107 protein-coding genes and 4 tRNA genes (2 of these 111 running past the window's edge) are annotated in these 113,356 nt (G+C 62.0%); 46 read left to right on the top strand and 65 right to left on the bottom strand.

The window, feature by feature from the left end:
* Positions 1–93, top strand: partial view of an aldo/keto reductase gene (locus QNA11_RS17175; RefSeq protein WP_283483942.1) — the 3' end only. 906 nt of this gene lie to the left of the window's left edge; 93 of the gene's 999 nt are visible here — the last part of the coding sequence; its start codon lies off the left edge, out of view; the stop codon is at positions 91–93.
* Positions 94–135: 42 nt separating this feature from the next.
* On the opposite strand, the gene QNA11_RS17170 is transcribed toward QNA11_RS17175, so the two are convergent.
* Complete coding sequence (locus QNA11_RS17170; protein WP_283483941.1) at positions 136–1,041, bottom strand: LysR family transcriptional regulator; 906 nt, start codon at positions 1,039–1,041, stop codon at positions 136–138.
* Positions 1,042–1,185: 144 nt separating this feature from the next.
* On the opposite strand from QNA11_RS17170, the gene QNA11_RS17165 reads away from it, so the two are divergent.
* Both QNA11_RS17165 and QNA11_RS17160 read left to right on the top strand, forming a co-directional pair.
* A complete protein-coding gene (locus QNA11_RS17165) occupies positions 1,186–2,223 on the top strand; it encodes an aldo/keto reductase (RefSeq protein WP_283483940.1) in 1,038 nt (345 codons plus the stop codon).
* 119 nt (positions 2,224–2,342) lie between these two features.
* The gene (locus tag QNA11_RS17160) at positions 2,343–2,567 is read left to right on the top strand and encodes an antitoxin MazE family protein (protein ID WP_283483939.1); all 225 of its coding nucleotides are present in this window, start codon (positions 2,343–2,345) and stop codon (positions 2,565–2,567) included.
* 86 nt (positions 2,568–2,653) lie between these two features.
* Here the strand turns inward: QNA11_RS17160 and QNA11_RS17155 are convergent.
* Positions 2,654–2,743: transfer RNA gene (locus tag QNA11_RS17155), tRNA-Ser, on the bottom strand.
* 205 nt (positions 2,744–2,948) lie between these two features.
* Between QNA11_RS17155 and QNA11_RS17150 the strand changes: the two genes are divergently transcribed.
* Positions 2,949–3,038: transfer RNA gene (locus tag QNA11_RS17150), tRNA-Ser, on the top strand.
* Positions 3,039–3,093: 55 nt separating this feature from the next.
* Here QNA11_RS17150 and mmsB read toward each other — a convergent pair.
* The 5 genes from mmsB to hppD are packed head-to-tail and all read right to left on the bottom strand — an operon-like array spanning position 3,094 to position 8,929.
* Positions 3,094–3,969, bottom strand: a complete 876-nt coding sequence (mmsB, locus tag QNA11_RS17145; RefSeq protein WP_283483938.1) for a 3-hydroxyisobutyrate dehydrogenase — start codon at positions 3,967–3,969, stop codon at positions 3,094–3,096.
* Positions 3,970–3,984: 15 nt separating this feature from the next.
* Entirely contained in the window at positions 3,985–5,481 is a 1,497-nt protein-coding gene (locus QNA11_RS17140; RefSeq protein WP_283483937.1) for a CoA-acylating methylmalonate-semialdehyde dehydrogenase, read from the bottom strand.
* Between the two features lie 26 nt (positions 5,482–5,507).
* On the bottom strand, positions 5,508–6,515 hold the full coding sequence (locus QNA11_RS17135) for a fumarylacetoacetate hydrolase family protein (RefSeq protein ID WP_283483936.1): 1,008 nt from the start codon (positions 6,513–6,515) through the stop codon (positions 5,508–5,510).
* Positions 6,512–7,810, bottom strand: coding sequence for a homogentisate 1,2-dioxygenase (gene hmgA, locus QNA11_RS17130; RefSeq protein ID WP_283483935.1), 1,299 nt, complete (start codon positions 7,808–7,810; stop codon positions 6,512–6,514). The genes QNA11_RS17135 and hmgA overlap by 4 nt, the downstream gene beginning before the upstream one ends.
* A 6-nt stretch (positions 7,811–7,816) precedes the next feature.
* A complete protein-coding gene (gene hppD, locus QNA11_RS17125; protein ID WP_283483934.1) occupies positions 7,817–8,929 on the bottom strand; it encodes a 4-hydroxyphenylpyruvate dioxygenase in 1,113 nt (370 codons plus the stop codon).
* Positions 8,930–9,041: 112 nt separating this feature from the next.
* On the opposite strand from hppD, the gene maiA reads away from it, so the two are divergent.
* The 9 genes from maiA to QNA11_RS17080 all read left to right on the top strand — a co-directional run bounded on the left by maiA (position 9,042) and on the right by QNA11_RS17080 (position 19,782).
* Complete coding sequence (gene maiA / locus QNA11_RS17120) at positions 9,042–9,677, top strand: maleylacetoacetate isomerase (RefSeq protein ID WP_283483933.1); 636 nt, start codon at positions 9,042–9,044, stop codon at positions 9,675–9,677.
* 83 nt (positions 9,678–9,760) lie between these two features.
* Positions 9,761–10,930: an isovaleryl-CoA dehydrogenase gene (locus tag QNA11_RS17115; RefSeq protein WP_283483932.1), complete on the top strand. Its 1,170-nt coding sequence runs from the start codon at positions 9,761–9,763 to the stop codon at positions 10,928–10,930.
* A 13-nt stretch (positions 10,931–10,943) separates the two neighbouring features.
* Entirely contained in the window at positions 10,944–12,548 is a 1,605-nt protein-coding gene (locus QNA11_RS17110; protein ID WP_283483931.1) for a carboxyl transferase domain-containing protein, read from the top strand.
* A gap of 6 nt (positions 12,549–12,554) precedes the next feature.
* A complete protein-coding gene (locus QNA11_RS17105) occupies positions 12,555–13,346 on the top strand; it encodes an enoyl-CoA hydratase-related protein (RefSeq protein WP_283483930.1) in 792 nt (263 codons plus the stop codon).
* A gap of 1 nt (position 13,347) precedes the next feature.
* Positions 13,348–15,342: an acetyl/propionyl/methylcrotonyl-CoA carboxylase subunit alpha gene (locus tag QNA11_RS17100; protein ID WP_283483929.1), complete on the top strand. Its 1,995-nt coding sequence runs from the start codon at positions 13,348–13,350 to the stop codon at positions 15,340–15,342.
* Positions 15,339–16,277: a hydroxymethylglutaryl-CoA lyase gene (locus QNA11_RS17095; protein ID WP_283483928.1), complete on the top strand. Its 939-nt coding sequence runs from the start codon at positions 15,339–15,341 to the stop codon at positions 16,275–16,277. Before QNA11_RS17100 ends, QNA11_RS17095 begins: the two co-directional genes overlap by 4 nt.
* A gap of 20 nt (positions 16,278–16,297) precedes the next feature.
* Positions 16,298–17,467, top strand: a complete 1,170-nt coding sequence (locus tag QNA11_RS17090; RefSeq protein ID WP_502867544.1) for an acyl-CoA dehydrogenase family protein — start codon at positions 16,298–16,300, stop codon at positions 17,465–17,467.
* Positions 17,464–18,525, top strand: a complete 1,062-nt coding sequence (locus QNA11_RS17085; RefSeq protein ID WP_283483927.1) for an enoyl-CoA hydratase/isomerase family protein — start codon at positions 17,464–17,466, stop codon at positions 18,523–18,525. Before QNA11_RS17090 ends, QNA11_RS17085 begins: the two co-directional genes overlap by 4 nt.
* Positions 18,526–18,603: 78 nt before the next feature.
* On the top strand, positions 18,604–19,782 hold the full coding sequence (locus tag QNA11_RS17080) for an acetyl-CoA C-acyltransferase (protein WP_283483926.1): 1,179 nt from the start codon (positions 18,604–18,606) through the stop codon (positions 19,780–19,782).
* A gap of 16 nt (positions 19,783–19,798) precedes the next feature.
* On the opposite strand, the gene QNA11_RS17075 is transcribed toward QNA11_RS17080, so the two are convergent.
* Complete coding sequence (locus tag QNA11_RS17075; protein WP_283483925.1) at positions 19,799–20,920, bottom strand: Glu/Leu/Phe/Val family dehydrogenase; 1,122 nt, start codon at positions 20,918–20,920, stop codon at positions 19,799–19,801.
* A gap of 189 nt (positions 20,921–21,109) precedes the next feature.
* Here QNA11_RS17075 and pdhA point away from each other — a divergent pair, with 189 nt between their 5' ends.
* From pdhA to QNA11_RS17060, 3 genes are read left to right on the top strand one after another with little or no spacing between them, the layout of a single operon-like run.
* The gene (pdhA, locus tag QNA11_RS17070) at positions 21,110–22,201 is read left to right on the top strand and encodes a pyruvate dehydrogenase (acetyl-transferring) E1 component subunit alpha (RefSeq protein ID WP_283483924.1); all 1,092 of its coding nucleotides are present in this window, start codon (positions 21,110–21,112) and stop codon (positions 22,199–22,201) included.
* Positions 22,194–23,174, top strand: coding sequence for an alpha-ketoacid dehydrogenase subunit beta (locus QNA11_RS17065; protein ID WP_281929068.1), 981 nt, complete (start codon positions 22,194–22,196; stop codon positions 23,172–23,174). Before pdhA ends, QNA11_RS17065 begins: the two co-directional genes overlap by 8 nt.
* Positions 23,171–24,271, top strand: a complete 1,101-nt coding sequence (locus tag QNA11_RS17060; protein ID WP_283483923.1) for a dihydrolipoamide acetyltransferase family protein — start codon at positions 23,171–23,173, stop codon at positions 24,269–24,271. The genes QNA11_RS17065 and QNA11_RS17060 overlap by 4 nt, the downstream gene beginning before the upstream one ends.
* 171 nt (positions 24,272–24,442) lie before the next feature.
* On the opposite strand, the gene QNA11_RS17055 is transcribed toward QNA11_RS17060, so the two are convergent.
* The 3 genes from QNA11_RS17055 to QNA11_RS17045 all read right to left on the bottom strand — a co-directional run bounded on the left by QNA11_RS17055 (position 24,443) and on the right by QNA11_RS17045 (position 27,457).
* Positions 24,443–25,522, bottom strand: a complete 1,080-nt coding sequence (locus QNA11_RS17055) for a hypothetical protein (RefSeq protein WP_283483922.1) — start codon at positions 25,520–25,522, stop codon at positions 24,443–24,445.
* Between the two features lie 61 nt (positions 25,523–25,583).
* Positions 25,584–26,537 (bottom strand): GDP-L-fucose synthase, encoded by a 954-nt coding sequence (gene fcl, locus QNA11_RS17050; RefSeq protein WP_283483921.1) that lies wholly within the window; start codon positions 26,535–26,537, stop codon positions 25,584–25,586.
* A 77-nt stretch (positions 26,538–26,614) separates the two neighbouring features.
* Positions 26,615–27,457 carry a tyrosine-protein kinase family protein gene (locus tag QNA11_RS17045; RefSeq protein WP_283483920.1) on the bottom strand — a complete coding sequence of 281 codons (843 nt, stop codon included), beginning with the start codon at positions 27,455–27,457 and terminating at the stop codon, positions 26,615–26,617.
* 33 nt (positions 27,458–27,490) lie between these two features.
* On the opposite strand from QNA11_RS17045, the gene QNA11_RS17040 reads away from it, so the two are divergent.
* On the top strand, positions 27,491–28,072 hold the full coding sequence (locus QNA11_RS17040; protein ID WP_283483919.1) for a hypothetical protein: 582 nt from the start codon (positions 27,491–27,493) through the stop codon (positions 28,070–28,072).
* Positions 28,073–29,185: 1,113 nt separating this feature from the next.
* Positions 29,186–29,995 (top strand): LuxR C-terminal-related transcriptional regulator, encoded by an 810-nt coding sequence (locus QNA11_RS17035; RefSeq protein ID WP_283483918.1) that lies wholly within the window; start codon positions 29,186–29,188, stop codon positions 29,993–29,995.
* Here the strand turns inward: QNA11_RS17035 and QNA11_RS17030 are convergent.
* Positions 29,989–31,455, bottom strand: a complete 1,467-nt coding sequence (locus tag QNA11_RS17030) for an exopolysaccharide biosynthesis polyprenyl glycosylphosphotransferase (protein ID WP_283483917.1) — start codon at positions 31,453–31,455, stop codon at positions 29,989–29,991. The two genes, QNA11_RS17035 and QNA11_RS17030, sit on opposite strands and share 7 nt — an antisense overlap.
* Positions 31,456–31,713: 258 nt before the next feature.
* Complete coding sequence (locus QNA11_RS17025) at positions 31,714–32,562, bottom strand: WecB/TagA/CpsF family glycosyltransferase (protein ID WP_502867542.1); 849 nt, start codon at positions 32,560–32,562, stop codon at positions 31,714–31,716.
* A 378-nt stretch (positions 32,563–32,940) separates the two neighbouring features.
* Between QNA11_RS17025 and QNA11_RS17020 the strand changes: the two genes are divergently transcribed.
* The 4 genes from QNA11_RS17020 (at position 32,941) to QNA11_RS17005 (ending at position 37,485) form a co-directional block, all read left to right on the top strand.
* Positions 32,941–33,702 carry an RraA family protein gene (locus tag QNA11_RS17020; RefSeq protein WP_281929092.1) on the top strand — a complete coding sequence of 254 codons (762 nt, stop codon included), beginning with the start codon at positions 32,941–32,943 and terminating at the stop codon, positions 33,700–33,702.
* A gap of 233 nt (positions 33,703–33,935) precedes the next feature.
* The gene (locus tag QNA11_RS17015) at positions 33,936–35,105 is read left to right on the top strand and encodes a carboxylate--amine ligase (RefSeq protein ID WP_283483915.1); all 1,170 of its coding nucleotides are present in this window, start codon (positions 33,936–33,938) and stop codon (positions 35,103–35,105) included.
* The gene (locus tag QNA11_RS17010) at positions 35,102–36,031 is read left to right on the top strand and encodes a DUF1932 domain-containing protein (RefSeq protein ID WP_283483914.1); all 930 of its coding nucleotides are present in this window, start codon (positions 35,102–35,104) and stop codon (positions 36,029–36,031) included. Before QNA11_RS17015 ends, QNA11_RS17010 begins: the two co-directional genes overlap by 4 nt.
* Positions 36,032–36,195: 164 nt before the next feature.
* On the top strand, positions 36,196–37,485 hold the full coding sequence (locus tag QNA11_RS17005; RefSeq protein WP_283483912.1) for a glycosyltransferase family 4 protein: 1,290 nt from the start codon (positions 36,196–36,198) through the stop codon (positions 37,483–37,485).
* A 275-nt stretch (positions 37,486–37,760) separates the two neighbouring features.
* Here QNA11_RS17005 and QNA11_RS17000 read toward each other — a convergent pair whose 3' ends face one another.
* Positions 37,761–38,996, bottom strand: coding sequence for a glycosyltransferase family 4 protein (locus QNA11_RS17000; RefSeq protein ID WP_283483911.1), 1,236 nt, complete (start codon positions 38,994–38,996; stop codon positions 37,761–37,763).
* A 45-nt stretch (positions 38,997–39,041) separates the two neighbouring features.
* Positions 39,042–39,779 carry a polysaccharide deacetylase family protein gene (locus tag QNA11_RS16995; protein ID WP_202071435.1) on the bottom strand — a complete coding sequence of 246 codons (738 nt, stop codon included), beginning with the start codon at positions 39,777–39,779 and terminating at the stop codon, positions 39,042–39,044.
* Positions 39,780–40,447: 668 nt separating this feature from the next.
* Between QNA11_RS16995 and QNA11_RS16990 the strand changes: the two genes are divergently transcribed.
* A complete protein-coding gene (locus QNA11_RS16990) occupies positions 40,448–41,620 on the top strand; it encodes a polysaccharide biosynthesis/export family protein (protein ID WP_202071434.1) in 1,173 nt (390 codons plus the stop codon).
* A 129-nt stretch (positions 41,621–41,749) separates the two neighbouring features.
* Here QNA11_RS16990 and QNA11_RS16985 read toward each other — a convergent pair whose 3' ends face one another.
* The 3 genes from QNA11_RS16985 to QNA11_RS16975 form a co-directional block, all read right to left on the bottom strand.
* Complete coding sequence (locus QNA11_RS16985) at positions 41,750–42,484, bottom strand: lytic transglycosylase domain-containing protein (protein WP_283483910.1); 735 nt, start codon at positions 42,482–42,484, stop codon at positions 41,750–41,752.
* A gap of 275 nt (positions 42,485–42,759) precedes the next feature.
* Positions 42,760–44,022, bottom strand: a complete 1,263-nt coding sequence (locus QNA11_RS16980) for a DegT/DnrJ/EryC1/StrS family aminotransferase (protein ID WP_283483909.1) — start codon at positions 44,020–44,022, stop codon at positions 42,760–42,762.
* A 47-nt stretch (positions 44,023–44,069) separates the two neighbouring features.
* Complete coding sequence (locus tag QNA11_RS16975) at positions 44,070–45,758, bottom strand: FAD-dependent oxidoreductase (RefSeq protein ID WP_283483908.1); 1,689 nt, start codon at positions 45,756–45,758, stop codon at positions 44,070–44,072.
* Between the two features lie 1,259 nt (positions 45,759–47,017).
* Between QNA11_RS16975 and QNA11_RS16970 the strand changes: the two genes are divergently transcribed.
* Complete coding sequence (locus QNA11_RS16970; RefSeq protein ID WP_283483907.1) at positions 47,018–47,950, top strand: IS110 family RNA-guided transposase; 933 nt, start codon at positions 47,018–47,020, stop codon at positions 47,948–47,950.
* A 190-nt stretch (positions 47,951–48,140) separates the two neighbouring features.
* Here QNA11_RS16970 and QNA11_RS16965 read toward each other — a convergent pair whose 3' ends face one another.
* The 3 genes from QNA11_RS16965 to QNA11_RS16955 form a co-directional block, all read right to left on the bottom strand.
* Complete coding sequence (locus tag QNA11_RS16965) at positions 48,141–48,590, bottom strand: RrF2 family transcriptional regulator (protein WP_281929108.1); 450 nt, start codon at positions 48,588–48,590, stop codon at positions 48,141–48,143.
* Positions 48,591–48,766: 176 nt separating this feature from the next.
* Positions 48,767–51,004 (bottom strand): family 2A encapsulin nanocompartment cargo protein cysteine desulfurase, encoded by a 2,238-nt coding sequence (locus QNA11_RS16960; RefSeq protein ID WP_283483906.1) that lies wholly within the window; start codon positions 51,002–51,004, stop codon positions 48,767–48,769.
* Between the two features lie 61 nt (positions 51,005–51,065).
* Positions 51,066–52,013 carry a family 2A encapsulin nanocompartment shell protein gene (locus QNA11_RS16955; RefSeq protein WP_281929110.1) on the bottom strand — a complete coding sequence of 316 codons (948 nt, stop codon included), beginning with the start codon at positions 52,011–52,013 and terminating at the stop codon, positions 51,066–51,068.
* A gap of 324 nt (positions 52,014–52,337) precedes the next feature.
* On the opposite strand from QNA11_RS16955, the gene epsC reads away from it, so the two are divergent.
* Together epsC and cysK are read left to right on the top strand one after the other, a co-directional pair.
* Positions 52,338–53,279, top strand: coding sequence for a serine O-acetyltransferase EpsC (epsC, locus tag QNA11_RS16950; protein ID WP_283483905.1), 942 nt, complete (start codon positions 52,338–52,340; stop codon positions 53,277–53,279).
* 52 nt (positions 53,280–53,331) lie between these two features.
* Entirely contained in the window at positions 53,332–54,315 is a 984-nt protein-coding gene (gene cysK, locus QNA11_RS16945) for a cysteine synthase A (RefSeq protein ID WP_283483904.1), read from the top strand.
* Between the two features lie 119 nt (positions 54,316–54,434).
* On the opposite strand, the gene QNA11_RS16940 is transcribed toward cysK, so the two are convergent.
* The 4 genes from QNA11_RS16940 to QNA11_RS16925 form a co-directional block, all read right to left on the bottom strand.
* Positions 54,435–54,848, bottom strand: coding sequence for a DUF6165 family protein (locus QNA11_RS16940; protein WP_283483903.1), 414 nt, complete (start codon positions 54,846–54,848; stop codon positions 54,435–54,437).
* Complete coding sequence (locus tag QNA11_RS16935; RefSeq protein ID WP_283483902.1) at positions 54,845–56,566, bottom strand: tetratricopeptide repeat-containing glycosyltransferase family protein; 1,722 nt, start codon at positions 56,564–56,566, stop codon at positions 54,845–54,847. The genes QNA11_RS16940 and QNA11_RS16935 overlap by 4 nt, the downstream gene beginning before the upstream one ends.
* A 212-nt stretch (positions 56,567–56,778) precedes the next feature.
* Complete coding sequence (locus QNA11_RS16930; protein ID WP_283483901.1) at positions 56,779–57,201, bottom strand: MORN repeat-containing protein; 423 nt, start codon at positions 57,199–57,201, stop codon at positions 56,779–56,781.
* Positions 57,202–57,220: 19 nt separating this feature from the next.
* Complete coding sequence (locus QNA11_RS16925; protein ID WP_283483900.1) at positions 57,221–59,428, bottom strand: carboxypeptidase-like regulatory domain-containing protein; 2,208 nt, start codon at positions 59,426–59,428, stop codon at positions 57,221–57,223.
* A gap of 230 nt (positions 59,429–59,658) precedes the next feature.
* Here QNA11_RS16925 and QNA11_RS16920 point away from each other — a divergent pair, with 230 nt between their 5' ends.
* The 3 genes from QNA11_RS16920 to QNA11_RS16910 are packed head-to-tail and all read left to right on the top strand — an operon-like array spanning position 59,659 to position 61,838.
* Positions 59,659–61,086 carry an aryl-sulfate sulfotransferase gene (locus QNA11_RS16920; RefSeq protein ID WP_281929119.1) on the top strand — a complete coding sequence of 476 codons (1,428 nt, stop codon included), beginning with the start codon at positions 59,659–59,661 and terminating at the stop codon, positions 61,084–61,086.
* Positions 61,087–61,111: 25 nt separating this feature from the next.
* The gene (locus tag QNA11_RS16915) at positions 61,112–61,288 is read left to right on the top strand and encodes a hypothetical protein (protein ID WP_283483899.1); all 177 of its coding nucleotides are present in this window, start codon (positions 61,112–61,114) and stop codon (positions 61,286–61,288) included.
* Between the two features lie 49 nt (positions 61,289–61,337).
* Positions 61,338–61,838: a cupin domain-containing protein gene (locus tag QNA11_RS16910; RefSeq protein ID WP_281929124.1), complete on the top strand. Its 501-nt coding sequence runs from the start codon at positions 61,338–61,340 to the stop codon at positions 61,836–61,838.
* 205 nt (positions 61,839–62,043) lie between these two features.
* Here QNA11_RS16910 and QNA11_RS16905 read toward each other — a convergent pair whose 3' ends face one another.
* The 16 genes from QNA11_RS16905 to QNA11_RS16830 form a co-directional block, all read right to left on the bottom strand.
* Positions 62,044–62,478 carry an RrF2 family transcriptional regulator gene (locus QNA11_RS16905; protein ID WP_202071420.1) on the bottom strand — a complete coding sequence of 145 codons (435 nt, stop codon included), beginning with the start codon at positions 62,476–62,478 and terminating at the stop codon, positions 62,044–62,046.
* A gap of 274 nt (positions 62,479–62,752) precedes the next feature.
* Positions 62,753–63,208, bottom strand: coding sequence for a protein TolR (tolR, locus tag QNA11_RS16900; RefSeq protein ID WP_202071419.1), 456 nt, complete (start codon positions 63,206–63,208; stop codon positions 62,753–62,755).
* On the bottom strand, positions 63,189–63,932 hold the full coding sequence (locus tag QNA11_RS16895; protein WP_283483898.1) for a MotA/TolQ/ExbB proton channel family protein: 744 nt from the start codon (positions 63,930–63,932) through the stop codon (positions 63,189–63,191). The genes tolR and QNA11_RS16895 overlap by 20 nt, the downstream gene beginning before the upstream one ends.
* A 25-nt stretch (positions 63,933–63,957) precedes the next feature.
* The gene (locus QNA11_RS16890; protein WP_281929127.1) at positions 63,958–64,728 is read right to left on the bottom strand and encodes a hypothetical protein; all 771 of its coding nucleotides are present in this window, start codon (positions 64,726–64,728) and stop codon (positions 63,958–63,960) included.
* Between the two features lie 183 nt (positions 64,729–64,911).
* Complete coding sequence (locus tag QNA11_RS16885; protein WP_281929128.1) at positions 64,912–65,658, bottom strand: outer membrane protein; 747 nt, start codon at positions 65,656–65,658, stop codon at positions 64,912–64,914.
* 34 nt (positions 65,659–65,692) lie between these two features.
* Positions 65,693–68,131 carry a TonB-dependent receptor gene (locus QNA11_RS16880; protein WP_283483897.1) on the bottom strand — a complete coding sequence of 813 codons (2,439 nt, stop codon included), beginning with the start codon at positions 68,129–68,131 and terminating at the stop codon, positions 65,693–65,695.
* A 287-nt stretch (positions 68,132–68,418) separates the two neighbouring features.
* The gene (locus QNA11_RS16875) at positions 68,419–69,165 is read right to left on the bottom strand and encodes a cytochrome b/b6 domain-containing protein (RefSeq protein ID WP_283483896.1); all 747 of its coding nucleotides are present in this window, start codon (positions 69,163–69,165) and stop codon (positions 68,419–68,421) included.
* Between the two features lie 38 nt (positions 69,166–69,203).
* A complete protein-coding gene (locus QNA11_RS16870; RefSeq protein WP_202071413.1) occupies positions 69,204–69,701 on the bottom strand; it encodes a c-type cytochrome in 498 nt (165 codons plus the stop codon).
* Between the two features lie 49 nt (positions 69,702–69,750).
* The gene (locus QNA11_RS16865; protein ID WP_283483895.1) at positions 69,751–70,305 is read right to left on the bottom strand and encodes a peroxiredoxin; all 555 of its coding nucleotides are present in this window, start codon (positions 70,303–70,305) and stop codon (positions 69,751–69,753) included.
* Between the two features lie 224 nt (positions 70,306–70,529).
* Positions 70,530–70,856: a hypothetical protein gene (locus tag QNA11_RS16860; RefSeq protein WP_283483894.1), complete on the bottom strand. Its 327-nt coding sequence runs from the start codon at positions 70,854–70,856 to the stop codon at positions 70,530–70,532.
* A gap of 24 nt (positions 70,857–70,880) precedes the next feature.
* A complete protein-coding gene (locus QNA11_RS16855) occupies positions 70,881–71,771 on the bottom strand; it encodes a dienelactone hydrolase family protein (RefSeq protein WP_283483893.1) in 891 nt (296 codons plus the stop codon).
* Between the two features lie 29 nt (positions 71,772–71,800).
* Positions 71,801–72,214 carry a hypothetical protein gene (locus QNA11_RS16850; protein ID WP_283483892.1) on the bottom strand — a complete coding sequence of 138 codons (414 nt, stop codon included), beginning with the start codon at positions 72,212–72,214 and terminating at the stop codon, positions 71,801–71,803.
* Positions 72,211–72,555 carry a cupredoxin domain-containing protein gene (locus tag QNA11_RS16845; protein ID WP_283483891.1) on the bottom strand — a complete coding sequence of 115 codons (345 nt, stop codon included), beginning with the start codon at positions 72,553–72,555 and terminating at the stop codon, positions 72,211–72,213. Before QNA11_RS16845 ends, QNA11_RS16850 begins: the two co-directional genes overlap by 4 nt.
* Positions 72,556–72,565: 10 nt before the next feature.
* Positions 72,566–74,020, bottom strand: coding sequence for a DUF1501 domain-containing protein (locus QNA11_RS16840; RefSeq protein WP_283483890.1), 1,455 nt, complete (start codon positions 74,018–74,020; stop codon positions 72,566–72,568).
* A gap of 22 nt (positions 74,021–74,042) precedes the next feature.
* On the bottom strand, positions 74,043–76,394 hold the full coding sequence (locus tag QNA11_RS16835) for a DUF1549 and DUF1553 domain-containing protein (protein ID WP_283483889.1): 2,352 nt from the start codon (positions 76,392–76,394) through the stop codon (positions 74,043–74,045).
* Positions 76,395–76,871: 477 nt separating this feature from the next.
* The gene (locus QNA11_RS16830; protein ID WP_202071405.1) at positions 76,872–77,489 is read right to left on the bottom strand and encodes a helix-turn-helix domain-containing protein; all 618 of its coding nucleotides are present in this window, start codon (positions 77,487–77,489) and stop codon (positions 76,872–76,874) included.
* A 206-nt stretch (positions 77,490–77,695) separates the two neighbouring features.
* Here QNA11_RS16830 and QNA11_RS16825 point away from each other — a divergent pair, with 206 nt between their 5' ends.
* The 3 genes from QNA11_RS16825 (at position 77,696) to QNA11_RS16815 (ending at position 79,700) form a co-directional block, all read left to right on the top strand.
* Positions 77,696–78,199: a GlcG/HbpS family heme-binding protein gene (locus QNA11_RS16825; RefSeq protein WP_202071404.1), complete on the top strand. Its 504-nt coding sequence runs from the start codon at positions 77,696–77,698 to the stop codon at positions 78,197–78,199.
* 176 nt (positions 78,200–78,375) lie between these two features.
* A complete protein-coding gene (locus QNA11_RS16820; RefSeq protein ID WP_283483888.1) occupies positions 78,376–79,026 on the top strand; it encodes a response regulator in 651 nt (216 codons plus the stop codon).
* Positions 79,027–79,142: 116 nt separating this feature from the next.
* Positions 79,143–79,700: a DUF3280 domain-containing protein gene (locus tag QNA11_RS16815; RefSeq protein ID WP_283483887.1), complete on the top strand. Its 558-nt coding sequence runs from the start codon at positions 79,143–79,145 to the stop codon at positions 79,698–79,700.
* A gap of 51 nt (positions 79,701–79,751) precedes the next feature.
* On the opposite strand, the gene QNA11_RS16810 is transcribed toward QNA11_RS16815, so the two are convergent.
* A tRNA-Leu gene (locus tag QNA11_RS16810) sits at positions 79,752–79,836 on the bottom strand.
* Positions 79,837–80,037: 201 nt separating this feature from the next.
* Here QNA11_RS16810 and QNA11_RS16805 point away from each other — a divergent pair.
* Positions 80,038–81,045, top strand: coding sequence for a complex I NDUFA9 subunit family protein (locus tag QNA11_RS16805; protein WP_283483886.1), 1,008 nt, complete (start codon positions 80,038–80,040; stop codon positions 81,043–81,045).
* 149 nt (positions 81,046–81,194) lie between these two features.
* Here the strand turns inward: QNA11_RS16805 and QNA11_RS16800 are convergent, their stop codons facing one another.
* Complete coding sequence (locus tag QNA11_RS16800; RefSeq protein WP_283483885.1) at positions 81,195–81,887, bottom strand: sulfate transporter family protein; 693 nt, start codon at positions 81,885–81,887, stop codon at positions 81,195–81,197.
* 803 nt (positions 81,888–82,690) lie between these two features.
* On the opposite strand from QNA11_RS16800, the gene QNA11_RS16795 reads away from it, so the two are divergent.
* Positions 82,691–83,965: a hypothetical protein gene (locus tag QNA11_RS16795; RefSeq protein ID WP_283483884.1), complete on the top strand. Its 1,275-nt coding sequence runs from the start codon at positions 82,691–82,693 to the stop codon at positions 83,963–83,965.
* A 304-nt stretch (positions 83,966–84,269) separates the two neighbouring features.
* Here QNA11_RS16795 and QNA11_RS16790 read toward each other — a convergent pair whose 3' ends face one another.
* The 8 genes from QNA11_RS16790 to QNA11_RS16755 form a co-directional block, all read right to left on the bottom strand.
* Positions 84,270–84,632: an endonuclease domain-containing protein gene (locus QNA11_RS16790; protein ID WP_283483883.1), complete on the bottom strand. Its 363-nt coding sequence runs from the start codon at positions 84,630–84,632 to the stop codon at positions 84,270–84,272.
* Positions 84,633–84,713: 81 nt separating this feature from the next.
* On the bottom strand, positions 84,714–86,873 hold the full coding sequence (gene scpA / locus QNA11_RS16785; RefSeq protein ID WP_283483882.1) for a methylmalonyl-CoA mutase: 2,160 nt from the start codon (positions 86,871–86,873) through the stop codon (positions 84,714–84,716).
* Positions 86,874–87,044: 171 nt separating this feature from the next.
* Positions 87,045–88,556 (bottom strand): hypothetical protein, encoded by a 1,512-nt coding sequence (locus QNA11_RS16780; RefSeq protein WP_283483881.1) that lies wholly within the window; start codon positions 88,554–88,556, stop codon positions 87,045–87,047.
* Between the two features lie 61 nt (positions 88,557–88,617).
* Positions 88,618–88,959, bottom strand: coding sequence for a c-type cytochrome (locus QNA11_RS16775; protein ID WP_283483880.1), 342 nt, complete (start codon positions 88,957–88,959; stop codon positions 88,618–88,620).
* Between the two features lie 42 nt (positions 88,960–89,001).
* Entirely contained in the window at positions 89,002–89,430 is a 429-nt protein-coding gene (locus QNA11_RS16770; RefSeq protein ID WP_202071390.1) for a universal stress protein, read from the bottom strand.
* A 105-nt stretch (positions 89,431–89,535) separates the two neighbouring features.
* Complete coding sequence (locus QNA11_RS16765; RefSeq protein WP_281929156.1) at positions 89,536–90,027, bottom strand: response regulator; 492 nt, start codon at positions 90,025–90,027, stop codon at positions 89,536–89,538.
* A gap of 349 nt (positions 90,028–90,376) precedes the next feature.
* Positions 90,377–90,832 (bottom strand): helix-turn-helix domain-containing protein, encoded by a 456-nt coding sequence (locus QNA11_RS16760; protein ID WP_202071388.1) that lies wholly within the window; start codon positions 90,830–90,832, stop codon positions 90,377–90,379.
* A gap of 186 nt (positions 90,833–91,018) precedes the next feature.
* Positions 91,019–92,587, bottom strand: coding sequence for a 2-isopropylmalate synthase (locus tag QNA11_RS16755; RefSeq protein WP_283483879.1), 1,569 nt, complete (start codon positions 92,585–92,587; stop codon positions 91,019–91,021).
* 401 nt (positions 92,588–92,988) lie between these two features.
* On the opposite strand from QNA11_RS16755, the gene QNA11_RS16750 reads away from it, so the two are divergent.
* On the top strand, positions 92,989–93,510 hold the full coding sequence (locus QNA11_RS16750) for a GNAT family N-acetyltransferase (RefSeq protein ID WP_202071386.1): 522 nt from the start codon (positions 92,989–92,991) through the stop codon (positions 93,508–93,510).
* A gap of 198 nt (positions 93,511–93,708) precedes the next feature.
* Here the strand turns inward: QNA11_RS16750 and QNA11_RS16745 are convergent, their stop codons facing one another.
* Entirely contained in the window at positions 93,709–94,893 is a 1,185-nt protein-coding gene (locus QNA11_RS16745; protein WP_283483878.1) for a lytic murein transglycosylase, read from the bottom strand.
* 148 nt (positions 94,894–95,041) lie between these two features.
* Between QNA11_RS16745 and irrA the strand changes: the two genes are divergently transcribed.
* A complete protein-coding gene (gene irrA, locus QNA11_RS16740) occupies positions 95,042–95,515 on the top strand; it encodes an iron response transcriptional regulator IrrA (protein WP_246744674.1) in 474 nt (157 codons plus the stop codon).
* 236 nt (positions 95,516–95,751) lie between these two features.
* On the opposite strand, the gene galU is transcribed toward irrA, so the two are convergent.
* Positions 95,752–96,636 (bottom strand): UTP--glucose-1-phosphate uridylyltransferase GalU, encoded by an 885-nt coding sequence (gene galU, locus QNA11_RS16735; protein WP_283483877.1) that lies wholly within the window; start codon positions 96,634–96,636, stop codon positions 95,752–95,754.
* 129 nt (positions 96,637–96,765) lie between these two features.
* Between galU and galE the strand changes: the two genes are divergently transcribed.
* From galE to QNA11_RS16720, 3 genes are all read left to right on the top strand, one after another.
* On the top strand, positions 96,766–97,761 hold the full coding sequence (gene galE / locus QNA11_RS16730) for a UDP-glucose 4-epimerase GalE (RefSeq protein ID WP_283483876.1): 996 nt from the start codon (positions 96,766–96,768) through the stop codon (positions 97,759–97,761).
* Between the two features lie 92 nt (positions 97,762–97,853).
* Entirely contained in the window at positions 97,854–98,147 is a 294-nt protein-coding gene (locus tag QNA11_RS16725; protein ID WP_283483875.1) for a nucleotidyltransferase family protein, read from the top strand.
* Positions 98,147–98,509, top strand: a complete 363-nt coding sequence (locus QNA11_RS16720) for a HepT-like ribonuclease domain-containing protein (protein ID WP_283483874.1) — start codon at positions 98,147–98,149, stop codon at positions 98,507–98,509. Before QNA11_RS16725 ends, QNA11_RS16720 begins: the two co-directional genes overlap by 1 nt.
* A 72-nt stretch (positions 98,510–98,581) precedes the next feature.
* Here QNA11_RS16720 and pap read toward each other — a convergent pair whose 3' ends face one another.
* Positions 98,582–100,063 carry a polyphosphate:AMP phosphotransferase gene (gene pap, locus QNA11_RS16715; protein ID WP_283483873.1) on the bottom strand — a complete coding sequence of 494 codons (1,482 nt, stop codon included), beginning with the start codon at positions 100,061–100,063 and terminating at the stop codon, positions 98,582–98,584.
* 64 nt (positions 100,064–100,127) lie between these two features.
* On the opposite strand from pap, the gene QNA11_RS16710 reads away from it, so the two are divergent.
* A tRNA-Arg gene (locus tag QNA11_RS16710) sits at positions 100,128–100,204 on the top strand.
* 116 nt (positions 100,205–100,320) lie between these two features.
* Here the strand turns inward: QNA11_RS16710 and QNA11_RS16705 are convergent.
* A complete protein-coding gene (locus QNA11_RS16705) occupies positions 100,321–101,250 on the bottom strand; it encodes an outer membrane protein (protein ID WP_283483872.1) in 930 nt (309 codons plus the stop codon).
* Positions 101,251–101,651: 401 nt separating this feature from the next.
* Here QNA11_RS16705 and QNA11_RS16700 point away from each other — a divergent pair, with 401 nt between their 5' ends.
* Both QNA11_RS16700 and QNA11_RS16695 read left to right on the top strand, forming a co-directional pair.
* Complete coding sequence (locus QNA11_RS16700) at positions 101,652–102,053, top strand: hypothetical protein (protein WP_283483871.1); 402 nt, start codon at positions 101,652–101,654, stop codon at positions 102,051–102,053.
* A 58-nt stretch (positions 102,054–102,111) separates the two neighbouring features.
* Positions 102,112–102,585, top strand: coding sequence for a nuclear transport factor 2 family protein (locus QNA11_RS16695; RefSeq protein WP_202071379.1), 474 nt, complete (start codon positions 102,112–102,114; stop codon positions 102,583–102,585).
* Positions 102,586–102,589: 4 nt separating this feature from the next.
* Here QNA11_RS16695 and QNA11_RS16690 read toward each other — a convergent pair whose 3' ends face one another.
* The 6 genes from QNA11_RS16690 to QNA11_RS16665 all read right to left on the bottom strand — a co-directional run bounded on the left by QNA11_RS16690 (position 102,590) and on the right by QNA11_RS16665 (position 106,924).
* Complete coding sequence (locus QNA11_RS16690; RefSeq protein ID WP_281929187.1) at positions 102,590–102,970, bottom strand: TadE/TadG family type IV pilus assembly protein; 381 nt, start codon at positions 102,968–102,970, stop codon at positions 102,590–102,592.
* A complete protein-coding gene (locus tag QNA11_RS16685; RefSeq protein WP_281929188.1) occupies positions 102,967–103,464 on the bottom strand; it encodes a TadE/TadG family type IV pilus assembly protein in 498 nt (165 codons plus the stop codon). Before QNA11_RS16685 ends, QNA11_RS16690 begins: the two co-directional genes overlap by 4 nt.
* 2 nt (positions 103,465–103,466) lie before the next feature.
* Positions 103,467–104,750 carry a pilus assembly protein TadG-related protein gene (locus QNA11_RS16680; RefSeq protein ID WP_283483870.1) on the bottom strand — a complete coding sequence of 428 codons (1,284 nt, stop codon included), beginning with the start codon at positions 104,748–104,750 and terminating at the stop codon, positions 103,467–103,469.
* A gap of 252 nt (positions 104,751–105,002) precedes the next feature.
* A complete protein-coding gene (locus QNA11_RS16675) occupies positions 105,003–105,737 on the bottom strand; it encodes a hypothetical protein (protein ID WP_283483869.1) in 735 nt (244 codons plus the stop codon).
* Positions 105,738–105,855: 118 nt separating this feature from the next.
* Complete coding sequence (locus tag QNA11_RS16670) at positions 105,856–106,677, bottom strand: bestrophin-like domain (RefSeq protein ID WP_283483868.1); 822 nt, start codon at positions 106,675–106,677, stop codon at positions 105,856–105,858.
* A 58-nt stretch (positions 106,678–106,735) separates the two neighbouring features.
* Positions 106,736–106,924, bottom strand: a complete 189-nt coding sequence (locus QNA11_RS16665; RefSeq protein WP_283483867.1) for a DUF2905 domain-containing protein — start codon at positions 106,922–106,924, stop codon at positions 106,736–106,738.
* Between the two features lie 518 nt (positions 106,925–107,442).
* Between QNA11_RS16665 and QNA11_RS16660 the strand changes: the two genes are divergently transcribed.
* Complete coding sequence (locus QNA11_RS16660) at positions 107,443–108,129, top strand: alpha/beta hydrolase (RefSeq protein WP_281929193.1); 687 nt, start codon at positions 107,443–107,445, stop codon at positions 108,127–108,129.
* 170 nt (positions 108,130–108,299) lie between these two features.
* Here the strand turns inward: QNA11_RS16660 and QNA11_RS16655 are convergent, their stop codons facing one another.
* Positions 108,300–109,046 (bottom strand): class I SAM-dependent methyltransferase, encoded by a 747-nt coding sequence (locus QNA11_RS16655; RefSeq protein ID WP_283483866.1) that lies wholly within the window; start codon positions 109,044–109,046, stop codon positions 108,300–108,302.
* 155 nt (positions 109,047–109,201) lie between these two features.
* Here QNA11_RS16655 and gloB point away from each other — a divergent pair, with 155 nt between their 5' ends.
* From gloB to QNA11_RS16640, 3 genes are all read left to right on the top strand, one after another.
* A complete protein-coding gene (gene gloB / locus QNA11_RS16650; protein ID WP_283483865.1) occupies positions 109,202–109,978 on the top strand; it encodes a hydroxyacylglutathione hydrolase in 777 nt (258 codons plus the stop codon).
* A complete protein-coding gene (locus tag QNA11_RS16645; RefSeq protein WP_283483864.1) occupies positions 109,975–110,412 on the top strand; it encodes a cupin domain-containing protein in 438 nt (145 codons plus the stop codon). Before gloB ends, QNA11_RS16645 begins: the two co-directional genes overlap by 4 nt.
* 84 nt (positions 110,413–110,496) lie before the next feature.
* Positions 110,497–111,312 carry a DUF5765 domain-containing protein gene (locus tag QNA11_RS16640; RefSeq protein ID WP_502867541.1) on the top strand — a complete coding sequence of 272 codons (816 nt, stop codon included), beginning with the start codon at positions 110,497–110,499 and terminating at the stop codon, positions 111,310–111,312.
* A 114-nt stretch (positions 111,313–111,426) separates the two neighbouring features.
* Here QNA11_RS16640 and QNA11_RS16635 read toward each other — a convergent pair whose 3' ends face one another.
* The 3 genes in view from QNA11_RS16635 to QNA11_RS16625 are tightly spaced (at most 1 nt apart) and all read right to left on the bottom strand, a layout consistent with a single transcriptional unit that may run on beyond the window.
* Positions 111,427–112,425 (bottom strand): 5-oxoprolinase subunit C family protein, encoded by a 999-nt coding sequence (locus QNA11_RS16635; RefSeq protein ID WP_283483862.1) that lies wholly within the window; start codon positions 112,423–112,425, stop codon positions 111,427–111,429.
* Positions 112,422–113,207 carry a 5-oxoprolinase subunit B family protein gene (locus QNA11_RS16630; RefSeq protein WP_283483861.1) on the bottom strand — a complete coding sequence of 262 codons (786 nt, stop codon included), beginning with the start codon at positions 113,205–113,207 and terminating at the stop codon, positions 112,422–112,424. The genes QNA11_RS16635 and QNA11_RS16630 overlap by 4 nt, the downstream gene beginning before the upstream one ends.
* 1 nt (position 113,208) lies before the next feature.
* Positions 113,209–113,356: the end of a LamB/YcsF family protein gene (locus tag QNA11_RS16625; RefSeq protein ID WP_283483860.1), read on the bottom strand. 629 nt of this gene lie beyond the right edge of the window; only the last 148 of its 777 coding nucleotides appear in the window; its start codon lies beyond the right edge, outside the window; the stop codon is at positions 113,209–113,211.

Here is a 113,356-nt window from a genome sequence, read left to right as displayed (position 1 = left end):
GGCGAACGCGCCGCCCTCGACCGTCTCTTCGCGCCGGGGGCCATCGAGGGGGATCGCTACGCGCCGCAGATCGTCAAGATGTGGCGTACGTGATCGCTCACAGGAACGCCGCCACGGCCTATTTCCGAGACAGAGTCATAATACCTTCCCTCTTTCCGCGAGGAAGTCGAGGAGCGCCCTTACCCGCGAGGGGAGCGGCCCGCCCTGGCCGATGTGGATGGCATGGAAGGCTTCCCGGTCGCCGGGGTTTAGATGTTCGAGAACAGGCCGAAGGCGGCCGGCGGCGATGTCGTCGCGCACGGTAAAGCTGGCGAGACGCGCAAGCCCTGCGCCGCCGAGCGCCAGCCGCCGCAGCGCCTCGCCATCGCTCGCTTGCACGCGCCCGACGGTGGGAACAACGATATTTTCGCCGTCCTTGAGCATTGGCCAGCCATCGACGGTGCGGACATAGCCGAAGCCGAGGCGGTTGTGACGGTCGAGTTCATCCACCGTCTTCGGCTCGCCGAAGCGCGCGAGATAAGCAGGCGCGCCGACGACGACCATGGCTGTATCGCCCAGCTTTCGGGCGACCAGGCTGGAACTTTTGAGCGGTCCCGCGCGAACCGCCACGTCGGTTCGCTCCGCCAGCAGATCCATCACCAAATCGGTCTGGATGAGATCGAGCGTGACGCCGGGATAGCGGTCCAAAAACTCGGGCAGGATCGGCGCCAAGATATGCGTGGCATAGGAGGCGTTGGCAGTGAGCCGGATTCGACCCACCGGCTGCTCGCCCGAGCCTGCACTACGTTCGGCGTCCTCGATGTCGGCCAGAATGCGCGCCGCCCGCTCATAGAATGCGCATCCCTCCGGCGTGAGCTGAAAGGCCCGGGTAGAACGGTTGACCAACCTTGCGCCAAGGCGAGCTTCCAGACGGGAGACGAGCTTGCTGACGGCCGAAGGCGTCATGCGGCGCGCGCGTGCGGCGGCGGAGAACCCCCCGCGCTCCACGACACAAACGAAGACCTCCATCTCGCCGGAACGGTTGATCTCTGGCCGCGTCATTGGTCATTCAATTCATAAGTGATGTTCCTATCGGCATTCTAGGTCGCCTTCAGCGCGGCGTCTATCTTGGGAACGTCTTCCGGGTTGGTCTCGCGCAGGCTTCGTTCCGGCGATCGCCCACTCGCCATTTGAAAGGATCATTCAATGGAATATCGCTCGCTCGGTCGATCAGGTCTCAAAGTTCCAGTTTTGAGCTTCGGCGCCGCCACATTCGGCGGCGTCGGGCAGTTGTTCCGCGCCTGGGGCACTACCGACGCCAACGAAGCGCGCCGTCTCGTCGACATTTGCCTGGACGCAGGCGTCAACCTCTTCGACACGGCCGACGTCTATTCCAACGGCGCCTCCGAGGAGGCGCTTGGCGCGGCGCTGAAAGGGCGGCGCGATCACGCGCTTATCTCGACAAAAACCAGCCTGCCGATGGGCAATGGCCCGAATGACGCGGGCTCGTCGCGTTTCCGCCTTATCCGCGCCGTCGAGGACGCGCTGAGGCGGCTCGGCACCGACTATATCGACCTCTTGCAGTTGCACGCCTTCGACGCGGCGACGCCCGTGGAGGAAGTGTTATCCACGCTCGATACGCTCGTGCGCGACGGGAAGGTCCGTTATGTCGGCGTGTCGAACTTCTCTGGCTGGCAGATCATGAAGGCGCTGGCGGTCGCCGACCGCTACGGCTGGCCGCGCTATGTCGCCAATCAGGTCTATTACTCGCTGATCGGCCGCGATTACGAGTGGGATCTCATGCCGTTCGGGGCCGATCAGGGTCTCGGCGCTCTGGTGTGGAGTCCACTTGGCTGGGGACGGCTCACGGGCAAGATCAGGCGCGGCGCGCCATTGCCCGAAGGAAGCCGCTTGCATGAGACCGCTCAGTACGGCCCGCCGGTCGAGGACGATTATCTTTACCGCGTCGTCGATGCGCTGGAGGCGGTGGCGGCGGAAACCGGGAAGACCGTGCCGCAAGTGGCGATCAATTGGCTCATCCAGCGCCCGACGGTCTCTTCCGTGATCATCGGCGCGCGCAACGAGGATCAGCTTCGCCAGAACCTCGGCGCAATCGGCTGGACGCTTTCCGCCGAACAGATCGCCACGCTCGACGAAGCCAGCGCCGTTGCGGCGCCCTATCCGCATTTCCCCTACCGGCGGCAGGAAGGGTTCACCCGACTTAATCCGGGTATGGTGGGTTGAACCCCGTCGGGGTTTTTGCGTAACGATCGCGGCATCCGGGACGCTTGCCAAACCGAATCTGTTTCCCGTGCCCAGCGCCTCGCGATAGGTTACATGTAACCTGATCAGAGGATCGGATCATGGCGCAGCCAAGAGGCGCGAAGCCCATCAAGGCGAAGGGGCGGGAGCACCGAGACCGGCTGCGCGCCCAAGGCCTGCGGCCGATCCAGATTTGGGCGCCGGATGTGCGGGCGTCGTCCTTCCGATCTGAGGCGCACCGGCAATCTCTGGCCGTGGCGGCGAGCGCCCATGCTGCCGAAGATCAGGCGTTCATCGACGCCGTGTCGGACTGCGACGAAGAATGAGGCGGGGAGACATCTGGACCGTTTCCGGCGGCAAGCGCTACGCAGGCAAGCCTCGCGGCATGCGAGCCAATCAAACGGAAATGGAATGGCGGAGGGGGCGGGATTCGAACCCGCGATACGGTTTCCCGTATACACACTTTCCAGGCGTGCGCCTTCAACCACTCGGCCACCCCTCCGTTGGCGCGCAATATATTCATGGCGGCTCGGAACGCAATTGCCGAGATCGAAATTATCCCTCTTGCGCCCAAATTTCCGTCTTTTAGGTCCAAACGGCGTTTCGGTTGCGCCAATGGCGCGACTCCCGCTTGATCACGCGTCGATTTGCGTGTTAAGGGCCACTCACCACAAAGCTGTGGCCCCTCGGGGCCGAATCGGCGCGCCGGAGAGGTGGCTGAGTGGTTGAAAGCACCGCACTCGAAATGCGGCATACGGGCAACTGTATCGGGGGTTCGAATCCCTCCCTCTCCGCCACAAATTCAATCACTCGGCGTCGTCTGCGCTCCCCGCTGCGGGGACTGCTTGCGCCTCAACGCCGGCGCATCGCCTGAATCACCCCGGAGAAGTCGTCTTCCCCGCCCCCTTCGCTCTCGAAATCGGAATAGAGCCGAGCCGCGGCTGAAGCCATGGGCGTCTCGAGCCCGGAGCCCGCAGCCGCCATTTCGGCGAGCCTCAAATCCTTGAGCATGAGCTTCGTCTGGAAGCCGGCCTTGTAGCCCCGGTTGGCGGGCGAATCCGGGGTCAATCCCGCCACGGGGCAATAGCTCGTCAGCGACCAGGATTGCCCCGACGAGACCGACGCCACGTCGAAGAGCGCCTGGCTGGAAAGGCCGAGCTGCTCGGCGAGGGTAAAAGCCTCGGCCGTGGCGGCCATGGCGACGCCGAGCATCAGATTGTTGCAAATCTTTGCTGCTTGCCCGAGCCCCGGGCCGCCGCAATGCACGATGCGCGCGCCCATGCTTTGCAGGATTGGCTGGGCCTTCTCGAAAGCCTCTAGTTGGGCCCCGCACATAAAAGTGAGCTTGCCCGCCTGTGCGCCGGCGACTCCGCCCGAAACTGGCGCGTCCACCGATAGCGCGCCCCGTGCGCGCGCCAGGCCATGGGCGCGTCGGGCGCTCGCCAGATCGATGGTGGAGCAATCGATGAAGAGCGCATCGGCTGCAAGTCCGAGCAATCCCTCCCAGACAGATAGAACCTGGCCGCCGTTTTGCAGCATTGTCACAACTGCATCCGCGCCCTCGGCCGCCTGCTCCATTGAGTCGCTGAGCCGGAGGCCTTGGCTCGCCGCCTTATCGCGGGCGGAGGCCGAGCAATCATAACCCGCGATCTCATGGCCCGACGCCGAGAGATTGGCGGCCATCGGAAGCCCCATGGCGCCCAATCCGATGAAGGCGATGCGAGACAAATTGGCTCTCCTTGCTCAGGACATCGTCGGAAAGGCGAAATTCGCCCCTTCCCCGCCGCCGCCAGCCCAGCGCGAGGTGACGGTTTTCGTTCTCGTAAAGAAACGAAACGCATCTGCGCCATGCTGGTTGAGATCGCCGAAGAAAGAGCGTTTCCAGCCGCCGAATGTGTAATAGGCGAGCGGCGTCGGCGTCGCGACATTGACGCCGATCATCCCGGCTTTGGCGCGCGAGGCGAAATCCCGCGCGACATCGCCCGACCTAGTGAATATGGCGGCGCCATTGCCATATTCGTGCTGATCGACAAGCGCGAGCGCCTGTTGGTAATTCTCCGCGCGCACGACCGAGAGCACGGGGCCGAAGATCTCTTCCCGGTAGATTCGCATGCTGGGCTCGACCTCGTCGAACAGACAGCCGCCGATGAAGAAGCCGCTTTCATAACCCTGCATCTTGAAACCGCGCCCATCGACGATGAGCTTGGCGCCTTCGGAAAGACCGAGCGAAACGTAGTTTTGCACTCTGTCGAGATGGGCCTTCGAGATCAGCGGCCCAAAGTCCGCCGTTTCATCCGTCGAAAGCCCGACCTTCAAGGACTCGACTCGCGGCGCCAGCCGATGCAGCAGCTCCTTCGCGGTCGATTGGCCAACCGGCACGGCGACGGCAACCGCCATGCAGCGCTCGCCAGCCGAGCCGTAGCCCGCGCCAACCAGCGCGTCGACAGCTTGGTCCATGTCGGCGTCCGGCATGACGACCATGTGGTTTTTTCCAGCGCCAAAACATTGCGCCCTTTTGCCGTTCCCCGTCGCGCGCGCATAGACATATTCTGCGATCGGCGTCGAGCCGACAAAGGCGATCGCTTCGACGTCGACATCATCGAGGAGCGCGTCGACCGCCTCTTTGTCGCCGTTGATCACGTTGAGGACGCCTGGCGGCAGGCCGGCTTCCAGCATCAGCTCCGCGAGACGCAACGGCACGCTGGGATTGCGCTCCGACGGTTTGAGAATGAAGGCGTCGCCGCAGGCAATCGCTGGCGCGAACATCCACATCGGGATCATCGCCGGGAAGTTGAACGGCGTGATCCCGGCCGCGACGCCAATGGGCTGGCGCATGGAGGCGATGTCGATGCCGGCGCCGGCGGAATTCGTGTAATCGCCTTTGAGGAGATGCGGCGCGCCCACGCAAAATTCGACGACCTCCAGCCCGCGTTGAATATCGCCGCGCGCATCGGCGATCGTCTTGCCATGCTCGCAAGCAAGGAGCCTGGCGATGGCCTCCTGCTCTCGCGCCATGATCTCGAGAAAGCGGATCATGACGCGCGCGCGCCGCTGTGGATTGACCGCCGCCCACTCGGCCTGCGCGGCCCGCGCATCGGCGACGGCGGCGTGAACCTCTTCGGATGAAGCCAGCGGCGCGCGAGCCCTGACGGCGCCGGTCATCGGCTCGTAAACGTCGATGAAACGGCCGGACCGCCCGGGGACGCGACGCCCTCCGATAAAATGCGTCAGCTCCTGCATCTTTATTTTCCTCGGTAATGTCGCCGCTATCTCGCCTCCACATGCTGCTCGATCGCTCCGAAGATCGAATGGCGCTCATCGTCCAGCATCTCAATGCGCACGACGTCGCCGGCTTTGAGAAAAGGCGTGCGCGCCGCGCCTTCCGTCAGCGTCTCGACGGTGCGCTGCTCGATAAGGCAGGAATAGCCGAGGCCGCCCTTCGCGATGGGAAGCCCCGGCCCGCCATCCGCGCCGCGGTTCGACACCGTGCCCGAACCAATGATCGTTCCAGCCGACAGCGGACGCGTGCGCGCCGCATGGGCGATCAGTTGTCCAAAATCGAAGATCATATCGGCGCCGGCGTTCGGTCGACCGAGGGGCGCGCCATCGATAGACGAGAGCAGCGGCCGCGAAAGCTTACCGCCGTCCCAGGCCGAGCCGAGCTCATCGGGCGTTACCGCGACGGGAGAAAAAGCAGAGTTGGGCTTGGACTGGAAAAAGCCGAAGCCTTTGGCGATCTCGTCGGGCACGAGCCCGCGAAGCGTGATGTCGTTGACGAGCATGACGAGCAGGATGCTCTCCCGCGCCGCGACGGGCCCGACGCCCATCGGCACGTCGTCGGTGACGACAGCGATCTCCGCTTCCAGATCGAGGCCGTGTTGCGCGTTGTGCAGAAAGATCGGATCGCGTGGCCCCAGAAAAGCATCGGAGCCGCCCTGATAGATGAGCGGTTCGCTCAAGAAGCTCGCGGGCATCTCCGCGCCGCGCGCTTTCCTGACAAGCTCGACGTGGTTGAGATAGGCGGAGCCGTCCGCCCATTGGAAGGCGCGCGGCAAAGGAGACGCGCAATCGCGCTCGCGAAAGCGGAACGTCGCCGTGGAGTCGGCTTCAACCTGTTCGTAAAGCGCCTGAAGCAGCGGGGCGATGCGCGCCCAATCGTCGAGCGCCGCCTGCAGCGTCGGCGTGATGTCACTGGCAAGCGCAGCGCGCGTCAGATCGCGTGAGACGACGACGAGCCTGCCGTCGCGACCGCCTTTCAAGGATGCGAGCTTCATGGCCGCTGCCTCTCGAACCGGTCGAGCAGACCATCCCAGCAAGCGGCGTAATCCACCTGACGACTTTCGAGCGTCAGGGCAAAATGTGTCGGATGCTGCGGCAAGCGCGACTCGAACATGAAAGCAAGCGTATTTTCGAGCTTGGCGGGCGCAAGCTCCGCATGTGTCGCAATCTCGAACGCCGCCGCATCTGGCCCATGCGGCAGCATGGCGTTGTGCAAAGAGACGCCGCCTGGAACGAAGCCGCTCGGCTTCGCGTCATAAGCGCCAAAGATAAGCCCCATGAATTCGCTCATGACATTCATATGGAACCATGGCGGCCGGAACGTATGCTCAGCGACCTGCCAGCGCGGCGGAAAAATGACGAAGTCGACGTCGCCCACGCCCGCTTGAGCGGACGGCGAGGTCAGCACGCAGAAGATGGAAGGGTCGAGGTGATCGAACAGCAAGGCGCCGACAGGACAGAAGCGACTAAGATCATATTTGTACGGCGCGTAATTTCCATGCCAGGCGACGACATCGAGTGGCGAACCCCGGGTATCGCACACATAAAAGCGCCCGCCCCATTTGACCATCATGGCGGAGGGGCGCTGGCTATCCTCGAAAGCGGCGACAGGCGTGAGAAAATCGCGGGCGTTGGCGAGGCCATTCGCGCCGATGACGCCACGGCTCGGCAGAACGAATGGCGCGCCATAGTTCTCGCACAAATAGCCTCGCACAGGACCATCTTTCAGACTGACACGGAATTTCACGCCGCGCGGCAAGACACAAATTTCGCCCGGCCCCACGTCGATGCGCCCAAATTCCGTGTCGAAGATCAGCGCGCCCTGTTCTGGCGCGACCAAAATCTCGCCATCGGCATTAAAAAAATACGCGTCGACCATAGACCGCGTCGCAACATAGACGCCCGGCGCCATTCCCATGCGCGCGTCTGCGTCGCCCGCCGTCGTCATGATCCGCACGCCCTCGATAAAGGTGACGGCGCCGTCGGGCAGCGGCGTCGGCCCCCATCTCATCTGGTCGATTGGATGCGCTGGCGTCGTTCGGCAGGGCGCTGTCTCCCACAGAGGCAGCTCGGCCGCCCGGAAGTTTCGCGCATGCATGACAGAAGGACGAATGCGGTAAAGCCACGAGCGCCGGTTGGACCCTTGCGGCGCAGTGAAGGCCGAGCCGGAGAGCTGCTCCGCATAGAGCCCGTAAGGGCAGCGCTGGGGTGAGTTCTGGCCTTTTGGCAAAGCCCCCGGCAAGGCTTCCGATTCGAACTCATTGCCGAAGCCGCTCATATAGGCCGACATCGCGCGTCACTCCGCTGGTTTCAGCGCGCCGCGGCGCAATTGATCCTCTTCGATCGACTCGAAGAGCGCGCGGAAATTGCCCTCGCCGAATCCCTCGTCGCCCTTTCGCTGGATGAACTCGAAAAAGATCGGGCCGATGACGGTCTTCGAGAAGATCTGCAAAAGCAGACGCGGCGGCGAACCCGCGGCTCCCTCGGCGCCGTCGATCAATATGCCGAGCCGCTTCAGTCGCTCGATCGGCTCCCCGTGGCCCGGGAGGCGTCTTTCGATCGCTTCATAATACGCATCCGGCGGCGCTGGCATGAAGTCGAGCCCACGTTCGCGCAGGCGTTCGACAGTCGCGTAGATGTCCCGGCACAAGCAGGCGACATGCTGTACGCCCTCGCCCTTATAGGCGTGGATAAATTCCTCGATCTGGCTGGTCTCGTCGGCGCTTTCGTTGATCGGAATGCGAATCTTGCCGCAAGGGCTCGTCATCGCGCGCGAGTGAAGCCCGGTGAACCGCCCCTCTATGTCGAAATAGCGAATTTGCCGAAAGTTGAAGAGGCGCGCATACCAATCGGCAAGCTCGTTCATGCGTCCGCGCCGGACATTATGAGTGAGATGGTCGATCACGAGGAGACCGACGCCCTCGGGCCTCGGCTCGGCGGCGCCGGTCCAGCGAAAATCGACATCCCAGATCGACCCGCGCGCGCCATAGCGGTCGACAAGATAAATGAGCGCGCCGCCGACGCCCTCGATCGCAGGAATATGAAGCTCCATCGGACCCGGATGCGCGGGGATAACCTTTGCGCCCAAAGCGGCGGCGCGGCGCAATGCATGGGCGGCGTCCCGCACCCGGAAACCGATCGCGCAGACAGACGGCCCATGGCTTCGCGCGAAGGCCGCGCCGAAACTATCGGGCTCAGCATTCAAAACATAGTTGATGTCGCCTTGCCGAAAGAGCGTGACGTCCTTCGACCGATGGCGGGCAACCGCCGAAAAGCCCATCGTCTGGAACAGCGCGGCGAGCGCCGCGGGATCGGGATGGGCGTATTCGACGAATTCGAAGCCATCCGTCCCCATCGGATTATCGCCGGGGAGAAGGTCGCCCTCTTCCTGTCGCGTGAGCGGATCCATTGTCTTCTTCCTCTCTCGAGAGGCGAGACGAACAAACACGAAATATAGCGGCGCCGCCGGGCTTGAAGCCCTATCTCGAGCCTATCGAGATGTTTTTCGCTGGAGGCCGAGCATGCTCCTTTATGATTACTTCCGCTCGTCGGCCGCCTTTCGGGTGCGCATTGCTCTTGCAATGAAAGGGATTTCGGTGGAACGCCGCTTCGTCCATCTCGTGAGAGATGGGGGGATGCAAAAGAAAAAAGCCTATCGCGAAAAAAAACCTCAAGCTCTCGTTCCCGCGCTCGAGCTCGACAATGGCGTGACGCTGACTCAATCCCTGGCGATCATTGAATATCTCGATGTGCTGCAGCCAACGCCCCGCCTCATTCCGGATGACCCGATCCTTGCCGCGAAGTCGCGGGCCGTTGCGCTCGCCGTCGCTTGCGACATTCATCCACTCGGCAATTTGCGGGTGCTCGCCTATTTGAGGGACGAGCTTGGGCAGAGCGAGCAAGCTATCGCGGACTGGCGCAAACGCTGGGTGCACGACGGCCTGGCGGCGATCGAGTGCTTGATCGACCCCGCCCCCTTTTGTTTCGGCGCGCAGCCGACGATCGCCGACCTCTGCCTCGCGCCGCAGCTCTTCTATGCGGCGCGCTTCACGATCCCGCTCGACGTCTTTCCGAAAGTGCGCGCCGTCGGCGCGGCCTGCGACGCGCATCCCGCCTTTCGCGCTGCGCACCCTTCCGCACAGCCAGACGCCGAGTAAAGGCGCGGTCGGCGCCTTGAAACCGGCCGGCGCTGGCAAATATAGCCGTCATGCCGGCGCTTGGCGTAAAGGAGCGGGGCGCGATGCGCCATTTTGCCAGGGTTCTGGATTTCGATCTCGGCGAGACCACGGACCTTCTGCGAACGCAGGTCGAAACATTTGCTGCGCGCGAGATCGCCCCGCGCGCAGCGCGGATCGACGCCGATAACGCCTTCCCGAGCGAGCTATGGAGAAAGCTCGGCGCGCTCGGCTTTCTCGGCGTCACAGTGGCGCCGGAATATGGCGGCGCTGGTCTTGGCTATCTCGAGCATGTGATCGTCATGGAGGAGATCAGCCGCGCCTCGGCGTCTGTCGGTCTCTCTTATGGCGCGCATTCCAATCTCTGCGTCAACCAAATCCATCGTAACGGCTCGCCTGAGCAAAAGCGGCGCTATTTGCCCAGGCTCGTCTCTGGCGAGCATGTCGGCGCGCTGGCCATGTCCGAACCGGGCGCGGGTTCAGATGTCGCCAACATGCGCTTACGCGCGGAGAAGCGCGGCGATTCTTACGTTCTCAACGGCGCCAAAATGTGGGTGACCAACGGGCCGGACGCCGACGTTCTGGTGGTTTACGCGAAAACCAACGCCTCGGCTGGCGCGCATGGCATTACCGCCTTCATCATCGAAAAGGCGTTTCCGGGCTTTCAGCCCTTGGCCAAAATCGACAAGCTCGGCATGCGCGGCTCGAACACATGCGAGCTGGCGTTCGAGAATTGCGTCGTCCCGGCGGAAAATGTGCTGGGGCTTCGCGAGCAAGGGATTGCCGTATTGATGAGCGGGCTCGACTATGAGCGCGCGGTGCTTGCTGGCGGGCCGATCGGCATCATGCGCGCCTGCATGGATGTCGTCCTTCCTTATGTCCATGATCGCAAGCAATTCGGCCAACCGATCGGCGAATTCGAGCTCATGCAGGGCAAGCTTGCGGACATGTATACGGCGCTCAGCGCGGCGCGAGCTTACGTCTATGCCGTCGCCAAAGCGTGCGATCTCGGCAATGTCACGCGGAAAGACGCCGCCGCCGCGATTCTATTCGCGGCCGAGCGCGCCACTTGGATGGCGCTGGAAGCCATCCAATGCCTCGGCGGTAACGGATACACAAACGACTACCCGGCCGGGCGGCTGCTTCGCGACGCCAAGCTCTATGAGATCGGCGCGGGCACCAGCGAAATCCGCCGGATGCTTATTGGACGTGAATTGTATCAGGAGACAGCCTGAAGGAAACGAAACGATGGCGACGCTGGAGACGTCGATCGATACGCGTTCCTCAGAATTTGCGCACAACCGCGACGCAATGACGGCGCAGGTCGAACGGCTGCGCGCCATCTCCCGCAAAATTCGAGAAGGCGGGGGAGAGGAAGCACGCGAGCGGCAGCGGCGGCGCGGGAAAATGCTCGTCCGGGAGCGCATCGACGCGCTGATCGACCCGCTGTCGCCCTTCCTGGAGGTCGGACAATTCGCGGCGCATGATATGTATGACGGCAAGCTGGCCTGCGCTGGCGTCGTGGCTGGAATCGGCAGGATCAACGGCCGTGAATGCATGATCATTGCGAATGACGCAACGGTGAAGGGCGGCGTCTATTTTCCAATGACCGTCAAGAAACATTTGCGCGCGCAGGAGATCGCAGCACAAAATAGGCTGCCCTGCCTGTATCTGGTCGATTCCGGCGGCGCCAATCTCCCCACGCAAGACGAAGTCTTTCCCGATCGCGAGCATTTCGGGCGTATTTTCTACAACCAGGCGCGAATGTCGGCGCAAGGCATTGCGCAAATCGCCGTGGTGATGGGCTCCTGCACGGCCGGCGGCGCTTATGTTCCCGCCATGTGCGATGAGACGATCATTGTGAGAAATGAAGGAACGATCTTTCTCGCCGGCCCGCCGCTCGTCGAAGCAGCCACGGGAGAAGTTGTGAGCGCCGAAGAGCTTGGCGGAGCCGAGGTGCACTGCCGACGCTCGGGCGTGGCCGATTACCTCGCTGAGAATGACGCGCACGCCATCGTGCTCGCGCGCAACGCCGTCGCCACACTTCCGCGTCAGCACGCAGCGCACTCGGGAAATCCACCGATGCAGCCGCGCCACGATCCGGCGGAGCTTTATGGCGCCGTTCCCGCCGATTTGCGCAAGCAGTTCGACGTCAAGGAAATTATCGCGCGCATTGTCGATGGATCGGAGCTCGACGAATTCAAAGCCCTTTATGGCCCAACTCTTGTGACCGGATTTGCGCGCATCTGGGGCTATCCCGTCGGGATCATCGCAAACAATGGCATTCTCTTTCCGGAGAGCGCGCTCAAGGCTGCGCATTTCATCGAGCTTTGCGCACAGCGCAAAATCCCCCTCGTCTTCTTGCAGAACACCACCGGCTTCATGGTGGGGAGCAAAGTCGAAGCGGAAGGCGTCGCCAAGGAAGGAGCGAAGATGGTGACGGCGGTGTCGACGGCTGCGGTGCCGAAACTCACGGTCGTTATCGGCGCCAGCTTCGGCGCCGGCAATTACGCAATGTGCGGCCGGGCTTTTTCGCCGAATTTCCTCTGGATGTGGCCAAACGCGCGCATCGGCGTGATGGGCGGCGCCCAGGCTGCCTCGGTGCTCTCACGCCTGCGCCGCCAGGCCATGCAATCGCGCGGCGAAGAATGGTCTCTTGAACAAGAGCGGGAATTCGCTGCGCCGATCCAGGCGAATTACGAACGGCAAAGCGACCCGCTCTATTCGAGCGCCCGGCTTTGGGACGACGGCGTCATCGATCCCGCCGATACGCGCCGCGTTTTGGCGTTGGCGCTGTCGGCGAGCGCCAATGCGAAGATCGAGGATACCCATTTTGGTCTGTTCCGCATGTGAGGTTGCATGGATATTCTCGAATCGATCGACGAACGCGGGGTCGTCCATCTGACGCTCAATCGTCCACATCGACGCAACGCCTTCGATCGCGCCTCCATGCTGGAGCTGACGACGATATTACGCCGCCTCGACTCCGACGCGCGCGTGCGTGTCGTGGCGCTCTCCGGCGCTGGCGGCAATTTCTGCGCCGGCGGGGACATCGAATGGATGCGCGGTCTCGCCAACGCCTCGCCAGAGGCGCAGGAAGACGATGCGCTGGCGCTCTCGGAGATGTTCCACACACTCGATACGCTCTCGAAGCCGACAGTGGCCATGATAGAGGGCGTTGCTTTCGGCGGGGGCGTCGGTTTCGTCGCTTGCTGCGACATCGCCATATGCGACAACAGCTCAAAGTTCTCCATGAGCGAGGTCAGGCTTGGGCTGGCGCCCGCGGTTGTCGGACCGTATGTCGTAAGAGCCGTTGGTCCCCGGGCGTCGCGCGCCTTGTTCCTGACCGCCGAGCCCATTTCAGCAGAGAGAGCCCTGCAAATTGGACTTGTTCACCAGATCGCCCAGAAAAACGAAATCGAGGCGGCGCGCAATCATGTGATCGATGCGTTGTTGTCCGGCGCGCCGGGCGCGCAGGCGCAGACCAAGAGCCTTGTCGCGCTCTGCGAGCAACGTCCGATCGATCTCTCGCTCAGGCGAGAAACCGCGCATGTGATTATGGCGCGTTGGGCCTCTTTGGAAGGAGCAGAAGGCTTGAGCAGCTTCCTTGAAAGGCGTGCGCCAAATTGGCGTCCACGCCGGCAAGCCTGACATGTTTCGAAAAGTGCTCATCGCAAACCGCGGGGAGATCGCCTGCCGCATTGCGCGCACGGCGCGTAGGATGGGCATCGCGACTGTGGCTGTCTATTCGGAGGCGGATCAAAACACCCTGCATGTGGCGGTGGCCGACGAAGCGATTAACATCGGCCCACCGTCGCCACAGGAAAGCTATTTATCGATCGATCGAATCCTGGACGCAACGCGTCGAAGCGGCGCGGACGCCATCCACCCGGGCTACGGCTTCCTCTCCGAGAACCCGGATTTTGCAGAAGAGTGCAAGCAGTCGGCGCTTACGTTCATTGGGCCGTCGGCGGCGGCAATGCGTCTGATGGGCTCCAAGGCGCAAGCCAAGGAATTGATGGCGCGCATCGGCGTGCCGATCCTGCCGGGCTATCATGGCGAGGCGCAGGAAACGGCATTGCTCGCCGAAGCTGCAGCGGCGATCGGATTTCCTGTTCTCGTCAAGGCGTCGGCCGGAGGCGGCGGACGTGGCATGCGCGTCGTTTCGACGCCGGGCGAGCTCGATCTCGCCATTGAGAGCGCTCGGCGCGAGGCTGTCGCAGCTTTCGGCGACGGTCGATTGATGATCGAAAAATATCTGACCCATCCAAGGCACGTGGAGGTCCAGCTTTTCGCGGACGCGTTTGGCGCTGTCGTCACCTTTCCAGAGCGTGACTGCTCCTTGCAGCGCAGACGCCAAAAGGTCATCGAAGAAACGCCTGCGGCCCTCCCTACCGATCTGAGTCGCTCGATGCGCGCGGCGGCAACGAAGGCAGCCCGCCATTCGAGCTATGTCGGCGCAGGCACGGTAGAGTTTCTCATCCAGGACGGCGCGTTTTATTTCCTCGAGATGAATACGCGCCTTCAGGTCGAGCATCCGGTTACCGAAATGATTTGCGGCCTCGATCTCGTAGAGTGGCAGTTCCGCGTCGCTGCGGGCGAGACGCTGCCGCTGGCTCAGGAGGACATAGAAACCCGAGGCTGTGCAATCGAAGCGCGGATATGCGCTGAGAACCCGGCCGAAGGGTTCATTCCCGCAACGGGGGTCATCGCTCACCTACGGTTCCCACAGCAGGACGCTCATACGCGAGTCGATTCCGGCGTTCGGGACGGCGATCGCCTCTCGTCCTATTACGACTCTCTCCTGGCCAAGCTCATCGTCTGGAGTCCAGATCGCGCTAGCGCCATCATGAGGCTGCAAAAAGCGCTCGATAGCTGCGAACTCGTCGGCGTCGCTACTAATCTCGACTTTTTGCGCGCGCTGGTAAGAGACCCGCGCTTCGTGCTTGGCGACTATGACACAAGCTTGATAGGCGCATTCCAGGACTGGACGCAGCCCGCCGAGCCTCAAGACGAAAAATTCCTATTTTCAGCAGCGGCGGCGGCCTGGCTGGACGAAGTAGCCAGAAGCGCAGAACGAGACGCCGGCGCTTCTGGCGATCCCTGGTCCCCATGGGGCCTGGCTGACGCCTGGCGCCTCTACGACAGCGCGTCGCAGGAAGTCGCATTTCTCTGGGATGGCAAATCGCTATCGGGGCGCGTTCGCCCGCTGGGAGCTAACGCGTTTTTGCTGGAGACTTCTTCGCAGGCGTTTCAAGTGCAAACGAGCCGGGACGGCGACAGATGGGCTATCTTCGTCGACGGCGTGAAGCGCGATGTCGCGATCATTCGGCAGGGAAAACATTACGTCGTCGTTCTTGCGGGACGCAATTATTCGCTTGAACGCTTGGACCTGTTCGCGCCAAGAGCGACGGATCAAGCGAGAGAAGAGACTCTCCTGGCGCCGCTCCCTGCCCGGGTAACGCGCATTTTGGTCAAGGCGGGGGATCGGGTCTCGAAAGGAGAACAGCTTCTCATGCTGGAGGCAATGAAGATGGAAATCACGCTCACCGCGCCGCGCCACGGAGAGGTCGAGAATATCTACTGCAAAGAGGGGGAGACGGTTCGCGAGGGCGCCGATCTCGTGCGCCTCGCGGAGGCGTCGTGACGCTGCCGTCTCGCGTGCAAATCGTCGAGGTCGGACCGCGCGACGGCCTCCAAAATGAAGCGGCGATCATGCCGGTCGCCGTGCGCGCGCGGCTCATCGAGCTTCTCTCTCGCGCCGGGCTCAACCGCATCGAAGCGGGGAGCTTTGTCTCGAAGAAAGCCGTGCCACAAATGGCGGGCACAGCCGACGTCTTGCAGTTGGTACAAGTTCCAAAAGGCGTAAGGCTGGCCGCGCTTGTTCCAAACGTCCGGGGCTTCGCTGCCGCAAGCGCGGCCGGCGCGGGCGAAGTCACGATCTTCGCCGCCGCGACTGAGAGCTTCTCTCTTCATAATCTGGGCTGTGGAGTCGACGAGAGCTTCAGAAGATTTTCCGAAGTTGCGATAGCGGCGAAAGACGCGCGGCTGCCGATGCGTGGCTATGTTTCCTGCGCGCTCGGTTGTCCCTATGAAGGCAAGGTCGATCCAGAACGTGTGGTCGAAACGGCTCAGCGCCTTTTCGCGCTTGGTTGCTATGAAGTTTCGCTCGGCGATACAATCGGCGTCGGCACGCCGCTCGCCGCGCGGAGGCTGATCGAGCGCGTGGCGCAAACTATCACCGTCGCGCACATTGCCGTTCATTTCCACGACACCTATGGCCAGGCCTTGGCCAACATCTATGCCTGTCTGGAGGTCGGCGTCGAAGTGGTCGATAGCTCCATCGCCGGGCTTGGCGGCTGTCCCTTTGCGCCCGGCGCCGCTGGGAATATCGCGACGGAAGACGTGGTCTACATGCTCGATGGGTGTGGCGTCGAGACGGGCGTCGATCTGAACAAGCTCCTCGACGCCACGCGCTTTATCTGCGGGAACCTCGGCAGACCACCGGAGAGCAAGGTCGCGCGGGCGCGCCTTGCAGGCGAAGGCTTGCCGGGACAGCGCTGCGCGACAAATCTCTCATAGGCAAGGGCGAGGATTTGCGATTGGGCGCGTGTTCGACTGCCGGATTGACCGCCGACCAGCTTGCGATACGCGAGATGGCGATGGCGTTCGCGCAAGAACAGATTGCGCCTTTCGCAAATGATTGGGACAGAGATAAGTTTTTTCCCGTGGAGACCATGCGCGCCGCAGCCGACCTCGGCATGGCGGCGATCTATGTTAGAGAAAACACCTGCGGCTCGGGCCTTTCTCGATTGGATGCGGCTCTGATTTTCGAAGCGCTGGCGACAGGCTGTCCGGCGATCGCCGCCTATCTCTCGATCCACAATATGTGCGCCTGGATGATCGACGCCTTCGGCTCCGATGCACAGCGTGAGACATGGATGCCGCGCCTCGCCAAGATGCAGTTCCTCACGAGCTATTGCCTGACGGAGCCGGGCTGTGGCTCCGACGCGGCTGCGTTGCGTACCCGCGCGAGGAAGCGCGGCGATTCCTATTTTCTGACTGGCGAGAAGCAATTCATCTCGGGCGCGGGCGCCGGCGGAAATGAGCATCTCTATCTCGTGATGGCGCGCACGGGCGCGGAGGGGCCATCTGGAATCTCAGCCTTTCTCGTCGAAGGCGGAAGTCCCGGCATAAGGCTCGGCGCCAATGAGCGGAAGATGGGCTGGAATGCGCAGCCCACGCGCGCGGTCATTTTAGACGAATGCCAAGTGCCCGCCAGTTGCATGCTCGGGCCCGAAGGACGCGGCTTTGCAATGGCGATGGCTGCGCTCGACGGCGGCAGGTTGAACATCGGCGCCTGCTCGATCGGCGGCGCCGACGGCGCGCTCAACCATGCGCTCGCCTATATGAAGGAGCGCAAGGCTTTTGGTCGCCGGCTCGACGAATTCCAGGCGCTGCAATTTCGTCTCGCTGATATGGCCACCGAACTCGAAGCCGCGCGCGCGCTCTTGTGGCGCGCCGCCTCGGCGCTCGACGCCGGCGCGCCGGATGCGGGGCGACTTTGCGCCATGGCGAAGCGCGTGGCTACAGATATTGGTTTCGAGGTCGCCGATCAGGCGCTGCAACTGCATGGCGGCTACGGCTATCTTTGCGATTATGGGCTGGAGAAGATCGTGCGCGATCTGCGGGTTCATCGCATCCTCGAAGGCACGAACGAGATCATGCGGCTGATCGTGGCCCGCTCGCTGCTCGAAAGCGAAACGAAATGAGCGAAGAAGAGTCGCTTCTCGTTTCTCGCCAGCACGGGCTCGGGCGCATCCGGCTCAACCGGCCAAAGGCGCTGAACAGCCTGACGCTGGATATGGTCCGGCGTTTCGCGCAAGCGCTCGCAGACTTTGCTGACGATCCCAATATCGTGGCCGTGCTGCTCACCGGGGAAGGCGACCGCGGGCTCTGCGCCGGCGGGGACATTCGCGCGCTTTACGAATGCCGCAACGACGGCAAAGAGCATTACAAGACCTTTTGGCGAGAGGAATATGCGCTCAATGCGCGCATCGCGGCTTTCCCCAAGCCTTATATCGCGCTGATGGACGGCGTCGTCATGGGCGGCGGCGTCGGCATTTCTGCGCATGGGAATCGCCGGATTGCGACCGAACGCACGCAGATCGCCATGCCCGAGACGCGGATCGGCTTCATCCCGGACGTCGGCGGAACGTGGCTGCTGACGCGAAGAAACGGCGCCGGCGTCTATATGGCGCTCTCGGGCGCTGCCGTCGGCGCGGCTGACGCCATCCGTGTCGGGCTGTGTGATTTAACGGTCGCTTCCGCGCGCGTCCCCGAGCTCCTCGAAGAGTTGACGCTGGCGCCCAACGCCAATCATGTCGATAGGATACTTTGCTCTTTCGCGGTCGACGCCGGGAAAGGGGAATTGCAGCGGCATGAAGAAGAGCTGCAACGCATAAACGCTTTGGATAGCGTCGAGCGCGTTCTGGATCATTTACGTTCGAACGGATCGACTTTCGGGCGCAAGGTAGCCGAGGAAATTCGCCGTAACTCGCCGACGAGCTTGAAGGTCACGCACGCGCTTTTAGCGCGCGCGAGGATTGCCGGGAGATTGGAGGCCTGTCTCATCAACGAGTATCGTGCGGCCTGCAGCCTGCTGGACAGCCACGATCTCTACGAGGGCATACGCGCGGCGCTCATCGATAAGGACAAGACGCCAAGATGGCTTCCGTCGTCGCTCGAGGAAGTCGACGACATCGCTGTGCAGAAAATTATCGAAGGACGTGGCGACCCAGAGCCCGATTTCGGTTCTTTGCAGCAATAGGCGCCAGCCCTTCCCCATCAGCGCGCCCACCCCACTTCATCAATTGGCGGGGCAAACGCAGGAGGCGGCGGAACGAGCATGAAAGACCCGGTGGTCATTGTCGGCGCTGCACGGACGCCGATCGGCGCTTTTCTGGGCGAGTTGGCCCATGTGACTGCCCCGCAACTTGGCGCGCGCGCGATTGAAGCGGCTGTGACCCGCGCAGGAGCGCCGAAAGACCAGATCGACTCATGCGTGATGGGTTGCGTCTTGAGCGCCGGCTTGGGCCAGGCACCCGCGCGGCAAGCCGCTCTCGGCGCGGGCCTTGGCGTCGAGACCGGATGCGTCACTGTCAATAAAATGTGTGGCTCCGGCATGCAGGCGCTCATCTCGGCGCATGACCAGCTCCTGGCCGAGAGCGTCGATCTCGTAGTCGCGGGCGGCATGGAGAGCATGAGCAACGCGCCCTATTTGCTGGATCGCGCACGGTCGGGCTTTCGTATGGGGCACGGGCGCGCGCTCGACCATATGTTTTTCGACGGGCTCGAGGACGCCTATGAAAAGGGGCGACTGATGGGCGCCTTCGCGGAAGATTGCGCGACTGACTATCAATTCACGCGCAAGATGCAGGACGCGTTTGCGCTGAGATCGCTTACACGCGCGCAACAAGCCGCGCGGCAAGGCCTTTTCGACGCCGAAATCACGTCCGTCACGTCAGCCAAAACCAAGACCGAAGTTCTCAGCGACGAACTTCCCAGAAAAGCCAACGCCGAGGCGATCGAGACGCTTCGACCGGCGTTCAGACCGGATGGAACATTGACTGCGGCGAATTCGAGCGCAATCTCGGACGGCGCCGCCGCTTTGGTGTTGACCCGCCTTGAGCACGCAGAGCGCAATGGGCTAACGCCACGCGCAAGGCTCGTCCGCCATGTCACCCACGCCGGACCTCCCGGCAAATTCCCGACAGCGCCGATCGCCGCCATACGAAAACTCCTGGACAAGCTCGCTTGGCGCGCGGAAGACGTCGATTTCTTTGAGATCAACGAAGCCTTCGCTGTCGTCGCAATGGCCGCCCAGCGCGATCTCGCTTTGCCCGACGATAAGGTGAATATCCACGGCGGCGCCTGCGCGATCGGCCATCCGATCGGCGCGTCTGGCGCGCGTATCGTCGTGACCCTGCTTGCAGCGCTCGAACGATATGATCTTCGCAGAGGCGTCGCCGCGCTCTGCATTGGCGGCGGGGAAGCGACGGCCGTCGCAATCGAGCGGTCTCTTTAAGCCCCGCTCGGATTTCCTAGCGCCACCGCTTGAGTTTCATCATCTTGTGAAGCCGGTCCGTCGCTAGCTTCGTCGCCGCCTCGGCGGGCGGAACATGCGCTGCGAGGGCGCCCTCGAGCGTAAGCCGCGTGTTGCGCCCGACCTTCTCCTCGATGGCGGCCAAAGCGATCGCCTCGGAGCCGCCGCCATATTCGACGGCGCCAGCGATCACGCCGCCGGCATTGGCGATAAAATCCGGAACGCTGATGATCCCGCGTTCGAACATTCGCGCTTCGGCGTCTTTGGTCGCCGGAACATTTGCGCCTTGAACGACAAGCTTGCAGGCGAGGCGATCGACATTGTCGGCGCGTAGCGCATCCGGCCGCGCCGCGGGAATCCAAATGTCGCATGGGAGGGCGACCAGCGCGTCACCGGGGATGACTGTTGCCTTAGGATAGGCGGAAACGCTTTTACCCGCCCGCTTCAGTTCCGTCAGCACTTCTATGTCGATCCCATCGGGGTTCGAGATCGCCCCGGCGATATCCGCGACGCCAACCAGGCGCGCGCCTCTCTTTGCGAGGAAACGCGACGCATGCTCGCCGACGGCGCCAAAGCCCTGCACGACGACGCGTGCGCCCTCCAAGGAAAGGCCGGCGAAAGGCGCGGCGACTTCGGCCGCAATCGCGACGCCGAAACCCGTCGCGCCGATTTCATTGAGCGGAATGCCGCCTATTTCCGCCGGAAGGCCGACCGCACGCCCGATTTCATCGTGAATCCAGCCCATCGCCAATTCGTCGGTGCCCATGTCCGGCCCTGGGATATATTCGACAAGCGGCGCGATGGCGCACGCAAAGGCGCGGATCAATCGCTCCTTCTCGTGTCGCGGCATGGTCGGATCGCCAAAAATAACCGATTTGGCGCCCCCGTGCCGCAGAGAGCAGGCAGCGTTCTTCAGCGTCATCGCGCGCGCCAGGCGAAAACATTCTAGGACCGAGACGTCCGGCGCCATGCGGGTTCCGCCAATCGCAGGACCGGCGGCGACATTGTCGATGACGACGATCGCCCGCAGCCCAACCGATGGCGTGTGCAAATAGACGATCTTCGCGGGCCCGAGCGCATCGCCGAAGGCGAAAAGTTCCGCGTTTGTATTGGTCGACATAATGATTAGCTTGGAAGCGCAAGGCCCTTGGTCAAGAGGCGCCATGGCGCGCCGCTATTGTGCAACGCAGGAAGGCGGCGCTTGAAAATTCGACTGCCCCAACGTGACTTCGAGCTTCGGCGCGCTACTTCAGCCTGCATCGAGGCGCTGACCTGGTTCGCGCTGTGACTTGAACGCGACGAGTCTCGCATGGGCATTCACACAAGCGTTGACCCAGAGACAGATACTGTACGCTTCCTTTCGCCAGAAGGCGCCTTATGCCGCCCGATCCCCTCGTCTGTTGGCGACGAATTGCTCGTGATGCTCTATCGGGCGATGACGCGCACGCGGATCTTCGACGGCAAGGCGGTCGCCTTGCAGCGCACGGGGCAGCTCGGCACCTTTGCGTCCGCTCTTGGTCAGGAGGCCGTCGGCGTCGGCGCCGCCGCCGCAATGCAGGCGCGCGACGTTCTTGCCCCATCCTATCGAGATCACGGCGCGCAATTCCTGCGCGGCATGACCATGGCCGAATGCCTGCTCTATTGGGGCGGAGACGAGAGGGGCAGCGACTTCGCGGGCCCTCGCCTCGATTTTCCCAACTGCGTGCCTGTCGCAACGCAGATCGCGCATGCAGTGGGCGCGGCATATGCCTTCAAGTTACGGCGCGAAGACCGCGTCGTTCTCACCTTTATCGGCGACGGCGGAACCGCCAATGGTGGTTTCTACGAGGCTTTGAACATGGCCGGCGTTTGGAAAACGCCAGCCGTGATCGTCATCAACAACAATGGCTGGGCGATCTCGACGCCTTGCGCGCGCGAATGCGCGGCCGCCACACTGGCGCAAAAAAGCGTCGCTGTCGGCATCGAGGGGCGGCAGGTCGACGGCAATGATGTCGTGGCGGTCTATGACACTGTCCGCCAGGCTATCGAAAAGGCGCGCGCCGGACAGGGGCCCACTTTGATCGAAGCCCTCACTTATCGCCTCGGCGACCATACCACGGCCGACGACGCCACACGCTATCGTGATCCAGAACTCGTGCGACGCGAATGGATGCGCGAACCAATCGCGCGGCTGCGCGCCTATCTCACGAGAAAAGGCGCTTGGAGCCAAGAAAAGGAAGACGCGCTGCAGCGCCAATGTCTGGAAGAGGTTGGGCAGGCGGTAAACGCTTATCTCGGCGCGCAGCAACCTAACTGCGACGCCATGTTCGACCATCTCTACGCCGCGCTTCCCGCATCTTATTCCTACCAACGCGACATGGCCCGCCGCTTCTCGCCACGCAACGGAGGCGGCCATGGCTGAGCTGAACCTTGTCGAAGCTGTCAACCACGCGCTCGCTTACGAGATGGCGAATGACGAGAGCGTGTTGCTGCTCGGCGAGGACATTGGCGTCAATGGCGGCGTATTTCGCGCCACCAATGGCCTGCAAGCGCGCTTCGGGTGCGAGAGGGTGATCGATACGCCGCTTGCCGAAGGGGCCATCGCGGGCGTCGCCGTCGGCATGGCCGCCATGGGGCTGAAGCCCGTTGCGGAAATCCAGTTCACAGGCTTCATCTATCCAACCATCGATCAGATGATCAACCATGCATCGCGTCTGCGCAATCGCACGCGCGGGCGGCTAACCTGCCCGATGGTGCTGCGTTCGCCCTATGGCGCCGGCATTCACGCCCCCGAGCATCACTCCGAGAGCCCGGAGGCGATCTTCGCGCATATGCCTGGCTTGCGCGTGGTGATCCCGTCGTCGCCAGCGCGCGCATATGGCTTGCTGCTCGCAGCCATGCGCGACCCCGATCCGGTCGTGTTTCTCGAGCCGACGCGACTCTATCGCTTATTCAAGCAGGCGGTCGCGGACGACGGGGAAAGCCTGCCGCTCGACGCTTGCTTTCTGTCGCGCGAGGGCAAGGACGTCACGCTCGTCGCCTGGGGCGCGATGATGCAAGAGACTCTCGCCGCAGCCGACGCTCTCGAACAGGAAGGCGTCGACGCGGAGGTTATCGATGTCGCGACCATCAAGCCGCTCGACGTGGAAACGATTCTACGCTCCGTCGAAAAGACCGGTCGCTGCGTGATCATCCACGAAGCGCCCCGCACGGCCGGCTTCGGCGCCGAGATCGCCGCTGAAATTGCCGAGCGCGCACTGTTTTCGCTGCTTGCGCCGGTGAAGCGCGTCGCCGCCTATGACGTCGTCGTGCCGCTGTCCCGCCTGGAGCGCCAATACATCCCCAGCGTGGATCGAATCGTCGAGGCCGTGCGCAGCGCCATGGAGGGGTCATGAGGACATTCCGATTGCCTGATCTCGGCGAGGGCTTGCAGGAAGCCGAGCTGGTCGAATGGCGTGTGAAGCCCGGCGAAGAGATCGCTGTCGATCAGCCACTTCTGGCCGTCGAAACCGCGAAGGCGGTCGTTGAGATTCCCTCCCCCTGCGCAGGCCGCGTCGAACGGCTTTTCGCAAACGCCGGCGACATTATCCGCGTCGGCGCGCCTCTCGTCGAGTTTGAAGGGCAAGCCAACGACGACGCCGGCACGGTCGTCGGCGCCGTCGAGAGCGGCGCGAACATATTGCGTGAAGCACCGACGTCTCTTGGCCGCTCCCACGGTTCCGTGCGGGTGATTCCAGCGGCGCGTGCGCTGGCAAGACAGCTCGACGTCGATCTGGCGATGGTGACGCCGTCGGGCGCGGATGGCGTCATCACGCCCGATGATGTGCGCCGTGTCGCCAGGGTCTTGAGCGAGACGGAGCCCGCCGAGCCTTTGAGAGGTCCAAGACGCGCCATGGCGCAAAACATGGCCTTTGCGCAAGCAGAGGTGGCCGCTGCGACGATCATGGACGACGCCGTCGTCGACGCGTGGGAGGCTGGCGCGGATGTCACCATCCGCCTGATCCGCGCGCTTGTGAAAGGTTGCGAAGCTGAGGCGGGCCTCAATTGCTGGTTCGAGAGCGCAACGCTCTCCCGCCGGATACTGCGAAAAATCGATCTTGGCATTGCCGTGGATATGCCAGACGGGCTCTTTGTTCCTGTTCTACGCGACGTCGGAAACCGCGATCCAGCCGATCTGCGCCGAGGACTGGATCGCATGCGCGCCGATGTTCGCGAAAGGCGTATCCCACCGGAAGAGCTGCGCGGCGCGACAATCACCTTGTCGAATTTCGGGACGATCGCCGGCCGCTACGCCGCGCCCATTGTGTTGCCGCCGACGGTCGCGATACTCGGGGCGGGCCGTATCAGAGCCGAGGTGAAAGCCAGAGATGGCGCGCCGGCCGTCTCACATGCGCTTCCCTTAAGCCTGACATTCGACCATCGCGTCGTGTCGGGCGGAGAAGCGGGACGGTTTCTGGCGGCCGCCATATCGGACCTTGCGCTCCCCTCCTGATGTCTTGGTCTGCAGCCGAGGACCGCGCGCCTTCAGCCTCGCTTTGGCGGCGGCGAGCCTGAAGCTCGCGGTCCAGAGCGGACCTCGCTTTCACTGGCGCGCCCACGCCTCCAATCGACTTAGCCATTTTGAGTCGCGAAGGCGCGCGCTTGGCCGTCTTCCTCGAACGCGCTAAAGGCCCGCGGCCGCCGCGATCGCCTCCACCGCCTCATCGACGCCAGTCGGTTCTATCGGGGCCCTTTGTGGGCCGCAAAGTACCTTCTCCAACTCGACGGCCAAGCCGCGTGGATCGTTGAGGCCTCCTGACGCCAATGCAAAATTGCAATGACGCTCCGCCCAATCGACAAGGCAGTCGGTCTCCGGCCAATCTTTTCTCGGCGCAATGACGACTCCGACCGCGGCACAGGCTGCTTCAACGACAGTGCAGTAGCTGTCCTTGCAAATGACCGCGTCAACAGAAAACAACAGGTCGAGCACCGATAGATCCGACGCTTCGCAGGCTGATACGTCGTCGCGAAGCGGCGCGATCGCGCGACGCACCAACCAACGTACGCCATCTACCCTCGGAAGATCGAGCGAGCCGGGGTTTGGCAAGCCTCCAAGGGTCAGCAGCACGAGCCTCTCGCCATTACCCACATTGAGCCGTTTGCGCAACTCGTCCCTGCGTCGGACGCCCTTGCGCGCGATCGGCCCGATCGGCCGCCCACTCGAAATATCCGACATGCTCATATGCGGGCGCGGCTGTAGAAACAATTCCGCAGTGGAATAAGCCTCGCGCAGCGTTCCAAGGACGCAGGAAGCTTCGGGACGACCACTGAAGAAATTCTCGTAAATATCCGCCCAATTCATGCAACATAGGGCGATATTGCGCACGCCCGCGCGACGCGCCGCCGCGAGGCTCAGTGGACTGATATTCGACACGACCAGTGACGGCTCGAGCGCCCGCATGAATTGCGACTCGACATCCAAAAGGTTTTCCCACGCCGCATACAAACGCATATAGGCGGCCGCGCTGGCCTCCAAATCGACAGACATCGCATCCGGAGCGTCGACGGTTACGTCCATAGGCGCCTGGAGGATCTCGATGCCGGAGGAAATGAACTCTTCGACCACGCGTCTCGGGTGTTTGGTTCGCAGGACGATCCGGAGGCCCGAAAAGCGCTCCTGCAACCGGTCGATAACAGGAGCGGTTTGTGACAGATGCCCAAAGCCATGGTTCGATATGTCAAACAAGATCGTCTTGACGCTCATGCACCAAAGCCTCAGCACAACTGACTTTTACTTCTGCATTCCAGGCCTATGGGCACGCCCGCTAAGCAGCAACAGCCCCGCATGCATCCGATTGGTGGAGGCGTTCAAGATACCACTTGTATGTGCTCGCGATCCCGTCTTTGAGCGCCACCTGCGGCCGCCACCCGAGCTTGGCGATGCGGCTCGAGTCCATCAGCTTGCGCGGCGTTCCGTCGGGTTTCGAGGAATCAAAAACGATGTTTCCGGTGAAGCCGACGGCGCAGGCGATCAGCTCCGCAAGATCGCGAATCGGGATCTCCGACCCTGCGCCGCAATTGATATGCTCGTAACCGTCGTAATGATCCATGCAGAAGACCACGCCCTTCGCCAAATCGTCTACATGCAGAAATTCACGCATCGGCGAACCCGTTCCCCAGACCACAACGTCCCGACGGCCGTCACATTTCGCTTCGTGGAATTTCCGCATGAGCGCGGGCAGCACATGACTGGTCGTCAGGTCGAAACTATCGTTTGGGCCATATAAATTGCAAGGCATCACGGAGATATAACGTCGCCCATATTGACGGCGATACGCCTGGCAGAGCTTGATGCCTGCGATCTTGGCGACGGCATACCATTCATTTGTCGGCTCCAGGGGCCCGGAAAGCAGCGCCTCCTCCTTGATCGGCTGCGGCGCAAACTTTGGATAGATGCAGGAGGATCCCAGGAACACGAGCCGGTCGACGTTAGCGGCGTGCGCAGAATGAATGATATTCGTTTCGATAGCGAGATTGTCGTATATGAACTCGGCCGGGAATGCGTCATTTGCAAATATGCCGCCGACTTTCGCCGCTGCGAATATAATGGCGTCCGCGCGGTTTTGCTTCAGCCACAACTCGACCGACCGCTGATCCCGTAAATCGACGACGGAGCGATCGACTTTCAGCACTTCGTCGCCACGCGACTCCAAACATCTGGTTACCGCCGAGCCAACCATGCCTTTGTGGCCAGCCACCCATATGCGCTGTCTGCCCATGTGCTCGCTCCTCCAACACTAACTCGATACACGTCGAGGCAAACGAGTGACTACCTTCTGCCCCGCGCCGCCTATTGCTATTTTGCCTCCGCCGCCTGAGCGGTCTTCGTCGCAACGGCGCCAAAATCAAGGTGACGTTTTTCCTTCCTCTTTGCCGACGCGTATTTCTCGTGCCTTATGAGATAACTGGCGAGGCGCCCATAGCCGCTCTGCGCGTGCTTCTTCAGATTGACTTGCGTCAGCACGACGGTCGTCTCTTCGCGGCGTATATCTTTGAGGAGCTCGATCGCGTTGCGGGCGTCTTCGAAGCGCGTGCTCTCCCATTTCACAAGGAAAAGGACTTCGTCAGCGAAACGCGCCAGCAAACGCGTATCGGCCACGTCGAGCAACGGAGGCGCGTCGAAGAACACCCAGTCATATCGTTCTCGCAGCGCCGCGAGCACGGCAAGCAAGCGCACAGCCGCATTCGATTCCGATAGATCGTCGGAAATTCGGCCGAAGGGAAGATAGTCGACGCCTAGGCTCTGAATCCGTTGGATCGAGTCGAATATGCTCCGATCGAACACGCCTGGATCGAGACAAGACTGCGTCCCGGTCGTCAGGCCATCACGTTGCAAAGCCTGGGGCCAGATATCGAAATCGACGACCACCGCCCGCCGTCCATGGATCGCGGAGAGGACAGCGAGACTAAGGCAGAGCGTCGTCTTGCCTTCGTCTGCGCCGCCTGACGTCACCATGACCGTTTTCGATGCGTTCCCCGGCGCCACTCGAAACTCCGGTTGCAGGGCGTCGGTCAATAATTGAACAGATTGCGCAAAGGGCGTGGAGCGCTCCATCAGCAGCTTTCGATATGGCCATTCCTTCTTTGGGAGCCGAATATGCGGCACGACCGCAGCGCAAGGAACGCCCAGTGACGTCATAACGTCCCGTTCAGTCCTTATCCGACGATCGAATTGAGCCAGCCAAGCTGCGAGCCAATTTCCTGCGTAGCCGAAGGCGAGCATCGCGGGGATCACCAGCAGAAGAGGATTTATCGAGCTGGGCCTGTCCGGTATCGGGGCGTAAGAGAGAACCCGCGCATCCGGTTTGCAGTGCGCTATCCGCTCGCGGATAATGTTCACCTGCCGCTCCAAAGCTGGCTGCAATTGCCGCGCTGCGGACGCCTGCGTCAAGGCTTCGCGGATACGCTGATCCGTGAATTTGTTGCGCCCACTGGCGTCGTGAATCGCCTCTGCCTGGTTCTGCAGGAGATTTCGAGCCAGGCTGTCCGTCTGTATTGCTTGCGACCTTATGACATCCAGTTGGGCCGATATCCGGGTCAGTTCGAGCTCCAGCGCATTTCGCTTCGTTTCCACAGAGCTGGCGACGAAGAGATCAGCCATCCGGTTGACAAGACCAGCCGTCTTGATTGGATCTGGAGACGAAAAGTTTATCGAAATGACATCCGAGTGACCCTCTTGAGAAACTTTCACGCGCTTCTCGAAATCCTCTGGCCGGGGCCCGCCGCCGGATGGCTTTTTCGTCAATGCGCCTAACCAGATTTCGAAACGGCGCTTCAGCTCGGAGACGCTGAGCTGACCGGTCTGCGACGCCTCGAAACCGCCCGTGGCCTCCGCCGCCGAGCTAACCGGATCGGGGGACGGCTCCCATATTCCGAGCATCGCGCGGCGTAGAAAGTCGCGAGAAAGAAGTTTCGCCATAGCGGTCTCGATTGCCGCAGGCTGAACGGGCGCCGCTGGCGGCTGGGCGCCATTTGGCGTTTCTGCACCGGTAGCGGTGTCCTTTTGCATTTCGATCAGAAGCTGCGATTTGGCGGAATAGGTCGGACTAAATAAGAGCCCGCCAAAACCGACCAAGCCGCCCCCCAGGAATGCGCCAGCCGCAATAAAAAGAATTCGCTTTCCGAGCGACGCCTTCCGAGAGACGGCGCCCCGGTTCACGGCGTGATCCGAGGGCTGTTGCATCGGCGAAGCCCGCTCGACCGGCTCGGACATCTTTTGCGTCCGTTGCGCGGAAACGCCGAATGAAAAAAGATCGATCGAGGCGGGCGTCGCCGCTGTTTGCGGGCAACTCGACCAAAGACGCTTCTTAAAGCGCTTCCGACCATTCATCGCCGGCGTGCGGCCTTTCGCGTGAAGCGCTTTGGAGCCAACCCGAAGCGTTTGCTTGCCATGCTTGGCCCCCGAGCCGCCGATGTCTTCCGGCCCCTCGGCCACCCGCTTCCCGCGCGTCTTGTTGCTTCCAAGAGGTTTCTGTCTCGAGAATTTCACTAGCATGCGCCCTGCCCATTGAATGAAAGTCCGTCGCTTTAACGACGGGTCCTAAACAATGCTTCAGGAAAGTTTACGCGAGTTTTTGGTCAAAACAACGCATGCAAAACGTATAACCCTTAATTGCCGGAGATGCCCACACTGGCTCGCGCACGTTTGAATTAGTCAATTGGTCATACGTATTGTTACGCAGCCGCGCATTATGGACAATACACGCCATATTTTCAAAAAATGCGTTGATGCTTCACCTATTTTTAATTAGAGGTAGGAAGTCGGGATGACCTCAAAATAACTCGACGAGCACTATTCTATATTGCTCGCGTTCTCGTTCCCGGAGGGCCTATGCACAGGCGCAGCTATCCAGACCACAAGACTGTCGTGACTGCCATAGTTGAGCGCAATGGCTTGTTTAGAGACGGTCTTGTCGAAATACTTCAAACAAGCCGTTTCGACGTCATCCTATCCGCTCCAGTAATAGACGCGGACGCCATAGCGTTGATCCGCGACCAGAAACCCGACCTGCTGGTCATCGACCTCGGACAGGATCTCCGGGACACGCTCAGTCAGATCAGACTCTTCAAAAGCTTTCGTGCGGACGCGCCGGTCGCGGTGCTTGCGCCAAGCTTGGACAGCGATCTGGCGCCACTGCTCCAAGAGGGCGTCTCGGCCTTCCTCAGTAGCTCGATGCGGGGCGAGGCGCTCATCAAGGCGCTAGAACTCGTCATGCTCGGAGAGACCGTCTTACCGCAACAACTTCTCGCGACGCTGCTCGTCAACTCCAAGAGCGCTCCAACCGCCCTGCCCCAATTGCAAACCGAGACCTCGGTGAATGAATTGAAATGCAGGATCGACGCAACGGCCGTGGCTGGCGAACGCGCGCAGCATAACGCGCTGGCAAAGAATGAGACGACGCCCCAATTCTCGGACCAAGAGCGACGCATCCTGCGCTGCCTCGTCGATGGCGACTCCAACAAGTCGATCGCCCGTAGAATCGGCATCGCAGAGGCGACCGTCAAAGTGCATGTGAAAGCAATCTTACGCAAAATTCGACTACAAAATCGGACCCAGGCCGCCGTCTGGGCTCTGAGCCAAAACCAGCTCCTGGTCGCCGAGAGCGCCAAAGGAAAGCTCGACTCCTCAAGCAATCGAGAGTCCTCCGTCGCTCTCATCGACACGCCGCCTCAATAGGCGCGCCCGAGGATAAGTGCGACCGGCGTGCGCATCAGTATCCACATATCCAGCCAGAGCGACCAATTCTTCACGTAAAGAACGTCGAAATCAACGCGCCGTTTCATGTCGCTGAGCATAGCCGTCTCGCCACGAAAGCCATTCACTTGCGCCAGACCGGTCATGCCCGGAAGGACATGTAAGCGATACACATAGTCCTGTATGAGCGCCTTATATTGAGCGTCATGCGCGAGCGCATGGGGGCGCGGTCCGACAAGCGACATATCGCCCTTCAGCACGTTGAACAACTGGGGCAGCTCGTCGATGCTCGTCTTGCGCAACACGCGGCCGACGCAATTGACCCGCGCATCGTTCTTCCGCGCTTGCTCGATCGACGCGCCATTTTCCAATACGTTCATCGTACGGAATTTGTAGATGACGAACTTCCTTTCGTTGAATCCGCTCCGCATTTGCCGGAATATGACTGGGCCTGGGCTCCCCAGCTTGATAGCGATCGCCGTCGCAAGCATGACGGGAGAAAGCAAGAGAAGCGCTAAGGACGCGAGTGCGATATCGCATCCGCGCTTGATGGCGCGCTCTGTCGCGCTCATCGCGATGCGTGGCATTTCAATCGATGTCGCGCTGCTCACCAATGTCCGTAAAGATCGGTCCGGAATGAGACGCACGGGAAGCGCCGAACAGCGCAGGCGCATGTCTATCTCTGCGATCAGATCTACGTCGCGCCAACGAAACGCAATGACGAACTCGTCCGCGTTCGTCTCGGCGGAAATTCTCCTGGCTTCCTCCAATTTGGACTGCCCGCGCTCCGTTAGCTGGCCGTTTGCAGCGGCCTCGTCATCGAGCGTTATGCGAGCAACCTCACTGAGCCCGAAAGACAGATTCAGATGTGCGGCGCTCAAACGCCTTAGCTCCTCGGCGTCGCCGATAACGACCGCCCGACGCCCCGCTACCGAATGTTTCGCTGTGAAGGCTCGCAGGGCGCGCGCAAACGCGCGCCGGATCGCGAGCAACAACGCCAGATCGACTGCCCCTGAAGCGAACAAAAGCCCGACATAAAACGAATCCGCCAGCCGCAAGGGGTAGATGAGCGCAAGCTGCATCGCTAGCGCCAGCAACCATGAAAGAATGACGTGATTCCGATGCTGCCGCGCGTCCAGCAGCGCGCTCATGCGATAAAGACCTTTTGATTGGCAGAGCAAGCCGTAAACAACGAAACCGACCTCGCTCAGCGCAATCGTTCGGTCAAGAAAGGGCGTTAGCGACAGGAAAGATTGCCCAATATACTCGACCGCAAGAGCCCCGCCGAAAATTGCCGCAGCCTCCGACAGCGCCACACCCGCCAGCACATAGGGATATGAGATGCGCCATCTCGATCTGTCCGAGCTGAATGTGCTTCCTGCTCCCTCCCACCACGACGATGCGCTGCGAACGACATGAGGAGATAAACGCTGCCAGAGCATTGAATATTTCTCCGCCGATAGTTTCGCCCGAGAAATATACTTTTATGTGTCCTGGCCTATTCTACTCAATTGCTCTAGGGAGTTACTCCGCCGGATTGATCTTGCTTCTATTATGCATGTGCTCCCAGGTATGACGCGCTGCTTGCTTGTTTGATCACACTCAAAGGGCCTTCCTCTTCCGCGGCGCCACGCGCGAACCACTTTAAGCGTGCGGTGTGTTGAATCCGCCAGTCAGTGGAACGCCTCGGCTAATACAGCTTAGACCTTCTGCATCTTCATCAAACGGCGCAGCAACAATTCTCGTGCGCTCAAACATAGGAAGGTGGGCACCACGATCGCATAACGTCGCCAGAGCCGTCTCGGCTCGCAAGCCAATCGGAAAAGCCATTCCAGACCGCTTCGCTGCAGCCATTTCGGCGCCTCTGGTTTGGTTCCTGCCAAAAAATCGAAGGCCGCTCCGACGCCAACCATGACGGGCGCGTCGATGCGGTCGAAATTCGCCGCCATCCAGCGTTCCTGCTTGGGCGCGCCAAGGCCGATCCATATGACATCCGGCCTCGCCGCATTGATCTCCTCTACCGTTTCGAGGTTCTCGGCGGCCGAAAGCTCACGAAAGGGAGGACAGAGTGCGCCGACCACTTTGAGCCCAGGATGAGCGGCGATCAGCTTCGCGCTCAGCGCAGCAGCGGTTCCCGGAGCCCCGCCAACGTAAAAATGACGCAGACCGAGCCCGCACGACATTGCCGTGACTGCCCGCATGAAATCCGTTCCACGCACCCGTTCGACCCCGGATTTTCCGAGCAGCTTCGAAAGCCACACGATGGGCATTCCATCCGGCAGAGATAGGGCTGCGTTCTGATAGATTTCGTTCAACGTCGCATCCTGCCGGGCGGCGAGAAGCGCGTTTGCGTCCGTGACGCAAATATAGACTTTCCGACGCTCACGGATCGCTCGCTCGACAAGCTCCGACGCCTCTGTGAGATTCGTAGCGCTAAGCCTAACCCCAAACACACTTACATCCTCAGCGATCTTTTCTCGTACAGTCGCTGGACCGGCGCCGTGACGAGAAGCGTCGCAAGGTCTTTCGAAAGCTCGCAATGGCCGCATCCTTCTTTCGCCGATACATCGCGCTCGGCTCTGATGCGCCAACGATATGCGGACGACGACAGAACGGATATTGCGCAAGCGGATGCAGCTTGGCGCCCGGGACTAACTCTCGAGGATGCCTCCGATTGGATGAAGGCTTCCCCGCGCCACTCCAAAATTCATATGACATTCGCAAACCATCGCCTCGCTTTAGTGAGCGCTGCAGAGGCCCCTTAGAGGTAGCCCGTATATCTAATTCAGTAGAAGCCCAGGATGTGGCATTGAATCTGTGAAAGTTTTTTCTCTGGCGGAGAAAAACTTTTTCGACGCGGTGGGCAAGGAAGACAGCGGGCGTGGATGGAGCGCACGCATTTCCGATCCCACGAGGGAAACACGCTCATGAAACAATTTGCTTCGACAGCCGTGTCTTCGACGGGAAATGTCGTGCCGACGGGGGTGACCCCGCCGCGTTCAGCAAAGATCCACCTTGGCCCCGGATTCCGCATAAGACTCGATTTCGACAGGCCGGCGCCTGAGCTGCTGGAGGCATTCGAAGGGCTCGACGTCGCCGATATCTCCGACCAGATGAACAGGCTCTATGCTGTCGATCCCGAAATCAAGTCCCTGGCTGCGTCTGAAAAGCGATTGATCGGACCAGCCTGTACAGTGCGGGTTTTTCCTGGCGACAATCTTATGGTGCATAAGTCGCTCGATGTCGCGCGGCCTGGCGACGTCGTCGTTATCGACGCTCGAGGATCTTCTCTAAACGCTGTGCTTGGCGACATGGTTTGCACAAAGGCGAAGCATCGGGGCATTGCTGGCTTTGTGGTCGACGGATATGTGCGCGACATAGACGGCGTGCGAGAAACCGGCTTTCCGGTTTTCGCGCGTGGCACAACGCCCGTAGGGCCGCTCCATAGAGGCCCCGGCGAAATCAATTATCCAGTTTGCTGCGGCGGCGTCGTCGTCCACCCGGGCGACATTGTTGTCGGAGACTCGAGCGGAATCGTCATTGTGCCACAGGCGCACGCGATCGAAATCCGCGACCGACTGCAGGACTACCTGCGTAGAAGCGCGGATTACCGGCGGAGCCTAAGGGCAGGAACCTTTTCGAATGCCTGGGTCGACGACATCCTTGGCTCCTTAGGGTGGAGGTTCTGAGCACATTTAGAGGTCCGCGCGCTGCACATACTCGAACGATTGGCGATGACGACGCCGGCTTGGCGGTCAATGATGGCCCTGGCGTTCGTCACCATTATTGAAAAAAGACGGGTTCGTCCCACCCGGCTGAAATCCTGCGAGGAGCGTTCATGGTTGATCATAGCGATTTCAGTTCCCCTCAAAAGCAACCAGCCGCGGCGATCGTTATCGACGGGACATACAATAATTTGTCTGTGGCGCGCAGCCTCATCCGCAAAGGGATCAAAGTTTATGTCCTTTGCGATGCGAGCGAACCCGTTCGATACTCTCGCGGCGTCACATGGCTACGCATGTCCGATGGCGGATCGCCCGCGTCATGGGAAAAGTTCCTGCTTGGGCCGGAGTCGGATTACCTTGGCGGAGCGGCGCTGCTTGCCTGTAGCGATCCCGCAATAAAGTTGATCTCTCAAAATAGTGAAGCGCTCTCGCGCAAATTTCTGATCGAGGAGGGTGATCCAGCAACCCGGCTTTGCCTCCTCGACAAGCTGCAAACCTATTATAGAGCTCGGGAGGCCGGCGTGCCGACGGTCGATTTCGCGCTCGTCGATTCCGCTGCTCAACTCTCCGAGCTGACGTCCAAGTTTCGCTTTCCGTTCATTCTCAAACCTCTCTATTCTCCGGACTCGGCTCGGCTCGGCGGAAAATTCCTGATGGCTCGCAATGAGAGCGAGCTGCTCGCTCTCAAGGATCGGCTCGCGACAGGGATCAAGACCGTTGCAATGGAATTTGTTCCGGGCGGCGACGATCTCCTCTGCAGCTACTATTGCTACATGGATGAAAGAGGGGAGCCGATCGTCGAATTTACAAAGCGATTGCTTCGCCGCTCCCCGATACACACGGGCAGCGCGTGCTACCATATTTCGGACTGGAATCCGGAAGCCGCCGAGCTAGGACGAAAATTCTTCAAACATGTGAAGCTCCGCGGGATCGGAAATATCGAATTCAAACGCGACCTACGGGATGGCCGTCTGAAGGTCATCGAAGCCAACGCCCGCTTTACCTTGGGAGACCCTTTGCTTGTGGCAAGCGGCGTCGATCTTGCCTGGATCACCTACGCCCGTCTGACAGGTCAGCCGGTGATCCCGACGCAGGATTATAAAAGGGATCTGGTATTTTGGCTACCTGCTGAGGATCTCCGCACCTTTTTGCAATTGCGATCGCGAGGCGAGATTACCCTTTTTGAATGGTTGCGCAGCATATCGCGCGCGCGCGTCCTTCCCTATTTTTCATGGAAAGACCCAGCGCCGAGCCTCTACTGCAATGCGCAGCGCGCCTTACGGCTCGTCGAGATGTGCCGCGCGAGACTCCTCGGGAAATCTATCGACTTGCGCCTTCCCGGAGTCCAGGCGGGTAAGAACTCATGAGCCGAATTGCACTTTTGTCTCCCGGAGGCCTTGGCGCGGCAATCGGGCGCGCTTTGGCGGCGACGGGCCATGAAGTCTTCTGCGACGTTTCCGGTCGAAGCGAACAAACCAGGCAGCGCGCCGCCGAAGCCGGCCTTGTTCTGACGACATTGCTTCCTGAAGTAATCGACGCGTGTGATGTGATCCTTTCTTTTGTGCCCCCTGCCCAGGCATTATCTGTCGCTCGACTGGTTGCGCGGCGCCGGAGCGAGCGCGACATTCTGACATCCTCCTCTCGGCCCCTTTATGTGGATGGCAACTCTATTTCGCCATTGACGGCGCAAGACGTGCTCGACGCGCTCGCGCCCGCCGATGTCGCTTCTGCGAAGGTGAGCGTGTTCGGTCCATCGGATAGCCTGACCATAGACAACATCATCGTCATAAGCGGAGAGAACGCCCGTGAAGCAGCGGCGCTTTTCGAACCGCTTACGCGAGTCAAAATAGCAGGCGACGATTTCGTCGCAGCCGCCGCCGTTAAAATGTCTATGGCGAGCGTGACAAAAACATTGCCGGTTCTTTTTTTGGAGGCGATGGGCGCCGCCGCCAACTCCAGCCAGCTCGAGCTCACGATAAGCCTTTTTGAGGAACTCTATCCGGGCATGTTGCAGTTTCTGCGTCGAACGCTTCCAACCTACGTCCATCATGCAAGGCGCCGGCTGGATGAAATGCGGGAAATCGAAACTTGGGTCGACGCGATGAGAGGAGACGCCGCGATCACGAGGAGCGGCAGGCTTGTCTTGGAGCGGCTTCGATTGGAGGAAATACCGGCCGAGGAGTCCGAGAACCTGGTTGCTCTTATAAAGGCCGCGCTGACGCGAACTGCTTTGCCGCGGGATTCGAATGACGCCGAGCAGAACGTCCGGCATGAAATTCATGCCCAAGCATAGGTTTAGAATTATGCGACTTCGGATTATCTCCGAAGAGCATTTTCCAACCTGCAAGGGACGCCTTTAAGAATTTGCTCAAGGTCCGCGTAGCGCATCTTCGCGCCTCGCAAAACTCTCCGATCCGTTTAACGTCAATTATGCGGGGCTTTGCTGTGAAGATCCTCATGAGCGCATTTTCATGTGGCCCGGGGCAGGGATCCGAGCCTGGCGTCGGCTGGAATATGGCGATCGAAACGGCTCGATTGGGTCATGTTGTTCATGTGCTGACCCAAACAGAGTTCCGTACCGAAATAGAAAGAGAGATCGCTGCGGGAGCCTTGCCGCCAAATCTTACTTTCGACATATACATGCCGCCCTGGCTCGAGGCGTTGCGGGACCGCGGCTTGAAGATGGGTTTCTTTTCCCTCACCTGGCACACGGTGAATTTCCTATGGCAGTTTTGCGCGCTTCAGCGCGCCTGGCGCCGTTATCGACACGCAGGCTTCGACATTATTCACCACGTCACGCTGGCGGGAATCCGCTATCCGACGCTTCTCGCGTCACTTGGGCTTCCCACAGTGATCGGCCCCTTAGGCGGCGGCGAAAGAGCGCCGTTTGCGCTACGCAAAAGCATGCCTTTGAAGGATCGGCTTTCGGAGCTTTTTCGCGACATGCACAATGTGGCGTTGCGGATCGACCCATTTACCCGCTCGGCCTTCCGTAATGGCGCGCTTATTTTCGTGCGTTCCGAAGAATCTCTCGCCGCGGTCCCGCCTCGATACCGGGACAAAGCCGTCGTCGACGTCGGAATGGGCATCGCCGAGGCTGAGGAAACGCGACCGCAGCGTCGCGTCCCGGGTCGTCCATTTCGGCTGCTTTATGCGGGACGGCTGGTTTATTGGAAGGGCGGCCATCTGGCCATCCGCGCGCTCGCCGCTGCCCGTTCGCGCGGCGCCGAAGCGACATTGATACTCGTCGGAAGCGGGCCCGCGCGAGGGGATTTCGAGCAGTTGGCGCAGCGTCTTGAGGTTTCCGAGCATGTCCGATTTCGTGGTCAGGCGCCCCATGACGAAACGCTGACGATGTTTCGCGAACATCACGCCTTTCTTTTTCCCAGCCTGCATGACGCGGCACCGACCGTGGTGCTCGAAGCCTTCGCCAATGGATTGCCCGCGATCTGCCTGGGGTTGGGCGGTCCGGCGAAAATGGTGGACGAGACCTGCGGATGCGTCATTCCGGCCGCGGGGCGAAGCGAGGCGGAATGCGTCGGCGCCCTTGCCGATGCGATAGCTTCTCTTGCGCTGGATGAGGACAAGCGTCTCGATTTGGCAAATGGCGCAGTCCGACGCTACCAGCGCTACAAGTGGCCGTCCGTGACGGCGGCGCTTTACGCCGAGATCGAAAAGCGTTTACCGGCGCGGTACATCGAAAGTCGCGACGCGGAGCAGAGCTTATCCGCTCGATGGAGGTCGTGATCCGCTTGCTTTGTCGGGCGCGGTTCCCGCCCGCAAGCGCGTGATCGGGAATCCAGAGCCACAAGAGCGCTGGTTTTGCCCAGAGCCCGTCATTGCGAGCGAAGCGAAGCAACCCAGGGCAGCGATGTGGCGCTGGATTGCGTCGTCCGCCTCCTCGCAATGACGGCGGTGATTTCCTGTGTATCCAAACGGCGCGAGCGTCGGGGACGGCGCAGAACCGAATCTCGTATGACAGACCCCGGTGCGAGCCAATTCCGGAAATTGTTCGACTCGATTTACTGAGGCGTTTTTTGGCGGGTCTCGGCGTAAACGCGTATAGATTGGCGCTGCCTGCTCTTCCCGGCGTCCGCCGTCGCGATGGCCTGTTCGTAGATTCGCATGAGCGACTTGTGATTGGCGTCTTCGGTAAAATTGTCAGCATAGGCCCGATAAGCGGCTCGGCGCATATGAGCGCGCGCGACTCCATCCGCCATCATACCTCGAATTTTCTGTGCAAGATCCGATGCATCGCCCGGTCGAAACAACAGGCCAGTCACGCCATTTTCAATAATCTCCCCAATGGGCCCGAAGCTTGGCGCGATGACGGGCGTTCCTTTGCCAAAGGCCTCGACGATCACGCGCGGAAAATTTTCGTAGCATCTTGACGGCACAATCAGCGCTTCGGCGTCTCCAACGAGTTCGTAGACAGCTTCTATGTCGAGCTGGCCCAGCCACTCGATCGCAGGCTCTTTCGAGCACGCATCTTTTACGCGCCCCGCCATCGGGCCGTCGCCGATAATCTTGAGAGGGACCTCGCGGCCGAGCGCGCCCCAGGCCTCCAGCAATAGATCGACGCCCTTCTCGCTAGAAAGGCGTCCAGCATATATGACGTAGCCGCCGCGCCCGGGACCCGGCTGGGCGTCACGAGCGAGGAAGTTAGGCTTCGTCGCAACTCTACTGGCTGGAAAGCCGCCCGCGACGAGCTTGCTTCTGCCGAATTCGCTAAGTGCAATATACATATCGACGGCGTTGCGCCATGTCCCTGCGAGTTTATGGATCGCGAGCATCCCGGAGATTGTCGCGGTCGCCGCGCGACTTGCGCGGTAGCACTTATTTTTGATCGCGGGCCAAGGAACCATTTTGTCGCAGCAATCTTCACACACCCTTCCCTGACGGAAGAAAAGCCCGTTGGGGCAAAGAAGCCGGTAATTATGCAGGGTCTGAACGACTGCCGCGCCGTGCTGCTTGGCTGCGTAATATGCAGAGGGAGAAATCAGCGGCAAAGTGTTGTGGAAATGCACGACCTGGGGGCGGCGGTCACGCACGATCGCGCCAAGGTCGTTGAATGCTTGTCTGCTCCAGATGGTGTTGGCGGCGAGCGTGAGGGGCGGCATCCCCTCGAGAGAGTCGTTGTGGACAAAGTATTCGATCACATTGTGGCCGTGCGACCTCAGCATTTTCACCTCGTCCTCGACGCACTGATCCTCTCCGCCTCTTTGCTGATAAAAGTCGTGCGCGACGACGATGTCCATCGGGGAGCCCTCGCTGCCTTCAAAATTTGGAAATGCATCGCCGTCTCAGCGACTCTCTTCGGCGCATAATTGCCCGTTCGAGAGCGTGCGCGCGTCTTTTGCCAGGTCGCCGAGAAGCGCGAGGATATATTCCAGACGCTCCCACTGATTATTGTCTTGCAGCTCCCATGAATGGCCCCAGAGGTGAAACACGCCCCCTCTTGTCGTGGCCTCGCAAGCGAGCGAGCGCGCCAATACGGGCCAATCGCGCGAGCGGCCATGGGTGACGAAGCGCCATATGCTCCTGAGCGCCGCCCGCTTTAATGTATTTCTCGCATAGACCATCGCGTCGTGGGGGTGGGCCTGGATCGTCGTCGGCATCAGCATGATGCCGCCCACGCGTTGCGGAAGATCGAGAGACAGCAGCGCAACGGTTCGAAACCCGACATAGCCCGCCCGCTCCGCCATGAGCATATGCTGACGGCTGTATCGCCCCTGAGGGGGGCAAAACATTCTGCAAGAGACGCCCGTGACACTCTCGACCCAGCTTTTCGAGCCGGAGATCTCCGCCTCTGCGCGTGGAAGGGAAACCTCGGTCAGGACTTGATGCCCAAGCGTATGCGCGCCGATTTCGAACGCCGCGCTCAACTCGCGGATTTCGCATTCTGTCAGAGTTGCTTTCTCATTGGCGCGAGGGATGTAGAACGTGCCGGAGACATCGAATTTCGCCAGTAGCTCCGCCACGCGCAGATCCAGCGGATGTCCGTCGTCCCAACTGGTCGTAATAAAGGTTTTGGAGGCCACGGATTCGGTTCTCCTCAATCGGAAGCGGCGCTTTCGAAACGAAAAAGCGCTACTCGGTCGCTGAGGCATTAGCGCCCGGGCGCGCACATCTTTGAATTGGTCAAAGGTAGCGGCGCCAATCTCTCACGCTCGAAGTCGTGGTAATCCGGACTTGCCTTGGCATAGGCGTGTTCGCGTCTTGAGCGTCCGCTCGACCCGCCAATCTCGAATGTCCATATGCGGTGAGCAGAGCGACACAGCGGCGCCCGGACCTCGCCGGTGTTGCCGAGATGATCGTGCAAAGCCCGGCGACCGATCCGAGCGCGACCTTAACTATAAGAACACGGATTTCGCCGGGATAATGCTCAAGCCCAAGCATCTCGTCGCGGTAATTTTCGTCGACCTGGCGACCGATCGCGTCGCAACAAGGTCAACTCCCAGTAAACATTGAGATTACCTCGAAAGTTGACGCCCTTGTGACGCCATTCTCTTGGCGCCGGAGGGTTCCAATTATCTGGGTCTTGGCCATTTTGCTTGTTGTGAGATTGCAACAGTGAGCATAAACTCTCGTACGTACGTAACATTCTCGATTGCGCAAATTGGCGGATGCATGAGACGTTCATGCGGAAATATCTATAGCGTAACGCATCCTATCGCCGTGTAGCTCAACGAAAAGGATTACCCGATCCATGCGAGGCTTGATCCCCTTCACGGGCTTGCTGTTGCTGCCGCTCGCCCTCGAAGGATGTTTCACGCCCGGCTCAGGGCCGCAGATCGAGGCTGTTTACGCGAATGCGGTAACCCAAGATGGCGAGGTACTCCGCCCGAACTATGAGCTGATCGAATACTCCAGCCCGATCCTCGAGATCCTGCGACGCCGGTCCAGCGACAGCCTCTATGGCCACTTCGGCGGCGGCCGCTTAGGTCCCTCGCAGGTCACGATCGGGGTTGGCGACGTCATCGGACTTTCGGTCTACGAAGCCTCCGCGGGAGGGCTTTTCACGCCGGCCGCAACGGACACGATCCGACAAGGCAATTACGTGAATTTCCCGCAGCAGGTCGTCGAGCAAGACGGAACCGTGAGCGTTCCTTACGCCGGCCGCATTATGGCGAGAGGAAAGACAACCCGTCAGCTCGAGCAGGAAATCGTCAGCCAGCTCAAAACGCGAGCGGTCGAGCCGCAGATTGTCGTCAGCCTCGTCGATTCGCGTTCGAGCCTCTTTTCGGTTCTCGGCGAAGCGCAGAGGCCCGGTAGCTTCCCAGTCAACTGGGCTGGCCAAAAACTGCTCGCGGGCATCGCTCTCGCAGGCGGCCCGAAGTGGGCCGATTACGAGACTTCCATCACGATCAATCGTGGCGGGAAGACCGCGACGGCCATGATGCAGAACATCATCGCCGATCCCCGCGAGAATATCTTTCTGCGCCCGGGGGATTCAGTCTTTTTGCGACGCGAGCCGAGATTCTACACAGCGCTCGGAGCGGCAGGCAAAAGCGGCCATTATCCAATCGACGTGCCCAAGATCACCCTTGCGGAGGCCGTCGGCCGCGCGCAAGGACTTCTCGATACGCAAGCCGATCCGACAGGCGTGTTTCTGCTCCGCTGGGAGAAGAAACAAGCGCTCGAGAAAATCGGGCGCCCGGTGGCGAGCTACGTTACGCCGACCGTCCCGACCATCTATCACTTTGATCTAAGAGATCCCAATCATTTGCTGGCGTCCCAGCAAATCGACGTCATCCACAGCGACGTCATCTACATCAGCAACGCGCCGACGGTCGAGCTGAGAAAGACGCTTCAGGTGCTGGCGGACCTTTCCTACATAACGCTGAACGCCGCCCAAACGAGTTTCGTGCTGCACTACTGATACGAGATCCGCTTGATTGGGTGTCATTCCCGACGCTCGCGTAGCGAGCGATCGAGAATCCAGTGCAACAACAGCGCGTTTGCGGCATTGGATTCCCGCTCGGCGCTTAAGCATGGCCTAACCCGGCCGTCAGCCTCTGTTTCGGGCAAATAGGAAACGCCCCCATTTGGCGTGCACCTTTTGCTTGAGCGCCCGGATGCGCGCCTCATGCCACACCCAGAAATTTTCGGAGCTTTTGAACCGTTTTGGCGATTGCGGCCTAATAAGAAGTTTGGCCGGAAGCGGCGCCCCGGCTGACACATTTAAGGTCGGGGCAATCGCGCGCGGTTCAGCATTCGCGCTTGAAATGAGTCGCGGCGCGATTGCGTCCTCGCGCTTGAACCCGGAGTCGATCTGCGAAAGATACAGCTTTGCGCGCCGACAATAGTCGATCGAACGCGCGGTCATGCGCTCTTCTCCGAGGCCCGCTCGGTATTTCATCAATGCGCGACAGATGTCGCCGTTCGACATACGCCAGGCTTTGGCGAGGTAACCCACGCCGTAGTAAATGTTGGTTTGCGGCGCAGCGAGGTCGCTCATGGCGCCCTTGAAGCCCATCATGGCGGCGGTGCTGGGAAGCACTTGCATCAGCCCAACCTCCCCCACTGCCCCCCTCGCCTCCGGATCATAGGCGCTTTCGATATAGGCGACGGCTTCTGCGAGGTCTTCTGGAAGATTCCTGGTCTTTGCCTCGGCGCGCACCATGCCGATCAACCTGGCTTTAGGCGAGGTGAAACGCGCGTCGATCAAGGGCATTGCTTGCGCTGGCGGCTCCTCTTGCGCCGTCAGGAGCTTGATGCCGCTCGTCGCCTCGCGCGCGGACATAGGGGCCTCGATAGGCGCCGGCTTTTGCGGTCGATTGCAAATATCTGAAGCGAGCGCGCCGGATAGCAGGCAAATCCCAAAGGATGTGCGCGCCGGGCGGAACAACCCGGACAATTGCCGGTTCTCACGTCGCTGCATTGGATGCTCGCATGTCAGCAGGTCTCGCGTCGGAGTTGAAAAAGCGATGGCGCTTATGAGCGCCTCGCGCCGCGCCGATTGATCTATTTCCATGAGACCAGCGCGCTCGCCGCTGGGTCTCGTGAAACGCAAAGCGCCTAAACTCTTTCCTTTGGCGCGTTGTCGATACGCGGAGATTGGACATCCTGCGCGTAGTTCGCCAGTACCTCGGCGACGCAGCTTGCCAGCTCCTCGGCATAAGACGCGGAGATTCTCGGATGCGTCGGCAGCGTGAGAATGGCGCGCACGAAGGCGGAGATCGTGCTGGAGCGTCCTGCAATGGTCGCATTCGCGGGAAGCTCGTGCACATTAGGATACAACATGAGGCCGATGTCATAGCCGCGCCGCAACACTTCCCGATAGACGCGCTCCCTGTTCTCTTTTCCGACGACGATCGGATAGCTGAACCAGGACGAGGCCGCGCGCGTCTCTTCGTCCGTTTCCGCCGCCGCGCAAAGGTCTCGGAATCTTTTGTCATAGATCGCAGCGATCTTTCGCCGATGCGCATTGATGCGCTCGACATCGCGGGACTTGTGGTTCCATTCCGCAAAGGCGCCCAGTGACGGACGGGTCGTGATCGTCTCGTCCAGAGTTGGCGTTTCGATCAGAACGCGGGGAATAAGATCGGCGATTTTCCCCTGCTGCACGCTTAGTCTTCGCGCCCGAAACGCGAAGGGAAACACCAGCGGACTTGTCAGAAATGCATAGCGAAGCACCGTCTTCGCCATTCCGAGATACTGCCGCGGCCGCAGACGTGGCCAGCGCGACACTTCGCGCGAGAGCGCGTCGAAAAGCTCGGCGTCTCTTGTGGCGATAAAACCGCCCCAGATGAAATTCTGAATCTTGAAGCCCGACAGGCTGAACACGCTGGCGTCGCCGAACGCGCCGACCGGCTGTCCGTCGAGCGTCGCGCCCAGCGCGACGGCGCAATCCTCGAAGACTTTCACGCCGTTACTGTGGCACAGGCCGACAATCTCCTGCGTCCTGTTCTGGGTGACGCAATAATGCGTGAGCAACACGCAGGCGGCGCTGTCGTCGATGAGAGAGCGTAGATGGGCGACGTCCACATTCGTGGAATCGGGAAGGCAATCGACGAACACCGGCTCGCCGCCGGCAAATCTCACCATGTTGACGACATCGGCAATCGTCAAAGGCGACATCAGGACGCGCCGCCTCGTATCGGCCAGCGCGCTTTTGACCAGAAGGTACAACCCCGCCCGCGCCCGACCAAGCGGGAGGATATAAGCGCCGCCCAGCCTCTCCGAGCTTTGCGCAATGAAGGTTCTTTCTGATTGCACGTTTCCCGAGACCCACGGCGTGAGGTACCGCATCGGGTAGACGATCTGCCTCGGCTGGACCATTCGAACAACTCCACATTTGCTTCAGGCGCACAACAGGACCTAGCCTGTCATGGCGTTCGAAGCGTGCTTTCTGCGTTCGCCAATTTCGTAACGATGTCGGCGCTCGAACCACGCTCCAGAGTGGATGCGATATGATCGGCGAGTCGAAGCGCCAGAGCGACGATGGTCGTCGTTGGAAAATCGCCGCCTGCTGTGGGAAAAATCGAGCTGCCGGCGACATACATATTCGTGATTTCGTGAATGCGGCAGTTGGGATCGACGACGCCGAGCTTGGGCGACTCATGCATGCGCGTCGTTCCCATATGGTGCCAGCATCCCTCCTGCGAGAAACTTTCCGGCCAGCCATTTTCGACGATGGGCGGGTCGAGCGCTATGTCGGCGACTCCGGAGCGGCTCAACTCTTCAGCGACAAGAGCGACCGTACGGTCGATGGTTCTCTTGGTTTGGTCGCCGAGGCGCCAATCGACTTTCACCCGGTTCAAGCCGAGCTGATCCCTCGCCATGGAGAGCGTCACGCGGCTATCGGGATTGGGAGCCGGTTCGCAAATGACCTGGAGCCGTGTGTGGTCGATGAGCGAGCGCATCTGCAGCGAGCCCATTTGCAGATAACGCGCGGCGATGAAGCCGAGAGTATTGAGCGGCTGCCCCGCCAGCGTCAGGAATTCGCGCAGCAGGGAGCGTTGCGTTTCTTGAACGCCTTCGAGTCGGCGCTTGAGGCGGACAAGCGCGTCTTTCACGCCTGTGTATTCGCCCGGGAATATCGGCACGAAAGTGATGTTGGTGTTCAACAGCCGCTCGCGCTCGCGCGCTTTGGGACTTAAGGAGAGATGCCCGGCGATGCAGGTGCCGTGGGCGGCGACGGCGTCGTTGCGGTAGTGGAATTTCGCGTCATAGAGCATGTTGTCTGACCATCCGTCACGGAAGCGGACGGTTCCCGTCGTCAGGCAAGGATGATCCATGAAAAAGCGCCCGACCAAATCATGATGATTGCCGAGCCCCTGCGGCCGATCCTTGTTGGACAGCAACAACAGGCGCGCGTTCTCTATGCCCCCGGTCGCCAGGATAAAGATTTTCGCTGCAACAGTCGCCGAGCGCCCATTCAACATTCTCAATCGCGCGTAGCGAACCGACTCGCCGCCTCCTGTCGAAATGTCGGTGACATTCGCATTGAGGAAGACGGTGACATGACGCGCTTGCTTCAATTGCGGGCGGTAGACCTGTCCAAATCGCACCGGCGGGCTGAATTGAGAGATAACGTCGATAACATCGTCGCCGGCATAAGAGTGGCGCCGGACGTTGCTGCGTCCGATAGCGTCTACCCAGAAAGACGCGTCGAAATTGGTTGGGCCAAGCTGCAGAATGGAATGGGTGCGCTCATAATAGGGCTCGAGCTCCGATCTTTCGAACGGCCAGCCGCTATAGGGGACCCAGTGGCGCGCGACGAAGTCGTCTTCTTCGAAGGGCCTGCACCAGCCGCCCCAGCAGTTGCTGCTTCCGCCAAGGTAACGGCTACGGCAGCCATCGGCGAAACGATAGGGCAGCCCAACGCTCTCCCCACGATAAAGGTCGCGGTTGGCCTCTTCGCTTTGGAAGCCGCCGCTCTCGATGAGAACAGCCTTTATGCCGCGTTTCTCGAACTCGAGCGCGACGGTGATCCCCGCAACGCCCCCGCCTATGATGCAGATCTCGGATTCTATCCTGTATTCATCGTCCAAACCCAACGCGTCGATGAACATGATCCGCTTTTCCTTGAATAATTACGGATCGATCAGACCATGATAGCAATATTATATCAATAACGAGCGGCGTTGAATTCTGGATATGCTTGGCTAGCAAAAAGGTCTAAGCCGAATGGGCTAAGTATGATTTTTTCGAGACAAGGACATTCTTCATCATTTGGGCTTGCGTCGTGAAACGCGGTTGCATTCGAACGGTAGCACCCGTGGGAGAAGGCGAGGCGCCTTTCCGCCCCTTGCCGCTTGAGTCGCGCTTGGCAACGAATACTTAGGCGTCGGCGGGAACGACAACCGGCTCATGTTTACGGGAAGCGTCATGCAAACCGTCATTGCGAGCGAAGCGAAGCAATCCAGAGCAGCGGTGCGGCCCTGGATTGCTTCGTCGCTTACGCTCCTCGCAATGACGGCGTCCAGTTGGAGTCCGGCGCCGGCGTCACGGCGGCCAACATTATCGCGAGGCAGGCATGGCTCGCAAAGAAAAGCGCGCCGCTGTCATGAGCGCTTGGGAAAAGCGCGCCTCGGCGTCAGCCCAAAGCGCAGCAAGACGCCGGAGTCAGCCGTTTGCTGGCTCCGGCGAAATTCAGAAGTGAGGAAGAGTGGGCTGTCAGCCGATCAAACCGGTGATGTTGTGAAGCACGATGATGAATCCCGCTGCGACTGCAGCGACGACAACGAGGGCCCTGAATAGTTCTTTGCTGTTGTGGGCTGTCTGCATGATTTGTTTCCTCCAGCAGTCCCCTTTTCGGGCTTTGCGAGGAAAGGTTAGGACCGGCGCCAAATTATCTCAACGAAGATTACATGCGACAAATATACGCATCTCCGTTTATTTTAATAGTTCTATATTATAGCATTTCTAATCTCATCTTTTTCTACAGCATTCTAGCATTCAAATCCGTTTAGGCATTCTGGTGTCGTCGCGCGCTGCCGCGGGGGTGCGAACCGAGAACACACTAAACTGCCTGGTTGGTTCATCGTCATTCCCGACGCTCGCGCAGCGAGTGATACCGTTTCCGTTTGAATAGCTCGCATTGGCGCTTGTCATTCCCGAAGGCCCGATCGGGAATGACAAGCGCCACAAAAGCGCAGGTTTGCTCTGGATTCCTGTGTGTCCAATCTGTGCGAAAGTGGATACGGGCGGGAGACCGTTAGATTCCTGGTGATGTCACCGAGATCGGGCTTGGTCCCCGCCCGCGTTTGTATCCACCTGAACAGTTGCACGAGGCTGCGCCAACAGACCTCGCATCACAGGGACAGGCCAAATGACTTTATCCCCTGTTTGCGTCGGAATCGACGTTTCAAAAACCCATCTCGATATTTATGACGCCATCGAAGGCCATCGCCGAGTGGCCAATGTCGGCCCCCACATCGCCGAGCTGTCGCGCTCCTTGCAGGAAAGGGGCTGCTTCGTCGTCTTCGAGGCGACCGGCCACTACGACGCCGCCTTGCGGCGCGGCCTCGAGGAAGCCGGCGTCGCGCACGCCCGCCTCAATCCGGAACGCGCGCGCGACTTCGCCAGAGCCATCGGGCGGCGCGCAAAAACCGACGCCGTCGACGCCCGCATACTCGCCGAGCTTGGCAGCAGGCTCGCGCCTGAACAGCGCGAGGCCGCCGACCGCACCCGCGAACAGCTTGCCTTCCGGCACAAGCGGCGCGATCAGCTCGTCAACATGCGCCAGCAGGAAAAGGTGCGCCGCAGCGAGTGCCCCGATCAGAGGGCCGTCGCCGACATCGAGCGGCATATCGCCTGGCTCGATCAGGAGATTGCCGCCGTGGAGGCCGGCATCCGCGCCATGATCGACGCCGACGCCTCCTTGCGCGAAAGCGAGCGGCGCTTGCGCAGTGTGCCAGGCGTCGGGCCAGTCACCACCGTGACCCTGCTCGCTCTCATGCCCGAGCTCGGCCGGCGCTCGCCCAAGACGATCGCGGCGCTCGCCGGCCTCGCCCCTTTCAACGACGACAGCGGCGCACGGCGCGGAAAACGCGCGATCCGCGGCGGACGCAGGCGCGTCCGGAGGGCCCTCTACATGGCGGCTCTCTCCGCCTCGCGGTCGAAATCACGACTTGGCGATTTCGCGCGCGCCTTGCGGAAGGCTGGAAAGCCCCCGAAGGTCGTCCTTATCGCCGTGGCCAGAAAGATCCTCGTCATCCTCAACGCCATCACGCGGGAGAACGGCTCCTACGCGGCAGCATAAAAACACAGTTGCCTGTGTGTCCAGACGGCGCGAGCGTCGGGAATGGCGCCGAACCAATCGAGCGGAGTATGATGGGGAATTCAGTACAGAACCAACGAGGCTCTGGATTCCCGCCCGTCGGGAATGACACATCCCAATGCGAGCTGTTCAAACGGAGATAGTGTGACGCGCCCCAATGCAGGTGCACGTGTCAGATATCGAAGAAGATCGCTTCCGCGTTGTTTTTGGCTCGGTCGCCCATCTCTTGAAGAGAGCAATTGTCGAGCACGTTCGACAAGGCTTCCTGGGCGCGCTGCATGATCTTGCGCACGGCGCAGGTGTTTTCGTCGAAGCAATCGTCACAGCGCCGGTAGCGCGTCTTACTCGCGCAAGGCACCGGCGCCAAAGGCCCGTCGATCGCGCGCACGAGTTCGCCGACGGTAATCTCGCTCGCCGGGCGCGACAGGGCGTAGCCGCCGCCCTTCCCCATCTTCGAATGGACAAATCCCGCGTTGCGCAGCTCGCAGAGGATGGCGTCGAGAAACTTTTTCGGGATGCATTGCTTTTCGGAGATTTCGAGCACGGGAACCGGGCGCCCGGGCTCCGACTGCGCCAGATGCACCATGGCTTTGAGGCCGTATTTTCCCTTTTTTGTCAGCACGCGGATGACTTCCCGAAAGCGAGCGCTTTCCGCTGTTATCCCCATGCAGCTAATCAGTCAACTATTTCCATAGATTATACAGGCTTCAAAACAGACAAACGGTCGAGCTTCTAAATGAGCCGATCATGTGGGTGAATGGGCGGCTGACGCCATGCCGCCCCTCTCTCTTGCCCTGCTCAGAAGCCGCCGCGGCCCGCCTGCAGCTTCAACAGCGCCGCCACCAGCGCATCGACGTCCGCGCAGGTGTTGTAGAAGGCGAGCGAAGGCCGCACCGTCGCCTCCAGGCCGAAGCGGCGCAGGATCGGCTGGGCGCAATGATGGCCCGCGCGCACGGCGATGCCTTCCCGATCGAGCGCCTTGCCGACCTCCGGCGTGCTGTGGCCATCGAGAACGAAGGACAGCACGGAGGCCTTCTCGGCGGCCGTGCCGATGAAGGTCAGGCCTGGCACTAAGCGCATTTTTTCCGTCGCATAGACGAGAAGATCATGCTCGTAACGGGCGATGACCTCCATGCCGATGCTCTCGACATAATCGAGCGCCGCGCCGAGACCCACTGCGTCGGCGATATTGCCCGTGCCCGCCTCGAAACGCTCCGGCGCGCCCTGATAGATCGTCTTCTCGAAGGTAACGTCGGCGATCATATTGCCGCCGCCCTGCCAGGGCGGCATGGTTTCGAGCACTGCGTCCTTGCCGTAGACGACGCCGATGCCGGTCGGCCCGAAGACCTTGTGGCCCGAGAAGATGAAGAAGTCGCAGTCGATCGACTGCACGTCGACCGGCATATGCGAGACGGATTGCGCGCCGTCGATCAGCACGCAGGCGCCGTGGCGATGCGCCATGGCGGTGATCTCGCGCACCGGCGTCACCGTGCCGAGCGCATTGGAGACCTGCGTCACGGCGACGATGCGCGTCTTCGGATTGAGCAGCTTCTCATATTCTTCGAGAATGAGCTGGCCGCGATCGTCGACCGGCGCGACGCGCAGCCGCGCGCCCTTCTCGGCGCAGAGCATCTGCCAGGGAACGATATTGGCGTGATGCTCCAGCCAGGAGACGACGATCTCGTCACCCTCGCGCACATTTCGGCGGCCCCAGGCCTGGGCGACGAGATTGATGCCCTCCGTGGCGCCGCGCACGAACACAATGTCCTTGACGCTGGGCGCCTTCAAAAAGCGGCGAACCTTTTCGCGCGCGGCCTCATAGGCGTCGGTCGAGCGCGCGGCGAGCGCATGGGCGGCGCGGTGGATGTTGGAGTTTTCATACTCGTAGAAATGCGACAGCCGGTCGATGACCGATTGCGGCTTCTGCGTCGTCGCCGCATTGTCGAGCCAGATGAGCGGCTTGCCATGCACCTGCTGCTGCAGGATCGGGAAGTCGCGCTTGACCCGATAAGGATCGAAGACCTGCCGCGTCTCTGCGGAACTGGGCGAAAGCTGCGGCGCGAAGCCCTGCGGCTCGGGCGCAGGCTGCGCCGGCGCGGCGGCGGGATGGCCGCCCGTATGGCTCACGAAGTAAAGCGCGTCGCTCGCGGCGGGGCCGGATTGGCCGGGCGTCGGGAAGCTCTCGAAGCCGCTCGAAAATTGCTCGCCGCCGACGGGCGGCGTGGCGAGCGAAGCGGAGTCCGAGAGACGGTGCGGATCGGCTTCCGACGGCCCTGAGATGGCGAAGCTCTCCGGCGCGGCGGGAGCCCTGGCCTCGGCCTCCGCCGGCGCGCTCGGCGCGGAGACCGGAATGTTCGGCTGTCCGAGCTCCGGCTGCGGCGCGACCGCCGGCGTATGCGGCGAGAGATAGGACGGCGCGGGCGCGGCCGGCGCGCTCGTGGGGGCCGCCCGCTCATGCAGGAAGTAGAGATTATCGACCGCAGGGCTCGCGCTTACCCCGGCGGGGCCGATCGCTTCCGGCGCGTTGACGTGGCTTTGTGGCACGAGCGACATGTCGGCGGAGAGAAGGCGCGGAATGAGGCTGTAATCGACGTCTGAGGGAATAGCGGAGGGCGTGGAGCTGCCGAGCGACGCGCCGGGCTGCGGAATTTGGTCGAGGCCGAGCGGCCGCGTCGGCGACTGCAAACCCGTCGGCGCGGCAGGCGCAGGGATATTCGGCGTCGGGATGACGGAGAGAATTGTCGTTGGCGGCACGTCCGGTGGTCCCATCTGGGCGCGCGCGGGGGCGAGCGGCGCGACCGTCGTCACGACCGAAGGCGCCGGCGCGTCGGGCAGGCTCGGCGTCAGCGCCGGCGGACCGAAGGGCAGCGAGGAATTGGCCAGCGGAACCGGCGGCTGCTGGAAAAAAGCGTTGGCCAGCCGCGCGATCATATTCGGGTCGATTGTCGGCGCGGCGTGATGGCCGGCGTCCTGAGCGGGGAGATTGTCGAGCGGCAAATCGGCGGAAGCGGGAATGGCGGGCTTCGCAGGCGACATGAAGGCGGCTTCCTCGGCGTGAAAGAGAGCCGGCGGCGCTGGGCCGCCGGCGTTGTTGCGATCAGACGCGCTTGTCGTCGTATTCGTGGAACTTGCTCACATCGACATCCTCGAGCACGCCGAGGGCGTCATGCGTCAGCACTGCGGCCGAGCAATAGAGCGAGATCAGATAGGAGGCGATCGCCTTGCGGTTGATGCCCATGAAGCGAACCGAGAGACTCGGCGCCACCTCGCCCGGAACGCCGGGCTGAAAGAGGCCGATGACGCCCTGCTTCTTCTCGCCAGTGCGCAGCAGAAGAATATTTGTCTTGCCGTTCTCGTCGATGTAGAGCTTGTCGCTTGGCACCAGCGGCAGGCCGCGCCAGGTGATGAAGGGCGAGCCGAACAGCGTGACAGTTGGCGGCGGCACGCCGCGGCGGGTGCATTCGCGCCCAAAAGCGGCAATGGCGCGCGGGTGCGCCAGGAAGAACGCCGGCTCCTTCCAGACCTTGGAGATCAGCTCGTCGAGATCGTCCGGCGTCGGCGGACCCTTGCGAGTCTTGATCCTCATCGACGGATGCGCATTGGCGAGGAAGCCATATTCCGCATTGTTGATGAGTTCGGCCTCCTGCCTCTCCTTCACCTTCTCGGTGAGGAGACGGACCTGCTCCTGAATCTGATCATAGGGATGGTTGTAAAGATCCGAGACGCGGGTCTGAACGTCGAGAATCGTCGTCACCGCATTCATCGAATATTCGCGCGGCGCATCTTCGTAATCGACGAAGGTCTCCGGTAGGTCCGCATCACGATCGCGCGCCGGGCTGCATTGCACGACGGCGTCGCTCAACGCCGACGATTCCTTGACGCGGTTCAGGCGGTAGATGCCGGCTTCGACCGGCACCCAGGGGAGGAAGGACACGAGCCAGCGCGGCGTGATGCCCGACCATTGCGGGCGGGTTTTCGTTGCGTTGGCGAGCTGGCGCGCCGCCGCCTCGCTCAATGTTCGGCGGACTTCGGGTTCTGCAGTCATGCAATCGTCCTAGGAGGGTCGACGGGAACAGACGGGCGCCGCGCGGGAGGGCGCGTCGTCTTTTCAAATACAAGAAATCGCTAACATGTTGCTTGCGACAGCGTGAACTCTACACGCTATCGTTCTGGATTCAAGAGTATTTCATGGAATTAATACATGACAAAGTTCTACTATATTAGAATACATATACTAATACGACCAGCCGTACATGCTGCTGACAGCCGAGGCGAAGATAGCAAAGCGCGTTTTGCGGCTATTGCCCTTTCTGATGATATAGTCTATGACTTTTATAGATTAATTCGCGTGCTGCTTGAAGGCCGTGGAATGACGCAACAGTTCGAGACAATTTTCCTGGACCCGGACGGATTCGACGTCGAAGACATCGTCTCAGCTCTCGCCGTCTTGCGGCGAAAGTCGCAGACGAATCGTTACGGAAACGGCCGGCTTCCCGAGCTGCCGTCGCGCGCGGCCATACTCGACACTGTCGAGGATTTGACCGCGGTTCTCTATCCACGGCATTTCGGCCCTTATGAGCTGACGCCGGAGACGACGGACGCCTTCTTGACCCGGACTCTCGGCCGCGCGCTGCGGATGCTGCGTGAGCAGGTCCGCCGCGAGCTCAAGCTCTTCGAACCCGAAGCCGCCGACGATGCGCTCGCGAGCCGCGCCAGACTGATCACAGAAGAATTCGCGCAGGCGCTGCCACAGGTCCGCATGCTTCTCGATACGGATATTCGCGCCGCCTTCACAGGCGATCCGGCGGCCAAGAGTCTCGACGAAGTCGTCTTCTGCTATCCTGGCGTTTCCGCCATCATCCGCCATCGTCTCGCGCATCGGCTTTATTTGCTCGGCGCGACGATGATCGCCCGCATCGTCGCCGAGATCGCGCATTCGCAAACCGGCATCGATATTCACCCCGGCGCGACCATCGGCGAAAGCTTTTTCATCGATCATGGGACAGGCGTCGTCATCGGCGAGACGGCGGTCATCGGCAAGCGCGTGCGCCTCTATCAGGCCGTTACCCTCGGAGCCAAGCGTTTCGACGTCGACGAGAACGGCGCGCTCGAAAAAGGCAAGCCGCGCCATCCGATCATCGAGGACGACGTCGTGATCTATGCGGGCGCCACCGTACTCGGCCGCATCACCATCGGCCGTGGCTCCGCCATCGGCGGCAATGTCTGGCTCACCCAGAGCGTGCCGCCTGGCGCCAACATTTCCCAGGCGAAGGCGCGCGTGGAAGTCTTCGACCACGGGGCAGGCATATGAGTTTCGATCGGCGGACCGGAAGCGCTTCGGCAGGAAGTGAAAGGATAGACAAATGACTATTCACAGCGTGAACTTCACGCCGGCGGCGCGGCCAGGGCGCGGCCGGATCTACGACTCCATCACCCAAACCATCGGCGACACGCCGATCGTGCGCCTCGACCGCATTGCGCGCCTCAAAGGCGTGAAGGCGAATATTCTGGCGAAGCTCGAATTCTTCAATCCGATCTCCAGCGTCAAGGACCGCATCGGCGTTGCGATGATCGAGACGCTCGAGAAGGAGGGGCGTATCGCGCCCGGCAGGACGGTTCTGATCGAGCCGACATCCGGCAACACCGGCATTGCGCTCGCCTTCGTCGCCGCCGCGCGCGGCTACCGGCTCATTCTGGTGATGCCTGAATCGATGTCGCTCGAACGGCGCAAGATGCTCGCTCTGCTCGGCGCGGAGCTCGTGCTCACGCCTGCCTCGCAAGGAATGAAGGGCGCGCTCGCGAAAGCCAATGAGCTTCTTGCGCAGAACCCCGACGCGCTCATCCCCCAGCAGTTCGAGAACCCCGCCAATCCCGAAATTCATCGCGCGACCACGGCGGAGGAAATCTGGAACGACGCCAATGGCGAGATCGATTATTTCATTTCAGGCGTCGGCACGGGCGGCACGATCACCGGCGTCGGACAAGTGCTGAAGCGGCGCAACCAAAATCTGCGCATCGTCGCCGTGGAGCCGGAGGACTCAGCGGTGCTCTCCGGCCGCCCGCCGGGACCGCACAAGATTCAGGGCATTGGCGCTGGCTTCGTGCCGCCCGTTCTCGACCGGAGCGTGATCGACGAGATCGTCACCATCGGCAATCAGACGGCGCTCGACACCGCGCGACTCATTGCACGGACCGAAGGCGTCCCCGTCGGCATTTCTTCGGGCGCGGCGCTCGCGGCCGCATTGGAGATCGGCGCCCGCCCGGAGGCCGAAGGAAAGAATATTGTCGTGATTGTGCCGTCTTTCGCGGAGCGTTATCTCTCCACGGCGCTTTTCGAAGGGTTGTAGCCGCCGTCATTCCCGGCGGGCTGAAAGCCCGACCGGGAATCCCGAGTCCGCAACAGCGCTGTTTCGCGCTGGATTCCCGACCGCTTGCTTTGCGAGCGTCGGGAATGACGCGACTCGCCTCAGCAGTAGGATTTTTCCTCGACCAGAGACGAGCCGCAGAGTTGGTTCAGCCGATATTTCAGCGCGGCGCGCCGGTCGTTCTGGTGATAAACGCTGCGCGCAAGCTCGATGAAACGCGGGCCGAAATCGCCCTTGCGCTCACAGTCGCGGATTTCGTCCTCGATCGCCCAAAGCGCCGCATTCACCTCGGCCAATTGGCGACGTACGGACTCCAAATCGGTGGCCGCGAGACCGAGGCGGAACTCCGTTTCGCGCAAGAGCTTCAGCTCCTGCCGAACATTGGTAAGCTTCTTTGCATCTTCGATGTGATGCTCCTTGAGCTCCAATATGGAGATGCGATCGAAGAGTTCTCCGATCGAAGACGGAAGCATCAAGGGATCATTGTTTCCGAAGATCGACTGCTTCGTCGTCATAGCCTCGCTCGCAACGCCTCCGTCATATCCGCAATCACGCCGCCCCAATCGCCCGGCGCGCTCTGTCGAAAAAGCTGCGCTGTCGGATACCAGGGGCTATCCTCGCGCTGCAGCAGCCAGCGCCACTCGGGCACATATTTGAGGGCAATCCATAGCGGACGACCGAGCGCGCCCGCGAGATGGGCGAGCGACGTGTCGATCGTGATGACGAGGTCCATCGCCTCCATCGCCGCCGCCGTATCGAGAAAAGCATCGGGCCCCGCGTCGAAATCCGGGCCCAGCTCCTCGATCCGAAACACCCCATTGGCCTTCGTGATTTCCTGCACGCCCTCGTTCTTCTGCAGGCTGATGAGACGAACGCCCGGAAGCTCGGCGAGCGGCGCGAAAGCGGAAAGCGGCGCGCTGCGGGTATCATCCGACTGGGCGGTCGAGCTGCCGCGCCAGGAGACGCCGATCTTGAACCCGTGGGCGCCGATCCGCTGCCGCCAGACATCACGCCGCCGAGGATCGGCCGCGAGGTAACGCGCGGGCGCCGGTATGCTGTCGACCCTCGTCCCTAAGACGAGCGGAAGGCTGCAAAGCGGCGTGAAGAGATCGAACTCGTCGACCCGCACATCCGTCACCAGCCCGGTCGGCGGGTCGAGTGTCTCGATCAAAGCGCGCATGCTCGCGCGACAACCAAATGCAACTCGGCGCGCAGGTTCTCGCGCCAATAAGGGAAAATAGCGGCTATATTGGATGACGTCGCCGAGACCGGCTTCATCCATCACCAGCAGGCGCTTACCTGTTAAATCCTCGCCGCGCCATTCCGGCCAGGGCAACCGCGCTTTCAAGTGTAGAGTGTGGCTATTCGCCCGCCGACATTCGAAGAGCGGAAGCCCCTCGGGATAGCGGCCAAGCAGCAACAAGAGAGCGCCCTTGTTGCTTTTCACATCTTCATTTTCGGGGTTGATCGCCAGCGCCGCATCGAATGTGCGCAAAGCGGCGTCGACCTCTCCGAGTTCTTTGAGCGCAATGGCCTGGCCGCTCAAGGCATCCGCGTCATTGGGGGAGAGCTCCAGCGCGCGGATGAAGGCGTCCCGCGCCGTCTCATACAAGCCGAGCTTCAAAGCGACTGTGCCATAGGCGCGCCAGGCCAGCGACACGTTTGCGTCGCAAGCAAGGGCTTCTTTTGCGCTGGCGAAGGCTTCGTCCCGCCGGTTGAGCGAGAGAAGCGCCGTTGAGCGATTGACGAGAAGCTCGACGTCGCGCGGTGAAAGGCGCAACGCAGCATCGTAGATTTTCAACGCCTCGTCGAAGCGTTTCGCGGCGAGCAGCGCATCGGCCTTGAGGCGCAAGGCGCGCTGGTTGCGTGGGTCTTTCTCGAGCAGCCGATCGCAATAGGCGATCGCCTCCAGAAAGCGCCCACGCTTGCTCTCGGCGAAAGCCGCCGAATCCGCGGCAATCGCATAGCTCGGGTTAATTTCCAGCGCCCGCGCAAAGGCGAGAAGCGCGTCGTCGACCGCGCCGAGCCCCAATAATGAGACGCCGAAATTGTACCATAGATCCTCTTCTCGCGGCGCAAGAGCGAGCGCGGCGTCGTAATCGAAGAGGGCTTCATTGTCGCGGCCCAATGCGTGCAGAGACAGCGCGCGTCCCCTCAGCGCGTCGATGCAGTTTTTATCGAATTTGAGCGCCTTGCTATAGGCGGCATGCGCCTGCGCATAGCGCCGCGCCAAAAGCTCGGCCGCGCCTTTCGCGACAAAATACGCCGCGCCTACTGGCGGCGCGAAGGCGCCGCGAGCATGTCGAACTGTCTGACGTCGAGACCGGGCCATAGGCAAAGGTGAGCCGAAAAAAGGAAGTCGCCGGCTGCAAGCCTATGAAGACAAGCTTTCCGCAAGCTGACTGCCTTGACCGGTCCAATTTGCGCCAGGCATATGCGTAGCGATCAGCGCGGCGTCTGCGCGCCCTGCCCCGCGAAAGCGCCGTCGACCCAGACGCCTTCCTTCAAAATCTTTCCCGCTTTATCGGTGAGCACGCCGCGCCCATTCGGTCTATCATTTTTGAATTCGCCCGACCATTTGTTGCCGTTCTGGCTCGTATAGACGCCTGCGCCTTCGCGGCGGTCATTCACGAAGCCGCCGGTATATTGCTGCCCATCCGGATAAGTGATCGCGCCCTGCCCATGTCTTTTATCGTCTTTGAAGGCGCCGACATATTTCGACCAATCGTCATAAGTGTAAGCGCCTTCGCAATCGGTCCACACGACCTTTCGGCTCGCCGGGCAAGGCGGGAGCTTGCCGGCCGCAATGACTGATTGCGGCGCCGACATCGACAGCAGGAGCAGCGTCAGAAGCAGAAAACGCGACAAGGGGCCTCCTCCTCGGTTCTCAATGTGCAAGCGGCGACGGGCGAAGCTGGAAGTTCACGACAAGCGGCGCCGAATAGGTTTCCGGCGTCTTGCCCGGCGCGCCCGGCGCAGGGGCGTCGATCGCCTCGATATGGAAAGGCGTGCGATTGCCGGAAGTCGTCCAAAGGCCGCGGCCTTTCCAGCCAGCGGACGGATCGTCGATGCGGCCGTCGACGCCCTTTGCATAGAAACCCATCGGATAGGGGACGCGCAGCTCGACAATCTGTCCGTTCACCAGCGCGTGCAGCGAGTCCGATTGATTGCCGGTGGCGAAGGGCGTGTTCGGCCCGAGGCCCAGAATATCGTGCTGATCCACCCAGGCGTAATAGGGCGTCTCCGCCGCGCCCGGCGCGCCGGCGAAACCGGGGCCCGGAAGCGGATAGAAGCTCCAGCCCTCAGGGCATTTCTCGCCCTTTTCGGCGCCGGCCCCGTTGAGCGGCCCCTTGCATTTGCGGCGGTCGAAGCTCGCCAGATGCCCGCTGCCGAGCGCCGCCCAAAAGACGCCGTTGCGATCTACGTCCGCGCCGCGAATGCCATAGCCCGGCGACGGCACTTTGTAGATTTCGGTGAGCGCCGTCTCCGGCGGATTGGCGCCGAGCGCGACGCGCACCGCATAGCCGGGGAAAGTGAGATTGGAGCCCCACACGGAACCGTCGAGCGGGCTGGAGGCGACGCTGTAGAGCCCGTAAGGCACGCGCGTGTCTTTCGTCGCGTCGATCGGCTTGCCCGGTTGGTTGTAGTCCTCCGAGCGCTTGCCGTCGCCATTGGTGTCGACGATGAGCGCCGTCCACCCCTGCGATTGCATGCTGTCGCCGGTCTCCCAGAATTTCCTGGTGTTGACCCAGCCGAGGACGGCAAGCTCCCCCTGCCCCACATTGTTGAGGAACAGCGTGTCGCTCTTATCCTCGGCAAAATTCAAATGATGCGAGCCGAAGCAGGTGTCGATGAAGCCCCATTTCTTCGTCTTCGGATCATAGACCGAGACCTGACGCGCATTGCCGACGAAGCCTTCGGGCTTGGCGGGCAACGGATAAAGCTGCGCAGAACGCAGTGGGGAGTCCTTCGTGCAATAATCTGGCGTGTTCTTTGGCGAGCGGATTTGCGCCGCGAAATAGACGCGGCCTTGCGAATCCATCGTCGGCGTATGGGCGTTGAATTTGCTGTTCCACAAGGCCTCATTGCCGAAATAGGGCGAGGGCGCGATCACCGGATTGGCGAGGAGCGAGCTTGGCGCATCCGCGTCGCGCAACTGCGCGGGCAGCAGCGATTTCGTGTTCCTGACCGGATCGAGAACCGGAATGTCGTCGCTGCCGAGTTCGGTCGCGCCATAGATCAGGCCATAGGGATTGACGGTCGGCTTGCGCTTGTCGGTCAAAGTCAGGTCGTGGAGATAATGCTTCGCGTCCGCATAATCATGCACGGTGACGACGATGTTGCGCTCGACACCGGACGGGCGAGGCGGCGTCTCATGCGGCAACTCTCCGCCGGCGATACGGTCGGTCCAATCAGCAAAAAGCGCGAGCTGCCCGCCATCCGGCGAATCGAGACGGACAATCCCGTTGATCATTGCCGTGCCGCCCTGACCCGATTGCAGGCGCCGCCGCCAAGCCTCGACGGATGAATCGAAGTGCCCCAGCGAAGCGGGAATGGCGCGCGTGGCCAGATTGCCGAGCTGATGACAAGGACCGCAACCATTAGTCTTCACAAGATCGAGCCATTGCTCTTGCGATGTAAAATTCTCAGGCACACCATTGCCGCTCGCTCCCGTGCCGGGAAACTTCTCACGGCCGGGAACTTTGAGCAGGGAAAGCCAGTAGATCGGCGGATAATATTGCGCCGCGGCCGAGAGGCTCGGCGCAACGACTGCCTGCAGATCGATCTTTTGTCCCGGCTCCGCGGCGACCTTTGGCGAATCGACCAGCCCATAGCCGCGCACCCAAAGCCGGTAATGCGCTTTGGGCAGATCCGGGATGACGTAGCGCCCCGCCTCGTCCGTCACCGCGATCTTCGCGAAACGAGTCCCGAGTTCCGTCGTCTCGGCGATGACCCATACGCCCGCCTCGGCGCCGACGCGGCTCGTCACGACGCCGCCGATGTCGTCGGGGTCAAGCGTGAGCGCTGTTTCGACGCCGGCTTGGGCCGCGGCGGACAGCGAGAGGCTCAAAGCAAGGACGACGGATGATTTCATAGGCGCTTCCTTCGAGGCGACGTCTTCGGCGCGGCAAACTAACATGTTCTTACCTATCCACAAGAAGGATATTTTATATTGCCGCGACAAGCGCGCGCTCGTCATGCACAACTTTTTCCTTATATAAAAGCACCAAACACTCTATTCTCTTCGTCCCGGTCGCAGGCTATTGCATACCAAAACACTATAGTTATAATCGCCTCAGTTCCAGGCGACGGAGAGGTAGACTCATGGCTCATTCGACGGCTTGCGCGCTCGTTCAGAACCAATCTCGCAAGCAGCGGCTCCTCGCTTTGACGGGCGCCGCTTTCTTTTTCTTCGCGATGCGCGCGGCGCCGCCCGCCCACGCCGAGCCGAGCGTCTACCCCACCGGAACCACGATCTACGATCCGGCCAAGGCCTATAATTCCTACGTGCTCTTTCCGGGCGGCGACGACGTTTCCCGCTTGATCGACCTCACCGGAAAGGTCGTGCACGAATGGAAATATTCGGGGCAGCCCGTCGCCTTTATCGATCCGGCGCTTGTCGGCGGCGCGCGCGGCCATGTCTTCGTCACGCTGGAAACGGAGGAAGGCAAAGGCACGGATCTCGTGCCGGGCCGCACCTTCACGCGAATCCGCAAAAGCGTCGGCGAGGTGGACTGGAACGGCGCCAAGCTCTGGGAATTCGGCGCCAACGCGCCCGGCGGCCGTGCGCAGCAACATCACGACATTGCGCGGCTGCCAAACGGCAATACGCTCGTGCTCTCGAATATCGTCTACCCGCTGCCGGGCTTCGCCACGCCGCAAGTGCTCGACGACGTCGCCTATGAAGTGAATCCGGAGGGCGACATCGTCTGGACATGGGCTGCATCGGACCATATCGACGAGATCGGCTTTACCGCCGACGAGCTGAAACTCGTAAAGAACTCGAAAAGCGCCGACTATCTTCACGTCAATGATCTGAAGCCCGTCGGCCCGAACCATTGGTTCGACGAAGGCGACCAGCGTTTCGCGCCGGACAATCTCATCTTCGATTCACGCTCTGCGAACTTCATCGCGATCATCGACCGCAAGACGCGCAAGATCGCCTGGACCCTGGGGCCGCATTATCCGGGGATTTCGGAAGATGGGAGCCCGACCTCGCGGAAGGTGCCACGTCCGGTCGATCAGATCTCCGGCCAGCACGACGCGCATATCATTCCAAAAGGCTTGCCGGGCGCGGGCAATCTCCTCGTCTTCGACAACCAGGGCGAGGCCGGCTATCCGCACGCCGCCGTCTCCATCACCGGCGGCTCGCGCGTGCTCGAGATCAATCCGGTGACGAAGGAAATCGTCTGGCAATATACGGGCGCCAGCTCGGGCCAGCAGGGATGGGCGTTCCGAAGCACGCATATCAGCAATGCGCGCCGGCTTCCCAACGGCAACACCTTCATCGACGAAGGCCAGATCGGCCGCTTCTTCCAGGTGACGCCCGCGGGCGAGATCGTCTGGGAATATGTCAATCCTTATCCGCGCCGCGGCAAAGATCCCGAGACCGGTCGCGCCACTGTGAGTTACGCGGTCTATCGGGCGCAGCCGGTTCCTTACGAATGGGCGCCGGAGGGAACGCCGCATAGCGAAGAAAGCGTGACGCCGCCGGAGAACGCCAGTTTCCATATTTCGGCCAAAGCAAAGTAAGCGCGGCGATCGAGCGAGGCCAGCGATGTTCCACGTCTATTTGATCAAGATCGGCGCCGACCCCGTCGGCGTCGTCGCGGACGGACCCGAGGGCTACCGCTTCTACGCGATCGAAGACTCTTTTCGAGAACTCGAAGAGCTCGTATTCGACCGCGCGGAGGATGCGAGAAGCGCTGCGGTCATTTTGTTCGATAGCAAATGAGGTCGATGCATGGCCGCTCGAGCCGCTCGTATCCGGGAGTGAGATAGACATGGGTAAATTGCTGAACGCGTCGCTCGGCGCGGGTCTTGTTCTGGGCCTCGCGGGGGCGCTTCAAGTCGCCCTCCCGAGCCGGGCGGACACGGAAAACGGTTTCATCCGCCTTTTGCCCGAGCAGGCGCCCTTTAAATCGCCGCTTGGCGCAGGGCCGTCCCAGGCGATCATCTACGGCGATCCCTCCAAACCCGGTCTCTATGTCGTGCGCAACCGCTTCCCGCCCGGCGCGCATTCCAACCCGCATTTCCATTCCCAGGACCGGCACGCGACCGTCATCAAGGGCGTCTGGTACACTGGAGTGGGCGAGAAGATCGACTTCAACGCCGCCGCGCCGCTGAAGGAAGGCTCTTACATGCTGCATCCGGCCAATGGCGTGCATTGGGACGGGGCCGGCGCGGAAGAGGTTGTCGTGCAGATCATCGGGGTCGGACCGGTAACGACGACGCAAGTCGGCGCGCCGGATCCGCAGAGCAGCAATTGGCCGAAACCGAAGTAAAAACGCGTGCGGAGCGAAGAAGGCTTCGACGCCATTTGCGCGTGAACAGCTCCCTTGGGGCTTTTGTCATTCCCGGCGGGCTGAAAGCCCGACCGGGAATCCAGAGCCCCAATAGCGCTGGTTTTGCTCTGGATTCCCGATCGCTCGCTGCGCGAGCGTCGGGAATGACGCGTGATCAAACGCGTTTCGTACGAGTTGGCGCTCGTCACCGCAAAATCTGTGTCTCTCGATTGCCGCGATTGCGCAGCGACGCGATGCTGGTGCGATCCAGAATGAGTGCGATCGAATCGCGCACGTCCAGCATGATGTCGCGGATCGCGCAGGCGTCTTCGTCCGGGCAGTCGGCGCAGCGCTGATAGGCCGTGCGGCTCGCGCAGGCGATCGGCGCGAGCGGGCCGTCGAGGATGCGGATGATCTGGCCGACGGTGATCTTCTCCGCCGGGCGCGCCAGATGATAGCCGCCGCCCTTGCCCTTCCGGCTGTTGAGAATGCCGGCGTTGCGCAGCTCGACCAGGATGGCGTCCAGGAATTTCCGGGGGATATTGTTGGCGGTCGCGATATCGCCGGCCAGACATTTGTCGTCCGCCTTGGCGAGATGGATGAGCGCCTTCAGCCCGTATTTCGCTTTATTCGAGAGCATTCTTCTTTCGAGGCCAAATCGGCCTGCCCGCGCGCTTGGGAGGCCCTCCGATGCGGACGCCCCGATCAACGCTAGCTATCATATAGGAACATCCGGCGAAAGCAGAAGCGCAAATCTGCCTGCCTATCGGCCTCCGCCGCCTGGGCGGTCGGGGCAAGCAACTGATTTTATAACTTGAAATTATCAAAAAACACGTCCCGGGCCCGGGGGAAACTAGGCGCTCCGAGGACGGCGGAGCGCCTTGAGGAAAACGAGCCCGGGACGTTTCGCGCGCCTATTGCGCCGCCGAAGCGGCCCTGGCGCCCGATCCAGCGCCCTCGGAGACGAGAGCGACCTTCACATAGCCGGCGGCGTTGATCACGCCCATCGCTTCGGCGACCTTGCCATAGGCGACGGCCTTGTCTGCGCGCAGATGGATGCGGCGGTCCTTGTTGTTCTCGCTGTTCTCCTTGAGCACGGCGAGCAGGCCTTCGACGCCGGTCGCCTCTTTCTTGTCGACGAAATAGGAGCCGTTGGCGTCGACACTGACGACGATCGGCGGCTGCTGGTCATTGAGCTGCTTGGCCGCCGTCTTGGGCAGATCGACAGGCACGCCTGAGGTCATCAAGGGCGCCGCCACCATGAAGACGATGAGCAGCACCAGCATGACGTCGACGAGCGGCGTGACATTGATGTCGGCGATAGGCTGCGAGTCGAATTCCGAATCGTGCTTACGCAACGCGAAGGCCATTGCGCTCTCCTCTCTTGGACAGATGACGGGACAGTTCCACCTCGAAGACGCCGATGAAGGCGGTCAGGCGTTTGCCATAGGCGCCGATGTCGCCGCTGATGCGGTTGTAGAAAATGACGGCGGGAATGGCGGCGACGAGCCCGAGCGCGGTCGCGAAGAGCGCCTCGGCGATGCCGGGAGCAACCACCGCGAGGCTGGTGTTGTTCGACGCCGCAATGCCCTGGAACGAGTTCATGATGCCCCAAACCGTGCCGAAGAGGCCGACGAAGGGCGCCACGGCGCCGATGGTGGCGAGAAACGGCAGCCGCGCCTGCAGTTGATCGAGCGCGTGGGAGCTCGCTAGCTGCGCTACGCGATGAACGCGGTCTTGCAGAGAGTCGCGCTGCGCCTCCGTATACACGAGTTCCGCCGAACGGGTCTGCTCGTCGACCATCGCCCGATAAACCTGCACGAGCGGATCGTCCTCGGAGGCTGAATTGAAGCTCTCCGCGACGGCCGCAACCGGCAAGCCGTCCTGGACGCTGGCGATGAGCTTGTCGGCGCGCTTATGCAGGATGCGCAGACGGATGAGCTTCTCGGCGATCACCGCCCAGCCCCAAGCGGAAGCGATGATGAGCAGGATGATGACGCTCTTCACGATGGCGTCGGCTTGCAGGAAGAGCTCGATGGGCGTCAGCGTATGCGCGAGCGCCGTCGAGGCCGTGTTGGTGACAGGATCTGCCATTTATCTGCCTTTCAATTGCTGGGAATCAGGGGCTGAAGGTGAAGGAGCCCGAAAGCGAGACCGGCTTGCCGGGCGCGGCGACGGAGCCGCAACGGCCCCCGAGCCGGTTGGCGACCGCATCGAAAGCGCCATTGCCCGAAGGCGTGATCGAGAAAGAGGTCATCGATCCGGTGGCGCCGAAGGTCGCGCGGTAGCCGATATGCGCGGTGCGCGGCGCCTGCGAATCCGGATAGGCGTTGGCGGCGGCGCGCTGCATGCAAGCGTGGAACTGGTTGGCGATCGCCGAGGCCGTTGCACCCGATGGAGCCGCCGGCGCACGAACAGCAGGCGCATCCGTTCTCGCGGCCGTCGGCGCGCGGGCGGTCGCCGGCTTCGCGGCGACCGGCTTTTCGATTTTCTTCTCGAGCTTGGGCTTGATGGCGGGCTTCTCGATCGGCTTCGGCGGCTCGATCGGCGCAATCGGGTCCAAGACCGGCGGGGGCGGCGGCGGCTCGTCAGGGAGCACGAGCTCCTCGGGCGGCGGCGGCGTGTCCTCTGGCGGGGGCGGCTCCTCGGCCGGCACGGGCGCAAGTTCGATTACTTGCTGCTCTTCGACGGGCGCCTCCGCGGCTTTGAAAGACAGGGTGACGATCAGGCCGAGCAGAAGAGCGTAGAGGGCGGCCGCGCCCAATTGGGCGGGATAATTCGGCCGCAGCCCACTCGGCTGCAGCAATCCCTGCACACCCTGCGGATCAACGAGGAAATCATCGCCGGCGGCGTCGGCGGAGTCGAAATTCGGCGCGGCGGCTGTCGCCATCGATGTCGCCCTTTCTCATGAAAACCAGACGTCCAATGACTAGCGTATATTTCCTATAGACGCAATGTGATTATAGCTGCATCGCACATTCTTTTCACTTCATCGCGCGAGCGCGACGCCGCGCAACAAAAAAGGGCTCGGAACAAATGCCCCGAGCCCAAAGCGCCGCAAAATCGGCACAAGCTATTTGACGAGCGCCGGCGGCGCCGCGAGCGGGCCAGCGGAGAAATGATAGTTTATTCCTGCGCGCACCACATGTCCGGCGCTCGAAACATTCGCATTGAGGACGCCGCGATTAGTGTTGTAGGCGACGCCTGTCTCGGCAAGCCAGGCATAGAGATATTCGCCCTTGATCGAGATTTTGTCGTTCCAGGCATATTCGAAGCCGGCGCCGGCGGTCCAACCGGGACGCAGCGTCGGCCCCGAACTCAACTGCCCATAGGTGAAAGGCGGAAGGCTCGAAAAGTTATTCGAGATGAAATTCGTTCCGTAAGCCAAGCCGGCGCTGACATAAGCGAGCCAACGCGGCGCGAAGGCGTAGCCCACTCTGCCACGCAGGGTCCCGAGCACCCCGGAGTCGGTCCGGCCGGGATAGCTCCAACCCGTGCGACCAGGCTGAATGCTGCCGCGGTAGCCGAAATCGGCTTCCGCGCCGAGAACGATCGTATCGGTCCATTGCCAATTATAGCCGATCGTTCCACCACCAACGAAAGCCGAGCCGCGCAGGGGCGTTTGATTGACGAGCGTGAATGCGCCCTCGCCGAGAATTGCGCCCGCGTAAACGCCGACATAGCCGCCCTGCCAGCTAAACACCGGCGGCGGCGGGGGCGGTGGAGGCGCTTTGGCGCTCGGCAGATCGGCCGCCGCCGCCGATCCTGCGAGCAGCGAGATCGTCATAGCGGCCAGATGGAAGACGGTAATTCTCTTCATCGTACGAACTCCTGAACGTGTAGCGAGACGTTGCTCAATAGAGCTTGACGCGCAGCGTCGCGCCGAAGGTGCGTGGGTTGTATGCGTCGAAGGTGACGGTGGACGGCGAGGGCGACAGGCCCGTAGACGCGATCGTTTGTGCGACGATGATGCGCTCGTCGAGCAGATTGCGGACCCAGAGATTGAAACTGTAGACATCATCGTCAGTCTTCAGACCGACGCCAGCGTTCCAGATCGCGTAGGCCGGCATGAACAGCGGATAGATGGACAGCGGATTGGAAAGCTGCGTGCGCGCCCGCCATGCGGCGTTGGAATAGCTGAAGAGCGTCACCGGCCCCGTATAGCCGACGTCGCGGAAGATCGCGCCAAGCGGATATTCGTGATTGAAGCCGAGGTTGAAGGAGAACGGCGCAACCGGGTTATTTCCCGAAACGCCGCCGGTGATGCTATGGCCCGAGAGGCTCATATAGGCCGGCGCCGCCACGCCGCCGATATTGCTCGAGGCCGGCCACAGGAATTCCGGCGATGGCGAGGCCTTGGGGAAATCGACGTATTGGGCGTTGGTATAAGCGCCCGAGAAGGTCAGCCACAGGCGATCGATCGGGCTCCAGCGTCCGTCGATTTCGAAACCGCGCAGACGCACATGACCGATGTTGCCGAGATAGTTCTTGCGAATGGGCACGCCGGAGACGTCGGTATAATCCGTGTTCACGAGCACCGACTGGAAATTGTAGATATCATTCCAATAGGCGTTGGCGTTGAGGATGAGCCGGTTGTCGAACCAGTTTGTCTTGACGCCGATTTCATAGTCCCATGAGACTTCCGGCTTGGTGATGACGGGCTGCCACCCTTGGAAAACGCCGGCGCTGTTGAGGATCGGCAAGGCCTGGGTGTTGACCGCGCCGGATTTTTCGCCGCGCGCCACCGAGCCATAGGTCATGACATTTTCGTTGATGCGATAGGAGGGATTGAAAAGTCCCGAGATCGAATTGACGCGTTTCTGCTGTCCGCCCGTGTCGAAGAACGTCGTGCCGCCGGTCGCCTGCCTAACCGCCGCGAGCTGGCTGAGGTTGGAAAGCCCCTGAATCCAGCCGAAATCCGAGCCCTCACGTATCTCGTAAGTGTCGCGCAATCCGGCGGTCAGCGCCCATTTTTCGTCGATGTGCCAAGTTCCCTGGCCGAAAGCAGCCGTGCTGAAAGTGCGCGCGACGCCGTCGTTGCGATAGGAGAGGCCCCAGAGATTATAGGGATTGGCGTTGATGTTGTTGGCGAACCACTGGCTCGCCTGTGAACCGAAATCGACGTGGTTATACGACCAGACATGTTCGTAGAGATTGTAGTTGCCGATCGTCCACTCGAATTCCTGGCCCTGCGGCGACGCAAGGCGCGTTTCGTGCGAGAATTGATCGACCTTCACGTCATAGGCGTTCGCGCTGATGTCGGTGAGCTGATTGCCGGTCGAGTTGTTGGGATGCAGAATGAATTGACGCCAGGCCGAGACGCCGGTCAGCGTATTCTCTCCCAAAGTGTAATTGAACTCGTTCGAGACGCCGGTCGTGCGCTGATCGAGCTTGCCCAGTCGCGTGAGATAAGGCTGGTAGGGATCGAATGTGAGGATCGGCGTGCGCAGGCGCGTCCAGAGATTTTGCGCATAGGTTCTCGCCAGAGCGCCATTTGCCCATAGCGGGAAGGAGTTTCCGACGACGCCGCTGTAGTTGTTGTATTCATCGGAACGCAGGCGGTCGAAAATCAGGCGATCGGTGAAGTTCTCGCCGACATAGAGCAACTGCCCGCGAATGCCCCAGCGATTATTGTCCAGGAGCTTCTGGCTGTTGAACTGATTATGGATCCAGCCGTCGCCACGATCGTAATAGAGCGTCACACGATAGGCGAGCTTGTCGTCGATGATCGGACCGGTGACGTTGAGCTTTTGCGTGACGCGGTTGTAGGCGCCGATGGTCGTCTCGGACGTCGCAGATCGGGCAAAGGACGGCAATTGCGTGCGGATCACGACGGCGCCCACCGTCGTGTTTTTGCCGAGCAGCGTGCCCTGCGGGCCGCGCGCAACTTCGAGCGATTGCAGATCGACGAAGTCGGCCCATTGGAAGCCGACATGCGTGTAGAAGACGTTGTCGACGATGAGGCCGACCGCCGACTCGGAACCGTCGGCGCCGCCAGAGATGCCGGAAATGCCGCGAATCGACATGGCCGAGGTGCGCGGATTGTTGATCGACGGCACGAAATTCGGGACTTTCTGCGCGAAGTCCTGCAAGCGCTCGAGACGCTCTCTCTCCTGCGTCTTGGCGCCGACCACGCTGACCGGCAACGGCACATCCTGCGCTTTCTCCTCGCGCTGACGCGCAGTGACCTTTACCTCCTCCACCTGCGCATCCTGGGCGCGGGCAGCGTCGGCGACCAGCGTCGCAAGCGCGCCAAGAGACAGCGGCGCGAGTGCGGCGCTGGAAAGAAGCATTCTACGAAACGCGAAGCCGTTACGGCGCATTGGAACACCCACCCGTTTGCTTATTATATCTACCAACTATGTATATTTCTAACTGCCGGTCAAGCTGGCAATCGCTTTCGCGCCCGATCTCGCCGCCAGACTGCGCCCAATATCGCCTGATGTTGCAAAACAGCAACAAAACGCACCACAAAACAAAATCGGCCGCGATCTCGTGAGAGATCGCGGCCTTGTCGCCACGTAGGAGAACGCGAGGGGACCTACGCGACTATTCCATCGTTCGTGACTATGGATAAGGTTCAGAAAGCGGCGATATCGACCTGCGCCCCGGGCACAAAGCGCAGGCCGAATGCGAAAGCGGCGACGATCGCGACGAACAGGAGAAAGGCGACCGCGCCGCGAGAAGATCGCAGCGTTTCCTCGGCCGGCACGAATTCACTGGGTTTGCTTCCCGTCACCATGGCGCGGATGATCGGTTCCCGCGCAACGACGACATGCGCCAGCACTGCGGCGACATGCACGAAGACCGCCGCGAGAATGACGTAAAAGAGCTTGCGATGAAGCGAGGTCAGCAGGAGGCTTGCGTCCTTGCTGACAAGAGGGGCAAGCGGCCCCGCATTGAATATCTCATCGTCGCCGAAGAGCCCGAAAGCCGCCTGCGCGCCGAGCGCCGCCAGCAGCGCGATCACCATCAATGCGCCGAGCGGGTTGTGCCCAACATAGCGTGTATGTCGACCGCGTCCAACCGCGCTCACATAATGCAGCACGCTGCGCGGCCCTTTTAAAAAACTGGCGAAACGCGCATGCCGCGCCCCGACAAAGCCCCAGACGATGCGGAAAGTCACGAGGACGATAACCGCATAGCCGAAAAACAAATGCAGCGAGAAATAGGCCGCGCCGAGCTTGTTGGACGCATAGGCTCCGGCGAATGCGGCGACGAGGCTCCAATGGAAGAAGCGTGTCGGCCAATCCCAAACCTTGCGATAAGTCCTCGTCTCACTGTACGACGTTGCAGAAGAGAGACGGTCATTCTCGATGGTGGTCATATCGGCCTCGTCACCGTTTTAGTCTTATTTCGCCTGGGTTATTTCGCCTTGTAGGTCTCGTGGCAGCCCTTGCAGTCACCCGCCAGAGCCGCGACGGCCGCCTTGAAAGCGTCGGTCGCGCCCTTTTCTTTGGCGTTGACCTCGACGAGCGCCTGGGCGTGCGCCTGGAAATCTTTCAGCTTCTTGTCGAAATCGGCGCGGTTGCTCCAGACGTCGGCCTTGGCCTTGGATTCGGGCTCGCCGGGGTTCGAGCCTTCGGGAAAGGCGTCTTCGACAATCGTCGACAAAAAGGCGATTCTCGACGCGCGCTTTGTCGCCTCCGCTTCGTCATACGGGGCGGTCCCCTTCGAAACAGCGCCGAAATAGCGGAAGTAATTGCCGATCAGCAGGAAACCGGCCTTGCGGTTCTCGACGGCTTGCTTGCCAGGCGCGGGCGCGTTCTGCGCCTGAGCGCCAGCCACAACGGCGACGCTCACGAGAGCAATGACGCCGGCAGCGATCGTGAGCGGCGCGGCGCGGTGTGATAGACGAGACATATGCAACGAACTCCATTTGCGATGAGTAATAGTGGTGGAAACAGCCGGCTTACGGCTTGTGCTCTTCACGCCATTTGCGAACGAACTCGAGCGTGCTCTCGACATGCCGGCTCGGGTTGGAGTCGGTCAGTGAGAAAGCGACTTTTCCGTCCGGCAGGATCACATAAGAGATGCGGTCGGCGACCGTATCCCCCGAGGCGCTCGGTTTGAGCCGCTTGGCGTCATAGGCGTTGATCACCTTGAAGGCCGGGTCCGCCGCAACAGGAAATTTGTCCCGGCACTCTTTCGTCGAGAATTCTCGCTGCGTCTCGATCGTGTCGCTCGATACGCCGATGAGGGACGCGCCCACCGCAGCGAAACTGTCATAACTCTCGGCGAATTCATGCGCCTCGATCGTGCAGCCGCGCGTAAACGACTTCGGATAGAAGTAGAGGACGACGGGGCCCTTCTTCAAAGCCTCCGTGAGGGAGAAGTTGAAATCCTTTCCGCCGATCGCCGCTTGCGCGGCGAAGTCCGGCGCTGCGTCGCCGGGCTTCAACGCGGCATGCGCCGCGCTGACCGACAAAACGAGGAATAGCGAAATGATAACGCGCGTGATGTTCATCGCGACGGACCTTTTCTATTTCGCCTGTTGAGCAGGAGCCGCGGCAGCGGTTTGCGCGGCCCCGGGCGCGGCGGCGCTCTGCGCAGGCGGCGCGATCTTCAACAGGGAACCACCCTCGTCTTCATAATCGCGCACGCCGATGGCGCCGACGACACGGAATCCATAAGACGAGAGCAGGTCACCGACAGCCCCGGCGCGATGCGCGCGATTTGAAACGACGACGATCAGCCGATCCCGGGGATATAGGCGAGACTATTCTGCACCTCTTTGGTCTGGATGCTGAGATAGACAGGAAAGCCGCCCACTTTCGTAAGCTCGTCTGGTCGACGCACATCGAGAACGAGCAGCTCACCGGGACGCGCCGCGAGCGCATCGAAAGCCGCGCGATTGAGGCGAAGCGTCTTATAGGTATAGGCCGGGTCATTTGCCGGCGTGACAGGCGCCGGATTCGTTGCCACGGGCGCCGCCGCTGCGGGCGCAGCCGGATTGTCGGCGGCGAAGGCCGTCGTGGCGGCGAGAAAAGAGACGAGGAACAAGAGCGGTGTCTTCATGGCGTGTATCCTTTGGGAACTGTGTCAGCCGCGCAGATGGGCGTTGAAGAAATCGATGGTGCGCCCCCATGCGAGCTTCGCCGCCGCCTCGTCGTAGCGAGGCGTGGTGTCATTGTTGAAGCCATGCTGCACGCCGGGATAGACGTGCGCTTCGTAGGAGATCTTCGCGTCTTTCAGCGCCGCCTCATAGGCTGGCCAGCCTGCGTTGATGCGATCGTCATTGCCGGCGTAATGGAGCAACAGAGGCGCCTTGATATTCTTGACGTCCTCGGCCTTCGGCTGGCCGCCATAGAACGGCACGGACGCCGCCAAATCCGGAACTTTGGTGGCCAGGAAGTTGGAGACGCCGCCGCCATAGCAGAAACCGACCACGCCGACCTTGCCGTTGCCGTCGGGCAGCGCCTTCAGCGCCGAAACCGCAGCCACGAAATCCTTGCGTGTTTTTTCCTGATCGAGCTTTTGGAAAAGTTCGCGCGCTTTGTCTTCATCGCCAGGATAGCCGCCGAGCGGCGCCAGCGCGTCGGGCGCAAAGGCGATGAAATTGGCGAGCGCCAGACGGCGCGCAATATCTTCGATGTGCGGATTGAGGCCGCGGTTCTCATGGACGACGAGAACGACAGGCAGCTTCCCGCTGACATTCGCCGGCTTTACGAGATAGCCCTTCACCACGCCATTGCCGTCGGGCGAGGGATATTCGACTATCCGCCCGACAATACGCGCATCGTCTTTCTTGACTTGTTCGGCCTCGGCGAAGCGCGGATTCAGGGCGTCGAGCATCGCGGCCGCGCCAGCGGCGCCGAGCCCGAGCTTGCTGACGCGATCAAAGAAGCCGCGCCGGTCGATGTCGCCGTGGACGTAGAGATCGAAAGACTTCAGCACAGCGGGACTGAAATCCTTTGCCGTCTTGCGAGTCATGTTCTTCCCTTTGGCGTTGGATTGAAGGTCTAGCGCGCGAGACGCGGCTTGTAGATGTCGTGGCAGGATTTGCAGAGGTCGGGCGCGCCGCGCGCGGCCGACGCCGCCGCATCGAAGTCGTTGCTGTCGACGCTCGCCAATACGGCGCTGATGAGCTTCACGCCCTTACGCGAGATTTCGACGGCGTCGTCGGCGCCCTTCTTGGCGAAATAGTCTTCTGTATATTTGAAGCCGTCGAGCAGCACCTGCGCATCTTCCTTCGCCGCATCCGCATTCTTCGCGGTGATGTCGGGCTCGAAATATTTGACGGTCTTATCGAGGTCCCGCATGAGATCATTGTCGTAGTCACGCAGATCGATCGCTGCGATGACGGGCGCGCTCACGAGAACCGCGGCGAATGCAATCAGGACGTCGACACGCAGTAGCTTGAGAAACTCGATCATTTGGTCACCGTGATTTTCCCTTGCATCCCCGAGTGCACGCCGCAGTAATAAACCGCTTCGCCTGGCGCCGAGAGCACGACGCCGAAGCTCTCGCCCTCGTCGAGCTGCTCCTTGGAGCGAAAGGTCTCGCCATTCGGCCCTTCGAGGACGATCGAATGGGGAATTTGGTCGTTGTTGATGAATTCGATCCTCTCTCCGACTTTCACGCTGAGAGCCGGCGGACCGAATGCATAGTGTTCGATGACGATCTTTGCCGGCGCGCTTTGCGCCGCTGCTGTGGAAGGACTGGCGGAGACCGCCAGTCCAAGGAGGAGAAAGAAAGATCCGCGACCAGGCTGCATGCAGCGACGCCTAGGCGAGGATGTCTTTGACGACCTTGCCATAGACGACGGTCGGACGTTCGGCGCGGCCAGCGCGCAGATAGATCGTCTTGAGGTGATCCAGGCCGAGAAGCTGAAGAACCGTCGCATGGACATCGTAGGTGTCCACCGGATTTTCGACGGTCTTCAAGCCGATCTCGTCGGTCTGACCATAGGTGAGACCGTGCTTCAGACCGCCGCCGGCGAGCCATTGCGTATAGCCCCATGGATTATGGTCACGGCCGTCGCCACTCTGGCCGTAAGAGGTGCGGCCGAATTCCGAGGTCCAGATGACGAGCGTCTGATCCAGCAGGCCGCGCGCCTCGAGATCGGCGAGGAGAGCGCCGATCGGCTTGTCCACCGCTTTGACATGCATGCTGTGGTTCTTTTCGAGCTGGCGATGCGCGTCCCAGTTAGAGTCGTCGCCGACGCCGGAACCTTCGATGGGGCCCGAAACAACCTGGATGAAGCGAACGCCGCGCTCGACGAGGCGACGCGCGCGCAGCAGCACGGTGCCGTAGTCCTTCGTGGCGTCTTCATTGAGGCCATAAGCCGCTTTGGTGGCCTCGGTTTCCTTGGAGAGATCGACAGCCTCCGGCGCCGTCGCCTCCATGCGATAGGCGAGATCATAGGAGCGCGTGCGCGCCTCGAGTTCGGTGTCCTCCGGATGCGCGGCGCCGCGCAGATCGTTGAGCTGCTTCAAGAGGTCGAGGCTCTCGCGCTGCTGCTGCAAGCCGATGAGATCCGGCGGCGCCTGATGCAGGATCGGCTGCGCGCCGGGACGGAAGGCCGTGCCCTGATAGACAGCCGGAAGGAATCCGGAACTCCAGTTCACCGAGCCCGCGCGCGGCTCGCGCTTGCCGCTGTAGAGCACGACATAGGGCGGAAGATCGGGATTGGCGGAGCCAAGCGCATAAGTGACCCAGGCGCCGAGCGACGGACGGCCCGGCGAGAGGTCGCCGGTGTTGAGCTTCAGGATCGAAATGTCGTGCGTGGCGCCGACGGTGACGCTCGATTTGATGAAGGTGAGCTTGTCGGCGTGCTGCGCGATGTTTGGAACCCAATCGGAGAACCAGGCGCCACTCTGGCCATATTGCTTCCAGGTGCGGTTGGTGGCGAAGAGCTTGCCGACGCCGCCCTGGGTCGAGGTCTTGATGCCCTTGAGAAAGGACTCCGGCACCTCTTGCCCGGCGAGGCGCACGAGCTCGGGCTTGTAGTCGAAGAGATCGAGCGTCGAGGGCGCGCCATCCATATGAAGCCAGATCACCGACTTCACTTTCGGCTCGAAATGCGGGGCCTTCGGCGCCAGCGGATCGACGAAGCTGGCGGCGTTGGCCGCCGGGGCGCCGAACCAGCCGCCGCCCGGCATCATGCCGCTGACAGCGTAGCCGCCGAGACCGTAAGTGGCGCCGCGCAACCAGTCGCGACGAGAGGTCTTGATCAACATGACGAATGTTCCTTTCGAAGGATCAGAAGCGATAGACGAAGTCGTTGGAGTTCATGACCGTGTGCACGAGATCGACGAAGGCCGAGGCGCGCAGCGGATCGGAAGGCTTTTCCTTGGCGCCGATCGGCAAAGCGATGGCGAGCTTTCCGTCCTCGGCCTTTTGCGCGATCGTCTTCTGGTGCTGATCGAGGAAGGCGCGCAGCGCTTCCTTCTCGGCGTCGGTCGCTTTGCGCGAGAAGAGGATTTGATACAGGCGGTCGATTCGCGCCGTCTCGTCCGGACCGGCTTCATTGATCACGCGGCCGGCGAGCGCCTGCGACCACTGGAAGAACTGATCGCTGTTGTAGAGCGTCAGCGCTTGCAGCGGCGTCGTCGTCACGTCGCGCTTGCTGTGAATCTGCTGCGCATTCGCCATGTCGAATGTTTCGAGCAGCGGATAGGGCAGACTGCGGCGCGTGAAGATGTAGAGGCTACGGCGCGCATGGTCCTTCGGGTCTTTCGACGTGGTCCAGGCCGGGTCCGCGTTGAAGTTGTTGCCGCCGCTCACATTGGCGGGAAGCGGCGGGAAGACGCTCGGGCCGCCGATTTCTTCATTGAGCTTACCCGACGCGACGAGAACAGAGTCGCGAATCTCTTCCGCCTCGAGACGCTTGCGCGGGAAGACGGCGAGGAGCTTGTTCTCCGGATCGGCCTTGGCGACGTCCTCGCGGAAATCGGAGGATTGGCGATAGGTCGACGAGAGCAGGATATCGCGATGGAGCTTTTTGACGCTCCAACCGTCCTTCACGAAATGATCGGCAAGGTAATCCAGCAGCTCTGGATTGGTCGGCTTGTCGCCAGCCTTGCCGAAATCGGAGACCGTGCCGACAATGCCCTTGCCGAAATACTGGTTCCAGACGCGATTGACGAAGACGCGCGCGGTGAGCGGATTCGTCGCGCTCGCCAGCCAGCTCGCCAGAGCCGTGCGACGACCCGACGATGTCGCCGTCGGCTTGATGTCGGGCTTCTCGCCGGTGATCGCCTCGGGGAAAGCGGGCTGAACTTCTTCCAGCGGCTTCTCGTGATTGCCGCCGAACAGGACATAGGTTGGCGGCGCGTCCGGATGGCCGAGCTCCGTCGCCGTCGTGAAGGTGTTGGCGCCGCGCGCGGGCTTTTTATCGGCGAATTTTTGCAGCTCACGCTGGAGCTTCTGATACTCCTCGTATTTCTGCACCGCCTCTGGGCTGTGCTCGGGCGCCGATTTATCCTCGGCGGCGTAACGCAGATAGGCGGCGAGCTGCGGCCGGTCTGTCACCGCGTCGAGACGATGATTGACCCAGCGATCGAGCGCGTTCCACTGGTCCTTCGGCTTGAAGATGGATTCGCGGCTGTCGGTGAGGTAGCGCTCTTTGTGATATTTGAGCGCGGCTTCGTAAACGCCATCGATAATGGCTTTCTGCTTGGCCCGAATATCCTTCGTGGCCTCGTCGTAAATCGCCTGCGCCTTTTCATAGGCGAGCTCCTGCTCGCCTTTCTTCGCGGGCACCTTCTCCTGGAAGGCGGTATTGGCGAAGAATGCCTGCAGTGAGAAATAATCTTTCTGGGTGAACTTGTCGCTCTTGTGATTGTGGCAGCGGGCGCAGCTCACCGTCGTGCCGAGAACGGCTTGGCCGATCGTATCGACGATGTCCGTGGTGATCTGATATTTGCGCTGCACGAGGTCGCGCGAATTGCTGTTGTCGGGATAGCCCGCGAGAAAGCCGGTTGCGACGAGGACGTCCTGATCGTTCGGGGCAATCTCGTCGCCGGCAATCTGCTCCTGAATGAAACGCGAATAAGGCTTGTCCTCGTTGAACGCCTTGATGACATAGTCGCGGTAGCGGAAGAGATTGGGCCGCGTATTGTCGTTCTGGAAGCCGGTCGAATCCGCATAGCGCGCGAGATCGAGCCACAGGCGCGCCTGACGCTCGCCGTAACGCGGCGAGGCGAGAAGGCGGTCGACAAGCTTCTCATAGGCGTCGGGCGCGGTGTCGTTCACAAAGGCGTCGACCTCCTCCGGCGCCGGGACAATGCCCCAGGCGTCGAGCGTGGCGCGCCGGATGAAGGTGGCGCGGTCGGCGTCCTTGGAGGGCGCGAGGCTCTTGCCTTCGATCTTCGCGAGCACAAAGGCGTCGAGGGGCGAGCGCACCCACTCCTTCTGCTTCACGACAGGAATGAATTGCGCCTGGACCGGCTGCCACGACCAATGCGGCTTCGAGGAAGGGCTTGCAGCCTTCGGGGCTTCAGGCGCCGCCGCGGCGGAATCGTTCGGCTTCACCTCCGCCGCCACGGCAAGCGCGGCGAGGGAGACGCTCATGAGCATCGCAAGGTAGGCTTTCTTCGCAGTTTTCTTCATTTCTTCTGCCTCGATCCAATGGCTCTCTGCGGATTCGCTTTTGGGATAGGCGTGTCCCGAATGAGCGAAAGCTAGCCTACCTAAACTATGAAGTCTACCTATATTGTATGTTTTAAATCCAGATTTTTTGGCGCGGCGGACCTGGCGGTTGACGGCTAGCCTTCGGGTTTCGCTATAGCAATTGAGAAGCACCCCCGCCCCCGAGGGCGAAGGGAGTCGCACATTTCGATGACCGTCATGGGCGGGCTTGTCCCGGCGACCCACGCCCCTCGAGCGCAGCTCAACGAGACGCGGTATCGCTATGGATAAAGCTCGATACAGGCTTTGCGATCACGCCGACTTATGACTGGCATTCGCAGTCGTTTGCGTGGCGTGAGCGGCCGGGAAAAGCCCGGCCATGACGAGGGCAGCGACATGAAGATATGTGCATGCGAGCATGCCCTTGCGGGATCGGGCCCAAAAACTGATCGAATTGTCTCAAAGCGCCCCGTCTGGAGGGCAGAATTCATAGGACATAACTAGATAAAGCGTCGCAGGCGCGTCGCCGAGGTTCCGATACAGGTGCGGCACATCAGCCAGGAAATCGATGGCGTCGCCCTCTTGCAGAATTTGCGGGCTCTCACGGCCGACGACGATTTCGATCGCCCCCTTGGCGACGACCAGATTCTCTTTGGTGCCGGGCGCATGCGCCTCGACATGCTGGCTATGGTGGGGCGCGAGCGTGATCTCGTAGAACTCCGCGCTACGGAGCCCGTCATAGGGAAAGAGAGGACGCGTGCTGAAATTTCCGTCCTGGGACGTGACGCTCTGACGCGAGTCGCTGCGCAAAACCAGGACGCCGCGGCGTCCCGCCGAGGCGACGAGACGGCCGAAGGGAACCCCCAGCGCATTGGCGATGCGCCAGAGATGGTTGATCGTCGGGGCCACCGCCCCCGCCTCGATCCGCAAAAGCTCGGAAGGATCTATGCCGGTCAGTTGCGCAAGCCTCTTGAAGGAACGGCCCTCGAGCGTGACGAGTTGCTTCAATCGATCGGCGACAAGCGCGGCAAGGGCGCTTTCCGCTGCGGCCTCGCGCTTCTGACCATGCTTGTTCATGTCTATAGACCCTATCATCTAACCATTTATGTCTCCAACTCAGCCGTGGTCAAGGAGTTTTGTTGGTTAGGCAGAAAGGGATGGGTATGCCTACCCATCTAGCGCGATATGGGTGCGATCTGCGCCGCTGTCTTGACTGAGTAAAATGCATAATCCTAGTATGAATATGCCTGCCGACCCGGCGGCCTCAGTTTGGAGCTGAATTTATGAGGTTTCTTGCCACTTTCGCCGCCGTCGCGACGCTTGGCGCTTCTCTCGGCGCGCCCTTCGCTTTGCCGGCGCGCGCCGAGCTTCTCTCGCTCAAGGCGCTGTCGGCGCCCATCGCCTTGAGCATCGCTCAAACCGCCTATGACGCCTGCCTGCAGCAGGGCTATCATGTGTCGGTGACTGTCGTTGGTCTCGAAGGCCAGCCGCTGATCTCGCTTCGCGGCGACAGCACCTCGCCTCACACGATCGAGAATAGCCTCCGCAAGGCCTATACCTCGCGCACCTTCCGCATCCCCTCCGGCGAATTTGCGCAGCGCGTGAAGGACAATCCGACCTCGGGGCAGGTGCATCTCGCCAATATTGTCGCCGCCCAGGGAGCCCTGCCGATCAAGACCGGCGACACAGTGATCGGCGCCGTCGGCGTCTCCGGCGCGCCCGGCGGAGAGAAGGACGAAGCCTGCGCGAAGGCGGCGATCGACAAGGTCGCGGATCAACTCAAGTAAGACATCTGCGAGAAGAGAGAGGCCGCGAATGGGCGCGGCCTCCTTGGCGCGCTATCACAGTTAGGCAATTTGCCCGACGTCATACCGCGAGCGCCAAAAGCGCGGCGCTCATATTGCGCTCGTCCTGATTGCTGATCTAATGGCCGCTCCCTTGGGCCCCGATCACACAATCGAACATGAGCGATGTGAGAATTCTTCTCGTCGACGACCACCCTGTCGTAAGGGAAGGCTATCGCCGTCTCCTGGAGCGCCACGCAGGCTTCTCGGTGGTCGCGGAGGCCGAAGACGCCGTTGCGGCCTATCGCCTATATCGCGAGACCTCGCCTGATGTCGTCATCATGGATCTATCGCTCCCGGGCGCCGGGGGCATAGAGGCGGTGCGCCATATCCGGCAATGGGACAAGCAGGCGCGCGTTCTCGTTTTCACCATGCATAGCGCCGCTGCCTTCGCGCTCAAGGCATTTGAAGCGGGCGCCGCCGGCTACATCACCAAGAGCAGCGACGCCGCGGAGCTGCTGCGGGCCGTGTCGATCGTCGCCCATGGCGGGCGCGCCCTCAGCGACGACATTGCGCGCGAAATCGCCGCCGAACGCCTCGGCGAGGGCCGTTCGCTCGCCGACGAGCTCGGCCCGCGCGAGACGGAAATATTGCGTCTTGTGGCGTCGGGGCGAACGAGCGACGAAATCGCCGCGCTGCTCAACCTCAGTTGCAAGACGGTTCAGAATTATCACTACCAAATCAAATCCAAGATCGGCGCAAAGACGGACGCTCATCTGGTTTGGCTCGCCATCGGCGCTGGACTCGTCGGCGACGCCGACGTGACGTGATCTCCGGGAATTTTGCCCGGCAGGCGGCGGGAAAAGCGCCGAGGCCGGCACTCCGGGCCCTCTCCTAGAATAGCCGCGCAGACGCAAAGTCTGCGAGACGATTTCAGGAGACGCCTATGCGCATCCGCGCCTTCAAACTGGCCGCACCCGCCTGCCTGTTCGCCTTCGGGCTGTTTTTATTTCAGCCGTCGGCGAGCGTCGCGGAAACCACGCGCCCCATCAAGCTTGCCGTATTCGATATGGAGCTGGACGATTTCAGCGCCGGCGGCCCGCTCGCGGGCGAGAGCCCCGCGGAGACCGAGCGGCTCCAGCGCATGAATCGCCTGGTGCGCGACTTATTGGCCCGCTCCGGCCTGTTCGAGATCATCGACGCAAGCGGCTCAAGTCACCCGATGGCGAAGGATCACTGGCTGCGAAAATGCAACGGATGCGAAGCCGACGCGGCCCGTGAACTCGGCGCCGACATGTCCTTCATGGGCTTCTTCCGCAAGATCAGCGTCATGGAGCAAAATCTGGAGTTTCGAATCCGCGACGCCAAAACCGGCGCGCTCGTCAACGTCTCGCAAACCGATTTGCGCAACGAAACCGACGAATCCTGGAGCCGGGCGCTGAAATTTCTGATCCGCTACAGTCTCGTGGAGCCGGAACTCGCCAATAGGAAGAACGAGCGCTGACCGGCATTGGTGCCGAATGGCTGTCGTCTTACAGCACGATCCTTGAAAGGATGGTGCCCAGGAGAGGACTCGAACCTCCACGGCTTTCACCACTGGTACCTGAAACCAGCGCGTCTACCAATTCCGCCACCTGGGCACGTGGGACGCTCTCTTAGGGGCGCCGCATGGCGTCTGTCAATGTGGCTCTGTGGGAAAATGCGCCTTCGAACGGAAAAAGAGCGCCAGCGGGGCGGCCAAAGCCTCGCGGCGCATTTCCTTCCCCACCGAATTTCGCTAGAGCACGGGCGACGAATTTTCCAGCCGGCCCGGCCGGCGCGGCGAACGGAGCAAGAGAGCGATGAACGGCGTGAACGGTGGCGCGGGGCGCGTTGTGACGGTATTTGGCGGTTCGGGCTTCGTCGGGCGCTATGTCGTGCGGGCGCTGGCGCGCGACGGCTGGCGCGTGCGCATCGCCTGCCGCCGCCCTGACCTCGCCTTTCACCTGCAGCCGCAGGGCCGCGTCGGCCAGGTGATGGCGGTGCAGGCCAATATCCGCCATCCCGAATCGGTCGCCGCCGCGCTGCGCGGCGCTTCGGCGGTGGTGAATCTCGTCGGCATTCTCGCCGAGAGCGGCGCGCAGAAATTCTCCAAGGTGCAGGCCGAGGGCGCCAAGACCATCGCCGAGGCCGCCAAGGCGGCCGGCATCGACACTCTCGTGCATATTTCGGCGATCGGGGCGGACGCCAATTCGGCCTCGCAATACGCTCGCAGCAAGGCCGCTGGCGAAGCCGCGGTGCTCGCCGCGGTTCCCACCGCCGTCATCCTGCGCCCCTCGGTGATCTTCGGCATCGAGGACCAGTTCTTCAACCGCTTCGCCACCATGGCCCGCTATTTCCCGGCGATCCCGGTCGTGGGCGCGGAGACGAAGTTCCAGCCGGTCTATGTCGGCGATGTCGCCGAGGCGGTTGCCGCCGCCATCGCCGGCCGCGCCACGGCGGGCGCGGTCTATGAGCTCGGCGGATCGGAGGTGCGCAGCTTCGCGGCGCTGATCGAGTTCGTCCTGAAGGTCACCGAGCGTCAGCGCCGCATCGCCAAGCTCTCCTTCGCGACCGGCAAGCTCGTCGCCTCCATCACCAGCCTCTTCACCAAGCTGTCGCTCGGGCTGTTCCCGACACTGCTGCGCATGACCGCCGATCAGGTGGAGCTGCTCCAGCACGACAATGTCGTGAGTCCCGCGGCGATCAAGGAAGGCCGCACGCTGCAGGGGCTTGGCGTCGAGCCGCAGTCCTTCGAGGCGATCGCGCCGACCTATCTCTATCGCTACCGCAAGACCGGGCAGTATCAGGCGCAGCGCCTGGAGGCGTAAGCGGCGGGGGGGCCGCGCCCCCTCCCTGTCCCTCCCCCGCCTTGCGGGAGAGGGGACGCTCCCGATCAGCATTCTTGATGAAAGCGACAATCTGTTCCCTCTCCCGCGAAGCGGGGGAGGGTTGGGGAGGGGGCTTCCAGACGCCTGGATTACCGCCCCGCCCAACGCGCCTGCCGCTCCGCCGACAGCGTTTTGTGAATCCGCGCCATGAAGGCGACGCCGAAGAGCGGCGTCAGCACATTGAGGCCCGGGGTCACGACGAAGGCGGCCATGAACAGGCCGGCGAGAAAGAGCTGCGGCGCGTAGCGCCGGCGCAGCTCCATCGCCTCCTCGAGCGAGCGGAAGCGCGTCGCCGCGAAGAGGAAATATTCGCGCCCGAGCAGATAGGCGTTGGCGAGCAGAAAGGCCACGGCGTTGATGCCCGGCAAGAGCAGCAGCAGCAGCGCGAGAAAATTCACGCCCGCCGACACGGCCGCGAATTTCACGCCCATCATGACCGCCTGAGAGACCGGTATGGCCGTGCCCCTTTCGCCGGGCGGATAAAGATCGGCTTCGACGACATCGGCGAGATCATCGAGAAAAAGCCCCGCGACCAGCACCGATATCGGGCCGATGAGAAAGGCGAGAAAAACAAAGAGCCCGACGCCCGTCGCATAAGTCAGCGCGAGCTGCAGCCAGGGATGATCGACGGAGATATAGGACAGAGCAAGCTTATCGAGCCCAACCCATGCCAGCGCCAGCAGCAGGAAGGTCATCCCTAAGCTCTTGAACAGCACATTGCGGAACGGCGGCGAGACGATCTCGCGCAGGGAGGCGAGGGCGGCGTCGAACATGAAGGTCATGCGTGGCCTCTTCTTGGAAGCGCGCCTTTGATGAAAACCGGCGATCGTTGCGCGCTCCGGCAGCCGCCCGCGCGGCGACCGCCCAGCAAATGGCGATAGAACGGCACGGACGCAAGGGGGCTTGCATCCAGCGTTTCATTGCATGGGCCAGGGGGCGATGCAGCCAAGACAACCTCTCCAGCAAATTCACCGACACGAAAAGCCCCGCCGTCTCTCGACGCGAGTTGTAAGGAAGTCCGGAACGCCCCGGCCCCGTTCGGCCGAGATGTATTTTGTTTATGCGCACCGGAGCTAAAGCGTCCCGGACACGGTCTTTATACACGCGCACCTTTTCCCGACGGAGTGACCTCGCTCCCGGACACGGCCCCTGACAGGACCGCTTCTTTCCCGCCTGACGCAAAACGCCAGACGGGCGCGCGCTCGAACGCCGCGGGCAATGTCATTCCCGCAGTCTTCCAATGCCGTCTTCCTTGGGGCGCGGGCTCCCTTTTCAGGAGGGACCGCGGCGCAGCCCGAAGGAATATTGAGGCCCAGCCTTTTGCGCGTGAGCGTTCACGCGCCCCCCGCCAAGGGGAAGCCCGACCGACGACCCGCCCACATCCGCCGAAAGGCCCGGCGGACGCTTGACCGACCCCGCCGCGCCGCCGACCTTGACGACGCCCCTTAGGTGACGAGGCGGGGGGAGCGTAAGGGCGAGTCAGGGGGGTGGGGATAAGTTTTTTTGCGCAGATGAAGGGCAGTGGAGGGAATTCTGACGACCGACTTTTGTTCGAAAATTGGGATTTTTGAGAGATAATCCATTCATGACCGACGCCAATCTCCTCAATGCAATTGTGAATCCGTTCATTGAGAGCGCGGAACGTGACGGCTTCAACGGGGTCGTAGCGTCCGCGCTCCTGCGTCTTCAACCGAATCCAGAGAAGCTGCGCACTTCGCTGTCCGCATTCATACGAGACGGGCAAATCACCGCTGTGTTCTCGCGTCTATCCGTGAATATGCATATTAAGCGCTTTCCAGACCATTCCGCCGAGGAGCAGCTAAGACTCTTGGTCGATGAACCCCTGAAGGAGTTCTGCCTGTATCCCACAGCATCAGTCGTCAGGCCGCGCGTCGACCTCTCCGCGTGGCAGGATCGCCCCTTCAGCAAGGCGCTCCTGCTCGCCGAGGCGCAGTTGTCGTTCCGCGCCTTCGATATGGGCGCGCTTGAGCGCTATGTCGCAGACCCACGTTATGACGTTAGCTTCAATGATTACATGGGGCGGATGTGGGTCACGAATGAGTTTTTCGGCGACGCGCAGCATCCGGAACGGGACAAGGTTTCCCTCCAGAGCTTCGGTCTCGGGTTTGACGGTCAGCGCAACCCATACGTCATTGTATATCTACGCTACCTCGCAGGGCTATCGGCCGAGCATCAGCAATATTGGAACAGTTACCTAATCGGCGGCGACGTGCGCATGAGCAAGCCCTATTTCAGTTCCAGCATTCAAGGTGAATTCTGGAATAACCGCTCCGTGCGTCACGCTATTGTCGAGGAAATGCGCCTGATCCGAGCACTTACCGAAGCAATCTGGGGTCGCAGCCTGTTCCGAGCCCCACCTCAGGGTGGCGTTCCAATCGGCCTCACTACTTTTCTCCGCCCAACCGCGGAGAACTTCAATCGTTTTGTCATGGCCTTGGACAAACTGCTGTCTGATAGCATCGATGGGAAGTTCTTTGAAGGAAAAGTCCCGCTCGAAACCGAAACTGCGCGTCCTGATGGAAAGATCGTCGTTCAGAAAAAAGGAACGCTGACGCTATTAGAAGAGTGGCTACTTCAGGAGATCATCTGGAGCGATCCGGCGGCTTTCCGCAAAGTGGTCATTCAGCCACTGCGCGAAGTCCGCGGTCTTCGCCAAAAGCCTGCTCACACCTTCACGCCTGACACCTTTTCGGCAGAATACCGCACGAAGCGAGAGCAACTCTTGTGGAGCGTATTCAACAGCCTTTCCAACATCCGAGCGACGTTCGCAAAGCACCCGAGCGCGGGTAATATCCCGATACCGGATTGGCTCGACAATGGCAGCATCGACGTCTTTTGAAGCAAACCATCGTTCTAGGCTCGCCGTGCATAATTCAAGACTTCTGCAACCGTGACTGCCCCTCCCCTCTCCCCGCGCGCGGGGAGAGGCTGGGTGAGGGGCTTGGGGGATGAGTGGAAGAGGAAAACGCAAAACGCCGCCGCCATCTTGGGAGGCGCCCCGGCTCCGGCCCCGGCCCCTCACCCAACCTCTCCCCGCAAGCGGGGAGAGGAGCAGGCCCTGATGCTGAAGGAATAGCGGTTATTTTGCGAGAGCGGCGCAGCGCTCCTCTCCCCCGCAAAGCCCGTCGAAGGGGCTTCGGCGATTAGCCGGAATTCTCGACCAAGACCGCAAGAATCGCTTCCGCCACAGCATCCGCATTCTCGTAAAGCTGCTGGTTGGTGAAGCGCATCACCGCGTAACCTTGCGCATTCAGGAAAGCCGTTCGTCGAGCGTCCGCAGCAAGCTCCTCGTCTGTCGAATGCGTCTCGCCGTCGAGTTCGATAACAAGCTTTCGTTCGCGGCAGGCAAAGTCGGCGATGAAAGGGCCGATCGGCTCCTGGCGGACAAATTTGAAACCGCCAAGGCCCCTGTTTCTCAATCGAGCCCATAAGACTTTTTCGGCGGAAGTCGCGTTTCGACGCAATTCACGCGCGCGCCGGGTCTCGATGAAGCGAAGGCCGCGCATATGGGAAAGGCTCCAAATAATCCCCCGGCCCCTCACCCAACCTCTCCCCGCAAGCGGGGAGAGGAGTCAGGCGCGCCCCGATTACGCCTTCGCCGGCTCGCGCTGCGCATAGCCGAGCCGGATGTTCAGCTCATGCAGCAGCTTCTCGGCGGCAGCGGGGATGTTCGTTCCGGGCGGGAAGATCGCCGCGGCGCCGAAGTCGTAGAGGGCCTGGAAATCATCCGGCGGAATGACGCCGCCGACGACCATCATGATGTCCTGGCGCCCCACTCCCGCCAGCGCGTCGCGCAGCTCGGGGGTCAGCGTCAGATGGCCCGCCGTCATGGTCGAGACGCCGACGATATGGACGTCGGCTTCCTTGGCCTTCTGCGCCACTTCGTCCGGCGTCGCGAAGAGATCGCCGATCACGACGTCGAAGCCCATGTCGGCGAAGGCCGAGGCGATGACCTTCTGGCCGCGGTCGTGGCCGTCCTGGCCCATCTTCGCGACGAGAATGCGCGGCTTGCGGCCGGTGTTGTCCTCGAAGTCGCGGGTCATGCCGACAACACGGCCGACCTGGGCGCTGTCCTTGCCGGCTTCGCGCGCATAGACGCCCGAGATGACATTGGCCTTGGGCTTGTGACGCGTGAAGACCTTTTCGAGCGCGAAGGAAATCTCGCCGACGCTCGCCTTGGCGCGCGCCGCCTTCACGGCGAGGTCGAGCAGATTGGCGCCCGAGGTCGCGCCTTCGGTCAGGGCGTTCAGCGCCGCCTGCGTCGTCGCCTCGTCGCGCTCGCCGCGCAGGCGCTTCAGCTTGTCGAGCTGCGCGGCGCGCACGGCGGCGTTGTCGACCTTGAGGACATTCGGCTTGGCGTCGTTCTCGGGCTGATATTTATTGACGCCCACGACGATCTGCGTCCCGCTGTCGATGCGCGCCTGCGTCTTGGCGGCGGCCTCCTCGATGCGCTGCTTGGGCACGCCCGCCGCAATGGCCTTGGCCATGCCCCCTAACGCCTCGATCTCCTCGATATGCGCCCAGGCCTTTTTGGCGAGCTCCGCCGTGAGACGCTCGACATAATAGGAGCCGCCCCAGGGGTCGATCACGCGCGTCGTGCCGCTCTCCTGCTGCAGCACGATCTGAGTGTTGCGGGCGATGCGGGCGGAGAAGTCGGTGGGGAGCGCCAGCGCCTCGTCCAGCGCATTGGTGTGCAGCGACTGGGTGTGGCCCTGCGTCGCCGCCATGGCCTCGACGCAGGTGCGGATGGAGTTGACGTAGACGTCCTGCGCGGTGAGCGACCAGCCGGAGGTCTGGCAGTGCGTGCGCAGCGTCAGGCTCTTCTCGGACTTGGCGCCGAGATCCTTCATGAGGCGCGCCCAGAGCAGCCGCGCGGCGCGCAGCTTGGCGACCTCCATGAAGAAATTCATGCCGATGGCGAAGAAGAAGGACAGACGCGGCGCGAAGGCGTCGATGTCGAGGCCCGCCGCGACGCCGGCGCGCACATATTCGACGCCGTCGGCGAGGGTGTAACCGAGTTCCAGATCAGCCGAGGCGCCGGCCTCCTGCATGTGATAGCCGGAGATCGAGATCGAGTTGAACTTCGGCATATTCTGCGAGGTGTACGCAAAGATGTCCGACACGATCCGCATGGAGGGGTCCGGCGGATAGATGTAGGTGTTGCGCACCATGAACTCTTTGAGAATATCGTTCTGAATCGTGCCTGTGAGCTTGTCGGCCGACACGCCCTGCTCTTCCGCCGCAACGATGAAGAGCGCGAGAACCGGCAGCACCGCGCCGTTCATCGTCATCGACACGGACATCTGATCGAGCGGGATGCCGTCGAAGAGCGTGCGCATGTCGTAGATGGAGTCGATCGCAACGCCCGCCATGCCGACGTCGCCCATGACGCGCGGATGGTCGGAGTCATAGCCGCGGTGGGTCGCGAGGTCGAAGGCGACGGAGAGGCCCTTCTGGCCGGCGGCGAGATTGCGGCGGTAGAAGGCGTTGGAATCCTCGGCCGTGGAGAAGCCGGCATATTGGCGGATCGTCCAGGGCTGGGCGACATACATGGTGGAATAAGGCCCGCGCACGAAGGGCGCGACGCCGGGGAAGCCGTCGATGAAGGAAAGCCCCTCGACATCCCCCGGCCCATAGGCGCTTTTCACCTCGATGCCCTCGGGCGTCAGCCAGCTACGCGGCGGCGCCTCCTGCGCGACTTTGGTGGCGGCGAAGGGGATTTTGGTGAAATCGGGGATGGCGGACATCGTTTCCTCGGTCTTCGTGACGGGACCCTCATAACCCACCGCCGCGCGGGGCGCAAAAAGCCTGCGGTCACCCTTCCCCGGGCTGCCTCCCGGGCGTTTTTGACCTGCGCAAAGGGAAGCGGAAAGGCGGCTTATGGCCGCTTCCATGTGGCCAACCGCCGCGAACGCTCTCTAATTCCCCGCCTCCGGCTCCATTTCCTCGTCATAAGGAGCGATCTCGTCACGCCAGCACAGCTCGGCGAGATCGAAGACGGCGCAGCGGCGCGGCTGATCGCCCGTATCGCGGCACAGTTCGAACAGCGCGAGGTCGCCTTTGACACGAAAGAATTCGGGGGAGAATATGGTGCGCGGCGGCGCGCCGCCCTCATCGATAACCGTGATCTCAAAGGTCTGCGTATCTAGCCGCAGAACCACCTGCCAGGAATGTTCCCGCCCCGCCGAGCGGTCGATGCGGCCAAAAACCAGCAAGCAGCCGCGCCGCGCCACAGCGCAGAGCGGCGACAGCGGCGGAAGGAGATCCGGCGGATAGATGAAAATGTCGATCCCGCCGTCCGGCTTCTCGACGATCACGTCCGAATAGGTCCAAACGTCCGGCCACTCGTTCTCGAATCCGTCGCAGAACTCCAGAACGGAGCCGCCAATTTGAACCCGGGCGCCGTCGGGAAGCGTTACAAGGGCAGCCTCGTCACGTCGCGCCGTCCAGACCACTCCAGGGCGCAGGGGGGAGGGTCGCGAGGCTTCCCAAGCAGCCAACATTTTTTTTATGTCGTGTTGCCGCTCATTCAACTCGCCGGTCTCGAATGTCGCGGCGGCTTCCGCGATTTCCTCTGCCGTTGAACATTCAGATTTCGGAAACTCGAATTTGGGTTTTTCAGGCCCCGGGTCCCCGTAATGCAGCCGCGCGCGGCTCGGGAGCCAGCGCCGCCGCGCCATTTCGAGCCAGAAGGGATTATCGGATTTCTCTGGATTGGCGCGGCCGGCGCGCGGGTTCTTGCAGGCGTCGTAGTCCTCGCGCGAGATCGGAAACAGCGCCATATCGCTGTGAGCGCGGCGGCGCCAGCGCAAGGTCGTCAGATCGAGTTCGAATAGCTCGCGATTGGGCTCTGACGAATTCTCATCGACGAATTGTCCCCCCACCACGAGAATGCGCGCGTCGTCCAACGGTTCGGCGCAATGGCGCGAGAGCCAGCCGGGGACGTCGCCCGTCGTCTCCATGCTCTCGATGTGGAAGTCGCGCGTATCCAGGCGCATGACCTGAACGGTCTTGCCTCGCGCGCCCTGATAACCCAACCCGCCGATAAGCCAAAGCCAGTCGCCCATCAATGTGGCGCTGTGGAAATCGGTCGGCGGAAAAATTTCGGGAGGATAGAGGTAAAACTCGGCGTAGCCGTCAGAATATTCGACGACGACATCATTGTAGATATAAAAATCCGGATCATAAAAATCTTCGTGTTCGCCAGCGACGTGAATCGTCCGCCCGTCCGCCAGCGGTGTGCGCGAGCGCCCGAAACGCTCCCAGCTCCACAGCGGAGGGCTCGGGTAAGTTCTGCCAATCGTCTCGCCCAAGCGATAGGCCGACCAGCCGTTACGCATGGCCTCGAGCCAGACAAGGTTCTCAACTTTCTCCGGATTGGCGGCACCGCGACAGGCCAGCGCGGCAATCGACGCATCAATGTTTGTCATCCAAAATCTCAAGTAGTTATGAAAACAAAACGGCGGCCCGCTCTGGCAGCCAAGAATTACCTCAGCGCTGAATCGACGCCAGATAGGCGAGCAGCGCCTCGACCTGTTTCGCGTTGAATTGAAACTGCGGCATCTCCGGCCCCTCATGGCCGACGACGATGCCCTCGCCCAGCGCCTCCTCCAGATTGGAGAGCGGATATCTGCGGCCGAGATAACGGAAGGGCGGGGCTTTGGGGATCGCGCTCGCGCCTGTGCGGCCGATGGCGTGACAACGGCTGCAATTGGCTTTTGCAATACCGGCCCCGAGTGCCAGACGCCCCCTGTCGGCGGCGCCGGCGGGCGCCGAACCACATGTGGCCGCAGAAACGAAAAGGAGGGTGGCGGAGAGCGCGAATCGAACCATGTTCGCCAATCTAGCCGCCGCCCCTGCGCCCGCCACCCGCGCCTATTGACGCACCACCAGCACCGAGCATTTGGCGTGGCGGACAATCGTCTTGGCGTTGGAGCCCAGGAGATAGGTCGCCATGGTCGGGCGATGCGAGCCGACGACGATGAGATCGGCGCCCCAGTCTTCGGCCTCGGCGAGGACCTCGGGATAGACGGCGCCGAAACGCACCGTGGAAGAAACCCGCCCGGCCGGCAGATCGACCTTGCCGGCGACATCCGCCAGATCCCTCTCGGCCGCAAGGCGCATTTCCTCGTCGAAATTCGGCGGGATGTAATCGACGAAAGCCACCGGCACGAGCGGCTGGACGCTCACGAGGCGCAACTGCGCCTCGGGGGCGGCCTTCGCCAGAGACAATGCGGCGTCGAGCCCGATCCTGGTCATGTCGGCCTCGCCCAAATCCACGGGCACGAGAATCTTCTTGTACATCGCCGCCGCCTCCCTCTATGGTTTTTGTTCAAATCGTCCGGCCATAATATAGGCGCTCAGCCATCCCCGCGCGAGCGGGCGGGTCGCCGCATGGCTAGAAAATCCTTATTGCTTGCGCGTCAGCCGGCCGACCGCCGCTTTCGTCGCCATGATGGTCTCGAGCGACTGCGCGCGCTTGGAGGCGGCCTGCGCCACAGCGGCTTTCACCTCCTCGACCGTGTAAGGCTTGGGTATCACCAACACGGGCTCGAGGTCGCCGGTTTGAAGCCATTGCGGAACGGCGGTCACGAACACCACCGCGGCGTCGATCTGCTTGAGCATCTCGTCGACCGCGACGATTCCCGAGCTGCCGTCGGCCAGCCGCACATCGGCGACCACCACCGCCGGCCGCGATTTGAGGGCGAGCGACAACGCCTCTTCCTGGGTGCGGGCCGGACCGATCACCCGATGCCCGAGATCGGTGATGATGAACTCGATGTCCTTGGCGATGATCGACTCGTCTTCGACGACCAGCACGTCGAGGGCGCGCTGGCGACGTTTCATCCGGGGGTGCGGCGCTGTTTCGGGCGCCTGCGCTTCATCCAGGGGCAAATTCACGGCGGAGCCTCTCTCCTCGCAGCAATCCTGCGGTTTCGGACGCCAATCTCCCGAGTAGAAGCGCGTCGATTAACGGCAAGCGCTTACGCGCGGCTCAAGCAATGGATCGTTAACGCGCGTAAATGCCGAGCGTTCCGAGGCGCTTGCCGCTTTTGCGCGACGCGCTGCGTTGCGGCATTTTGTCCATTCTTGCGTTCTCCGCCCAAAATGGGCGCGGCCTCGTTGAAGCAAACGGGAGCGCCCAATAGATTCACAATCAGTCAGCTTACCTTCCTGCTGATCTTGCCCTTTTGGGCGTTCTCCCCCCGACTTGGGCTGCTGGCGACGGCAGCCCATTTTTCTTTCGTGATCAGATATAAGGCGCGAGCGCGCGCACGAGTTTCACGAGGCGGCGCATTTCTCGCTGCCAGAACTGTTCGTAATCCGCCCGGATGATCGGCTGGTCGTTACGCACGGCCACCTGCCATTTATCCGGCTCGACCTTTTCCAGAAGGCCGCGCTTCTGCAAAGCGAGCAGCTTTCTGCGCACCGTCTCCCGCGGGATTCCGGTGAGCTCCGATATTCGGGAGAGGGTGGGCGGAACCGCCCACAGAACGTCCTGCTCCTGCTCCTGCAGGCGGCCGCGCTCCTCGCGCAGATAGTAACGGGAAACGAAAATAAAGATTAGCAGCTCGTCGAGATCACCGTTGAATACCTTACGAAAATCGATGAGCTGGGCGACCAGAAACTCGATGAACTCGTGCTGAAAGGTCACATAGTTTTCCTGAACGATCGTATCCGGAAAACTCCTCTCTTCGTCGGGCATGGGATTATCCAGTCGGGCAATTTTCATCGGGAATGAGCGGAACGACGCTTCGGCGCGCCACGCACGCGAGACCGGCGCCCTCGGCTCGCGACGCTGACGCGAAGGCAAATGCCGGCGATAGTCGTTCCGTCACGAGATAAAGGGCGTCCCTCGCCAGAGAGGTCGAGGGACGCTCATTTTCGACAATCAGACCGCCTGCATCGCCTCCGGCTTGGAGCGGCCGCGCTTCACCATCAACTTATTGAGCGCCGAGACATAGGCGCGCGCCGAGGCGACGAGCGTGTCCGGATCGGCGCCCCGGCCGGTGACGGATTTGCCCTCTTCGGTGAGGCGCACGGAGACTTCGGCCTGCGCGTCGGTGCCCTCGGTGACGGCGTGGACCTGATAGAGCTCCAGCGTCGCCTCATGCGGCGCGAGCGCCTTGATGGCGTTGAAGATGGCGTCCACCGGGCCATTGCCGGTCGCCTGGTGGGTCACCTTGTCGCCGTCGATGTCGAGCGTCAGAGCCGCCGACTGCGGACCATGCGTGCCGGCCATGACCATCAAAGCGAGCACCTTGATGTGATCATGCGCGGAGACGATCTCGTCGTCGACCAGCGCGATCAGATCTTCGTCGTAGACGAACTTCTTGCGGTCGGCGAGATCCTTGAAGCGGTTGAAGGCGTCCTGCAACGCATTCTCGCCGAGGTCGTAGCCCAGCTCCTTCAGCTTTTCGCGGAAGGCGTGGCGGCCGGAGTGCTTGCCCATGACGAGCGAGGTCTTGGTGACGCCGACGCTCTCGGGCGTCATGATCTCGTAAGTATGCGCATTTTTGAGCATGCCGTCCTGATGGATGCCGCTCTCATGCGCGAAGGCGTTACGGCCGACGATCGCCTTGTTGTATTGCACCGGGAAGGACGTCACCGCCGAGACGAGCTTGGAGGCGCGCGTCAGCAGCGCCGCGTCGATGTTGGTGTGATAGGGCAAAATGTCGTGACGCGTCTTCAGCGCCATCACGATTTCTTCCATGGCGGCGTTGCCCGCGCGCTCGCCCAGACCATTGATCGTGCATTCCACCTGCCGCGCGCCGCCGCGCACGCCGGCCAGCGAATTGGCGACCGCGAGACCCAGATCGTCGTGGCAATGGACGGAGAAAATCGCCTTGTCCGAATTGGGCACGCGCTCGCGCACGGTGCGGAAGAGCTGCTCATATTCCTGCGGCGTCGTATAGCCGACGGTGTCGGGAATATTGATCGTCGTCGCGCCGGCTTTGATCGCCGTTTCGACGCAGCGGCACAGGAAATCGATTTCCGTGCGCGTGCCATCCTCCGCCGACCATTCGACGTCGGCCACCTGATTGCGCGCGCGACCGACCGAAGAGGCGACCAGCTCCAGCACCCGCGCCGGCTCCATCTGGAGCTTGTATTTCATGTGAACGGGCGAGGTGGAAATGAACGTGTGGATGCGCGCCCGCTTCGCCTCGCGCAGCGCCTCGGCGCAGCGATCGATGTCTTTTTCGGACGCGCGCGCGAGGCCGGCGACCGTCGCATTCTTCACGCGCCGCGCGACCTCGCAGACGCTTTCGAAATCGCCGGGGCTCGCAATTGGAAAGCCCGCCTCGATGATGTCGACGCCCAATTGGTCGAGCAGCTCGGCGACTTCCAGCTTTTCCTCCAGCGTCATGGAGGCGCCCGGCGACTGCTCGCCGTCACGCAGGGTCGTGTCGAAAATGACGACGCGCTCGCCGTCCTGGGAGCCATGTGCGGTATGGGTCATGATGAAACTTTCTGAAGCTGCTGCGCCCGATGTCAGGGCATATCCGGGTTACGTCGAGCCCCTGACCGCCTGGGCAAAAGCCCTGCGGGCGTCAGGGGCGACGAAGAAGCAGCAGGCCGGCGCGCGCAAAAGCCGCGCAAGAGCCGGCAAGCCCGCACGCCTTTTTAGCTTCAAATGTGGCGGTATCGGCAGCCACCTTCCGACGTCCTCGCTTCGACGGCCTTCTCCAGGCCGAAATCCGCCCAAGGATAAGCAAATACGCGGCGGCAGGCAAGCGACCGCCTGCGCGTCCGGCGTAAGTCGAGGCTATCAAAAGTCTATTCGAAGCGCATTTGTTTTTTTGCGCTTTCCGCCATTCGTGCCTCTTGCCCAAAGGCCGATATGAGCCCTAACATCTCTCCATGGTCAAAACCGCCTTCTCGATCCGCCACGCACGCCCCGGCGACGCCGAGGAAATTGCACGGGTTCACGACGCTTCCTGGCGCGACGCCTATCGCGGCGTCATTCCTGGAGTCGAGCTCGAACGCATGATTGCGCGGCGCGGCCCGGCTTGGTGGCATTCCGCGATCGTGCGCGGCACGGGCCTGCTCGTGCTGGACTTCGACAAGCAGATCGCCGGCTATTCGACCTATGGCCGCAACCGCGTGCCGTCGATGCCCTATTCGGGCGAGATATTCGAACTGTATTTGGCGCCGCAGCATCAGGGCCTGGGCTTGGGCCGGCGCCTGTTCAACGCAGCGCGGCGCGAGCTCGCCGAGCACGGCTATCTCTCGACGATCGTCTGGGCGCTCGCCGATAATGAGAAGGCGCTGTCTTTCTACCGCGGCCTCGGCGGCCAAACCGTCCGTCGCGCGGAAGAGCGCTTCGGCTCGGACATGCTGACGCGCGTCGCCTTCGGCTTCGTCTCCGCGCCCGTGCGCTAATCACGCCGTCATTGCGAGCGTAGCGAAGCAATCTCCTCGCAGTGATCGACCAATACGAGATCGGCTTGGACTGGTTCGGTGTCATTCCCGACGCTCGCGCAGCGAGTGATCGGGAATCCAGAGCAAAATCAGCGCTATTTTGGCTCTGGATTCCCGGTCGGGCTTTCAGCCCGCCGGGAATGACAATGAGTATGACGCTTACCGCCCTTTCAACCTCGCGAGGATTTCCTTCGTCGCGAAGCCGTCAGCGGGCTGTATCCCTTCCGCGATCTGAAAAGCATGGACGGCGTTGCGGCTGGTGCGGCCCAACTTCCCGTCGATTGCGCCCCGGTAATAGCCCTTCTCGGTCAGCAACTGCTGCATCGCCTTGACGTCGCCGGTGGAAAGCGGCGCGACGCGCGGCCAGGGCGTCACGGGCGTATCGTGTCCGGCGATGCGATCGGCAAGTATCGCGACCGACATCGCATAGGCATCCGAAGTATTATATTGCCGAATGACCTCGAAGTTATCCGAGATGAGAAACGCCGGACCATTCGCGCCAGCCGGCAAGTAAAGGCTTGCTGGGCCACTTGAAGGCAGCGCCTCTCCGTCCGCCCGCTGAACGCCCAGCGACCGACAGCGACCGAAGTCGAGATCGAAAGCCGCGTAATCGAAGCCATCCGGCAGGCGGACCTCGACGATCGCGGGAAGGCCAGCGACCCAACCGGATTTCGCAAGGAAACTCGCAATCGAGGCGACAGCATCCGCATGCGAACGCCAAATATCCGGCGCGCCGGCGCCGTCGTCGCTTTCCGCATATTTGAGGTAGGCGGACGGCATGAACTGTGGCTGGCCCATGGCGCCCGCCCAGGAGCCGCGCAATTGGGCGCGCGTCGCATAGCCCTTTTCCAGCATCACCAAAGCGGCGACGAACTCCTCGATGAAGGTCTCGGCGCGGTGGCCTTTCCAGGCGAGCGTCGCCAGCACCTTCAGAACATCGGCGCCCCCGGTCGCCGTCCCGAAATTGCTCTCGACGCCGAGAATGGCGACGATGATCTCGCCAGGAACGCCATGCCGCGCCGTCGCCCGGCGCAAAGGGCCGGCGAGCTCCGCCGCGACGGATTGGCCGCGCGCGACGCGGCTGCTCGTCACCGCTCCAGCGAGATAGGCGGGAATGGAGATGGTGAATTCGGCCTGGGCCTTGGGCTTGGCGAGAACGCCCGGCTCCGGCGCGAGGCCTGAGACCGCCGCCTCGAAGGTGGCGCGGGAGACGCCCGCCGCCTGGGCTTGCGGCCAGATGTTTTGCAGAAATTGCGCGAAATCTTCAGCCTGCGCCGGAAAAGCGAGCGCGATCAGGCTCAGAGCCAGCCCCTGCAAGGCGCGGCGACGATCGAGAGGGCCCAAGGCCCTTTCCCTGCGGCTCATTGTCTTCCCCTGGCCCTGCTTGTTTGGAAATCTTTCATATTGCAGCATTTGACAGGCCAGCCGCGCTGCCGTCTACTGAAGACAACAGAGTTTTGAGGGGCGAGATTGCTCGCTGTCGGTCCTTACAATGACACATCAAGCTGTGCCTAGAAGCTTCAACGACTCCCGCCGCTTGCGGGAGCAGCCCGCCGGCGTTCCGCTGGACCCCAAGACCAAGCTCCGCAACGCCGGCCTGCGCCCCACCGTGCAACGTCTGGCGCTCAGTAAGCTTCTCTTCGGCAAGGGCGATCGCCACGTCAGCGCCGAGGCGCTCCATGCCGAGGCGCGCGAAGCCGGCCTCACCATGTCGCTCTCGACTGTCTACAACACGCTGAACCAATTCGCGCAAGCTGGGCTTCTGCGGGAGATCGCGGTCCAGGGCCCGCGCACCTATTTCCACACCCGCACCTCGCCTCACCACCATTTCATGGATGAAGCCACAGGCCGCATGTTCGACGCGGCCGATCGCTCGGTGGAGTTCTCCCGCCTGCCGGCGCCGCCGGAGGGCATGGAGATCGTCGGCTGCGACGTGATCATCCGCATCCGCCCGAAGAAGGGCTGAGCGGCGATGCGCGCCTGAAGGCGCGCGGTCCAGCGCCACCATTGGACCGCGCGCCTTCAGGCGCGCTCAGTTTATCAGCAAACCTCCGAGGCGGCCTCGTCCTTCGAGACGCGAGCTTCGCTCGCTCCTCAGGATCAGGCCTAAGTATTTGATGCAGAAGCCCCTCATGCTGAGGAGCCTGCGCAGCAGGCGTCTCGAAGCACGAGGGGCGTATCGCTTCAGGCTCGCTTAGATCATCATACGAGAAGCTTTTTCAGCTCCGCCCGCAGGCCGTCGGCCACATCCGGCCGCGCCAGGCCGAAGGCGACATTCGCCGCGAGGAAGCCGAGCTTCGAGCCCGTGTCATAGGTGCGGCCGTCGAAGCGCACGCCGTGGAAGGGCCGCTCTTTGGCGAGATGGATCATGGCGTCGGTGAGCTGGATCTCGCCGCCCGCGCCCTTCTCGCCCTTTTCGAGCAGCGCGAAGATCTCCGGCTCGAGAATATAGCGTCCCGAGATAATGAAGTTGCTGGGCGCCGTGCCCTGCGGCGGCTTCTCCACCATGCCGGTGATCTCGAACGTCTCGCCGAAATCCTTGCCCTTGGCGACGATCCCATATTGGTGCGTCTCCTCGGGCCTCACCTCCTCGACGGCGATGATGTTGCCGCCGTGCTTCTCATAGGCCTCGACGGCCTGCGCCATACAGCGCGAGGTCTTGCCGGCGGCCGGGAGGGTGATCATGTCGGGAAGCAGCACCGCGAAGGGCTCGTCGCCGATGATCTCGCGCGCGCACCAGACGGCGTGGCCGAGCCCGAGCGGCGCCTGCTGGCGCGTGAAGCTCGTGGCGCCCGCCTTCGGCAGATCGGCCATCAGGCTTTCGTATTCTTTTGTCTTGTTGCGACGCTTGAGGGTGTCCTCGAGTTCATAGGACATATCGAAGTGGTCCTCGATCGCGGCTTTGCCGCGTCCGGTGACAAAAACGAAATGCTCGATTCCGGCCTCGCGCGCCTCGTCGACCACATGCTGGACCACAGGACGGTCGACGACCGTCAGCATTTCCTTCGGCACCGCCTTTGTTGCCGGCAGGAAGCGCGTGCCGAGGCCGGCGACAGGAAAAACAGCCTTACGTATGCGTTTGGTCATTGGTCCGACTTCGAGTGGTTAGGTTACGGAAGCGCCGAATCTCGCGTAAAAGAACTCAAATTCTACGCAGCCGGCCTGAGTTTTAACGATGCGGCGTTAATTTGGGGTGAGGAACACCGGAGGGGCAAGATGACGGTTTTGGTCACGGGCGGCGCCGGCTACATCGGCAGCCATACAGTTCTGGAGCTCCTCGACGCCGGCGAAAGACCGGTCGTGCTGGACGATCTATCCACCGGCTTTCGTTGGGCGGTCCCCGAGGGGGCGCAACTGATCGTCGGCGACGATGGCGACGAAAAGCTCGTCGCAGAGCTGATCCGCGACCATAAGGTCGACGCCATCATCCATTTCGCCGCCAAGATCGTCGTCCCCGACTCCGTCGCCGATCCTTTGGGCTACTATCTCAACAATACGGCGAAAGCGCGCTCGCTGATCGCGACCGCGGTCGGCTGCGGCGTGAAGCATTTCATCTTCTCCTCGACCGCCGCCGTCTATGGCGATCCCGAGCACCTGCCCGTGACCGAGGACGAGCCCTTGAAGCCCGTCTCGCCCTATGGCCGCTCCAAGCTCATGGTCGAATGGATGCTGGAGGATACCGCGCGGGCCCATGATTTCGCCTATGTAGCGCTGCGTTATTTCAACGTCGCGGGAGCCGACCCCAAGGGCCGCTCCGGCCAATCCACGCCCAACGCCACCCATCTCATCAAGGTCGCGGCGCAGACGGCGCTCGGCAAGCGGCCGAAGATGCAGGTCTTCGGCACGGATTACCCCACCCCCGACGGCACCTGCGTGCGCGACTACATCCAGGTCACAGACCTCGCCCGCGCCCATCTCGACGCTTTGCGCTATCTGCGCGACGGCGGGAAAAGCCTCGTCGCCAATTGCGGTTATGCGCATGGCTTTTCGGTGCTGGAGGTCATCGAGGCGGTCAAGCGGATATCCGGCATCGATTTCCCGGTCGACTACGCCCCGCGCCGGCCGGGCGATCCGGCGGCGATCGTCGCCGCCAATGATCGCGCGCGCAATGTGCTCGGCTGGAAGCCGGAGCACGATAATCTGGACGAGATCGTGCGGCAGGCGCTCGATTGGGAGAGGAAGCTCGGCGAGCGCTCGGGTCATCCGGGGTAGGCCGGTTCTGCAGTATGGTCGCTGCGGCGCCGTGCGCGCGGCGACCCGCCGCCGACCTGGAAAAAGGACCAGAATAGCTGTATTTTCAGGCCATGACCCGTGAAGACGCCTTAAGCCGGTTGAGGGCGCACGAAGCCGAGTTGAAGAGGCTCGGCGTCGAGCACCTTTACCTCTTTGGCTCCATTGCGCGGGGGGACGCGCAAGATAAATCCGACGTGGATTTGTTTTTCGATCATCAGAAGGGCAAGCTCGGGCTTTACGAGCTGATGGATTTGAAGCAGCGGGCCACCGATATTCTCGACCGTAGGGCCGACATCATGACGCGCGACAGCCTGCATCCGATTCTGAAAAAAGAGATCGAAGACTCGGCCGTGCTCGTCTTTTAATGGTTGCGCGGCGCATTTCTCCTCGGCTCTCCGACATCATCGAAGCCTCCGTAAATATCGACGCCGTTTTGGACGGCGTCTCAATGGCCGCTTTCGAACGCGACTGGCAAAAGCGCTGGCTGATCGAGCGCGGAATAGAGATTATCTCTGAGGCGAGCCGCCATCTGCCAAAGGAAATCAAAGACCGGCGACCTGAGATTCCCTGGAGCAAGGTCGCTGGCATCGGCAATATTCTCCGGCACGATTACCAGCGCATCGCCCCGGATGTGCTCTGGAAGCTGGTGCGGGACGATCTGCCGCTTTTGGAAAGCGTCTGCCGCGAGGAGCTGGCGGCTGCCCTCCGTCGCGAGAGCGAGGGATAGGCTAGCCTGTATCCGGTTCGCTTGAACCGCCCGCCGGGGCTTGTTTGCCGCGCTGGCCGCAGCCCCATCTGATCACGCCTCCAGCCGCTCGACGATGGTTCGCAGCACCTTGAGACGGGCGAACTTCTTGTCATTGGCCTCGACCAGCGTCCAGGGCGCGAGCCGCGAGCTGGTGCGGTCGACCATGTCGGTCATCGCCTGTTCGTAAAGGGCCCATTTCTCGCGGTTGCGCCAATCGTCGGGGGTCAACTTGTAGCGCTTGAACGGCTTGGCTTCCCGATCCTGGAAGCGGCGCAACTGCTCGTCCTGCGAGATCGCGAGCCAGAATTTGACGACGAGATAGCCGCACTCGCCGAGCTGGCGTTCGAAATCATTGATCTCCGGATAGGCGCGCATCCAATCCTCCGGCGGCGCGAAGCCCTCCACGCGCTCGACGAGCACGCGTCCGTACCAGCTACGGTCGAAGATGGCGACGTCGCCGCGGCGCGGGAGATTGCGCCAGAAGCGCCAGAGATAGGGCCGCGCCAGCTCTTCGTCGCTGGGCGCGGCGACGCCATGGACCCGGAAGCGGCGCGGATCGAGCGCCTCGCGCACGCGGCGGATCGCCCCGCCCTTCCCCGCAGCGTCATTGCCCTCGAAGACCAGGACAAGCCCTCTGTTGCGAAAGCTCTTGGCCGTCGTGGCCTCGGTCAGGCGCTGCTGCAAGTCCCGCAGCTCCTCGCTGTAGGTCTCCCGATCGGCGGTTTTCGCCAGATCCAGCGCGGAAACGAGGCTCGGCCGCGGCAAAGCGCTCTCCGGCGTCGCGACGGCCTGCGTGCTCGGCGCTGCCGGCGTCCCCTCGGCGGCGCTTGTCAGGGTCTGCAATAAGAGATCGCCGACGGCGGCGTCGCGGTAATGCGGGTCGGACGCCGGCACCACGGCCCAGGGCGCATTGCCGGAGGAGGTCTTTTCGATCATCTCCAACGCCGCGTCGGTCAGGCGGGCCCGAGCCTTGCCGCCGTCGATCTCGTCCCATTCGATGACGGCGGGGCGGCGCAGCGCGCCATTGGCCTCGCGCAGCTTCTCGAGCCGCTTCTGCGCCTCGCGATCGTCCATATGGAGCCAGATCTTGAGGAGATGCACGCCCTCGCGGCGCAGCATTTCCTCGGAGCGGATCATATCCTCCAGGGCGTTGTCATAAGCGTTTTTGTCCAGCCGCCCCAAGGCGCGGTTGCGCAGCAGCCGATGGTGCCAGGAGCCGATGACGAGCGCGATGCGTCCCTTGGGCGGCATATCCCGCCAATAGCGCCAGGAGCCGGGGCGCGCCCGTTCTTCGTCCGTCGGCTTGCGGTAAGAGAGAGTCTCCACGAGATGGTCGTCGAGCCAGTCGTAGAGCCGGTTGACGACCTCGCCCTTGCCGGCCCCGTCCGAGCCGTTGACGAGCACCATGATCGCGGCCCGCTTCTGCTCCGCCACCTCGAATTGCGCGTCGAGCAAAAGCTCGCGCAGCCGCATCTCGGCGGCCTCGAACTCATCCTTGGTCATGACATGCGGCAGGTTGGCGGATTCGAACATGGATCTCTTTCCGGCAATGGCAACTTTTCAAACGGGCAAGCTGTGGTAGATGTAGCGGCAAGCGGGTCCCGTAGCTCAGCAGGATAGAGCAGCGGTTTCCTAAACCGAAGGTCACAGGTTCGAATCCTGTCGGGACCGCCATAAGCTTCAAAGAAAATCTGCGTTCCGCAATACTCTTCGACGGGCATAAACAAAAAGAAAAGGCCCGGCGTGAACCGGGCCTCCCCTTGACGAACGAAAGGCTGGATTTCGCTCGGTCAAAAACTCGCGAGGACCGGCGCCGAGCCCCAGTTGAAATGGTAATTCACGCCCGCGCGCACGATATTGCCGCGGATGGGCGCGGAGACCACAGGCGTTGTCGCCGCGAAGGTCCAAGTGGGAACCGGCGTGAAAGCGATGCCCGCGCCGCCGAAGGTGTGGATCGCGCCGAGGTCGTAATAGAGATATTCGACCTTTGCGGACCAGTTCGGCATGAACATCCATTCGAGGCCGCCGCCCGCCGTCCAGCCCGTCGCCGTGTCGGAGAAGCTCGAGAAGCCGGCGCCGAACTGGCCGGTCGGGTTGAGGATTTGAAGCGTGCTCGCGTTCAAGGTCACGCCGCCATAGGCGAAGCCGCCCGTGCCATAGAGCAAGAGGGTCGGCATGACGAGCCAGCCCAAGCGACCCCGCACCGTGCCGAGATAGTCGAGGCTGCCTGAAAGCCGCGTGAACTGGCTGACGCTGAAGCCCGAGGGGAGCGGCAGAACGCCAAAAAGAGTCGTGTCGCCGCCGCTGCTGGCGACGCCCTGGATGTCCGCCTCCAGGCCCACGAGGAAGTTCTGGTAGAACTGGTAATTATAGCCCACCTGGCCGCCGCCGATGAAGCCGGAACGGTTGCCGATCCCCGCAAATCCCTGGCCGCCGCTGAACCAGGCCCATTGGCCGGGCGCAGGCGCAGGCTGGGGGCCGCCCCAGCGCTTGGTGGGCGCAGACGTCACGAGGACGCCGTCGAACTGCGTGAGCGTTGCCGTTGTGTCGGAGGCCCATGTCCCGCCGGCGTTCACGCCAGCATAGAAACCTGTCCAGGTCGGCAAGGGCGCAGCCGCCGGCGCGACGGCGGGCGGAGCCTTAAGGGACGGAAGGTCCGCCGCAAAGGCGGAGCCCGCCATCAGCGCCGAAGCTGCAACCGAAAGACAGAATTTTTTCATAACGATCATCCTCCTTGAATCACGCCTCTAGTGATCGCGGGGAATAGATCGCACGTATAGTTTTATGAGAAGATGGATATTACGGCAAAGTCGTTCTTTATTATCGCATGTGCCAAATGTGCAACAAATATTTCAAATAATACAGTTAAGTCATAGGCATGTGTAGTAGTTATACTTACTTATATCTGCTTACGTGTAGCTACGTACAGGAGGACATGCTTTGCCGTGCGCCAATGAGGGTCGCTGTGCGGCGTCCGTGCGAGGAAGCGCCCGGTTCCATGACGTCGCATCTGAGCCATCTTCGCGCCTCTTTTCACACGGACGCTTCCGCCAAAAGATGCGCTGTGGCGTCGATGCCGCGGTACGCTCTCGCGCCCTTCCTTTTTGATGGATTTTCGGATATGCGCCGCCGCCCAACAGCTTTCCTTGCCGCTGTGATCATCATGCTCGCCGCGGGGTGGGCCAATGCGCAAGATCGACCGTCCCACGCAAGGAAATTCAGCGCGGAAAAGCGACCGGCGCTGCCCGTGAGCGAGCCGGCGCCCTGCCCTCGCGCCACATGGAAGGACGATCCCGTCTGCTTCGGAGAAGGAGACCGAGACGCTTTGCCGGTTCCCTCGGCTGCCTCGATCCAACACGAGCGGACCGCCGACGGCATTGAGATCAAGCCGACAGCGAAGCTCAACCCGCGCCCGACCGGCCCCGGCGGCGGCGCCTATCAATCGGAAAACACCTACCAATCGAACGGAAACTCGGTTACCTCGAATTACGGCGGCGGCCTCAGCCTGCATCTTCCCTTCTGAAACTGGCGTCGGAGACGCGCCCGCCGGCTCGACAACCGATTATTCCGGAGCCTGATCCATGGCCGATGAAGCCCGCCCGCCGCTGCCGCCCTTCACCGATGAAACGGCGCGGCAGAAAGTAAGGCTCGCCGAAGACGCCTGGAACAGCAGGGACCCGGCGCGCGTGGCCTTGGCCTATACCTTCGACAGCCAGTGGCGGAATCGGTCGCGATTCATTTCCGGCCGCGCCGAAATCATCGCGTTTCTCGAAGCCAAATGGGCAGCCGAACAAGACTATCGGCTAATCAAGGAGATCTGGGCGCATCAGGGCAATCGCATCGCCGTGCGCTTCGCCTATGAATATCACGACGCGTCCGGCAACTGGTTTCGCGCCTATGGCAACGAGAATTGGGAGTTCGCCGAAAACGGGCTCATGCGCCGGCGCATCGCCAGCATCAATGATCTGCCGATCGACGAAAAAGAGCGCAAGCTGACCTTCCCGCAAGGGCGTCGTCCCGACGATTTCCCCGGCCTCACCGAACTCGGTCTTTGAGTCCTCACACGGGGAAGCAGGACGACGCGCGGATGTCGAAACTCGGCAGGTTCAAATAGGGCGCGAAATTCGGGAAGGCGTAGCTCGCCGAAACGAGATTGCCGCAGGATGACTGGCTGAACGAGAAGGTCGTAGCGGGAAGGTTCAGACCGAAAGCCTGACCGACCGCGAACTGCTGGATCGCGGCGGGCGAGCTGCAGACCGCCGGATTAATGGTCGCGCATCGCGCGGCCATTTCGGCCCCGTGCTGCAATCCGACTTGCGTCCACATCCACATGCCGAGCTGAAAGGTCGCCAACAGACCGAGCAGAAACAGCGGCGCCGTGAAAGCGAATTCAACGGCGGCGACGCCAGAGACATTATCGAGGAATTTTTTGGAAATCATTTGATGCGCACCGTCGATTGAGCCGTGAGGGCGAAGCTTTTGGGAAGCAGCGGATAGGCAAGGACGGTCTGGTAGGTCGCGCTCGCCGACGCCTGCACGAACTGACCGGCTGCCGAACCGGAGGCGCAAATCGAGCCGCAGGCGGCCGCCACAACGCCGGTCGCCGAGGCGCAACCGCAATAGAGCTGCGGCTGCGGAGCGGCGCTGACCCCCGAATAGCTCGTGGCGGCGAGAATGGCGTTGGTCGTTCCGTTCTGATCGTAGCCATGCACGGCGGCATATTCGGCGCCGGCTTGCGCGGCTGATTGCACCTGCATCTTTCGGTAGATCCCGAGACCCAGATCCGCGACGCAGATGATGCAAAGGGCAAGCGCCGGAAGGATGAGCGCGAGCTCTATGCTCATTACCCCCGCGATCGACCGCCCGCTGTGGTCGAACAAAGTCCGAAGAGCGAATAGCGCGCCGCTCGCCGTTTGCGCGTAAAGACGCATCATCTTCACTCCACGAGCGACGCGAGATTGGACATTTGCTTCGTCCCATAGGCGCCGCAGTTGATGGCGAGGTTCGAGACGCCGACGAAATTGATGGTGTCGGCGATGAGCTGGGTGCAATTATTCGCGCCGCCCGTGCCGCCGGAAAAGGAGAGCGCGCCTTTCGGCAGATAGACGGCGCCGCCAAAGACCTGGTCGCCATTGCCGGCGAATTTGAAGCTCGTCGATGTCGGCATTCCGCGATCGCCGAAAATGACGACGCCCGCCAGCGGACCCGTCGTCGGCGCGGTGAGATTGATGGTCGCCCCGCCCGTCGATGTCGCGGTGGCGTAGTTTTTTCCCGTGCTGGACGTGAAAACCAGCGTGACGCCCGCGCCCTGAATGGTCGATTGGCCGGCCGCCTGAAAGCTTCCCTGATCGAGATAATAAACGCCCGGAGACAGCGTGACATTCGCGCCGGCTTTGAACGTCATGCCGCCGCAGTAGACGCCCGGGGTCATGGTTTGCGTGCTGCTCGTCGTGAAATTATTGTAGTCGCAGCCTGAGAACGGCGGATAGGCCGCATTGGCGTAAGGGTCCGCGGCAGCGGATGCGCCGGACTTCATGCCCAGCGTGGTCGTGATATTCGAAGCTCCGGATATCCCGCCGACGACAGCGGCGTACATCGCCGAGAGGGTGGCGGAGCCGCCGACGTTGAGCGCCGCGCCGCTGCTGGAATTGCCGTAGAGGCTGCAGTTGTTCAGAGCGACGCTGTTCGTCCCTTGAAGATTGATCGCGCTGCTCGCGCTCGCGTTCAAGGATAGGACGCAACCGGGATGGCCGCTCACCGCGACGGCGCGCGCTGCAACGGCGAGAGGCTGCGAACTGAAAAACTGCGAAAAGAAACGCGGCTGGGGCCCTTGCAGGACGATCTCTAAAGCGCCCGCGGTCGCCCGATTGGGGCCGGAGAGCGGCGGCGTGTTGAGGGCGAGCGTGACCCCGTTCGTTCCCGGCGCAACGCCATAGGAGGACGCAATGGCCGCGGCTTGCGTCGTGAGATTGCTCTCGCCGAGAGCGGCCGCCGCCGCAGCGCTGAGCGCGGCGGAGTCGGCGGCGCTCTGCAAGAGCTGATGCTTGTAATACCAGAGCCCAACTTCCGCCCCGAGACTGACGCTGCCGATGATGACAGGCATCGAGAGAGCGGCGAGGACGACATAAGACCCGGCAGTGTCCGCGGCGAATGCGCCGAACGCCAAAGCAATGTCATTGCGGAGATATTGTTGCAAAGCCGAAGCATATCTTCCAGGCATATTGCCACGCTCATCCAAAACTCGCGGAAACTGCATAGTTTATGCAAGTATTTACTCGAATAAGCTGCGGTAATTTTCTTAACTCCCTGTTACAAAATTTCCAGCGACCTATAATTTTTGAGATACATCAAACGCTAAGCCAGCGCTTTTCTTTGTATGCTGAAAGAGCGCCTCATTGGACGCCTTTGGAGGCGGACCACACGCTTTCGCTCGCCGGCGTTTCACACGGCAAAGGGAGATAAGGGACGTCCTTTATTTCCCGCCGGCGGTGGCCTCGTGATAGTTTTCGATGTTCGTTTGGAAATCGGCGATGCATTTGGGCGGAATTTTATCGGCGATGGCCGGCCGTTTGTCGAAGCAGCGCCCGAGCATTTCCGGCCCGGGCTCGAATCCCTTGCAGAGTCCGGCATAGATCGCATTGCAGTCGCGCGACCGCTTGTCCTCGGCCGCAGCGCCCGCGCCAAGCGCGCCGTCGATTAGCCCGCGCGCTTCCTCATTTGTCGCCGCGGAGCCAATGAAGGCAGGCTCCCCGCGCAGATCGAACACGAAGAGCGCCGAGGCGGAGGCGCCGGGCTTCTCCGCACGCTGATAGGAGACGCGCACGATCAGCCCCGCCGCCTTGCCGTCGGCGTCGAGCCGCCACTCCGCTTTCTTGGCGCCCGAGACATTGGGAAACTCCCCGAGCTTGAAATTCGAGACCAGCGTCTTTTCTAGGGAGAAAAGCTTTCCGTCGCGCCCCAAAACCAGAAAGCTGCGCGGATCGTCCTCGATCACATAGACGGAATAATTGTCGATCCCCTTGCAACGGAAAATGCCCGTCCCGGCCCCTTTCTCGAGCGCGCGCCCGGGCAGCTTCAGGCGTTCGAGCGTCTCGCAATCCTGGAGAGAGGTGTATTGCGATTTGAGTTCGTCGGCGGAGACCGCGCCAGAGATGAGAAGGCCGGCAAAAAACACAAGCCCGCGCGCGAAAGTCCTATCGAGTGTCAAGACCGCTCTCCCCTTGAATAAAAGCTCGAGCTTACGTTACGGGAAATACGCAGAAGCTTGAAGCGCATCCGCCGCCTCTCAGCGGTCCGCCTCTCTAAAAAAGGCCGAGAATCGACTTTCAGAGTTCTCGCCGCTGGCCCGCCGCGGCGGGGGGATTCTCATGCGCCAGCGCGTCGCGCATTTCGACGATGGGCGCGGGGTCGACAGTGACGCCGCCCCGGAACGGATTATCGAGCGCGGCAATCAGAAAGACGACGGCGCCGAGAAAAAGCGCGGTGGTCGCCCCCAGCAAAACATGCACATGCGCCTCCATATCGAAGAGGCACATGAGCAGAATGAAGAGAAAGGCGCCGATATAAACGACGGCCCACATCGCGCCCGGAATGCCGTTGCCTTCGCTCGACAGCAAGAGGCGGCGCTGCTCGATGAGCAGATTGACCTGGCGGAAAACCTCGCCGTAAACGAGCTCCTCGCTCTTGGTCGCGGGCTGGAATGCGAGGAGTCTGCCGAGCATGCGGCGCAAGATCGGCGACGCGCCGGTCGGCGTCGGCGTCGTCACATCCTTGGGCCAGTGGGTCTCGAGCGCCTCCACGGCGTAATCGCGCAAATCCTCCTGCAGCGCCCCGCTCACAGGCGCCGGCAAGCCATCGAGATTGTGGCGCAGCGTCGCGAAAGTGAGCGCCTTCTTCGAAACGGCGTCCTTGACGCTCGAGAAGTCCTGATAGGCCTCGACGGCGAGCAGGCCGAGCAGAATGCCGTAGAGCGCCGCGAAGCTCTGCAGCGAAAAGCCGATCATGTCATTGGCGTTGCGTCGGCCGTGAATCCATCGCCGCGAATAGGGCCGACACAGGAAGATACAGGCCACGGTGAGCGCCGCGAAGCCGACGCAGTAAATGAGGGCCAGCTCCATCGTCGAAAAACCTTTTAACAAATCATGCATCGCCTACTCCCCGCGCCATCATTTTGGCGATGGAAGCAAGGCTTTGTCAAAACCCGCTCTATCGGTTGAGGAGCCAAAAGATCACGCTCAGCAGCAGCGACGTGGCGAGCGGAATATAGACGCGCAGATTGCCGCGCTCGAAGACGATGTCGCCGGGCAGGCGCCCGAGGCCCAGACGTTCCGCCGCGAGCCAGAACAGGCCGAGCGCAATAAGCACGATCCCCACTAAAATCAACAATCTAGGCATTGATCGCCTCTCCGCCGCGCATCCCCCGCACGAGGCGACATATTGTCGCGAAAGGCCAAATCGCGAGCCCCCTCGCTTGCAAAAAAGCGGGCGCGCCGATACCTCGCTGTCGGGTTTCGAGCAGCGACGGATCACGCCACAGCGCGACAAAATCGCTCAGTCGAATGAAGGCGCCATGGCGCGTCTTTCGCAAGGGCCTGTCGAGACGCGGACGCCCTGAACCCGAATAACAAAACGTCTCTTCTTCACTCTCAGCGAAGGCGCGGGCGCCGTACGCGCTCGATCGAAAAGGTAAAAGTAACATGATGAGGCCGGACCATCTCTTTATCGCTATGACAATGGTGAAGCACGGCACGCTCGCCGGCGCGTGCATCTTCGCGTTCAAGATTCTGCGCTTCGCTTTGGCCCACTGACGCTCGCGCTCCCGCGTCGGCGCCGATTTCTTGGGCGTCGCCGCCTCTTGACCTCGGCGCGCGAACCCGTGACAGCTAATCTGTCAAAAAGGGGGAGCGCGACATATGGCAGCAGCGATCGACGGTCCGAGAGTTGGGGCGAAGTCGGGCAAGGCCCGCCAGCTTGTCGTCTTCCTGCATGGCTTTGGAGCGGATGGCGCGGATCTCATCGAGATCGGGCGCCAATGGCGCTCCTTCCTGCCCGACGCGGATTTCATCGCCCCCCATGCGCCCGAGCGCTGCGCCATGTCGCCCATGGGGCGGCAATGGTTCCCGCTCACCATGCGCGACCCGGACGAGCGCTGGCGCGGGGTGATTTCCGCGCGCCCGACCCTCGACGCCTTCCTCGACGCGGAGCTGGAAAAGCGCGGCTTCGACGAGCGCTCGCTGGCGCTGGTCGGCTTCAGCCAGGGCACGATGATGGCGCTGCATACGGGGCTGCGCCGGCCCAAGGCGCCGCGCGCCATTCTCGGCTATTCCGGCATTCTGGTGCTCGGCCCCAACCAGCCGGGGGCCGAACGGCCGCCGCAGAACCCGCCGCCTTCCGTGCTGCTCGTGCATGGCGAAGAGGATGACCTCATCCCCGTGGACGCCATGATGCTATCGGCCAATTCGCTCGCCGACATGAGCGTGCCGGCGCAATGGCATATGTCCGCCGGCCTGGGCCACGGCATCGACAACGCCGGGCTGATCCATGGGGCGCTGTTCCTGGCGCAGGCTTTTGGGGTGAAGGTGGAATACGGGCGGCGGTAGGCGGGGCGCGCCCTCATCCGACCCCGCTTCGCGGGGCCACCTTCTCCCGTAAACGGGAGAAGGAATCGCGTCCCAACATTTGTGATCCAAAACCGAGAGGTTCTTCCCTTCTCCCGCACGCGGGAGAAGGTGGCCCCTGCGTTAGCAGGGGTCGGATGAGGGCCTACGCCTCACGCCGGCTCCGCCCCATCCGGCTCCAGCGCCGGTTCCAGCACCGGCTCCGCGAATCGCGGAATCCGCCGCACGGCGCGGCGGACGATCGGGCGGTAGAGCTGCTTCGTCGCCTCCACCACATGCACGCCGCCGCCGGGCAGCGAGAAGCGCCCGGCGATGCGCTCGAAGGCCGGAGCCGAACGCAGCAGCGTGACCCGTTGGAAAGGCGGCACATAGAGCGCCTCGCCCCAGAAAACCGGCAGGAATTGCGCCTCCTGCAGCAAGGTCTGTAGCTGGCCGCGAGAATAGGGATGGCCGTGGCCGAAGGGCGTGGTGTCGAGGCGCGCCCAGAGGCCGGTGCGGCTCGGCGCGACGATCACCACCCGCCCGCCGGGCGCCAGAATGCGCCAGACCTCGTCGAGCAAATCCTGCGGATGCTCCTCGACCTCCAGCGCATGCACCAGCAGGATACGATCCATGCTGGCGTCGGGCAGCGGCGTCATGGAAGCCTCGACCAGCGCCGTCGCCGAGCGGCCGTCGAGCGGCCAATGCATCACGCCCTGGGTCGCCGGCATGAAGGCCAGCACGCGCTGGGCTTTCTCGCGGAAATTGTCGAGATAGGGCGGCGCATAGCCCATGCCGAGCACGCGCAGGCCGACATGGTCGTCCCAGCGCGTGCGCAGCAGACGCCCGACGACGCGGCGGGCGACCTCGCCCAAAGCGGTTTCGTAAAAGGCCCGCAGCTCGACCACGTCCAGCGCCATGGCCGGATCATCCCCTTATTCGCGCGAAGGCGCAAGGGAGCCGCCGGTCGCATTTTTGCTTGCAAGCGTTATGATGGCCGCGACCAGCGCTATCCAACATAGCGGAGCGACTTCCTGCCGGCTGTTTCGGCAAGGTTCGCTCGCGGGGGAAAACGATGTCTATAGAGGTCGACCAATTCATTTGCCTCACCGACAATTTCGGCCTGCTGGTCCATGACCGCGAGACCGGCGCGACCGCCAGCATCGACGCGCCAGAGGGCGAGGCCATTGCTGCTGAGGCCGAGCGGCGCGGCTGGCCGCTCACCCATCTTCTGATCACCCATCACCATCTCGACCATATCGAGGGCTGGGACGTGCTGAAAAAGCGTTTTCCCGGCATGAAGATCGTCGGCTCCGCCAAGGACGCGCATCGCCTGCCGCCGCTCGACCAGGCCGTCTCGGACGGCGACGAGCTGCGCCTCGGCGCCTCCCGCGCGCAGATCATCGCCACGCCCGGCCATACCTCGGGGCATGTCTGCTATTATTTCCCGGACGACGCGGCGGTTTTCGTCGGCGACACGCTGTTTTCCTTGGGCTGCGGGCGGGTTTTCGACGGCACGATGGCGCAAATGCGCCACTCCCTCGAAAGGATCGCCAATCTGCCGCGCGAGACCCGCGTTTATTGTGGCCACGAATACACCCAGGCGAACGGCCGCTTCGCCGTCACGGTCGACCCGGAAAATCCTGCCTTGCGGGACCGGATCCAGGACGTCGCGCGACTGCGCGCGGCGGGCGAGTTCACCCTGCCCTCGACGGTGGCTCTCGAAAACGCGACCAATCCCTTCCTGCGCGCCGAAGACCCGAAGGTGAAGGAGGCGATGGGCATGGCCGGCGCCGACCCCTTCGCCGTCTTCGCCACGATGCGCGAACGCAAGAATAGCTTCGCCGGATGAGCAAGCTCGATCGCCTCTCGGCGCAAGAGGTCGCGCGGCTGCTCGATCTCGCCCCGCATCCGGAAGGCGGCTTCTACCGCGAGACCTTCCGCGATCCGCGCCTCATCGACGGCCGGTCGGCGTCGACCGCGATTTACTATCTGCTGCCGGCCGGGCAAATCTCGGCCTGGCACAGGGTCGACGCCGCTGAAATCTGGCATTGGCACGCCGGCGCGCCCTTGGCGCTCTCGCTGTTCGAAAACGGCGCCCGCACGGCCATACGGCTCGGCGCTGATCTCCTGGGCGGCGAGCGCCCGCAGGGGATTGTGCCGGCGGGGGTCTGGCAATCGGCCGAGAGCCTCGGCGCCTGGACGCTTGTCGGCTGCACGGTCGCGCCGGGCTTCGAATTCGCCCATTTCGAGATCGCCGAGCCGGGCCAGATCCCGCTCGCTTGAGGCGAGTCCGAGAGCGGGGCTTTTTGCAGGCCTCGGGATAGTGTATCGGGGCGCATAACAACATTTCACGAGGAAACCGCGCCCATGTGCTGGAGTGGGGAAGCTTCTACTGTCTTGGCGGCGACTGGCATCGCCGGCGCGGCCTATTCCGCGCTCAAAAAGAACCCCGAGCCGCTCGCGCTATGGGTATGCCTTCTCTACTTCGCGAGCATGGAGTCGCTGCAGGCGGTCGCCTATTCGGTGCTCAACCAATGCGACTCGCCACTAAATCAGGTGATGACCCTGTTCGGTTATCTGCACATCACCTTCCAGCCCTTCTTCATCAACGCCGTGGCGCTGTATTTCATGCCGAAGGACAGCGCCCGGATCATCGCGCCCTGGGCCTATTTCGGCTGTTTCGTCGCGGCGATCCTCATGCTGATCCAGCTTTATCCCTTCGCCTGGGCGGGCCATTGCGCCGTCGGCCGTCCGCTTTGCGGCGATGTGCTCTGCACGGTGAAGGGCGAATGGCACATCGCCTGGCTGCTGCCGACCAACGGCATCGGCAATTCCATGGCCGGCGACGCGTGGCTTGGTCGCGGCTTTATCGGCTATCCGATGATGGCCTTCTTCATTCCCTCGCTCTACGGAAGCTGGCGCTTCATCCTGTTCTCCTGGGTGGCGGGCCCGTTCCTGGCGGGGCTCACGACAAGCAACATCAATGAATGGCCGGCGGTCTGGTGCCTGTTCTCGATCGGCCTGGTGCTCGCCATCATCAAGACGCCGCTGCGCTACCATCTGCATGTCGGCGATCCCTGGTGGATGATGCTGTGGAAATGGCGCAAGGCGCGCAAGGCAGCGCAGGCGCCCGTCGTCGCGGCGGAGGAGAATGCCACGCTGGTCAAGGAGCCGGCGGAGTAACAGCCCGCTGAAGCCCACCGTCATTGCGAGGAGCGAAGCGACGAAGCAATCCAGAGCCACATCACGGCCCTGGATTGCTTCGCTTCGCTCGCAATGACGGCGCTGGGCCCCGTATCACTCCCTCCCACTCACGACCCCGCCAATCAAATTCACGGCAAGCAGCTTCTCTGTCGAGACCTCGGCGGCGAGGGGCGTCAAAACCGCCCCTGCCGCCGATTTGTTTTTCAGCGCCGCCCGCGCCGCGACGGCCTCCGCCCACCCCACCTTCCTGAACCGCAAGGTCTCCCCCGGCCGCAATTGCGCGATGCGCCCGATGTCGGCGCCGATCACCGTCGCGATCTTGGGATAGCCGCCGGTCGGCTGGCGGTCCGCCATCAGCACGAAAGGCGCGCCGGAGCCGGGGATCTGAATGGCGCCGATGGCGGCGCCGTCGGATACGATGTCGTGGCCGCGCGAATGGGTCAGTTTTGGCCCCTCCAGCGCATAGGCCATGCGGTCGCTGCGCGCGCCGACCCGCCATTTTGACGAGAGAAAAGCCTCGATCGCCTCGGGCGTGAAATAATCATCCTGCGGGCCGAGCATCACGCGGATCGGCGCGTCGTCGCGCGCGAGCCAGGGCGCGTCGATCGCTTGCGCGCCATTCGGCGCAGGCGCAACGTCGAGAAGCCTTAGGGCGTCCCCCGCTGCAAGCGGCTTGGGGCCGATCCCCGAGCGGGCATGGGTCGAAAGCGAACCGAGCGCCAAGGGCACATCGTAGCGCGCGCCGATCGCAACGTAGCACCAGGCGCCGGAGAGCCCGGCGCGTATCGCCAGACGCGCGCCGGGCGTCAGCGCAATGAGGCACGCGGGCGGGAGCTTGTCCTCGTCGAGCCGGATGTCGAAGGCGCCGCCAGCAATGGCGACCCCCAGCGACGCGCCTTCACTCTCCAAGGTGACGCCGCCGAGCGAGACTTCGATCGCCGCAGCGGCGCCGATAGCGCGGGTCGCCGTGAGGAAAGCGGCTTCGTCCATCGGACCCGCCGGCGTGACGCCATAGCGCGAATAGCCGAAACGGCCTGCGTCCTGCACGGTGACGCCCGGGCCGGCGGCGCGTATCAGCAAGCGCGCGCTCACGCCCTCTCCTCGCGCCGCGCCAGGATTTCGCCCTGCGCCGCGCGGGCGTCGAGCGCCGCGAAAGTCGCGGCGTCGATGGGTTCGAAACGTAGCGTCTCCCCCGGCGCGATGAGGAAAGGCGGGTCGCGGGTGAGCGAAAACAGCCGCTCCGGCGTGCGGCCGATGACATACCAGCCGGTGGGCATCGGGTTGGTCGCAATAAGAGACAATCCGCCCCCGATCAGCACAGCGCCCTCGGGAGTCGGACCGCGCGGCGCCAAACGGCGCGGGATGGCGAGCGTCTCTGGCAGGCCGCCGAGATAGCACCAGCCCGGCGCGAAGCCATACATAAAGGCGCGGTAGTCCGCCGCCGCGTGTGCTTCGGCGAGCGACGACGGGGAGAGGCCGAGAATCGACCCCGCCTCTTCAATGTCTTCTGCAATCGCTGGATCGTAGCAACACGGGATGACCCATGCCCCGCCGTCATTGCGAGGAGCGTCAGCGACGAAGCGATCCAGCGCTCTCGAGGCGGCTCTGGATTGCTTCGCTTCGCTCGCAATGACGGGAAGGCGCTGCTCGATCCAGCCGATGAGCGCCTGTCGCGAAATCTCCAACGGCTCGTAATGCACGAGTAGCGAACGGTAAGTGGGCGTGGTTTCCCGCACGCCCGGCATGCGTTCACGGAGAAAAGCGTCGTCGAGCGCGAGAACCAGTGCATTGAGCTCGGCGTCGACGGCGTCGCCGAACTCCACTGTCAGCGCCGCTTCGCCCTGGTCGAGAAAGCGCGGAGGGTCGTAGCGCATCTCAGCCCTCGACGAAGGACCGCAGCCGGAACCCCTCTTGCGTCAGCGCCCCGCGCAGGCGTCGCGCCATCTCCACCGCATGGGGCGTATCGCCATGCACGCAGACCGAGTCGATCTTCGTCGGCAGGCGCTTTCCAGTGATCGTCACG

The organism is Methylocystis sp. JR02 (assembly GCF_030063565.1).
GTDB lineage: Bacteria > Pseudomonadota > Alphaproteobacteria > Rhizobiales > Beijerinckiaceae > Methylocystis > Methylocystis iwaonis.
The sequence above is the reverse complement of the archived record's forward strand: the minus strand, read 5'-3'. Positions and strand labels throughout refer to the sequence as shown.

Coding starts and splice junctions, on each gene's coding strand:
- QNA11_RS17170 (WP_283483941.1), bottom strand. CDS start 1,041: ATGACGCGGCCAGAGATCAACCGTTCCGGCGAGATGGAGGTCTTCGTT.
- QNA11_RS17165 (WP_283483940.1), top strand. CDS start 1,186: ATGGAATATCGCTCGCTCGGTCGATCAGGTCTCAAAGTTCCAGTTTTG.
- QNA11_RS17160 (WP_283483939.1), top strand. CDS start 2,343: ATGGCGCAGCCAAGAGGCGCGAAGCCCATCAAGGCGAAGGGGCGGGAG.
- QNA11_RS17140 (WP_283483937.1), bottom strand. CDS start 5,481: ATGCAGGAGCTGACGCATTTTATCGGAGGGCGTCGCGTCCCCGGGCGG.
- QNA11_RS17135 (WP_283483936.1), bottom strand. CDS start 6,515: ATGAAGCTCGCATCCTTGAAAGGCGGTCGCGACGGCAGGCTCGTCGTC.
- hmgA (WP_283483935.1), bottom strand. CDS start 7,810: ATGTCGGCCTATATGAGCGGCTTCGGCAATGAGTTCGAATCGGAAGCC.
- hppD (WP_283483934.1), bottom strand. CDS start 8,929: ATGGATCCGCTCACGCGACAGGAAGAGGGCGACCTTCTCCCCGGCGAT.
- maiA (WP_283483933.1), top strand. CDS start 9,042: ATGCTCCTTTATGATTACTTCCGCTCGTCGGCCGCCTTTCGGGTGCGC.
- QNA11_RS17115 (WP_283483932.1), top strand. CDS start 9,761: ATGCGCCATTTTGCCAGGGTTCTGGATTTCGATCTCGGCGAGACCACG.
- QNA11_RS17110 (WP_283483931.1), top strand. CDS start 10,944: ATGGCGACGCTGGAGACGTCGATCGATACGCGTTCCTCAGAATTTGCG.
- QNA11_RS17105 (WP_283483930.1), top strand. CDS start 12,555: ATGGATATTCTCGAATCGATCGACGAACGCGGGGTCGTCCATCTGACG.
- QNA11_RS17100 (WP_283483929.1), top strand. CDS start 13,348: ATGTTTCGAAAAGTGCTCATCGCAAACCGCGGGGAGATCGCCTGCCGC.
- QNA11_RS17085 (WP_283483927.1), top strand. CDS start 17,464: ATGAGCGAAGAAGAGTCGCTTCTCGTTTCTCGCCAGCACGGGCTCGGG.
- QNA11_RS17080 (WP_283483926.1), top strand. CDS start 18,604: ATGAAAGACCCGGTGGTCATTGTCGGCGCTGCACGGACGCCGATCGGC.
- QNA11_RS17075 (WP_283483925.1), bottom strand. CDS start 20,920: ATGTCGACCAATACAAACGCGGAACTTTTCGCCTTCGGCGATGCGCTC.
- pdhA (WP_283483924.1), top strand. CDS start 21,110: ATGGGCATTCACACAAGCGTTGACCCAGAGACAGATACTGTACGCTTC.
- QNA11_RS17065 (WP_281929068.1), top strand. CDS start 22,194: ATGGCTGAGCTGAACCTTGTCGAAGCTGTCAACCACGCGCTCGCTTAC.
- QNA11_RS17060 (WP_283483923.1), top strand. CDS start 23,171: ATGAGGACATTCCGATTGCCTGATCTCGGCGAGGGCTTGCAGGAAGCC.
- QNA11_RS17055 (WP_283483922.1), bottom strand. CDS start 25,522: ATGAGCGTCAAGACGATCTTGTTTGACATATCGAACCATGGCTTTGGG.
- fcl (WP_283483921.1), bottom strand. CDS start 26,537: ATGGGCAGACAGCGCATATGGGTGGCTGGCCACAAAGGCATGGTTGGC.
- QNA11_RS17045 (WP_283483920.1), bottom strand. CDS start 27,457: ATGACGTCACTGGGCGTTCCTTGCGCTGCGGTCGTGCCGCATATTCGG.
- QNA11_RS17030 (WP_283483917.1), bottom strand. CDS start 31,455: ATGCTCTGGCAGCGTTTATCTCCTCATGTCGTTCGCAGCGCATCGTCG.
- QNA11_RS17025 (WP_502867542.1), bottom strand. CDS start 32,562: ATGCGGCCATTGCGAGCTTTCGAAAGACCTTGCGACGCTTCTCGTCAC.
- QNA11_RS17020 (WP_281929092.1), top strand. CDS start 32,941: ATGAAACAATTTGCTTCGACAGCCGTGTCTTCGACGGGAAATGTCGTG.
- QNA11_RS17010 (WP_283483914.1), top strand. CDS start 35,102: ATGAGCCGAATTGCACTTTTGTCTCCCGGAGGCCTTGGCGCGGCAATC.
- QNA11_RS17005 (WP_283483912.1), top strand. CDS start 36,196: ATGAGCGCATTTTCATGTGGCCCGGGGCAGGGATCCGAGCCTGGCGTC.
- QNA11_RS17000 (WP_283483911.1), bottom strand. CDS start 38,996: ATGGACATCGTCGTCGCGCACGACTTTTATCAGCAAAGAGGCGGAGAG.
- QNA11_RS16990 (WP_202071434.1), top strand. CDS start 40,448: ATGCGAGGCTTGATCCCCTTCACGGGCTTGCTGTTGCTGCCGCTCGCC.
- QNA11_RS16985 (WP_283483910.1), bottom strand. CDS start 42,484: ATGTCCGCGCGCGAGGCGACGAGCGGCATCAAGCTCCTGACGGCGCAA.
- QNA11_RS16980 (WP_283483909.1), bottom strand. CDS start 44,022: ATGGTCCAGCCGAGGCAGATCGTCTACCCGATGCGGTACCTCACGCCG.
- QNA11_RS16975 (WP_283483908.1), bottom strand. CDS start 45,758: ATGTTCATCGACGCGTTGGGTTTGGACGATGAATACAGGATAGAATCC.
- QNA11_RS16970 (WP_283483907.1), top strand. CDS start 47,018: ATGACTTTATCCCCTGTTTGCGTCGGAATCGACGTTTCAAAAACCCAT.
- QNA11_RS16960 (WP_283483906.1), bottom strand. CDS start 51,004: ATGTCGCCTGCGAAGCCCGCCATTCCCGCTTCCGCCGATTTGCCGCTC.
- QNA11_RS16955 (WP_281929110.1), bottom strand. CDS start 52,013: ATGACTGCAGAACCCGAAGTCCGCCGAACATTGAGCGAGGCGGCGGCG.
- epsC (WP_283483905.1), top strand. CDS start 52,338: ATGACGCAACAGTTCGAGACAATTTTCCTGGACCCGGACGGATTCGAC.
- cysK (WP_283483904.1), top strand. CDS start 53,332: ATGACTATTCACAGCGTGAACTTCACGCCGGCGGCGCGGCCAGGGCGC.
- QNA11_RS16940 (WP_283483903.1), bottom strand. CDS start 54,848: ATGACGACGAAGCAGTCGATCTTCGGAAACAATGATCCCTTGATGCTT.
- QNA11_RS16925 (WP_283483900.1), bottom strand. CDS start 59,428: ATGAAATCATCCGTCGTCCTTGCTTTGAGCCTCTCGCTGTCCGCCGCG.
- QNA11_RS16920 (WP_281929119.1), top strand. CDS start 59,659: ATGGCTCATTCGACGGCTTGCGCGCTCGTTCAGAACCAATCTCGCAAG.
- QNA11_RS16915 (WP_283483899.1), top strand. CDS start 61,112: ATGTTCCACGTCTATTTGATCAAGATCGGCGCCGACCCCGTCGGCGTC.
- QNA11_RS16910 (WP_281929124.1), top strand. CDS start 61,338: ATGGGTAAATTGCTGAACGCGTCGCTCGGCGCGGGTCTTGTTCTGGGC.
- QNA11_RS16905 (WP_202071420.1), bottom strand. CDS start 62,478: ATGCTCTCGAATAAAGCGAAATACGGGCTGAAGGCGCTCATCCATCTC.
- tolR (WP_202071419.1), bottom strand. CDS start 63,208: ATGGCCTTCGCGTTGCGTAAGCACGATTCGGAATTCGACTCGCAGCCT.
- QNA11_RS16895 (WP_283483898.1), bottom strand. CDS start 63,932: ATGGCAGATCCTGTCACCAACACGGCCTCGACGGCGCTCGCGCATACG.
- QNA11_RS16890 (WP_281929127.1), bottom strand. CDS start 64,728: ATGGCGACAGCCGCCGCGCCGAATTTCGACTCCGCCGACGCCGCCGGC.
- QNA11_RS16885 (WP_281929128.1), bottom strand. CDS start 65,658: ATGAAGAGAATTACCGTCTTCCATCTGGCCGCTATGACGATCTCGCTG.
- QNA11_RS16880 (WP_283483897.1), bottom strand. CDS start 68,131: ATGCTTCTTTCCAGCGCCGCACTCGCGCCGCTGTCTCTTGGCGCGCTT.
- QNA11_RS16875 (WP_283483896.1), bottom strand. CDS start 69,165: ATGACCACCATCGAGAATGACCGTCTCTCTTCTGCAACGTCGTACAGT.
- QNA11_RS16870 (WP_202071413.1), bottom strand. CDS start 69,701: ATGTCTCGTCTATCACACCGCGCCGCGCCGCTCACGATCGCTGCCGGC.
- QNA11_RS16865 (WP_283483895.1), bottom strand. CDS start 70,305: ATGAACATCACGCGCGTTATCATTTCGCTATTCCTCGTTTTGTCGGTC.
- QNA11_RS16860 (WP_283483894.1), bottom strand. CDS start 70,856: ATGAAGACACCGCTCTTGTTCCTCGTCTCTTTTCTCGCCGCCACGACG.
- QNA11_RS16855 (WP_283483893.1), bottom strand. CDS start 71,771: ATGACTCGCAAGACGGCAAAGGATTTCAGTCCCGCTGTGCTGAAGTCT.
- QNA11_RS16850 (WP_283483892.1), bottom strand. CDS start 72,214: ATGATCGAGTTTCTCAAGCTACTGCGTGTCGACGTCCTGATTGCATTC.
- QNA11_RS16845 (WP_283483891.1), bottom strand. CDS start 72,555: ATGCAGCCTGGTCGCGGATCTTTCTTTCTCCTCCTTGGACTGGCGGTC.
- QNA11_RS16840 (WP_283483890.1), bottom strand. CDS start 74,020: ATGTTGATCAAGACCTCTCGTCGCGACTGGTTGCGCGGCGCCACTTAC.
- QNA11_RS16835 (WP_283483889.1), bottom strand. CDS start 76,394: ATGAAGAAAACTGCGAAGAAAGCCTACCTTGCGATGCTCATGAGCGTC.
- QNA11_RS16830 (WP_202071405.1), bottom strand. CDS start 77,489: ATGAACAAGCATGGTCAGAAGCGCGAGGCCGCAGCGGAAAGCGCCCTT.
- QNA11_RS16825 (WP_202071404.1), top strand. CDS start 77,696: ATGAGGTTTCTTGCCACTTTCGCCGCCGTCGCGACGCTTGGCGCTTCT.
- QNA11_RS16820 (WP_283483888.1), top strand. CDS start 78,376: ATGAGCGATGTGAGAATTCTTCTCGTCGACGACCACCCTGTCGTAAGG.
- QNA11_RS16815 (WP_283483887.1), top strand. CDS start 79,143: ATGCGCATCCGCGCCTTCAAACTGGCCGCACCCGCCTGCCTGTTCGCC.
- QNA11_RS16805 (WP_283483886.1), top strand. CDS start 80,038: ATGAACGGCGTGAACGGTGGCGCGGGGCGCGTTGTGACGGTATTTGGC.
- QNA11_RS16800 (WP_283483885.1), bottom strand. CDS start 81,887: ATGACCTTCATGTTCGACGCCGCCCTCGCCTCCCTGCGCGAGATCGTC.
- QNA11_RS16795 (WP_283483884.1), top strand. CDS start 82,691: ATGACCGACGCCAATCTCCTCAATGCAATTGTGAATCCGTTCATTGAG.
- QNA11_RS16790 (WP_283483883.1), bottom strand. CDS start 84,632: ATGCGCGGCCTTCGCTTCATCGAGACCCGGCGCGCGCGTGAATTGCGT.
- scpA (WP_283483882.1), bottom strand. CDS start 86,873: ATGTCCGCCATCCCCGATTTCACCAAAATCCCCTTCGCCGCCACCAAA.
- QNA11_RS16780 (WP_283483881.1), bottom strand. CDS start 88,556: ATGACAAACATTGATGCGTCGATTGCCGCGCTGGCCTGTCGCGGTGCC.
- QNA11_RS16775 (WP_283483880.1), bottom strand. CDS start 88,959: ATGGTTCGATTCGCGCTCTCCGCCACCCTCCTTTTCGTTTCTGCGGCC.
- QNA11_RS16770 (WP_202071390.1), bottom strand. CDS start 89,430: ATGTACAAGAAGATTCTCGTGCCCGTGGATTTGGGCGAGGCCGACATG.
- QNA11_RS16760 (WP_202071388.1), bottom strand. CDS start 90,832: ATGCCCGACGAAGAGAGGAGTTTTCCGGATACGATCGTTCAGGAAAAC.
- QNA11_RS16755 (WP_283483879.1), bottom strand. CDS start 92,587: ATGACCCATACCGCACATGGCTCCCAGGACGGCGAGCGCGTCGTCATT.
- QNA11_RS16750 (WP_202071386.1), top strand. CDS start 92,989: ATGGTCAAAACCGCCTTCTCGATCCGCCACGCACGCCCCGGCGACGCC.
- irrA (WP_246744674.1), top strand. CDS start 95,042: ATGACACATCAAGCTGTGCCTAGAAGCTTCAACGACTCCCGCCGCTTG.
- galU (WP_283483877.1), bottom strand. CDS start 96,636: ATGACCAAACGCATACGTAAGGCTGTTTTTCCTGTCGCCGGCCTCGGC.
- galE (WP_283483876.1), top strand. CDS start 96,766: ATGACGGTTTTGGTCACGGGCGGCGCCGGCTACATCGGCAGCCATACA.
- QNA11_RS16725 (WP_283483875.1), top strand. CDS start 97,854: ATGACCCGTGAAGACGCCTTAAGCCGGTTGAGGGCGCACGAAGCCGAG.
- QNA11_RS16720 (WP_283483874.1), top strand. CDS start 98,147: ATGGTTGCGCGGCGCATTTCTCCTCGGCTCTCCGACATCATCGAAGCC.
- pap (WP_283483873.1), bottom strand. CDS start 100,063: ATGTTCGAATCCGCCAACCTGCCGCATGTCATGACCAAGGATGAGTTC.
- QNA11_RS16705 (WP_283483872.1), bottom strand. CDS start 101,250: ATGAAAAAATTCTGTCTTTCGGTTGCAGCTTCGGCGCTGATGGCGGGC.
- QNA11_RS16700 (WP_283483871.1), top strand. CDS start 101,652: ATGCGCCGCCGCCCAACAGCTTTCCTTGCCGCTGTGATCATCATGCTC.
- QNA11_RS16695 (WP_202071379.1), top strand. CDS start 102,112: ATGGCCGATGAAGCCCGCCCGCCGCTGCCGCCCTTCACCGATGAAACG.
- QNA11_RS16690 (WP_281929187.1), bottom strand. CDS start 102,970: ATGATTTCCAAAAAATTCCTCGATAATGTCTCTGGCGTCGCCGCCGTT.
- QNA11_RS16685 (WP_281929188.1), bottom strand. CDS start 103,464: ATGATGCGTCTTTACGCGCAAACGGCGAGCGGCGCGCTATTCGCTCTT.
- QNA11_RS16680 (WP_283483870.1), bottom strand. CDS start 104,750: ATGCCTGGAAGATATGCTTCGGCTTTGCAACAATATCTCCGCAATGAC.
- QNA11_RS16670 (WP_283483868.1), bottom strand. CDS start 106,677: ATGCATGATTTGTTAAAAGGTTTTTCGACGATGGAGCTGGCCCTCATT.
- QNA11_RS16665 (WP_283483867.1), bottom strand. CDS start 106,924: ATGCCTAGATTGTTGATTTTAGTGGGGATCGTGCTTATTGCGCTCGGC.
- QNA11_RS16660 (WP_281929193.1), top strand. CDS start 107,443: ATGGCAGCAGCGATCGACGGTCCGAGAGTTGGGGCGAAGTCGGGCAAG.
- QNA11_RS16655 (WP_283483866.1), bottom strand. CDS start 109,046: ATGGCGCTGGACGTGGTCGAGCTGCGGGCCTTTTACGAAACCGCTTTG.
- gloB (WP_283483865.1), top strand. CDS start 109,202: ATGTCTATAGAGGTCGACCAATTCATTTGCCTCACCGACAATTTCGGC.
- QNA11_RS16645 (WP_283483864.1), top strand. CDS start 109,975: ATGAGCAAGCTCGATCGCCTCTCGGCGCAAGAGGTCGCGCGGCTGCTC.
- QNA11_RS16640 (WP_502867541.1), top strand. CDS start 110,497: ATGTGCTGGAGTGGGGAAGCTTCTACTGTCTTGGCGGCGACTGGCATC.
- QNA11_RS16630 (WP_283483861.1), bottom strand. CDS start 113,207: ATGCGCTACGACCCTCCGCGCTTTCTCGACCAGGGCGAAGCGGCGCTG.